General features: G+C 63.7%; 108 protein-coding genes and 1 tRNA gene (1 of these 109 running past the window's edge). 47 read left to right on the forward strand and 62 right to left on the reverse strand.

All coding sequences use genetic code 11. The annotated features are described in order from the left end of the window. Together F8197_RS28685 and F8197_RS25610 are read left to right on the forward strand one after the other, a co-directional pair. Positions 1–331, forward strand: a 331-nt coding sequence (locus tag F8197_RS28685; RefSeq protein ID WP_193333573.1) for a hypothetical protein, incomplete at its 5' end; no start/stop codon positions are given. A gap of 29 nt (positions 332–360) precedes the next feature. Then, positions 361–558: a hypothetical protein gene (locus tag F8197_RS25610; RefSeq protein WP_152884673.1), complete on the forward strand. Its 198-nt coding sequence runs from the start codon at positions 361–363 to the stop codon at positions 556–558. Positions 559–653: 95 nt separating this feature from the next. Here F8197_RS25610 and pmbA read toward each other — a convergent pair whose 3' ends face one another. After that, a complete protein-coding gene (gene pmbA, locus F8197_RS25615; protein ID WP_152884675.1) occupies positions 654–2,006 on the reverse strand; it encodes a metalloprotease PmbA in 1,353 nt (450 codons plus the stop codon). Positions 2,007–2,100: 94 nt separating this feature from the next. On the opposite strand from pmbA, the gene yjgA reads away from it, so the two are divergent. The 3 genes from yjgA to F8197_RS25630 all read left to right on the forward strand — a co-directional run bounded on the left by yjgA (position 2,101) and on the right by F8197_RS25630 (position 4,091). Further along, positions 2,101–2,700 carry a ribosome biogenesis factor YjgA gene (yjgA, locus tag F8197_RS25620; RefSeq protein WP_019923207.1) on the forward strand — a complete coding sequence of 200 codons (600 nt, stop codon included), beginning with the start codon at positions 2,101–2,103 and terminating at the stop codon, positions 2,698–2,700. Beyond that, positions 2,690–3,310, forward strand: coding sequence for a molybdopterin adenylyltransferase (mog, locus tag F8197_RS25625; protein ID WP_152884677.1), 621 nt, complete (start codon positions 2,690–2,692; stop codon positions 3,308–3,310). The genes yjgA and mog overlap by 11 nt, the downstream gene beginning before the upstream one ends. A 115-nt stretch (positions 3,311–3,425) precedes the next feature. Beyond that, on the forward strand, positions 3,426–4,091 hold the full coding sequence (locus F8197_RS25630) for an alpha/beta hydrolase (protein WP_152884678.1): 666 nt from the start codon (positions 3,426–3,428) through the stop codon (positions 4,089–4,091). A 64-nt stretch (positions 4,092–4,155) separates the two neighbouring features. Here the strand turns inward: F8197_RS25630 and F8197_RS25635 are convergent, their stop codons facing one another. Genes F8197_RS25635 through F8197_RS25650 form a run of 4 tightly spaced genes read right to left on the reverse strand, consistent with a single transcriptional unit; the run spans position 4,156 to position 6,631 of the window. Then, positions 4,156–5,166, reverse strand: a complete 1,011-nt coding sequence (locus F8197_RS25635; RefSeq protein ID WP_152884680.1) for a serine hydrolase — start codon at positions 5,164–5,166, stop codon at positions 4,156–4,158. Between the two features lie 37 nt (positions 5,167–5,203). After that, positions 5,204–5,728: a hypothetical protein gene (locus tag F8197_RS25640; RefSeq protein ID WP_152884682.1), complete on the reverse strand. Its 525-nt coding sequence runs from the start codon at positions 5,726–5,728 to the stop codon at positions 5,204–5,206. Further along, on the reverse strand, positions 5,728–6,039 hold the full coding sequence (locus F8197_RS25645) for a hypothetical protein (protein WP_152884684.1): 312 nt from the start codon (positions 6,037–6,039) through the stop codon (positions 5,728–5,730). The genes F8197_RS25640 and F8197_RS25645 overlap by 1 nt, the downstream gene beginning before the upstream one ends. A gap of 37 nt (positions 6,040–6,076) precedes the next feature. After that, positions 6,077–6,631 carry a carboxymuconolactone decarboxylase family protein gene (locus F8197_RS25650; protein WP_152884686.1) on the reverse strand — a complete coding sequence of 185 codons (555 nt, stop codon included), beginning with the start codon at positions 6,629–6,631 and terminating at the stop codon, positions 6,077–6,079. A gap of 117 nt (positions 6,632–6,748) precedes the next feature. Between F8197_RS25650 and F8197_RS25655 the strand changes: the two genes are divergently transcribed. Together F8197_RS25655 and F8197_RS25660 are read left to right on the forward strand one after the other, a co-directional pair. Next, on the forward strand, positions 6,749–8,107 hold the full coding sequence (locus F8197_RS25655; RefSeq protein WP_152884687.1) for an aspartate aminotransferase family protein: 1,359 nt from the start codon (positions 6,749–6,751) through the stop codon (positions 8,105–8,107). 103 nt (positions 8,108–8,210) lie between these two features. Then, positions 8,211–9,452: a hypothetical protein gene (locus tag F8197_RS25660; RefSeq protein WP_152884689.1), complete on the forward strand. Its 1,242-nt coding sequence runs from the start codon at positions 8,211–8,213 to the stop codon at positions 9,450–9,452. Between the two features lies 1 nt (position 9,453). Here F8197_RS25660 and F8197_RS25665 read toward each other — a convergent pair whose 3' ends face one another. Genes F8197_RS25665 through F8197_RS25680 form a run of 4 tightly spaced genes read right to left on the reverse strand, consistent with a single transcriptional unit; the run spans position 9,454 to position 14,122 of the window. Further along, positions 9,454–10,311, reverse strand: coding sequence for a fumarylacetoacetate hydrolase family protein (locus F8197_RS25665; RefSeq protein ID WP_056137884.1), 858 nt, complete (start codon positions 10,309–10,311; stop codon positions 9,454–9,456). A gap of 44 nt (positions 10,312–10,355) precedes the next feature. Then, positions 10,356–11,237 (reverse strand): 2OG-Fe(II) oxygenase, encoded by an 882-nt coding sequence (locus F8197_RS25670; RefSeq protein WP_152884691.1) that lies wholly within the window; start codon positions 11,235–11,237, stop codon positions 10,356–10,358. Positions 11,238–11,241: 4 nt separating this feature from the next. Next, entirely contained in the window at positions 11,242–12,597 is a 1,356-nt protein-coding gene (locus F8197_RS25675; RefSeq protein WP_227012422.1) for an MFS transporter, read from the reverse strand. 4 nt (positions 12,598–12,601) lie between these two features. Next, complete coding sequence (locus F8197_RS25680; RefSeq protein ID WP_227012423.1) at positions 12,602–14,122, reverse strand: KamA family radical SAM protein; 1,521 nt, start codon at positions 14,120–14,122, stop codon at positions 12,602–12,604. 272 nt (positions 14,123–14,394) lie between these two features. Between F8197_RS25680 and F8197_RS25685 the strand changes: the two genes are divergently transcribed. Then, positions 14,395–14,820 carry a cache domain-containing protein gene (locus F8197_RS25685; RefSeq protein WP_152885105.1) on the forward strand — a complete coding sequence of 142 codons (426 nt, stop codon included), beginning with the start codon at positions 14,395–14,397 and terminating at the stop codon, positions 14,818–14,820. A 23-nt stretch (positions 14,821–14,843) separates the two neighbouring features. Continuing rightward, on the forward strand, positions 14,844–16,541 hold the full coding sequence (locus tag F8197_RS25690) for a methyl-accepting chemotaxis protein (RefSeq protein ID WP_152884693.1): 1,698 nt from the start codon (positions 14,844–14,846) through the stop codon (positions 16,539–16,541). Here F8197_RS25690 and F8197_RS25695 read toward each other — a convergent pair. After that, complete coding sequence (locus F8197_RS25695; RefSeq protein WP_152884695.1) at positions 16,443–17,012, reverse strand: DNA-3-methyladenine glycosylase; 570 nt, start codon at positions 17,010–17,012, stop codon at positions 16,443–16,445. The two genes, F8197_RS25690 and F8197_RS25695, sit on opposite strands and share 99 nt — an antisense overlap. A gap of 200 nt (positions 17,013–17,212) precedes the next feature. Here F8197_RS25695 and F8197_RS25700 point away from each other — a divergent pair, with 200 nt between their 5' ends. The 3 genes from F8197_RS25700 to F8197_RS25710 all read left to right on the forward strand — a co-directional run bounded on the left by F8197_RS25700 (position 17,213) and on the right by F8197_RS25710 (position 20,660). Then, positions 17,213–18,079, forward strand: coding sequence for an HDOD domain-containing protein (locus F8197_RS25700; RefSeq protein ID WP_152884696.1), 867 nt, complete (start codon positions 17,213–17,215; stop codon positions 18,077–18,079). A 15-nt stretch (positions 18,080–18,094) separates the two neighbouring features. Then, a complete protein-coding gene (locus tag F8197_RS25705; RefSeq protein ID WP_152884698.1) occupies positions 18,095–19,315 on the forward strand; it encodes a DUF2863 family protein in 1,221 nt (406 codons plus the stop codon). Positions 19,316–19,457: 142 nt separating this feature from the next. Further along, on the forward strand, positions 19,458–20,660 hold the full coding sequence (locus tag F8197_RS25710; RefSeq protein ID WP_227012424.1) for a tetratricopeptide repeat protein: 1,203 nt from the start codon (positions 19,458–19,460) through the stop codon (positions 20,658–20,660). Between the two features lie 225 nt (positions 20,661–20,885). On the opposite strand, the gene F8197_RS25715 is transcribed toward F8197_RS25710, so the two are convergent. Beyond that, the gene (locus F8197_RS25715) at positions 20,886–22,097 is read right to left on the reverse strand and encodes a hypothetical protein (protein WP_152884701.1); all 1,212 of its coding nucleotides are present in this window, start codon (positions 22,095–22,097) and stop codon (positions 20,886–20,888) included. Positions 22,098–22,193: 96 nt separating this feature from the next. Here F8197_RS25715 and F8197_RS25720 point away from each other — a divergent pair, with 96 nt between their 5' ends. Next, positions 22,194–22,880 (forward strand): GNAT family N-acetyltransferase, encoded by a 687-nt coding sequence (locus F8197_RS25720; protein WP_152884703.1) that lies wholly within the window; start codon positions 22,194–22,196, stop codon positions 22,878–22,880. Positions 22,881–22,953: 73 nt separating this feature from the next. After that, positions 22,954–23,759, forward strand: a protein-coding gene (locus F8197_RS25725; RefSeq protein WP_373996981.1) for an IS5 family transposase whose coding sequence is annotated in 2 segments (ribosomal slippage) — positions 22,954–23,284 and positions 23,284–23,759 — 807 coding nt in all. Because the reading frame shifts where the segments join, the coding sequence is not laid out codon by codon here. 178 nt (positions 23,760–23,937) lie between these two features. Here F8197_RS25725 and F8197_RS25730 read toward each other — a convergent pair. The 5 genes from F8197_RS25730 to F8197_RS25750 all read right to left on the reverse strand — a co-directional run bounded on the left by F8197_RS25730 (position 23,938) and on the right by F8197_RS25750 (position 27,110). Next, entirely contained in the window at positions 23,938–24,273 is a 336-nt protein-coding gene (locus F8197_RS25730) for a DNA-binding transcriptional regulator (RefSeq protein ID WP_152884705.1), read from the reverse strand. After that, entirely contained in the window at positions 24,263–24,631 is a 369-nt protein-coding gene (locus F8197_RS25735) for a type II toxin-antitoxin system RelE/ParE family toxin (protein WP_373996999.1), read from the reverse strand. The genes F8197_RS25730 and F8197_RS25735 overlap by 11 nt, the downstream gene beginning before the upstream one ends. A gap of 261 nt (positions 24,632–24,892) precedes the next feature. Next, positions 24,893–26,419 (reverse strand): IS66 family transposase, encoded by a 1,527-nt coding sequence (locus tag F8197_RS25740; RefSeq protein ID WP_152884708.1) that lies wholly within the window; start codon positions 26,417–26,419, stop codon positions 24,893–24,895. Between the two features lie 53 nt (positions 26,420–26,472). Beyond that, positions 26,473–26,814, reverse strand: coding sequence for an IS66 family insertion sequence element accessory protein TnpB (gene tnpB / locus F8197_RS25745; protein WP_152884710.1), 342 nt, complete (start codon positions 26,812–26,814; stop codon positions 26,473–26,475). Further along, positions 26,811–27,110: a hypothetical protein gene (locus F8197_RS25750; RefSeq protein ID WP_152884712.1), complete on the reverse strand. Its 300-nt coding sequence runs from the start codon at positions 27,108–27,110 to the stop codon at positions 26,811–26,813. Before F8197_RS25750 ends, tnpB begins: the two co-directional genes overlap by 4 nt. Before the next feature lie 104 nt (positions 27,111–27,214). On the opposite strand from F8197_RS25750, the gene F8197_RS29515 reads away from it, so the two are divergent. Then, the gene (locus tag F8197_RS29515; protein WP_373997000.1) at positions 27,215–27,682 is read left to right on the forward strand and encodes a Shedu anti-phage system protein SduA domain-containing protein; all 468 of its coding nucleotides are present in this window, start codon (positions 27,215–27,217) and stop codon (positions 27,680–27,682) included. Positions 27,683–27,773: 91 nt separating this feature from the next. Here the strand turns inward: F8197_RS29515 and F8197_RS25760 are convergent, their stop codons facing one another. From F8197_RS25760 to F8197_RS28690, 3 genes are all read right to left on the reverse strand, one after another. Continuing rightward, the gene (locus tag F8197_RS25760) at positions 27,774–28,004 is read right to left on the reverse strand and encodes an addiction module protein (RefSeq protein WP_152884714.1); all 231 of its coding nucleotides are present in this window, start codon (positions 28,002–28,004) and stop codon (positions 27,774–27,776) included. 91 nt (positions 28,005–28,095) lie between these two features. Then, positions 28,096–28,602 (reverse strand): DNA-deoxyinosine glycosylase, encoded by a 507-nt coding sequence (locus F8197_RS25765; RefSeq protein ID WP_152884716.1) that lies wholly within the window; start codon positions 28,600–28,602, stop codon positions 28,096–28,098. Positions 28,603–28,641: 39 nt separating this feature from the next. Continuing rightward, the gene (locus tag F8197_RS28690; protein ID WP_164474757.1) at positions 28,642–28,779 is read right to left on the reverse strand and encodes a hypothetical protein; all 138 of its coding nucleotides are present in this window, start codon (positions 28,777–28,779) and stop codon (positions 28,642–28,644) included. A 164-nt stretch (positions 28,780–28,943) separates the two neighbouring features. On the opposite strand from F8197_RS28690, the gene F8197_RS25770 reads away from it, so the two are divergent. Continuing rightward, positions 28,944–29,852 (forward strand): DMT family transporter, encoded by a 909-nt coding sequence (locus F8197_RS25770; protein WP_056137904.1) that lies wholly within the window; start codon positions 28,944–28,946, stop codon positions 29,850–29,852. Beyond that, positions 29,849–30,340 (forward strand): GNAT family N-acetyltransferase, encoded by a 492-nt coding sequence (locus F8197_RS25775; RefSeq protein ID WP_152884718.1) that lies wholly within the window; start codon positions 29,849–29,851, stop codon positions 30,338–30,340. The genes F8197_RS25770 and F8197_RS25775 overlap by 4 nt, the downstream gene beginning before the upstream one ends. A 184-nt stretch (positions 30,341–30,524) precedes the next feature. Here F8197_RS25775 and F8197_RS25780 read toward each other — a convergent pair whose 3' ends face one another. From F8197_RS25780 to F8197_RS25815, 8 genes are all read right to left on the reverse strand, one after another. After that, a complete protein-coding gene (locus tag F8197_RS25780; RefSeq protein ID WP_152885108.1) occupies positions 30,525–32,105 on the reverse strand; it encodes a glycine betaine ABC transporter substrate-binding protein in 1,581 nt (526 codons plus the stop codon). A 96-nt stretch (positions 32,106–32,201) separates the two neighbouring features. After that, positions 32,202–33,422 (reverse strand): imidazolonepropionase, encoded by a 1,221-nt coding sequence (gene hutI, locus F8197_RS25785; RefSeq protein WP_152884719.1) that lies wholly within the window; start codon positions 33,420–33,422, stop codon positions 32,202–32,204. Between the two features lie 9 nt (positions 33,423–33,431). Continuing rightward, complete coding sequence (locus F8197_RS25790) at positions 33,432–34,019, reverse strand: HutD family protein (protein WP_152884721.1); 588 nt, start codon at positions 34,017–34,019, stop codon at positions 33,432–33,434. After that, complete coding sequence (locus F8197_RS25795) at positions 34,016–35,380, reverse strand: formimidoylglutamate deiminase (protein ID WP_152884723.1); 1,365 nt, start codon at positions 35,378–35,380, stop codon at positions 34,016–34,018. Before F8197_RS25795 ends, F8197_RS25790 begins: the two co-directional genes overlap by 4 nt. Then, entirely contained in the window at positions 35,377–36,165 is a 789-nt protein-coding gene (gene hutG, locus F8197_RS25800) for an N-formylglutamate deformylase (RefSeq protein ID WP_152884725.1), read from the reverse strand. The genes F8197_RS25795 and hutG overlap by 4 nt, the downstream gene beginning before the upstream one ends. Positions 36,166–36,190: 25 nt before the next feature. After that, entirely contained in the window at positions 36,191–37,735 is a 1,545-nt protein-coding gene (gene hutH, locus F8197_RS25805; protein ID WP_152884726.1) for a histidine ammonia-lyase, read from the reverse strand. Further along, positions 37,732–39,429, reverse strand: a complete 1,698-nt coding sequence (gene hutU / locus F8197_RS25810) for a urocanate hydratase (protein ID WP_152884728.1) — start codon at positions 39,427–39,429, stop codon at positions 37,732–37,734. The genes hutH and hutU overlap by 4 nt, the downstream gene beginning before the upstream one ends. Positions 39,430–39,516: 87 nt before the next feature. Beyond that, complete coding sequence (locus F8197_RS25815) at positions 39,517–41,196, reverse strand: amidohydrolase (protein ID WP_152884730.1); 1,680 nt, start codon at positions 41,194–41,196, stop codon at positions 39,517–39,519. Positions 41,197–41,292: 96 nt separating this feature from the next. Here F8197_RS25815 and msbA point away from each other — a divergent pair, with 96 nt between their 5' ends. Beyond that, complete coding sequence (msbA, locus tag F8197_RS25820) at positions 41,293–43,140, forward strand: lipid A export permease/ATP-binding protein MsbA (RefSeq protein WP_373996982.1); 1,848 nt, start codon at positions 41,293–41,295, stop codon at positions 43,138–43,140. A 25-nt stretch (positions 43,141–43,165) separates the two neighbouring features. On the opposite strand, the gene ada is transcribed toward msbA, so the two are convergent. Next, positions 43,166–44,263 (reverse strand): bifunctional DNA-binding transcriptional regulator/O6-methylguanine-DNA methyltransferase Ada, encoded by a 1,098-nt coding sequence (gene ada / locus F8197_RS25825; protein WP_152884732.1) that lies wholly within the window; start codon positions 44,261–44,263, stop codon positions 43,166–43,168. A 130-nt stretch (positions 44,264–44,393) separates the two neighbouring features. Between ada and hutC the strand changes: the two genes are divergently transcribed. The 6 genes from hutC (at position 44,394) to F8197_RS25855 (ending at position 53,878) form a co-directional block, all read left to right on the forward strand. After that, positions 44,394–45,125, forward strand: coding sequence for a histidine utilization repressor (hutC, locus tag F8197_RS25830; RefSeq protein ID WP_152884734.1), 732 nt, complete (start codon positions 44,394–44,396; stop codon positions 45,123–45,125). Positions 45,126–45,344: 219 nt separating this feature from the next. Then, positions 45,345–49,640, forward strand: coding sequence for a PAS domain S-box protein (locus F8197_RS25835; protein ID WP_152884736.1), 4,296 nt, complete (start codon positions 45,345–45,347; stop codon positions 49,638–49,640). Between the two features lie 199 nt (positions 49,641–49,839). Further along, positions 49,840–50,166: a thioredoxin TrxA gene (gene trxA / locus F8197_RS25840; protein ID WP_019923242.1), complete on the forward strand. Its 327-nt coding sequence runs from the start codon at positions 49,840–49,842 to the stop codon at positions 50,164–50,166. Positions 50,167–50,337: 171 nt separating this feature from the next. Further along, positions 50,338–51,600: a transcription termination factor Rho gene (gene rho, locus F8197_RS25845; RefSeq protein ID WP_026637540.1), complete on the forward strand. Its 1,263-nt coding sequence runs from the start codon at positions 50,338–50,340 to the stop codon at positions 51,598–51,600. A 168-nt stretch (positions 51,601–51,768) separates the two neighbouring features. Then, positions 51,769–52,038 (forward strand): type B 50S ribosomal protein L31, encoded by a 270-nt coding sequence (locus tag F8197_RS25850; protein ID WP_056137927.1) that lies wholly within the window; start codon positions 51,769–51,771, stop codon positions 52,036–52,038. 115 nt (positions 52,039–52,153) lie between these two features. After that, a complete protein-coding gene (locus F8197_RS25855) occupies positions 52,154–53,878 on the forward strand; it encodes a glycosyltransferase family 39 protein (protein WP_152884738.1) in 1,725 nt (574 codons plus the stop codon). 44 nt (positions 53,879–53,922) lie between these two features. On the opposite strand, the gene F8197_RS25860 is transcribed toward F8197_RS25855, so the two are convergent. Continuing rightward, complete coding sequence (locus F8197_RS25860; protein WP_152884740.1) at positions 53,923–54,315, reverse strand: gel scht; 393 nt, start codon at positions 54,313–54,315, stop codon at positions 53,923–53,925. Between the two features lie 27 nt (positions 54,316–54,342). Then, positions 54,343–54,723 (reverse strand): hypothetical protein, encoded by a 381-nt coding sequence (locus tag F8197_RS25865; RefSeq protein ID WP_152884742.1) that lies wholly within the window; start codon positions 54,721–54,723, stop codon positions 54,343–54,345. An 89-nt stretch (positions 54,724–54,812) separates the two neighbouring features. On the opposite strand from F8197_RS25865, the gene F8197_RS25870 reads away from it, so the two are divergent. From F8197_RS25870 to F8197_RS25890, 5 genes are all read left to right on the forward strand, one after another. Then, positions 54,813–56,732 carry an AAA family ATPase gene (locus F8197_RS25870; protein ID WP_152884744.1) on the forward strand — a complete coding sequence of 640 codons (1,920 nt, stop codon included), beginning with the start codon at positions 54,813–54,815 and terminating at the stop codon, positions 56,730–56,732. A gap of 78 nt (positions 56,733–56,810) precedes the next feature. Then, positions 56,811–56,895, forward strand: a tRNA-Leu gene (locus F8197_RS25875). A 259-nt stretch (positions 56,896–57,154) separates the two neighbouring features. Next, a complete protein-coding gene (locus F8197_RS25880) occupies positions 57,155–57,739 on the forward strand; it encodes a hypothetical protein (protein WP_152884746.1) in 585 nt (194 codons plus the stop codon). A gap of 103 nt (positions 57,740–57,842) precedes the next feature. Continuing rightward, a complete protein-coding gene (locus F8197_RS25885; RefSeq protein WP_152884748.1) occupies positions 57,843–58,349 on the forward strand; it encodes a hypothetical protein in 507 nt (168 codons plus the stop codon). Between the two features lie 175 nt (positions 58,350–58,524). Further along, positions 58,525–59,262 carry a choice-of-anchor J domain-containing protein gene (locus F8197_RS25890; RefSeq protein WP_152884749.1) on the forward strand — a complete coding sequence of 246 codons (738 nt, stop codon included), beginning with the start codon at positions 58,525–58,527 and terminating at the stop codon, positions 59,260–59,262. 13 nt (positions 59,263–59,275) lie between these two features. On the opposite strand, the gene F8197_RS25895 is transcribed toward F8197_RS25890, so the two are convergent. After that, positions 59,276–60,580: a BNR repeat-containing protein gene (locus F8197_RS25895; RefSeq protein ID WP_227012426.1), complete on the reverse strand. Its 1,305-nt coding sequence runs from the start codon at positions 60,578–60,580 to the stop codon at positions 59,276–59,278. 111 nt (positions 60,581–60,691) lie between these two features. Here F8197_RS25895 and F8197_RS25900 point away from each other — a divergent pair, with 111 nt between their 5' ends. The 3 genes from F8197_RS25900 (at position 60,692) to F8197_RS25910 (ending at position 65,761) form a co-directional block, all read left to right on the forward strand. Continuing rightward, entirely contained in the window at positions 60,692–61,138 is a 447-nt protein-coding gene (locus F8197_RS25900) for a hypothetical protein (RefSeq protein ID WP_152884753.1), read from the forward strand. Between the two features lie 134 nt (positions 61,139–61,272). Further along, positions 61,273–64,758 carry an MHYT domain-containing protein gene (locus F8197_RS25905; protein ID WP_193333574.1) on the forward strand — a complete coding sequence of 1,162 codons (3,486 nt, stop codon included), beginning with the start codon at positions 61,273–61,275 and terminating at the stop codon, positions 64,756–64,758. 4 nt (positions 64,759–64,762) lie between these two features. Then, positions 64,763–65,761 (forward strand): two-component system response regulator, encoded by a 999-nt coding sequence (locus F8197_RS25910; protein WP_152884754.1) that lies wholly within the window; start codon positions 64,763–64,765, stop codon positions 65,759–65,761. Here F8197_RS25910 and F8197_RS25915 read toward each other — a convergent pair. From F8197_RS25915 to F8197_RS25950, 8 genes are all read right to left on the reverse strand, one after another. After that, entirely contained in the window at positions 65,758–66,978 is a 1,221-nt protein-coding gene (locus tag F8197_RS25915) for a pyridoxal phosphate-dependent aminotransferase family protein (protein WP_019923831.1), read from the reverse strand. The genes F8197_RS25910 and F8197_RS25915 overlap by 4 nt on opposite strands. Before the next feature lie 75 nt (positions 66,979–67,053). After that, positions 67,054–68,463, reverse strand: coding sequence for a HAMP domain-containing sensor histidine kinase (locus F8197_RS25920; protein WP_152884755.1), 1,410 nt, complete (start codon positions 68,461–68,463; stop codon positions 67,054–67,056). Then, positions 68,456–69,172: a winged helix-turn-helix domain-containing protein gene (locus F8197_RS25925; protein WP_373996983.1), complete on the reverse strand. Its 717-nt coding sequence runs from the start codon at positions 69,170–69,172 to the stop codon at positions 68,456–68,458. Before F8197_RS25925 ends, F8197_RS25920 begins: the two co-directional genes overlap by 8 nt. A 200-nt stretch (positions 69,173–69,372) precedes the next feature. Then, on the reverse strand, positions 69,373–70,494 hold the full coding sequence (locus F8197_RS25930; RefSeq protein WP_152884757.1) for a glycosyltransferase family 4 protein: 1,122 nt from the start codon (positions 70,492–70,494) through the stop codon (positions 69,373–69,375). An 11-nt stretch (positions 70,495–70,505) separates the two neighbouring features. After that, on the reverse strand, positions 70,506–71,678 hold the full coding sequence (locus F8197_RS25935; RefSeq protein WP_373996984.1) for a glycosyltransferase family 4 protein: 1,173 nt from the start codon (positions 71,676–71,678) through the stop codon (positions 70,506–70,508). Then, entirely contained in the window at positions 71,675–72,607 is a 933-nt protein-coding gene (locus tag F8197_RS25940; protein ID WP_373996985.1) for an NAD-dependent epimerase/dehydratase family protein, read from the reverse strand. Before F8197_RS25940 ends, F8197_RS25935 begins: the two co-directional genes overlap by 4 nt. Positions 72,608–72,617: 10 nt before the next feature. Continuing rightward, positions 72,618–73,661 (reverse strand): GDP-mannose 4,6-dehydratase, encoded by a 1,044-nt coding sequence (gene gmd, locus F8197_RS25945; protein ID WP_152884759.1) that lies wholly within the window; start codon positions 73,659–73,661, stop codon positions 72,618–72,620. A gap of 174 nt (positions 73,662–73,835) precedes the next feature. Continuing rightward, the gene (locus F8197_RS25950) at positions 73,836–76,151 is read right to left on the reverse strand and encodes an NADP-dependent malic enzyme (RefSeq protein WP_056137957.1); all 2,316 of its coding nucleotides are present in this window, start codon (positions 76,149–76,151) and stop codon (positions 73,836–73,838) included. A 291-nt stretch (positions 76,152–76,442) separates the two neighbouring features. Between F8197_RS25950 and thiL the strand changes: the two genes are divergently transcribed. After that, positions 76,443–77,417: a thiamine-phosphate kinase gene (gene thiL, locus F8197_RS25955; RefSeq protein ID WP_152884760.1), complete on the forward strand. Its 975-nt coding sequence runs from the start codon at positions 76,443–76,445 to the stop codon at positions 77,415–77,417. Here the strand turns inward: thiL and F8197_RS25960 are convergent. Then, a complete protein-coding gene (locus tag F8197_RS25960; RefSeq protein ID WP_152884762.1) occupies positions 77,402–80,038 on the reverse strand; it encodes an EAL domain-containing protein in 2,637 nt (878 codons plus the stop codon). The two genes, thiL and F8197_RS25960, sit on opposite strands and share 16 nt — an antisense overlap. A 200-nt stretch (positions 80,039–80,238) precedes the next feature. Here F8197_RS25960 and F8197_RS25965 point away from each other — a divergent pair, with 200 nt between their 5' ends. From F8197_RS25965 to F8197_RS25985, 5 genes are all read left to right on the forward strand, one after another. Beyond that, positions 80,239–80,724, forward strand: a complete 486-nt coding sequence (locus tag F8197_RS25965; RefSeq protein ID WP_056137961.1) for a CinA family protein — start codon at positions 80,239–80,241, stop codon at positions 80,722–80,724. 94 nt (positions 80,725–80,818) lie between these two features. Continuing rightward, positions 80,819–81,559 carry a hypothetical protein gene (locus F8197_RS25970; RefSeq protein ID WP_056137963.1) on the forward strand — a complete coding sequence of 247 codons (741 nt, stop codon included), beginning with the start codon at positions 80,819–80,821 and terminating at the stop codon, positions 81,557–81,559. Between the two features lie 6 nt (positions 81,560–81,565). Beyond that, a complete protein-coding gene (locus F8197_RS25975; protein ID WP_082488510.1) occupies positions 81,566–82,096 on the forward strand; it encodes a hypothetical protein in 531 nt (176 codons plus the stop codon). 87 nt (positions 82,097–82,183) lie between these two features. Further along, complete coding sequence (locus tag F8197_RS25980) at positions 82,184–82,510, forward strand: helix-turn-helix transcriptional regulator (protein WP_019923818.1); 327 nt, start codon at positions 82,184–82,186, stop codon at positions 82,508–82,510. Then, the gene (locus F8197_RS25985; protein ID WP_227012427.1) at positions 82,507–83,643 is read left to right on the forward strand and encodes a cation diffusion facilitator family transporter; all 1,137 of its coding nucleotides are present in this window, start codon (positions 82,507–82,509) and stop codon (positions 83,641–83,643) included. The genes F8197_RS25980 and F8197_RS25985 overlap by 4 nt, the downstream gene beginning before the upstream one ends. Before the next feature lie 112 nt (positions 83,644–83,755). Here F8197_RS25985 and F8197_RS25990 read toward each other — a convergent pair whose 3' ends face one another. Together F8197_RS25990 and tcdA are read right to left on the reverse strand one after the other, a co-directional pair. Then, entirely contained in the window at positions 83,756–84,283 is a 528-nt protein-coding gene (locus F8197_RS25990) for an FKBP-type peptidyl-prolyl cis-trans isomerase (protein ID WP_152884763.1), read from the reverse strand. 88 nt (positions 84,284–84,371) lie between these two features. Continuing rightward, on the reverse strand, positions 84,372–85,244 hold the full coding sequence (gene tcdA, locus F8197_RS25995; protein WP_152884765.1) for a tRNA cyclic N6-threonylcarbamoyladenosine(37) synthase TcdA: 873 nt from the start codon (positions 85,242–85,244) through the stop codon (positions 84,372–84,374). A gap of 74 nt (positions 85,245–85,318) precedes the next feature. On the opposite strand from tcdA, the gene pdxH reads away from it, so the two are divergent. Then, a complete protein-coding gene (pdxH, locus tag F8197_RS26000; protein WP_152884767.1) occupies positions 85,319–86,554 on the forward strand; it encodes a pyridoxamine 5'-phosphate oxidase in 1,236 nt (411 codons plus the stop codon). A 45-nt stretch (positions 86,555–86,599) separates the two neighbouring features. Here the strand turns inward: pdxH and msrA are convergent, their stop codons facing one another. After that, a complete protein-coding gene (gene msrA / locus F8197_RS26005) occupies positions 86,600–87,121 on the reverse strand; it encodes a peptide-methionine (S)-S-oxide reductase MsrA (RefSeq protein ID WP_152884769.1) in 522 nt (173 codons plus the stop codon). Between the two features lie 90 nt (positions 87,122–87,211). Next, on the reverse strand, positions 87,212–87,535 hold the full coding sequence (locus F8197_RS26010; RefSeq protein ID WP_227012428.1) for a hypothetical protein: 324 nt from the start codon (positions 87,533–87,535) through the stop codon (positions 87,212–87,214). Between F8197_RS26010 and F8197_RS26015 the strand changes: the two genes are divergently transcribed. Together F8197_RS26015 and F8197_RS26020 are read left to right on the forward strand one after the other, a co-directional pair. Then, positions 87,534–88,037, forward strand: a complete 504-nt coding sequence (locus F8197_RS26015; protein WP_019923811.1) for a flavin reductase family protein — start codon at positions 87,534–87,536, stop codon at positions 88,035–88,037. The two genes, F8197_RS26010 and F8197_RS26015, sit on opposite strands and share 2 nt — an antisense overlap. 87 nt (positions 88,038–88,124) lie before the next feature. After that, the gene (locus F8197_RS26020; protein WP_152884771.1) at positions 88,125–89,309 is read left to right on the forward strand and encodes an acyl-CoA dehydrogenase; all 1,185 of its coding nucleotides are present in this window, start codon (positions 88,125–88,127) and stop codon (positions 89,307–89,309) included. Between the two features lie 41 nt (positions 89,310–89,350). Here the strand turns inward: F8197_RS26020 and F8197_RS26025 are convergent, their stop codons facing one another. From F8197_RS26025 to F8197_RS26080, 12 genes are all read right to left on the reverse strand, one after another. Beyond that, entirely contained in the window at positions 89,351–90,553 is a 1,203-nt protein-coding gene (locus F8197_RS26025; protein ID WP_152884773.1) for an AAA family ATPase, read from the reverse strand. A gap of 255 nt (positions 90,554–90,808) precedes the next feature. Next, positions 90,809–91,498 carry an OmpW family protein gene (locus F8197_RS26030; protein WP_152884774.1) on the reverse strand — a complete coding sequence of 230 codons (690 nt, stop codon included), beginning with the start codon at positions 91,496–91,498 and terminating at the stop codon, positions 90,809–90,811. Positions 91,499–91,578: 80 nt separating this feature from the next. After that, positions 91,579–92,928: an SGNH/GDSL hydrolase family protein gene (locus F8197_RS26035; RefSeq protein WP_152884776.1), complete on the reverse strand. Its 1,350-nt coding sequence runs from the start codon at positions 92,926–92,928 to the stop codon at positions 91,579–91,581. Between the two features lie 205 nt (positions 92,929–93,133). Next, positions 93,134–94,204, reverse strand: a complete 1,071-nt coding sequence (locus F8197_RS26040) for an L-threonylcarbamoyladenylate synthase (RefSeq protein ID WP_373996986.1) — start codon at positions 94,202–94,204, stop codon at positions 93,134–93,136. Next, positions 94,201–95,397 (reverse strand): 5-(carboxyamino)imidazole ribonucleotide synthase, encoded by a 1,197-nt coding sequence (locus F8197_RS26045; RefSeq protein ID WP_152884779.1) that lies wholly within the window; start codon positions 95,395–95,397, stop codon positions 94,201–94,203. The genes F8197_RS26040 and F8197_RS26045 overlap by 4 nt, the downstream gene beginning before the upstream one ends. A gap of 6 nt (positions 95,398–95,403) precedes the next feature. Beyond that, positions 95,404–95,901, reverse strand: coding sequence for a 5-(carboxyamino)imidazole ribonucleotide mutase (gene purE / locus F8197_RS26050; RefSeq protein WP_152884781.1), 498 nt, complete (start codon positions 95,899–95,901; stop codon positions 95,404–95,406). 1 nt (position 95,902) lies between these two features. Further along, positions 95,903–96,799 (reverse strand): phosphoribosylaminoimidazolesuccinocarboxamide synthase, encoded by an 897-nt coding sequence (locus F8197_RS26055; protein ID WP_152884783.1) that lies wholly within the window; start codon positions 96,797–96,799, stop codon positions 95,903–95,905. Positions 96,800–96,897: 98 nt separating this feature from the next. Continuing rightward, positions 96,898–97,962, reverse strand: a complete 1,065-nt coding sequence (fba, locus tag F8197_RS26060; protein ID WP_019923803.1) for a class II fructose-bisphosphate aldolase — start codon at positions 97,960–97,962, stop codon at positions 96,898–96,900. A 79-nt stretch (positions 97,963–98,041) separates the two neighbouring features. Continuing rightward, positions 98,042–99,496: a pyruvate kinase gene (gene pyk, locus F8197_RS26065; RefSeq protein WP_152884785.1), complete on the reverse strand. Its 1,455-nt coding sequence runs from the start codon at positions 99,494–99,496 to the stop codon at positions 98,042–98,044. Positions 99,497–99,719: 223 nt separating this feature from the next. Further along, complete coding sequence (locus tag F8197_RS26070; RefSeq protein WP_152884787.1) at positions 99,720–100,937, reverse strand: phosphoglycerate kinase; 1,218 nt, start codon at positions 100,935–100,937, stop codon at positions 99,720–99,722. Positions 100,938–101,018: 81 nt separating this feature from the next. Continuing rightward, the gene (locus F8197_RS26075) at positions 101,019–101,348 is read right to left on the reverse strand and encodes an AzlD domain-containing protein (protein WP_152884789.1); all 330 of its coding nucleotides are present in this window, start codon (positions 101,346–101,348) and stop codon (positions 101,019–101,021) included. Further along, positions 101,341–102,075, reverse strand: a complete 735-nt coding sequence (locus tag F8197_RS26080; protein WP_056137997.1) for an AzlC family ABC transporter permease — start codon at positions 102,073–102,075, stop codon at positions 101,341–101,343. Before F8197_RS26080 ends, F8197_RS26075 begins: the two co-directional genes overlap by 8 nt. Positions 102,076–102,209: 134 nt before the next feature. Here F8197_RS26080 and F8197_RS26085 point away from each other — a divergent pair, with 134 nt between their 5' ends. Genes F8197_RS26085 through F8197_RS26100 form a run of 4 tightly spaced genes read left to right on the forward strand, consistent with a single transcriptional unit; the run spans position 102,210 to position 104,412 of the window. Further along, complete coding sequence (locus F8197_RS26085; protein WP_019923798.1) at positions 102,210–102,413, forward strand: zinc-finger domain-containing protein; 204 nt, start codon at positions 102,210–102,212, stop codon at positions 102,411–102,413. A gap of 17 nt (positions 102,414–102,430) precedes the next feature. Further along, entirely contained in the window at positions 102,431–102,859 is a 429-nt protein-coding gene (locus F8197_RS26090) for a nuclear transport factor 2 family protein (RefSeq protein ID WP_019923797.1), read from the forward strand. A gap of 1 nt (position 102,860) precedes the next feature. Then, positions 102,861–103,826 (forward strand): YheT family hydrolase, encoded by a 966-nt coding sequence (locus F8197_RS26095; protein ID WP_373996987.1) that lies wholly within the window; start codon positions 102,861–102,863, stop codon positions 103,824–103,826. Next, on the forward strand, positions 103,819–104,412 hold the full coding sequence (locus F8197_RS26100; RefSeq protein WP_152884791.1) for a DUF2946 family protein: 594 nt from the start codon (positions 103,819–103,821) through the stop codon (positions 104,410–104,412). Before F8197_RS26095 ends, F8197_RS26100 begins: the two co-directional genes overlap by 8 nt. Positions 104,413–104,613: 201 nt before the next feature. Here F8197_RS26100 and F8197_RS26105 read toward each other — a convergent pair whose 3' ends face one another. Beyond that, positions 104,614–106,353, reverse strand: coding sequence for a M48 family metalloprotease (locus F8197_RS26105; protein WP_152884793.1), 1,740 nt, complete (start codon positions 106,351–106,353; stop codon positions 104,614–104,616). Between the two features lie 148 nt (positions 106,354–106,501). Here F8197_RS26105 and moaC point away from each other — a divergent pair, with 148 nt between their 5' ends. After that, the gene (gene moaC, locus F8197_RS26110; RefSeq protein WP_152884795.1) at positions 106,502–107,002 is read left to right on the forward strand and encodes a cyclic pyranopterin monophosphate synthase MoaC; all 501 of its coding nucleotides are present in this window, start codon (positions 106,502–106,504) and stop codon (positions 107,000–107,002) included. Between the two features lie 83 nt (positions 107,003–107,085). On the opposite strand, the gene F8197_RS26115 is transcribed toward moaC, so the two are convergent. Then, entirely contained in the window at positions 107,086–107,916 is an 831-nt protein-coding gene (locus F8197_RS26115) for a XamI family restriction endonuclease (protein ID WP_162241417.1), read from the reverse strand. 110 nt (positions 107,917–108,026) lie between these two features. Continuing rightward, complete coding sequence (locus tag F8197_RS26120; protein WP_152884797.1) at positions 108,027–109,661, reverse strand: class I SAM-dependent methyltransferase; 1,635 nt, start codon at positions 109,659–109,661, stop codon at positions 108,027–108,029. Positions 109,662–109,983: 322 nt separating this feature from the next. Here F8197_RS26120 and F8197_RS26125 point away from each other — a divergent pair, with 322 nt between their 5' ends. Then, complete coding sequence (locus F8197_RS26125) at positions 109,984–113,301, forward strand: glycoside hydrolase family 2 TIM barrel-domain containing protein (RefSeq protein ID WP_152884799.1); 3,318 nt, start codon at positions 109,984–109,986, stop codon at positions 113,299–113,301. Positions 113,302–113,343: 42 nt separating this feature from the next. Here F8197_RS26125 and F8197_RS26130 read toward each other — a convergent pair whose 3' ends face one another. The 3 genes from F8197_RS26130 to sucC form a co-directional block, all read right to left on the reverse strand. After that, positions 113,344–113,841, reverse strand: coding sequence for a pilin (locus F8197_RS26130; protein WP_304438330.1), 498 nt, complete (start codon positions 113,839–113,841; stop codon positions 113,344–113,346). Between the two features lie 221 nt (positions 113,842–114,062). Further along, entirely contained in the window at positions 114,063–114,944 is an 882-nt protein-coding gene (gene sucD / locus F8197_RS26135) for a succinate--CoA ligase subunit alpha (RefSeq protein ID WP_019923788.1), read from the reverse strand. Positions 114,945–114,957: 13 nt separating this feature from the next. After that, on the reverse strand, positions 114,958–115,343 hold the 3' end of the coding sequence (gene sucC, locus F8197_RS26140) for an ADP-forming succinate--CoA ligase subunit beta (protein ID WP_152884801.1). The gene runs 784 nt beyond the window's last position; 386 of the gene's 1,170 nt are visible here — the last part of the coding sequence; its start codon lies beyond the right edge, outside the window; it ends in the stop codon at positions 114,958–114,960.

Genomic DNA, 115,343 nt, shown 5'->3' on the forward strand with positions numbered 1-115,343 from the left:
GCTGGTGCTGGTGCTGGTGCTGGTGCTGGTGCTGGTGCTGGTGCTGGTCCTGGTGCTGGTGCTGGTGCTGGTGCTGGTGCTGGTGCTGGTGCTGGTGCTGGTGCTGGTGCTGGTGCTGGTGCTGGTGTCGCTGCCAGTACTGGCGCAGATACAGATGCTGGCGCAGGTGCAAGATCTGGGGCTGGGGCAGGAACCGCTGCCGATGCCGGCGGCATTGCCGTACCTGCCCCGTGCGCAGCACCGGGCGCAGCACCGGCGGCGCCCGACAGCCTGCAACTGCTGCTTCGTCAGCGCGGCAGCGGCGACCAGCGCCGCGTTCCAGCGCTGCTGACACTGGTCGCATTCAGCGATCCCAGCGATGTGCTGTCATACACGCTGCCACCGGAACGCTACGCCAGCGAGAGCGTCAAGGTGTTCAACATCCTGGTATCGAACGCGCCGACCTGGCTGGGATTACTGGAGCGGCCGGATCGTGCCCACCTCGATTACCTGAAAAATCCGGACGTGGGCCGGCTGGTGGCCTGCGGCGTACCAGCCAGCGCCTTGTGCAAGCGATAAATGATCGCCTCCCTGGCTGCCCCGCCAGCAGTACGCATGCAGTACGCTAGCAGTACGCTAGCAGTACCACATGGGCCGGCCCTGGCCGTGCAGGTTCAGGCGCCGCCCACCACCATCTTCTCGATCAGGATCGAGCCAGTCTGCTTGGTGCCGCGCATCATGGTGTCAGCGCCAACCGCGACGATTTGCGCCAGCATGTCTTTCATGTTGCCGGCGATCGTGATCTCCTCGACCGGGTACTGGATCACGCCGTTTTCTACCCAGAAGCCCGACGCGCCGCGCGAATAATCGCCGGTGACATAGTTGGTGCCTTGCCCCATCAATTCGGTGACCAAGAGGCCGGTACCGAGCTTGCGCAGCATGGCGGCAAAGTCGTCGCCGGGCGCCGTCAGCGACGACGACAGCGTGAGGTTGTGCGAGCCGCCCGCGTTGCCGGTGGTTTGCATGCCCAGCTTGCGCGCCGAATACGTGGACAGGAAATAGCCCTGCACCACGCCATTTTTGACCACGTCGCGCGCACGGGTTTTCACGCCTTCGTCGTCGAACGGGGCCGAGCCCACGGCGCCGATCACGTGCGGGTCTTCATGGATTTGCACGTGAGACGGCAGCACCTGCTGGCCGAGGGAATCGACAAAAAACGTCGATTTTCGATACAGCGCTCCGCCCGACGTGGCCTGCACATAGGCGCCCAGCAGACCAATGGCCAGCGGCGCCTCGAACAGCACCGGGCAGGTGCGCGTGGTGAGGCTGCGGGCGTTGAGTTTCGCCAGCGCGCGCTCGGCGGCGTACCGGCCGATCGCCTCGGGCGAGGCCATGCGCGACGCATCGCGCACCGACACGTACCAGTCGTCGCGCTGCATGCCGGCGCCGCGTCCGGCAATCGCCGCCATCGATACCGTGTGGCGCGAATACGGATAACCGCCGATGAAGCCGCGCGAGTTGGCCGAGACGAAATGCGACTGCTGCACGTGCACGCCCGCGCCCTCGCTGTTGGTCACGCGTGCATCGACATCGAATGCGGCCGCTTCGGCGCGCTTGGCCAGTTCCACGGCGCCGGCGGTATCGATCGCCCACGGATAAAACAGTTGCAGGTCGGGCGGCGCCATCTCCAGCAATTCCGCCTCGGGCAGGCCGCCGCAATCGTCATCGGCGGTGAAGCGGGCGATGTTGTAGGCCGCTTCCACCGTGGCTTTCAGGGCGGCGGTGGAAAAATCGGACGTACTGGCATTGCCGCGACGCTGGCCGATGTGGACCGTCACACCCATGCCCTTGTCGCGGTTTTGTTCGATGGTTTCGATCTTGTTCTTGCGTACCGACACCGACAGGCCGCTGCCCTCGCTGAAATCGACCTCGCAATCGGTGCCGCCCTGCGCTTTTGCGTAGCCCAGCACGTCGCGTGCGAGCTGTTGCAACTGGTCTTGGGTGTGGCTGAAATGGGGATCGGACATGGGCGGTTTTCGTCGGTAAGGTACTAAACCGGGTATCATAGCAGTCGTTCACAGTTTACAGGGACGGCTGCGCGCCGGACCGAAAGTTAATAATATGGTAAATCCAAACCGCGGCGCCGTCGGCTTCAGCTCGACCGAATTCGAACAGGAATACGAGCGCCCTTCCAAATCCGAGATGAAACGCCAGGTCGATGCCCTGCAAAAGCTGGGCGAAGCGCTGGTGGCCGAGCCGCGCGACCGCGTCAAGCGCGTGCCGATGCCCGAGGACGTGCGCGACGCCATCCTCGAGTGCCAGACCATCACCAACCACGAAGGCCGCCGCCGCCAGATGCAATTCGTCGGTAAAAAGATGCGCACCCTGGACGAAGCGGAAATCGCCGCCATCCAGCAAACCATCGACGGCTGGAAAGGCGCCTCGAAATCCGATACCGCCGCCATGCACGCGCTGGAACGCCGCCGTGACAAGCTGCTGGCCGACGACAAGGCGCTCACCGTGCTGCTGTCCGAAAACCCGGAACTCGATGTGCAGCACCTGCGCACCCTGATTCGCAACGCCCGCAAGGAGCAAGCCGAAAACAAGCCGCCGAAGGCCTACCGCGAAATCTTCCAGATCCTCAAGCAGGTCGAGGCCAAGAAGAAGAAAGACGCCGCCGCCGAAGCTGACGACGCCGACAGCGAAGAAGATGACGAGTAACGTGGAACCTGTACTGGTGATCGGCCTGGTGTCGGTCTCGGACCGCGCCAGCGGCGGTGTCTACCAGGACCAGGGCATTCCCGCCCTGCAGGACTGGCTGGCCCGCACCATCACCACGCCTTATCGCCTGGAAACGCGCCTGATCGCCGACGAGCGCGCGCAGATCGAAGCCTCGCTGGTCGAACTGGTCGATACCGCGCGCTGCCACCTGGTGCTAACCACCGGCGGCACCGGCCCGGCGCGGCGCGATGTCACGCCCGAAGCGACCATCGCCGTGGGCACCAAGGAAATGCCGGGCTTTGGCGAGCAGATGCGCCAGATCAGCCTGCACTTCGTGCCGACCGCCATCCTCTCGCGCCAGACCGCCGTCGTCCGCGAAACGCCAGACCACGCCGCCCTGGTCATGAACCTGCCGGGCCAGCCCAAGGCGATTGCCGAAACGTTGGGCGGCCTGAAAGACGCCGACGGCAACACCGTCGCCGGCGGCATCTTTGCTGCCGTGCCGTATTGCATCGACTTGATCGGCGGGCCGTACATGGAAACCGATCCCGCCGTGTGCAAGGCGTTCCGGCCGAAATCGGCGCTGCGCCCTGCTGCTCCGTCCGCGTGACGCACACCGCCCCGCGCGGCGGCGCCGTCTGCTGGCGGGCGCGGCGCTGCTGGCGCCGTTGCTGCCCCTGATACCTGTTTTGCCCGCCACTGCCATCGCTAAACCGAGGAAACCTATGAGCCTGCTGCAAACCATCGAAAAAGAAACCGGCGACCATCCCACCGTCGCCATCATCTGGATGCACGGCCTGGGCGCCGATGCCAACGACTTCGTGCCAATGCTCCAGGAACTGGACCTGCGCGGCCTGCCGCCGATCCGCTTCATCTTCCCCAATGCGGACACCATGCCGGTCACCGTCAACGGCGGCTACGTGATGCGCTCGTGGTACGACATCGTCGCCACCGACCTCGGTCGCCAGGAAGACGAAGCGGGCCTGCGCGCCTCGCAAGTCAAAGTGGAAGCGCTGATCGCCCGCGAAAAAGAACGCGGCATCGCCGCCGACAAGATCATCCTGGCCGGCTTTTCGCAGGGCAGCGCGATGACCATGCAAACCGGCCTGCGCCAGAAGGAAAAACTGGCCGGCCTGATGTGCCTGTCGGGCTACCTGCCGATCGCCGCCAAGGCCACGACCGAATTCACCAAGGAGAGCCTGGCGACGCCGGTCTTCATGGCCCACGGCCGCATGGACCCGGTCGTGCCGCTCACCCGCGCCACCGCCTCGCGCGACCTGCTGCAACAGTGGGGCTACAACGTGGAGTGGCATGACTACCCGATGCAGCACTCGCTGTGCCAGGAAGAGGTCAATGACATCAGTGCGTGGTTGAAACGTGTGCTGGCCTAGCGCGCCCGATAACACCTCCATCGCTGCGCCTTGCTCTGAAGGCGTGAGCAGGCACGCTATCTGATCAGCCCATCGCGGCAGCGGCAATCTGCTGCCAGTCCGGCTCCACCCGGTCGGTGTTGGACAACATGATGACCGACTGCTGCCGCTGCGGCAGTCGCAGCAGCATGGTATTGAAGCCCCACAGGCTGCCGCCGTGGAACACCACGTCCTCGCCATCGCCGCGTACCCACTCCAGCCCGAAACGGTAGTCCGGCACCGAACCGTCCAGCAGCGGCGAGGGTTCGAGCATCGCGCGCAGCACGCTGTCAGGCGTGGCCCACTGGCGATGCCATTCACGCTCCCATAACACCAGCTCCGCCACACTGGCATACATGCCGCCATCGCCAACCGTGTTGGCGTTGCCCAGGTGCTGCTTGTAGCCGAATGGGCGTGCCGTGTCTTCTTCGTAGCTGAACACCCGGTGCGGCAACACGTTCTGGCGGTCGTCGTCGAAGCCCGAGTGCTGCATGCCCAGCGGCAGCAGCAGTTGCTCTTTCACGTAGCCCGCCACCGGTTGCCCGGCCAGCCGCTCGACCAGGGCAGCGAGCAATATGTAATTGCTGTTGCTGTAGCGATGCGCGCTACCGGTGGGCATCGCCACCTCATCCATGCGGGCGATCAGCGCCAGGATCTCGCGGTTGCTGAAGTAATCGGCCTCGTGGCGGCCCGGCTGGCATTGGAGGAACTGGAAATAGTCGGGAATGCCGCTGCTGTGGTTGAGCAAGCTGCGCAGCGCAAACGGCTGCTCGAACCCGGCCAGCTCGGGCAGATGTTCGCACACATCATCATCGAGACCGATCCTCCCCGCCAGCACCAGCTGCATGACGGCAGCAGCCATGAACTGCTTCGACTCCGACGCCAGGTAATACATCGCCCGCGCCGACAGCGGCACGCCCGATTCCAGCGATGCCAGGCCGTGGTGCAGCTCGAACGCGACTTCGCCGTGGTCGAGCACGAGGGCGCTGAAGCCGGGGCCGTCGGCGGGGAGTGTGGCCTGCAGGTTCTGGAGGTATTGCGCAAGGGCTTTGTGCATGGCGCGGAGAGGTGACAATCAAACGGCTATTGTAGCGTCACACCGTACCGGCGGCCTCGCGCATGTGGGTAAAGTTGATGGCGTCGCCGCCGCTGGAGACAGCCGCGATATACAAGTCGAGATCGTCGGTCAGCAACAGGTGATCGGACCGCACCAGCGACGCCAATCCGGCGTCGGTAAGGCCCAGCCGCGCAAACAAGCCTGCGTCGATCGATGCGCCAGGCACGTCGCAATGCTTGAAGGACCCAGGCGTTTGAAGGCAAAACCATGGGTAAAGCTGACGTACGAGCAAATCGCGCATACCGCCACTGACTATTTGTCTGGCCAAATTGCTGGTCTCTGCAAGCACGTGTTGGGTAGCGAGGATATGGCCGAACCGCCCGACAAATTGCACAATGAGATCGGCATCCTCGAGGCTGTATTTGGCAAGCCGCTTTTGCCCCAATGCCGCCGGCAATAGTTTCCCGAACAAGTAGAGCAGCAAAACATTCGTGTCCACCAGAATACCACGCTCGCCGTGCTTGGCTATCAGCGAGACCAGTTGCTGCTCCAGCCCAGGCATCAGTGCACCTGTCGAATATCCATTTTGACAAACGAACCGGTCACTGCATCGATAAACAGCGTCTTATAGACGCGATTTTCGACTTGGCTGACGGTGGGCGTGAACAACACACCGATATGGTTGCTCGTGCTTTGCAGCGCTACCGCCTTGTCGCGATGAAAGCCCAAGGTCACAGCCCACAGCTCGCGCCCGTTCTCGTCGGTCTTCTCTATTTCCTCCAGCGCCATCGCCGTCGGCGGATCATCCTCGTACAACTCGAGCAATGCCTCTTTGGCGGCTTTGACTGCTTCCTTCACTCCGATATGCGCCATGGCCAACTCCCTGATCATTTAGCTTCAAGTATAAGACCTAATCCGGCAACAACGGCGCCTCCGTCTGCGGCACCGCCGTCTGCGCGGCGTTCATCACCATCGCCAGAAACGTGTAATAGCCGTTGATGCCCATCAGGTCCACCACGCCGTGTTCGCCGAAGGCGGCCAGTGCGGCGGCGTAGGTGGGGTCGTCCACGCGCTGTTGCTGGTGCAGTTGCAGGCAAAATTCAACCACCAGCGCTTCGTCGGGCAGCAGTCCCTGCGGCCGGCGCCGCTCGGCGATGGCCGCGATGGTCTCGTCGGCGATGCCGTATTCGCGCGCGATCGGCGCGTGGATGGCCCACTCCACTTGCTGGCTCCATTGGCGCGCCGTGACCAGGATGGCCAGCTCCGTCAGGCGGGTGCCGATGGCGCTGCGGTAGCGCAGGTATTCGCCCATGCACTGGGCGGCTGACATCAGTTCGGGACTGCGGATCAACGGCACGAACGGTCCGTAAAGCGCACCGCGCGGGCCGTCGATCACCGCCTGCGCCGCGACTTGCTGGCTGGCGCTCATCTGCGCGAACGGTATCGGTCCCAGGCGATCGGTCATGTCCTTGCTCCTAGTAAAGTTTTTGGCCATGGTGCGGCATGGATCAACAGAAGACAAGCTGAACGCGGCTATTGTCTGTTGGCAATCATAACAATCCACTTGCCAGAAAGGATGTCCATGAACCGCCCCCACCCAGCCAGTCACCCGACTCACCTGATACACCGTAACCTGCGCCACACGCCACCCGTCGTCGGCTCCGCATCCGGCATGATCGTGCACGACCGCGAAGGCAACCGCTATCTCGACGCCAGCGGCGGCGCCGCCGTGTCGTCGCTGGGGCATGCGCACCCGGAGGTGCTGGCGGCCATGCACGTCCAGATCGACCGCAACGCCTACGCCCACACGGCCTTCTTCACCTGCGAGGCGGCCGAGGAACTGGCCACGCGGCTGGCCAGTGACGCGCCGGGCGACCTCGATCACGTGTACCTGGTGTCGGGCGGGTCGGAAGCGATGGAAACCGCGCTGAAACTGGCGCGCCAGTATTTCGTGGAAGGCGGCGAGGAGCAGCGCAGCGTGTTCATCGCCCGCCGCCAGAGCTACCATGGCAACACGCTGGGCGCGTTGGCGATCGGCGGCAACGCATGGCGCCGCAAGCCCTTTGCTCCACTGCTGATCGACGTGCCGCACGTGGCGCCGTGCTTCGAGTACCACGACCGCGCGCCGGACCAGACCACCGAGGAATACACGGCGGCGCTGCTGCGCGAGCTGGAAGACACCATCATCGCCACGGGCCCGGAGCGCGTCATCGGCTTTTGCGCCGAAACCGTGGTGGGCGCCACCGCCGGCGCCGTGCCGCCCACGCCCGGCTACTTTCGCGGCGTGCGCAGCCTGTGCGACAAGTACGGCATCCTGTGGATCGCCGACGAGGTGATGTGCGGCATGGGCCGCACCGGCACCCTGTACGCGTTCGAGCAGGAAGGCGTGCTGCCCGACCTGGTGGTGCTGGGTAAGGGGCTGGGCGCCGGCTACCAGCCGATCGGCGCGGTGCTGGCGCGCATGCCCATCATCGACCGGCTGCGCGACGGCAGCGGCGTGTTCATGCATGGCCATACCTACATGGGCCACCCGGTGGCCGCCGCCGCCGCGCTGGCAGTGCAGCAGGTGATCCGGCGCGACAACCTGCTGGGCGCGGTGACCGGCCGTGGCGCCGTGCTGCGCACACTGCTGCGCGAGGCGCTGGGCCGCCACCCCCACGTGGGCGATATCCGTGGCCGGGGCTTACTGATCGGGGTGGAACTGGTGCGCGACCGCGACACCAAACAGCCATTCGATCCCGCGCTAAAACTGCACGCGGCGATCAAACAGCACGCCATGGCGTGCGGGCTGATGGTGTACCCGATGGGCGGCACCATCGACGGCGTGCGCGGCGACCACGTGCTGCTGGCGCCGCCGTTCATCGCCAGCGATGCCGACCTGGCCGAGATCACCGACAGGCTGGCACAAGCCGTAACGCATGCCATTGCCAGTATGCAATAAACAACATGGTTGGGGAGGATTATTTCCATTGGTAAATATAGTTACCAAAAAGATTTATTATTTGCCTATAATTAATATTTCCCCAACTGCCCCTGCTCTACTCATGAAAAAAAGTATCGCCGCCCTGCTGCTCACCGCAGCGTTTGCCACCGTACCGTTGCAAGCGCAAAACCTCGACAATCTGACGCCCGAGCAGCAAAAGCAGTTGCTCACGCTGCTGCTGAAACAGCAGATGGGCGGCGCTGCGCAGCCGGCACAGGCACAGGCACAAGCACCCGCGCAACCAGCGCTGCAAGCAGCCCCCGCACGTACCGAGGCCGACCTGGCGGCAGCTTTCAGCAAATTCCCGGTGCTGGCCGAGGGCGTGCAATTCGAACGTTTCCGTGACGGTTTCTCCGTCAACGGCAAGCGCTACATCGATCCTGAGGGCAAGATCAGCAGCTACGCCTTCGATCCCCAATCCGGCGATTTCACCTACCTGGCGGAAGCCCATACCGGCGAGTTCATCCTCAAGTCGGGCCGCGCGCTCAGTACCGAGGAGCCGGTGACCATCGCCACCGCCTATCAACAGGGTCCGCTGTGGCAGGTGAGCACCGCCACCGGCAAGCGCTTTACCGGCTACCGCCTGATCCCGTCGTCGCGCGGCTTCGTGGTGGCGCGCGACAACACCGGTTTCCGCTACGTGCCGGGCAGCGGCACCACCAATATCGTGGCGCCGGAGGCATACTCGATTGCCGCGCTGCAGAATGGCGACATCGCCAATACCGGCTACATTTTGCTCGAACGTACGCCGGAATCGAACGGCACCCAGCCGGGCAACTCGCTGGGCGCGCTGTTCAGTTCGGTAAAAAGCCTTGGCAATACGCTCGGCCTGGGCAAGAAGGAAGATTACGCGCTGCTCCAGATCGAGAGCAACCGCCTGGTGCCCGTCAGCGTGTCGCTGGAGGACAAGCAGGTGCAGGTGATGAGCATGTGCAAGCAAAAGAATATATTGATCGCGAAGTGCCAGCAGATGGACACCTTCGAAAGCGCATACGAACCGAACGGTTCGCGCCATCTCAGCCACTACTTCTGGCGCATCAACTGGTTCAATGTGCCGGGCCGTCCGATCCTGGTGTCGCAGGAAGGTGGCCTGTCGAAAATTTCGGCAACTGACCTCAACAGCGGCAAGAAGGTGATCCTGTTCGAACGCACGCTGGGTATCGCCAACTTTAGTACCGTCCAGCACGCCAACGGCAAGATCAGCGTCACCGCGCAAATGGGCTTTTCCAGCGAAACCCGCGACGACGTGCTGGCCCTGCTCGACAGCCTGCCGGACGTGGCAGCCAAGACTGCCGCCAACTAGATCAAGCTTTACGCGGCTTCCAGTCGATCACTTCCTGCTGCTGCTCGCCGAGACCGGGAATGCCCAGGCGGACCTGGTCGCCTTTTTTGAGGAAGCGCGGCTTCGGCAGGCCCATGCCCACGCCCGGCGGCGTGCCGGTGGCGATCACGTCGCCCGGTTCCAGGGTCATGAATGTCGACAGGTAGCTGACGATCTGCGCCACCGTGAAAATCATGGTGGACGTGTTACCGGTCTGCATACGCTTGCCGTTCACTTCCAGGTACAGGTCGAGGTCCTGCACGTCGCCGATGTTTTCCGGCGTGACCAGCCACGGGCCGACCGGGCCGAAGCTGTCGCAACCTTTGCCCTTGTCCCACTGCGGACCGCGCTCGAGCTGGTACGAACGCTCGGAGACGTCGTTGACGACCGTGTAGCCGGCCACGTACTTGAGCGCATCTTCTTCGGTCACGTACTGCGCGCGCGAGCCGATAATGATGCCCAGTTCCACTTCCCAGTCGGTTTTCTTCGAGCCCTTGGGCAGCATGATCGGATCGTCCGGGCCAGTGAGCGCGGTGATGGCCTTCATGAACACGATCGGTTCCTTGGGCAGCGGCATGCCGGCTTCGGCCGCGTGGTCCGAGTAATTGAGGCCGATGCAGACAAACTTGCCCACGTGCTTGACCGGCACGCCGAAGCGCGGGTTGCCGCGCACCAGCGGCAGCGTGGCCGGGTCGATTTTTTCCAGCTTGCGCAGGGCCTTGGGAGCCAGTTGCGCGGCGTCGATATCGTCGATCACCGCGGACAGCGAACGCAGCTTGCCCTCGTCGTCGATCAGGCCAGGTTGTTCTTTGCCGGGACGGCCGTAGCGCACAAGTCTCATGGTTTGCTTTCAAATGGTACAGGACCTGGCATTCTACCTCTGGCTCAGCCGTAGCGCTCCTGGCGCAACCATTTGTTGGCGATGATCTTGGTGCCTTTGACCACCGGTGCGCCGCCGTGCAGGGTCTGGCGGTCGGGCTGGTGGTTGCTGTCGGTATTTAGAAACCACAGCGCGCTGCCCTTCTTCGGATACACCTCGAGGCCCAGCCCGGGGAAGATGGTGCCGCCGCCCTGTTCCACGTCGGTCAGGTACAGGATGAAGGTGGCCAGGCGCTGGCCGCCGCGCGCCAGGTGGCTGCGGTGGCCGCTGGTGTCGGGGTCGAGCCAGTCGTAGTGGGGCCGGTATTCCTGCGTGCTCGCGTATTTTTGCAGCTGGAACGGCTCGCCGCATTCGGCCGGCCAGTGCGCCAGCGCCGCCAGGCGCCGCTCGATGCGCTCGGCGATTTCGGCCTCGCCACGCTCGATGAACGCCATGTCGCTGGTGCGGCCCTCGTGCACCACGCTCGAACCGTCGTCGGCGCCGGTGACGGTGGAGCGCGTATAACGGGTGCCGCAATGCGCCACGATGGCGTCGCATTCTTCGCTGGCGAGTACATTGCCGAGCAAGATCACCTGCGGATTTTTAAGCACGAACAGCACCTCCACTTCGCGCTGATCGACCACGATCCGGTTGCGCGTGGTGTCGATGAACGGCATCACCTGGGCCGGCGTGAAAATGCTGGCGCCGGCGTCGCTGCCCGTTCCACGCTGGCGCACGGCCTCGTCGAGCGCGGCGCGCGCCACGTCCATGGTGTACTGGCCCGAGCGCGCCATGCTGTTGGCCATGTCGAGCGCACTGCAGCCACGCGCCAGGTTATCGGTGATCCAGTCCTGCCATGACGACGGCAGGGAAGCGAGCACGGAAGTTGGAGCGGAGGCGTCGGTCATGGTCTTATCTGGTGCTGGTGGCCGGGTGATGGTCCATTCTACCGGAACGCGCCGGACGCCTCCAGCGCCGCCAACCGTACCACGCCAGCCCCGGCACCTGCAGCGCGACCAGCAAGGCAAACCCCGCCTGGTAGGCCTGCGCCGGATACTGGCCGTGGCCATTGGGCCGCCAGCAATCGAGCACCAGCCCGAAGCCGGCCTGCACCGCGAACGCGCCCAGGAAAATCAGGAGGTTCAGGCAGGTGGCCGCGCGCCCGGTCAACCGGCCCGGCAAGCCTTGCGCCACCATCGTGTACTCGATGCCGGTGACCGTGCCCACCAGCGTAAACAGCACCGCCAGCAAGGCGTAGCCGGGCCGCCAGCCGCACACCAGACCCGCCTGCACCAGGATGAACAGCGCCACGCCGGCCGCCGCCACCCGCACCGGCCGCACGCCCCGGCGCCCGGCCCACTCGGTGATCATGCCCACCGCGATGGCGCCGGCGATCACCGCGCCCATGCCCACGTACAGCAGCCAGCTGACCTGGTCCTCGGAGTAATGGGCCACATCGCCGAGCCAGCGGCCGAGCCACAGGCCCTGGATGCCGAAGAACACCATGTGCGGCACCAGCACCAGTTGCGCCGCCTCGCGAAACGACGGATGGCGGCAGATCTCGGCCATGGCCGCGCGCAGCGGCTGGCGCTGCACGGTGGCCGCTTGCGGCGGCGCCAGCAGCCGGATCAGCGCCGCCGTGAACATCAGCGCCGACGCCAGGCCGATGAACAGGCTGCGCCAGTTGCTATGTTCGAGCACGATGCGCACCGGCAGCGTGGCCGATGCCGCCCCCAGGCCGCCGACGGCGATCAGGTAACCCTGCACCGACGGCAGCCGCGCCGGCGTCACCCAGGTGGACAGCGCTTTCACCGCCGCCATGAAGCAGCCACCCACGCCCAGCCCGATCACCGCGCGCGCTACCAGAAGCTGGGCGAAATCGCGCCCGCCCGCGAACGCCAGCGCACCCAGCGCGGCGATCACCAGCATCGGCAACTGCACCCGCGCCGGTCCCCAGCGGTCGAGCGCCACACCCACCGGCAACTGCGCCAGCGCAAAGGCGAAGAAGAACGCGCTGGTGAGCAGGCCCAGCTGACCGGGCGTGAGCGCCAGCGCGGCCGTCAGGTCCGGCGCCAGCGTGGCATTGATCATGCGCATCAGGGTGGACAGGTAGTGGCCCAGCGCGAACGGCAGGAACACCACCAGGAACACCATGCGCCGCGACAGGGCCGGCGCGGCGGCGGCCGGCGCCGGTGAGCCGTGGTCGCCGTGGCCGGCATGGCTGGTGCGGTCGGCCCGGCTGGCGTGGCCGGCGTGGTCGCGGCGCATGCGGCTACGCGGCGCTGGGTGCGCTGGCCGTGCTGCCGGTGGCGCTGGCGGCACCAGCGGTGCCGGTGCTGACGGCGGCGCCGATGGTGCTGATGGTGCTGTTATTACTTGAAGCGCTCGAGGCGCCTGAAGTGCTCACGCTGCCGGCCGCGCGGCTGCTGGCCGGCACCAGCTGGATCACCTTGCGGTCGCCCGGCGCATGGCCATGCTCGCTGCGGCTGCCACCCTCTTCCTCGAAGAAGAATTTGTCGTGGCCGAAGGCCGGTTTCAAATCATCGAGCCAGGTCGCATGCGGGTCGAATTTGGCGTAGAACGGCCGCCGTACCCAGTCCGGGTTACGGGCTTGCAGGAATTGCAGCGCAAAGACTTTTTCGCCGCCGATGGTGACCACGCCGTCGATCACCACCTTGCCGGGGAAGGCGCTCATCGACGGTCCGCGCACGGTGCGCGCCAGGCCCGACACCATCTGGTACGCGGCCTGAAAGATCTCGTGCGCACGCACCAAAGGCAGCTGGAAGTAGTCGTGCGGCCCGGTGTCGCGCTCGACGAACATGTAATAGGGGATGGCGCCCAGGCGCACGCCAGTCTGCCACAGCTCGGCCCAGCTTTTCGGGTCTTCGTTGATGTGGCGGATCAGGGGGCCCTGCATGCGCAAGGTGGCGCCGGTGTTCACGATGCGTTTCACCGCCTGCTGGGCGATGTCCTGGCGCAGTTCCACCGCGTGGTTGTAGTGGCCCATGATGGCCATGTTTTTGCCGGCGGCTACCACCCGCTCGAACAGGCGCAGCAGGTCGTCGGCATCGCGGTCGGTGACGAAACGCTGCGGCCAATACGCCACCGACTTGGTGCCAATGCGGATGTTCTGGATGTGCGCCAGCTCGGGCGCGAGCAGCGGTTCGATGAACGCTTCGAGCGAGCGGGTGTTCATCACCAGCGGGTCGCCGCCGGTGATCAGGACATCGGTGACCTGCGGCTGGGTTTTCAGGTAGGCCGCCAGTTCGGTCGATTCGCGGGCGTCGAATTTGAGGTCGTCCATGCCGACGAACTGCGGCCAGCGGAAGCAGAAGGTGCAATAGGCGTGGCAGGTCTGGCCGGCGCTGGGGAAGAACAGCACGGTCTCCTTGTACTTGTGCTGCAAGCCGCGCAGCGGCACGCCGTCCAGGTGCGGCACGTTGTGCGTCATCTGCCCGGCCGGATGCGGGTTCATCTGCAAGCGCAGCTTGCGCACCAGCGCGGCCAGCGCATCCGGGTTGGCGTTGCCCAGCACCAGCTCGCGCAGTTGGGCGTAATCCCGGGGCGCCAGCATGTCGCGGTGCGGGAACACCAGCCGGTAGATCGGATCGTCGGGGATGTTGTTCCAGTCGATCAGTTGATCGAGCACGTATTCGTTGGTGCGAAAGGGCAGCACGTGCGACACCACCTGCACGGCTTCCTGCAGGTCGGGCGTGAGCCATTCCCATTGACGGGCGTGGGTGATGGTCTGTCGGGTATAGGGTTTGAACTTGGCGGGGGTGGCGGTGGTCATGGCTGATTCCTGTGGCAGTGATCAATCGGAGACTGGATGCTAGGACTCTCGCGCCGCGCCGAAATTGCCAGATATCAAGTGATTCAGGGAAAAATTTGAGGCTTTGAGGCAAGTTGCGGCTTGACCACAGATGGAATTTCCTTACGGCTATTACTTGCGGCACCGCAATTTGCGCAGGCAGGGGCGCCGGTAGAGTTCAAAGCTCCCTCCCCTTTGCAAGGACATCCGTCATGAAACTGCAACCCGTACTGGCCACCTTTACCGCTGCCGCCATGCTGTCGTTTTATTCCCTGCCGGTGCGCGCCGCCGACCCCACCGAAAAAGACGCCATCGCCATGGCCGAACGCGGCGCCGCCTTCATCAAGGCCCATGGCAAGGACGAAATGATCCGCAAGGTGGCCGCGCGCGACCCGAGCTTCATCCAGGGTTCGCTGTACGTGGACATCCGCGATCTGAAAACCGGCATCGTGCTGGCGCATCCGGTCAACCCGTCCATCGTCGGCAAGGACCTGACCGACGTGCCGGACGCCAGCGGCAAAAAATACCGCCGCGAGATCATCGACCTGGCTGCCAGCAAGGGCAGCGGCTGGGTCGATTACCAGTACAAGAATCCCACCTCCGGCAAGCTCGAACCGAAGACCACCTACATCTTGCGCGTGGGCGACGTCGTGCTCGAAGCCGGCATCTACAAGAAGTGACGCCACACTTACCGGAGAGCGCCATGCTGAACAAACTACGGATCGGCCCCAAACTGCTGCTCGCGCCCGGCCTGGTGCTGGTACTGCTGATCGTCACGGCAGGCGCCGCGTCGATCGGCATGGTGCGCCAGAACGCCTCGCTGGAAAACCTGGTGCAGGTGCGCGCCGCGCGCCTGAAAACCACGGCCGACGTGGCCGGCGAGGCGCGCTACGCCCACGCCCATATCTACCAGTTGCTGGCGTGGGTCAACGGCAGCTTCGCCCAGAGCCGCCTCGACGAACTGGGCCTGCAGATCAAGACCCGCCACGCCGGCATCGAAGACCAGTTGCGGCGTTTGGCCAGCGCCGCAACCCAGGGCGACGAGCGGCGCTACGTCGAGCAGTCGTTGAAGGCGCTGGCCGAATACCGCAAGGCAGTGCTGGAAACCATGGACATGGCGCAGATGGACCAGAGCATCGCCACCAACGCCATGGCCCGCGCCGAGAAGCAGTTCCTGGTACTTAACGACCAGCTGGCGCAGTTGTCGATGCTGGAAAAAAAACTGAGCGAGCAGGCCCACGCGCGCGCCAGCGCCGACTTCCGCACGCTGGCGACCGCCATGGCGGTCCTGGTGCTGCTGTCGATCGCGCTGTCGCTGGGCGTGACGATGGCGGTGCGGCGCGCCATGCTGCGCGATATCCGCGGCATCGGCGCGGTGGTGATCGCGCTGGCCGAAGGCCGGCTGGGCGCAAGCAGTACCAACAGCGGCCGCGACGAAATCGCCGACACCGCGCGCCTGCTCGACCAGAGCATGGGCAACCTGACTAAAACCATTTCCACCATCCTCGGCGCAGTGCGCTCGATCGACACGGCCGCCCATGAAATCGCCAGCGGCAACCAGGACCTGTCCACCCGCACCGAGATGCAGGCCAGTTCACTCGAACAAACCGCCAGCGCCATGGACAGCCTGACGCAAGCGGTGCAGCAGACCGCCACCAACGCCAGGGAAGCGTGCCAGCTGGCGGCGGGCGCCAGCGACATGGCGCAGCGCGGCGGCGCCGCCGTGCAGCAGGCGGTGCAGACCATGGCCACCATCCGCGCCAGCTCGCGCCAGATCGTCGATATCATCAGCGTGATCGACGGCATCTCGTTCCAGACCAATATCCTGGCGCTGAATGCGGCGGTGGAAGCGGCGCGCGCCGGCGAACAGGGACGCGGCTTCGCGGTGGTGGCGTCGGAAGTGCGCACGCTGGCGCAGCGCTCGGCGGCGGCGGCCAAGGAGATCAACGCGCTGATCTCGGCGTCGGTGGCCACCATCGACAGCGGCAGCGCCTCGGTGCACCAGGCCGGCGAGCGGATGGTCGACATCGTCGCGTCGGTGCAGCAGGTGAACGACATCATCGCCCGCATCAGCGCGGCCAGCGCGGAACAGGCGCAGGGCATCGCGGAAGTGAACCAGGCGGTGGGCCAGATGGACGACGTCACCCAGCAGAACGCGGCGCTGGTGGAGCAGGCGGCAGCTGCGGCGGAAAGCCTGCAGGAACAGGCCGTGCACCTGTCGCACGCAGTGTCGGTGTTCCAGGTGGGCAGTGCTACCGCCAGCGACGTGGCAGTGGCTGAAGAGGTGGAAGCGGCGCCGCCGTCACTGGCGGAACGGCTTGCTCAGAAAGCGCGAGCCCGCCAGGCCAAAGCGCCACGGCAGCTCCACGGCTTTCGAAATGCCGATGCGCGGGCCGGTTAGTACATCCACCGCCTGATCGCCTGCCAGCAGCGTGAACGGCGCGCCGTCGAGCGGCAGGTTGTTGTCGGCGCGCGTAATGCCCAGCGCCTGCGCCAGCCGGCCCGGGCCCGAACACAGCAAGCGCTCGTCTTCGAGCCCGCGCCGGGCGCGCATCTGGTCGAGTCCCGCCAGCGGTTCGATTGCGCGCAGCAGCACCCCGGCGCCGTGGCCGTTCTCGCGGCAGACAAAATTGAGGCACCAGTGCAGGCCGTGCGAGCGGTACACATAGCTGCGCCCGGGCGGCCCGAACATGGAAAAATTGCGCGGCGTCTCACCGATATAGCAATGCGAGGCCGGCTCCTCGCGGTCGTAGGCCTCGGTCTCGACGATGCGCCCACCCACGCCGTTGACCAGCACGGTGACGCCGATCAACTGGCGCGCCACCACCTCCGAAGGCGCCTCGAAATCAATTCCGGCAATGATTTTGCTCATGGCTACATTGTAAGGGAAGCCACAAAAACGCTGACAAAACGTTATTAAACGTGCGCACGCGATACACCTGACGGGCCAAATATGGTCATAAAGCAATAAAAAAACCAGAAAATCACGCAGCGGGCCGGCGCTTGCGGCGATAATGACGGGTACGCATGTGCCGCTTTTGCGCCTCCCACCCATTCCGACGATCCCGCACCATGACCACAGTTGCAGCCCCAGCTTTGCCAGTAGAAAACGCGGTGGAAGACGCGCTGATGCGCTCCATCCGGATTCCGCCACGGCCGAGCCTGCTGGTGGACTTGCAGCGCGAGCTGGCCAAGGCCGACCCGTCGCCGCGCAATATGGCCCGCATCATCGGCAACGACGTCGGCATGTCCGGCGCCCTGCTCAAGCTGGCCAACTCGCCGTTTTTCGGCGCCGCCCGCAAGGCCAAGTCGGTCGAGCAGGCCATCAACTTTCTCGGCGTCGATATGTGCGCGTCCACCCTGACTGGCTTGCTGGCGCGGCGCGCCATCGACGGCCAGGGCGCCGACCTGAGCGCGTTCTGGGAAATCTCGATGCGGCGCGCGCAAGCGCTGATGTTCACTTCACGCAAGCTGCGCATCGCGCCGGCCGACATCGCCCATACCTTCGGCCTGTTCTGCGACATCGGCGTGCCGCTGCTGATGGACCGCTTTGCCGACTACGCCGCCACCTACGACGACGCCTGCGACGAACCGGTCCGCCGCTTCACCGAGATCGAAGATGAGCGCTACAGCACCAACCACGCGGCCATCGGCTGCCTGCTGGCGCGCAACTGGGGCCTGTCGCCCGACGTTTCGTGGGCCATCCTGCTGCACCACGACTACCGCGTGCTCGACGATCCCGCCACCGACGACGCCGTGCGTTCGCTGGTGGCGCTCACGCTGCTGGCCGAAAAAGGCATCACGCGCTTCTTCGGCCGCACCCTGTCCCACGAATGGGAAAAAGGCGGCGAACTGGCGTGCCAGCACCTTGGCCTGACCGAAGACGAAGCGGCCGACCTGCTCGACGAGCTCAACGAAGCCTTCCACAACGAACGATAAAGATCCCCCATCCGCATGCCCAAGAATAAGCGTCCCGTCCCCCGCAAATCCGCCACCTCGCCTGAAGTCAAGGACGAGCAGAACACCACCGAACTGTGCGCGCTGGCGCTGGACCTGTCGGACGGCGAAGCCAATCCCGACATCGTCGCTGCCGCCACCCGCGCCGACCTGGCGCAAAAAGCCATCGAGTTCCAGCGCCTGCTGCGCCGCCTGCTCACGCAAGGCAAGGACGAGGTACTGTACGGCGCGGTGGAACTGGCGCGCGACGAATCGGTGGACGGCTATCGCTACCTGAAAAACGCCATCGAGGAAGGCGCGGCCAACCTGGTGCTGCGCCGCGAAGGTGCGGCCGACATCGAGATCGACGCGTTTGCCATTCCCGTGTTCGTGCACAGCCAGGGCGGCCTCGATCCCGCTTTTGATTTCCAGGACAGCGCCGCCTACGACGCAGTGCTCGACAGCCTGACCGCCGCCGGCCTGGAAAGCCCGAAGGCGAAAGTCGTACTGGTGAGCCACGCTTACGACCTCGAAGAAATCGAACGCATCAGCTACGGCCAGTTGCACGCCATGCTGCGCGAAGCGGCCAACTCGCTGACCGAGAAAAAACTCACGGCGGCTCCCGCCCTGGAGCGCAGCATGTCGCACGGCTGGACGCCCACCGCGTTTGGCCCGGACGACAGCGCGGTGGAAGTACGCTTCCTGGTCGGCTTCGCGTTGAAACGCGCCGACGATCCGTTCTACCAGGTGCCGAAAAGCGAAAAAGCGGCCGACGCCTATTTCGCCAGGCGCGCCGACGCCTACCAGCAATGGACCGCCGATTTCGCTCCGATGGTGGCGCGCTGCCTGGGCCGTGGCCGTGGCGCTGACGGCGCCCTCACGCTCAATTTCCTGTACCAGGATTTGTTCTTCGGCGCGCGCGAGCAGGCGCTGGCCGAATACGCCACCCTGCAAATCCTCGCCACCATGAATGGCGCCATGGCCGGCCACGCGCCAGAGCAATTGTCCGCCATCATCGCCCCTACCGACATCGACGACGAGATGCTGCTGCGCGTGCAGCTTGCTGCCGGCGCCACGGTGCTGGCCACGGCCGACAAGCCGCTCGACCTGACCGCCGACCTGGAAGTGGAAGTGGACGACCTGCGCGATGCGCTGGCCAGCATCGGCCTGGCCGATATCTCGGTGGCGCTGCGGTTCGATGCCGACGGCAGCCCGGTGGATGTGCGGCCGCTGGGCTGAGCGCGCTTTTTTTGTCTTTGACTTCGGACCAATAGCGGCGGATACTTTTCCTTCAAGCGGAACATAGAGTCCGCTGCCTTGCGGTGCCGGCATGGTGCGCCGCAGCGGCGTACGCCACCAGCGTGCGCCGAAGGAGACGATCATGAAGGCATCGACACCACTGCGGCTGGGACTGTTCGCGTCCCTGCTGCTGACTTGCAGTCTGTTATCGGGTTGCGCCAGCCTCGGCGCCACGCGCCCGCCACCGCCCGGCCTGTTCCAGGACCAGGCGTTCCACCAGTCCGACAAGCCGATCGACACGGCCAATATCTTCGCCCTCGACGACGCCATGCGGCGCTACCTGCACGACGAAATCGACAACGCCAAAAAGACCACGGACAAGCGCCAGGCACTATTCAACGCGCTGTACCGGCGCGACCAGCTCAAGCTCGAGTACGATTCCGTCATCACCCGCACCGCAGCAGAAACCTTCGCAGCGCGCTCGGGCAACTGCCTGTCGCTGGCCATCATGACCGCCGCGCTGGCGCGCGAACTGAACTTTACTGTGCAATTCCAGCAGATCGACGTGGGCGAAGTGTGGAGCCGCAGCGGCAATCTGTATTTTTCCAGCAACCATGTGAACCTGGTGCTCGACCGCAAACGCATCGACGCCATCAGCAGCAACATCGGCTACACGATGCAATCGAGCCAGCCGCTGGTGGTCGATTTCATTCCGACTCCGGACACCGCGCGCAGCCGCGCCCTGCCGCTGGCGGAGCGCACGGTGGTGGCCATGTACCTCAACAACCGGGCTGCCGAGCTGCTGTCAGCCGGACACGTCGATGACGCCTACTGGGCCGCGCGTCAGGCCATCGACGCCGCCCCGGATTTTCTCAATGCCTACAACACCCTCGGCGTGATCTACCAGCACCACGGCGACCTGGCGGCTGCCGAGCTGGCCCTGCGCCACGCGCTGGGCGAGGCGCCCGACAACACCATCTATTTGTCCAACCTGGCGCAAACGCTGGAGAACGCGCACCGTCCGCAGGAAGCGGCACTGCTGCGCGCGCGGCTGCGCCTGCTAGAACCGTATCCGCCGTTCTACTTCTACAACCAGGGCCAGGAAGCGATGGCGCGCGGCGACTACAGCCGCGCTCGCACCCTGTTCCAGCGCGAACTGGACCGTGTGCCCGACTACCACGAGCTGCACTATTTACTGGCGGTCGCCAGTTACCAGTTGCACGACGTACGCGCCGCCGAACGCCACCTGCAAGCAGCGATCGACAACAGCACTTCGCGCGATACCCACGACCTGTATGCAGCCAAGCGCAACCGGCTGCGGGCGGCGGCTGCCAACCCGAACTGAGGCCAGCGCCGGTTGCGGGCAGCGGCGGCTAACCCGAACTGAGGCCAGCGCCGGCTGCGGACGGCGGCGGCCAAGCCAAATTGAAGCCAGCGCCAATTGCGGGCGAGGCTGCCAATCCGTACCGAGAAGCCAGCGGCGGTTTGGGCCGGGGCTACCGACCGGAACCGGGGCCCCAGTGTGGGTGGGGACCACGCAGTGCGCGGGCCGGGTGACACCCCCGGGCGTTTACTCCTGCGTTTCCAGGCGCATATCTCCCGGCGGCAGCATCAATGACGGCACCGGTTGCCCGGCCTGCACCAGTACGGCATCGACCGCCAGCGCGTCGGCGCCATGCGCCTTGTCGTACGCCAGGACCAGGCGCCGGCCGGTGGCCGGCAGCAGCGTGGCAGGCACCGGCGATGCGGTGCGGCCGGCCAGGCCGATCAACCAGGCGGGACGGCCGTGCTGGTGGCCGTAGTCGGGGAAGATTACCTGCATATCGACGAAACGGGACTGGTTGAGCAGCACCGGCGTGCTGCCGTCGGCCCGCTGCAAAATAAACGGTTCGGTGGCCGCAAACTTCGCCAGCAGTGGCCGGTAGGCGGCGCTTTCGCGGGTGCGGTCGGCATGGGCAAACAACGCCGCCTGGTCCACGTGCAGCGTGGCGTTCGGGCCCAGTTTTTCCGCCAGGTGCGTCCCCATCATCGGACGCCCGTTGACGGACGTCTTGTTCAAGTGGCTGTATCCCACGTGGATCAATACCTTGGCCTCGGGGTCGCGGGCAAAGATGCGCTCGTAGATATTGCTGGCCTGGCCGGCCTCGCGCAGCTTGGCGCGCTCTGCCTGGTCGGTCACGCTGGCGTCCTGTACGTGTTCATACGGAACCAGGGTCCAGCCGCTGGCGATGGCGTCGTTGACGAACGTGGCAAATGCCGGCTCCTGCACATAGTAGCCATGGGCGGCAGTGACATACCTGGGCTGGGCGCTGACGGCCGGGTAAAAGGTTTCGCACGCGAGATAGGTGTAGCCGATCTTGCGCAGTTCGGCCGCAAGCCTTTGGGTAAAGGCGCGGTTCATCGGCTGGTGATGCGCCTCGTTGATCAGCACCGCGCGCTTGTCGCGCGCGGCGGCGACGATCGCGCGGATGGCGTCTTCGGCGTGCACGTCAGTCAATGCTACCACCTCCGCCGCGCTACCGGCAACCGGTACGCCCGCCGCCTTCCTGCCTTCGTCCAGCGCGGCCATGGCGCCGTCGGCGTCGCCAGCGAAACTGAGCACGTTGCCGTACGTTTGCAGGGTGCCAAACAAGCGCCCCTTGTTTTCCGGCTGCAAGCGGGCGTTTGTTACGGCCTGTTCGCTCTGCCGCAATTGTTCCATCAAGGACTGCGTCGGCAGCACCGGCCGCGCGCTCGCCGCGCCCGTCAGCAACAGTCCCACGACACACGACGCCATTTTCATCGGATGCTCCATCGGCTAAAGTTGCCATGAGTGTAGCGACATGGCCTGCTCGAGGTGATCAGCCGCCTGACTATTTTGTGTACGTTAAAATAAGATATGGAACGCAACCAACTACTCGACGATATCTTCTGGCACACCCTGACCGGTGCGCATGCCTGCCATGCCAGCGGCGACGGCGGCGCGCGCCGCTACACCGCCGGCTTCTCGCCCATTCTGGCCTTTGCCGACAGCACTGCGCCCGACTTTGCCGCGCTGCTGCCGCACTGCGCGCCGGGCGAACATTTTTATTGCGAAAACTGGACCGGTGCCGCCCCGCCCGGGTGGCGTATAGAGGCCGAAACCACCATGTATCGCATGGCCTGGGCCGGTGGCATGCCGGCATCGGATCCGGCGCCCGATGCCATACGCTTGCAACCGCACCATGCGCCGCAAGCGCTGGAGTTGGCCAACCTGTGCAAGCCCGGCCCGTTCGGCATCCGCACCATCGAGCTCGGCGACTACTTCGGCTATTTCGACGGCGACCGCCTGATGGCCATGGCCGGCGAACGCCTGCGCGCCCCCGGCCTGTGCGAAATCAGCGGCGTGTGCACGCACCCCGACGACCAGGGCCGCGGCCTGGCCCGCCAACTGATCGGCAAACTGGTCCACCGCCACCAGGCACGCGCCGACACGTCGTTCCTGCACGTCATGCGCAACAACGAAGCGGCGCACCAGTTGTATTTGAGGATGGGGTTTGTGGATTACCTGGAGACGGTGGTGCGGGTGGTGGCGCGGGAAGGTTGATGTCACGGCTGAGTTTACTTAGAGCCGCTAACACAACTGGACGGCAAGTGAAATTTACGCTACGGTCATCGGCGTGGCAAGACGAAAAGTTAGCAATGAATTGTGGGCAGCGCTGGAGCCGTTGATTCCTGAGTTTGTACCCTCACGAAAAGGTGGTCGTCGGCGTTCGGTTGATGACCAGGCAGCCCTAAACGGCATCCTGTATGTGCTTCATACCGGCATCCCATGGGAAGACTTACCGCAAGAAATGGGCTTTGGCAGCGGCGTGACCTGTTGGCGACGACTGCGCGATTGGCAAGCTGCGGGAGTCTGGGACAAGTTGCACTTGGCGATGCTCATTAGGTTGCGCGAACACGATCAGATTGACTGGAGTCGAGCCAGTATCGATGGGGCCAACGTCGCCAGCCCCCGGGGGGCTCGGAAACTGGCCCCAACCCAACGGACCGAGGAAAATTAGGCAGCAAACGGCACATCGTCGTCGACGCAAGGGGCGTTCCGCTGGCCATCACGGTCACCGGGGCAAACCGACATGATTCGATAGCGTTCGAAAGCACACTCGATGCTATCCCGGCCGTGCCTGGTTTGGACCGGCGACCGAGGAAACGCCCTAGCAAACTGCATGCTGACAAGGGCTACGACTATGCTCGATGCCGACGTTATTTGCGCAAGCGCGGCATCACCGCGCGTATTGCCCGCAAAGGCATCGAAAGCAAAGACCGCCTGGGCCGGCACCGCTGGGGCGTCGAGCGAACACATTCCTGGTTCGCTGGCTTCGGAAAACTACGAACCCGTTTCGAGCGCAGGCTCGACATTCACAAGGCGCTGCTCTCAATAGCCGCTGCGGTCATCACTTCACGCTTCGTAGATGACTTGTGTTAGCAGCTCTAAGTAAACTACTGATTTTATAAAGAATATTGGTAGGCCTCCCGTGAGTCGAACACGGCACCAACGGATTATGAGACACATGCTCGCTCGCCATAATAGCCAGCGACGAAATATCACTAAAAATCTAAAAAATTTGAACTAAGTACATGCACCTACACGAGACACAATGCACTCAAGCAATAGCCTTAAGGCCACCACGCTCTACAATATTCAATAATCTAGCAGCAGGTCCTTGGACCGTCCGATTGTCTTGTTCCCACTTCTGCACAGCAGACAAACTCGTGTTCATATAAACAGCAAACACTGCCTGGCTGACCTTTATCTTAGTCCGGATGCGTCTAACATCATCCCCTGTGTACTCCGGAACAGGCATCAGACATTCTGCGTCGAATTCGCGCATGGTCTCCTTATCGATTACTCCAACCTTATGCAATCCAGAAGCCGCACTATGGATTGCTTCAAAGGCGGCACTACGAGGCTTCATTTTAGTACTCACTTTAGCAGTCATGACAAATCTCCATCAGTTCTTTCACTTTAACTGACTCATCCAATTTTTCCTCAGGCATTTCACCATAGCTTTTAGCCAATTTCTTAAAAGCTTTTAGTTCCTTTTTGTCAATATTTTCAAGATCTTTTTTTGCGAAGAGGAAAGCATAAATCCAACGTTTTTTTAACTTCGCCAGAACAATTGAGCGATGCAAGTTGTTATTCAAACGTTTCTTCCATACTCCACCGCCCAAGTCGTCCCCTTGACCTTTATTGAGCTCATCAATAGCCTGACAAAGCTCAACATCACTAATCCCCGCTGACGCTGCTGCAGAAGCAAACCATTTGGTCTTGAAAACTCGCTCCTTAGGACCTAACACTTTCACAGCCTGATTGGGGCCTGCGGCTTTACCCGACGCTTTCGCACCCCGCTTGGGATTTACAGATTTTTTGGGCGTCTTTGTAGGCGCAGTAGCATGCTTAAGAGTAGCGGCCATATCTCAAATTTATCGTTACCAAGCCATGATCATATCACATAGTGCGACACTTCGCCTATCGCCAACATGGGCTCACTATATCACATAGTGCGACACTTCACACACTGACTGTAAGCGGCCAGCCGCCCCACCTGTACAGCGTATTTAGGTTTGGATAAAGTCCGGGAATGGCAACAGCGAATCGATCTGGCTGTTGGGGCACGTCGGGAGACGTTCCATTACATCGGCCAGCCAGCGCGCCGGATCAAGTCCGTTGAGCTTGGCGGTAGCGAACAGGCTCTGGATAGCGGCGGCACGTCGGCCGGCCCGCTCCGAGCCGGTAAAGAGCCAGTTTTTCTTGCCGATAGCAATCGGACGGATAGCATTTTCGATCGGATTGTTATCGATCGGCAGCGTGCCCGAGCCGGCATAGCGCTCCAGCGCCGGCCAGCGCTTGAGCGCATGATCGACGGCCTTGGCCGTGCCGCTGCCAGCGGCGACGGCGCGTTGGGTCGTCAGCAACCACGCGCGCAACTCGGCCAGCGCCGGCATGGCCTGGCGCTGGCGCAGCGCAAGACGCTGCGGCGGATCGAGTCCGGCGCCTTGCTGCTCGATCGCGTACAGCGCCGCGATGCGGCGCAACGCCTCTTCGGCGACGGGGCTGCCGCTGGCGGCGTGCACGTCGAAGAACTTGCGCCGGATATGGGCCAGGCAGGCCAGTTCGGTGGGGCCGTCGGCAAACAGGGCCTTGTAGCCGGCGTAGTCGTCCACCATCAGGTGGCCGCGCCAGCCATGCAGGAACGCGCGCGCGTGGGCGCCAGCGCGGCTGGTCTGGTAGTCGAAAACAACGATTGGTGGGCCATCGTCATGGACGCCTGATCGATAAGCCCACAGGTAGGCGTGGCGTGTCTTGCCGCTGCCAGGGTCAAGCTGGCGCACCGGCGTTTCGTCGGCATGCAGGCAGTCGTGTTGCCGCAGCAGTTCGGCCAGCCTGTCGGCCAGCGGCTGCAGCGCCACGCCGATGCGCCCGATCCACTCGGCCAGCGTCGAGCGCGCCAGCGGCACGCCCTGCCGGGCGGCGATCTGCTCGATCCGGAACAAAGGCAGATGGTCGAGATATTTGCTGGCAGCGACCCACGCCAGCAGCCCCACGGCGGCCATGCCGCCATCGATGACCGCTGGCGGGATCGGCGCGGCCGTCACCGTCTCGCAAGGACGGCAGGCGTACTGCGGACGGATGTGGCGATGCACGAAGAACCGGAACCGCGCCGGCTCCACGTCCAGTTGCTCGCTGACGTCCTCGCCGATCTTGACCAGGTCGGCGCCGCAGTGGCCGCACTGGCACGACTCGGGCTCGTGGCGGTGGTCGATGCGCGGCAATTGAGGCGGCAGCGGCTGGCGGCCGGCGCGCCGAAGTTGCCGCTTGGCCGGCGCCTGGCTTTCGAGCTCCTCCTCGATGGCGGCCAGGTCGGTATCGACCGTTTCCTCGAACAGCAGGCGTTGCTCACCGACGAGCGCTTCGCTGGCCTTGCCGAAGCGTACTCGCCGATAGTAGGCCAGCTCGTGCGTGAGCGCGGTGATCTTGAAATCCTTCTCGGCCAGCTTGGCCTGTTGCTGCGCGAACAGCGTCTGCACCTGCGCCAGCAGGGCCGGATCGATATTGGTGCGGGCGAGTTCGTTGAGCAGGTCCATGACGGTAGTTTACCGAGCATGGACGAGGTTTACAAGGAAAACAGTTTACGGCGTCACAAGCGCCACTGAGCCTGCGACGTTGCCGACAGCCGCCGCCAGTCCACGCCGGCGACCAGCCAATGCCACTGCTCCGCACTCATTTGCCAGCACGTATCGTCCGCTTGTGGCCAGACAAACTGTCCGCGGTGCAGGCGTCGCAAGCACATCCACACGCCGGTGCCGTCCCAGCACACCAGCTTGAGGCGCGTGCGGCGCCGGTTGCTGAACACGTACGTCGTACCGTCGCATGGCGCACGCCCGAGCACCTGCTGCACGTGCAATGACAGTCCGTCGGCACCGGTGCGCATATCGACCGGTTCGATCGCCAGCCAGATTGCATCGGGCAACAGCTTCATTGCAGCGCCTGCAGCACCGCCTCCAGCCAGGCCGGATCGACACCGGCCTCGATCCGCATCAGCCAGCCGGAGGGGCTGCGCAGCTCCAGCGGCGTGGCGGCGGTCATGGGCTGCTGCACACGTACCGGCAACAACCGCGCGCCTTGCGCCTCGCGACCGATGCGTGCAGACCAATATCGCAGACGATCTACGGACAGGTTATTTTCCGTGGCATATACGTGCGCTGGCAGACCGCTGCTACGCCAGTGCGCCACCCGTTCACGCCAGATCGCTGCAGGTGTTCGTGGATTTGCCATGAGGTTCCTTGAAATGAAAACCTCGATTTTGCCGACGATGGCGTTGGCGTTACAGGTGGATTGGTTGGACGCTTACGTTATATGCTCAACCAGCCGATGAATATATTGGTTTCTCAGAACTCCCACTAGACAACGGTCGTGTCGATTTCGCCTTGTTCTCTGGGCGTTCGCGCCTTGACATAACTCTAATCGAAATCAAGGGTGCCGACTTTAACTTAACGTCGCAGTCGAGCTACGGCAACATCAACGCCAAGTTCAACGAGGCGCGACAGCAAATTGGGGCAAGGCTAGGATACATTTATCGTCATTACGAAGAATTTCGACAACACATGCATAGGATACGTCAGCGAGCCCAGAACGGAGACGCCACGCATAACGCTTTTCTCGGACCGATTTCGAAACTTGAAGTTGATCCTAACAAAGATGTCAACATTCAATATGTTGTCATCGGAGGCAGAACGGTGGACGACGAGCTTGAGAGCCGGCTGCGGCACGAATTCGAAATTTCCTTTAATCCGCGAATTAGGCTCGAATCATGGGACTCCTGGAGCCGAAAACTTCGACGCTATTGAACAAAATGGTGAATACTTTGGAACGCTTCCTGTTTCAAAGGAGGTAATCCTCCCGGCAAATGATCGCGTTTAAAAGTAGAATTTTCCAAACTCAGATTTTTGAAAGTTCTGCCCGAACCTGCGCCAATGCCTCATCCATGGGAATAGCCTTGACGGTTCCATTTTCAATTTCAGCAATCCGACGCTCGACCTCGACCGCCAGGGCTTCGTCAGCCTCCGCATCGTACACAAGACTGGCGATCAGCACTTGCACGATCACTTCACGCTCATCCGACGTAAGCTTCATTGCCTCTGTAGTGATCAATTCAACTGGTGTTTGCATGGCATCCTCCTTGAAGCCTTATCCTACTCCTTGGAAGCGCTGCTCAGTTCGGTCCGAAAACAATCGCTGCAACTAAATCCTGATTTCGGCATCAAGTCTCAGGCAAACCAAGCAACTCCCTCAACGCCCCCCACCGCGCCAGCTTCTCCGCATATGCCAAGGTATACGCCGGGCTGCTCGACGGCAGCGCCGCGATGCGGTAGCGCGTGGCATGTTCGCCCAGCACTTTCATGCCCAGCTTGTGGGCGGTGCCGCCGTTGAAGGCGATGGCGGTGATGTGGGGGTGGTTGGCCAGCAGGACCGGCAGGTCGTTGTCGTCGCGGTGGCGGATGGCGCTATCTAAGCTGCCGGTGCGGTGGGCTTGCGCTACCACGTCCCATACACCGACGCCGTGGCGCAGCAGGGTTTGCAGGCGCTCTTCATAGGGCAGCGGCACCAGGTCGGTGCCGATCACGGCCGACATCAGCATCCAGAAGCGGTTTTGCGGGTGGGCGTAGTATTGCGCCTGGGCCAGCGATTTTTCGCCAGGCAGACTGCCCAGCACCAGCAGCCGCGTGTTGGCGTTTACGACCGCGGCGAAGCACTGTTTTCGTTCCATTGCGCCATCCTTGATTGAAGATGGCGGCAATTGTAGCGGTCAACGGAACAACGAGTGGCCGAACAGGGTTTGGACCGCGCTCTGGATCGGTTCTTCGGACAGCATCAGCACCAGGGAGGTGCTCACGGCAACGTAGAGAATCACGGAAACTACTTTAATTTGCAGCGCGGTGTTCATGACCGCCTCCGGTTCAAGTGGGTAGATACAAATTCATCATAGTTCATTTTTGATAATTTTCTCTTGTCTTTACATAATTTAATGAGAGAAGCCAACACGGCTGTTGCACCGTTTTAAAAAATGGCGGCTAGGCAAGTTACCGGCCGGACAGCTATACTTGTTCGATGTCAACGCCCCTGCTCTTCGTCACCGCCTGCCTGATCTGGGGCTCCACTTTCTTCGCCATCACGCTGCAATTGGGCGACGTTGCACCCGCCGTCTCGGTGGCCTACCGCTTTGGCCTGGCTGGTGCGGTGCTGTTCGCCTGGTGCGCGATACGCGGTGACAAGCTGTGGCTGCCGTGGCGCGCCCAGCGCTGGCTGCTGGCGCAGGGACTGGCCACGTTTGCGCTCAGCTATATCTGCACTTACACGTCCGAGCAATACCTGGTCTCCGGCCTGGTAGCGGTGCTGTTTGCCTTGATGGTGTTCTGGAACCCGCTGTTCAACCGCTACGCCTTCGGCACGCCGGTCAGCCGCCGCACCTTTGCCGCAGGCGGCGTGGCCATCCTCGGCGTGATCCTGTTGTTTTCGCACTCGATTGCGGGCGCCTGGCGCGACCTGTCGGCAGGCGGCAACGGCCACTTCCTGCTGGGCCTGGTCCTGGCGCTGCTGGCCACGATTGCCAGCACGGTCGGCAACCTGCTGGTGATCAAGGTGCGCGAACAGTCGCCGAATGTGCTGCTCGGCATGGCGTGGGCCATGACCTGGGGCAGCCTGCTGGTGGCGGCGTGGGTGCTGGTGAGCGGCCAGCGGTTCACCGTGTCCGGCGCGCCGCAGTACTGGGCGGGCTTGCTGTACCTGTCGCTGTTCGGCTCGGTAATCGCGTTTGCCGCCTACTTCACGCTGATCCACCGCATCGGCTCGGACAAGGCCGTGTACATCGGCGTGGTCACGCCGGTGATCTCGGTGCTGCTGTCGATCCAGCTTGAACATTACCGTCCCGGCGCAATCGAATGGGCAGGCATGGTATTGTGTCTGTCCAGCGTCGCCTGGGCGTTGCAACCACCTTCTGTTACCGTCAAAACTACATGAGTACATCAGAACTGATCATCCGCCCGGCCGAACCGGCCGACATCCCTGCCATCTTCGGCATGATTTTCGAATTGGCCGTGTTTGAAAAGCTCGAACACATGGTCGTCGCCGACGAAGCCATGCTGCACGAAGCGCTGTTTTGCGACAAGCCCACCTGCGAGGCCATCGTCGGCGAAACCGACGGCGAAGTTGTCACCTTTGCGCTGTTCTTCCATAATTTCTCTACCTTCCTGTGCAAGAAAGGCCTGTACCTGGAAGACCTGTACGTCAAGCAGACCATGCGCGGCCGCGGTTACGGCAAGCAGATGCTGGTCGCGCTGGCGCAAATCGCCACCGAGCGCGACTGCGGCCGCTTCGAGTGGTCGGTGCTGGACTGGAACGCCAGCGCGATCTCGTTCTACGAAGGCATGGGCGCGACCATCATGCCCGACTGGCGCATCTGCCGCGTCACCGGCGACGCGCTGACCCAACTCTCCGCTCAGCGCTAAAAAAATTCCCGCGACACGGGAAGTCATCGCGGGACTGAACCCGGTGTCAGGGGGAAGGGAGATGTTTCGACGGCTTCACTATAGCCGTGCCCTGCCCGCATCAGGTTTGTCATTACAAACCCTTACGCGCCATAAAACCTGCTTACACGGCTTTACATAAACCGGCAGCCTTGCACCGCCGGCTTTACAGCCGTGGCGCGGGCGCGCGGCTGGCGACACGTTCGAGCAGTTCGAACACGGCTTGCGTGAGCAGCGCCAGCACCGCCGCCGGAATCGCGCCGGCCAGCAGCATCTGGTTGTCGTTGAGCGCCAGGCCGATGGTGATGCGTTCACCGAAACCACCGGCGCCGATAAACGCGGCAATGGTGGCCGTGCCCACGCTCATCACCGCTGCCGTCTTCACGCCGGCCAAAATCACCGGCAGCGCCAGCGGCAGCTCGATCAGCCACAGCCGCTGGCCTGGACGCAAACCGAGCGCCAGCGCCGCCATGCGCAAGCCGGGCGACACTTGCAGCAAACCGGTGCACGTGTTGCGCACGATGGGCAGCAGCGCGTACACCACCAGCGCGATCAGCGCCGGCACCGTGCCGATCATGCCCAGTAACGGAATCAGCAAGGCCAGCAGCGCCAGCGACGGCACCGTTTGCAGCACGCCGGTCACGCCCAGCACCACTTGCCGCAAACGCGGATACACCGCCGCCAGCACCCCGAGCGGCACGCCGGCGAGGCAAGCCAGGCCCACGGCCACCAGCACCAGCGTCAGGTGCTGGCGCGTGAGGCGGCCCAGGTTGTCGTCGAATATCTTGCCGGCCAGGCCGGTGCGCCAGGACGACGGCAGCCGGGCATCTGCGGCGGTCGATGCGCCAGTGGTCGGTGCCGACGTCGTCGGTGCTGCTGTGGTCAAAGCGGCAGTAGAGGGTGCTGCTGTACTGCTTGCCGCCTTGGCAGTGGCGCCAGTCAGGCCGCCAGCCGCCAGCCACGCGCGCGCCACCTCGGTAAAATTCTTGCCGTCGATTTCGGCGGAGGCATTCATGGCGATCATGGCGTCGGCGCTGATCCGTCCTTCCAGCTTTTCGATGGCGTTCCATGCAGCTGGAAAGCGTTTGGCGGCGTCCAGCCGGTACAGCAGCACGGCATCGTAACGGGGGAAGTAACCGAGGTTATCGTCGAGTACGCGCAGGCCGTACTGACGGATCTTGGCGTCGGTGGAATAGATGTCGATGACGTCGGTCTGGCCCTGGCGCAAGGCCTCGTACGCCAGGCCGTGGTCGAGTCCCTGCGGGCGCTGCGGCAGGCCGTAGCGCTGGGCCAGGCCCGGCCAGCCGTCGGCGCGACCGATGAATTCGTGCGACAGGCCGAAGCGCAGCGCTGGCTGTCGGGCCAGGTCAGCGACGTTCTTCACGCTGGCGGCGTCGCCGCGCATCGCCAGCGAATAGGTATTATTAAACCCTAGCGGCACGGCCACGCCGAGGCCCATGGTCGCGAGCTCTTTGCGGATCTGCTCGAGCGACGTCGCCTGCGGGTGCTTGAGAATTTCCAGGTCGATGGTGCCCAGGTACTCGGCATAGACGTCGATGCGGCCAGCCTGCAGGGCAGCGAGCACGATGGCGGTGTTGCCCAGGCCTTGCAGGTGCGTGACTTTCGCGTGCGGCGCGGCCACCTGGGTGAGCACCTCGCCCAGGATGTACGACTCGGTAAAGCGCTTGGAGCCGACATGCAGGGTATCGTCAGCAGCATGCGTTGTGCCGGCCAGGGCACACAGCATGAAAATCAGGGTCAGCCAGGCTGGCGGTCTTGCACGCACAAAGTCTCCAGATTCATGGTCAATCCGGTCAGCTTACCATCGGTCGGACTTGCCGGCTCAAAGCCCCCGTGGCGAACGCCACACGCCGGCATTGACCACGCCCTGGCACGGATTGAAGCCGATCGAGTACGCGAGCTCGCCCGGGCGGTCGATGCGCCACAGCGCGAAATCGGCGCGCTTGCCCACGGCCAGTGTGCCCACTTGGTCGTGCAGGCCCAGCGCGCGGGCCGCGTGCACGGTGCAGCCGGCCAGCGCTTCCTGCGGCGTCAGGCGCCACAAGGTACATGCCATGTTCATCGCCAGCAGCACGGAGGTCATGGGCGAGGTGCCGGGATTGCAGTCGGTCGAGACGGCCATCGGCACACCGAGCGCGCGCAAGGCGCTGACTGGCGGCGCATTGGTGTCGCGTAAAAAATAATAGGCGCCGGGAAGCAGCACAGCCACGGTGCCGGCGGCGGCCATGGCGGCGATGCCTTCGGAGCTCAGATGTTCGAGATGGTCAGCGGACAGGCCGTCGTAGCGCGCCACCAGTTCGGCGCCACGCTGGTCCGATAACTGTTCGGCGTGCAGCTTGACCGGCAGCCCGCGTGCGTGCGCTGCCTGGAATACGCGCTCGGTCTGTTCGTGCGAAAAGCCGATGCGCTCGCAGAAGGCATCGACCGCATCGACCAGTCCCTCGCCGGCCAGCGGCGCGATCATCGCGCACACGGCGTCGATATAGTCGTCGGCGCGGCCTGCGTATTCGGGCGGCAGCGCGTGCGCGCCTAAAAACGTGGTGGCCACCTGCACCGGCAGCTCGCGGCCGATGCGGCGGGCGACGCGCAGCATTTTCGCCTCGTTCTCCAGGTCGAGGCCATAGCCGGACTTGATTTCAATGGTGGTCACGCCTTCGGCCAGCAGGTTGTGCACGCGCGGCAGGCTTTGCGCCAGCAGTTCGTCTTCGCTGGCGGCGCGCGTGGCGCGTACGGTGGACATGATGCCGCCGCCGGCGCGGGCGATATCTTCATAGGTGGCGCCATTGAGGCGCGCTTCGAATTCGCCGCTGCGGCTGCCGGCGTGGACGATGTGGGTGTGGCAGTCGATCAGGCCGGGCGTGAGCCAGCAGCCGCCGCCATCGTGCACGACGGCGGCCTGGCCGTCGGGCAGCGCTGCCCGTGGCCCCAGCCACACGATGCGGCCATCCCTGACCGCAATTGCGGCGTCGAGGATTTCGCCATAACCGTCATCGTTGGCCATGGTGGCCAGGTGCACATTGGTAAACAACACGTCCCACGCCATGGGCAGCCCTTAGTTGGCGATCAGATCGACTACGAACACCGTGGCCTGAGCCGATTCCAGCGTCCAGGCCTGTTCGCCGTCGAGCACCAGCAGGTCGTAGCGCACCAGCGCCAGCCGCTCGCGCGCACTGCCCACCGACAGGCTCTCGCCGTCGGCCAGGAACACCAGCGTGGTACCGCTGCGGCGCGGCAGCGGCACACTGCCGCACACCACGAACGGTTCGATCCGGTGACGGTAGCGGCCACGCCGGGTCAGGACGTTGAAGTCGAGCGTGGGCTGGCCACTTATTGGCCCGCTAATGGTGGCGTGGACCGGGTCTTCTCCGGCAAATTCCACCAGCGGTTCGCTGGGACTGAGCACGACGCGTTCGTCGCCGAAGTCGAGCAGCACGCCGTCGCCGGCGACCAGCACCAGCGTGCGGTCCACGCCGGGAAACTGCGAGAACGGACCATCCTCGGCGATACTGGCCAGGCTCACGCGCCAGTCGAAATCGTCGAGACCCGCGCCGGGCGGCGACATCGCCAGTTCGGTGGTGACGCCGCCGCCGTTCTTCCACGGCGTGGGCCGCAGGCTTGCGTACTGGATTAACCGGTTCATCGGAACTCCCTCAGTTCTGCCATCGTGTGCTTGAAGCGCGCAGCAATCGCCTGCTGCGCCACGTGTTGCGCGTTGCGTACCACCCACCGGCCGCCGACCATGACATCGCGCACCAGGTTGTCGTTGCCACTAAAAATCAGGCTGCCCAGCACTTCGTGCAGCGCCAGGCCGCACAGGTTGGGATGACCATCATCGAGCACCAGCAGGTCGGCGCGACGGCCCGGCGCCAGCGCGCCCACCGGCCGCCCCGCCGCCTGCGCCCCGCCCTGCAAGGCGCCCTGCCACAGAAACTCGCCCACCTGGCGCTGTTCTTTCGACACCGCGATATTGCGGCGCTGATGGTGCAGCCGTTGGCCGTATTCGAGCCAGCGCAATTCCTCCACCGGGCTTTGCGACACATGGCTGTCGCTGCCGATGCCGAACCGTCCGCCCGCCGCGAGAAAATCCTCCAGCGGAAACAGGCCATCGCCCAGATTGGCCTCGGTGGTGGGACACAAGCCCGCCACCGCGCCGCTGGCAGCGATGCTGCGCACTTCAGTGCTACTCAGGTGCGTTGCATGGACGAGACACCAGCGGCCATCGACCGCCACCTGGTCGAACAATAATTGCACCGGACGCCGGCCGGTATGCGCCAGCGCTTGCTGCACCTCCGCCTGCTGCTCGGCAATATGCACATGCACCGGTCGCTCGGGCGGCAAGCCCGCCAGCACCGCGTTGATCTGCGCGATGGATGCCGCGCGCAGCGAATGCGGCGCCACGCCCACCTCGGTCTGGCCGTCGCGCAGCGGCGCCAAGGCCTCTATTACGCGCAGCACGTCATCGGCATCGGTGCGAAAGCGCTGCTGCTCCGGCTTCAGGGGACTGTCGTTAAATCCCGAATAACTATACAACACCGGCAGCATGGTGACGCCGATTCCCGCCAACCGTGCGGCAGCAATCACGCGCTCGGCGGTTTCGGCCGGCCGGTCGTACCACGCGCCATCGGGCTGGCGTTGCACATAGTGGAATTCGCACACCGAGGTGTAGCCGTGGCGCAGGCATTCGGCAAACAGCTGGGCGGCAATCGCCTCGATATGGTCGGGTGTGATGTTGCGTGCGAAGCGGTACATCAGGTCGCGCCAGGTCCAGAAGCTGTCATGGCTATCACCGGCGAACTCGGTGCGGCCACCGAGCGCGCGCTGGAAGCTGTGCGAATGCAGGTTGATCATGCCGGGCAGCGCGTATTCCACGCATTCGATGCCTGCTGCCGGTGCGCTGCCGGGCGTGACGGCAACTAGGTCGCCGGCCTGGTTCCATTCCAGCAGCACGTCAGCGCACCAGCCATCGGGCAGCAAAGCGTGGCGGGCGAACAGCTGGTTCATGGCTGCACCCAGTTGGCCGCCGCCTGCGTCATCGCGCGCAAGAGGCCCTGCACCTGCGCCGCAAGGTCGGAACGGTAGCCATACGGCGCCTCCTCGTCCATGTACACCGACTGGCACATTTCAAGCTGGATTGCATGGACGCCGGCGTCAGGCCGGCCGTAGAAGCGCGTGATATGGCCGCCCTTGAAGCGGCCGTTGACCGCCACGCTGTAGCGATCCTGTGCCAGTGCGCGCGACACCACGGCATGCGCCAGTCCCGGCGCGCAGGTGGCGCCGTCGGCGGTGCCGAAGTTCAGGTCGGGCAGCTTGCCCTCGAAAAAGCGCGGCACCCTGGACGCGATCGAATGCGCGTCCCACAGCGCCACCCGGCCGTGGATGGCCAGCAGGCGGTCGAGTTCTGCGCGCAGCCGCGCGTGATATGGCTGCCAGTAGTGCTGCAGGCGCCGCTCCACTTCGGCCTGGTCCGGCACGCGGCCATCGACGTACAGCGGCTCGCGATGAAACGTATCGACCGGGCACAGGCCGGTGGTATCCTGGCCCGGGTACAGGTTGGTGTTCTCGGGCGGGCGATTCAGGTCGATCGCGTAGCGCGACCAGCGCGCCGCAATGGTCGATGCGCCCATCTCCTGCAAAAAGCCGTACAGGCGCGCCAGGTGCCAGTCGGTGTCCTGGCGGTCGGTGGCCGCTGCCGTCATGGTGGCCGCGATCTCGTCGGGGATGTCGGTGCCCACATGGGGCATGGACACCAGCAACGGGATGGTGCCGGCCTGGAACTGGTAGTCCATATCGCCTCCGGGTTATAGCTGACAGTTAAGGGTGCAAGGAAGTGAACAACTCGCGGCACGAGGCGCTCAGCTCACCGCGCATGACCATGCCCTTGGCGGCCTCGATATCGGGCGCGAAGAAGCGGTCGGCGTCGAAGAACGGCACCGACTGGCGCAGTTGCGCGTGCACGTGTTCCAGGTGCGGCGCGGTGGTGAGCGGGCGGTGGAAGTCGATGCCCTGGGCCGCCGCCATCAGCTCGATGCCGATGATGACTGCCGTGTTCTGCGCCATGTCGTCCAGGCGTCGGGCCGCATACGTGGCCATGCTGACGTGGTCTTCCTGGTTGGCGGACGTCGGGATGGTGTCCACGCTGCCCGGGTGCGCCAGCGATTTATTCTCCGACGCCAGCGCGGCGGCCGTGACGTGGGCGATCATGAAGCCGGAGTTCACGCCCGGCTCGGGCACCAGGAACGGCGGCAGGCCCGATAGCGTCGCATCGATCAGCAGGGCGATGCGACGCTCGGCGATGCTGCCGATTTCGGCAATCGCCAGCGCCAGCGTGTCGGCCGCAAAGGCCACCGGCTCGGCGTGGAAATTGCCGCCCGAGACCACCACCGACAGTTCGCCGTCCTTGAACAGCAGCGGGTTGTCGGTGACGGCGTTCGCTTCGATCAGCAGCGTGCGCGCGGCGTTGTTGATGATGTCCCAGCAGGCACCCATCACTTGCGGCTGGCAGCGCAGGCAGTACGGGTCCTGCACCCGCTCGTCGCCCACCAGGTGCGAGGCGCGGATCGCGCTATCGGCCACCAGTTGGCGGTAGATGGCGGCGGCGGCGATCTGGCCGGGCTGGCCTCGCACTTCATGCACGCGCGCATCGAACGGCGCATCGCTGCCCTTGGCGGCATCGAGCGACAGTGCGCCCGAGACAAAACCCGCCTCCAGCAAACGCTCGGCCATGAACAGGCCGTGCAGCGCCAGCGCGGTCGAGACCTGGGTGCCGTTGATCAGCGCCAGGCCCTCTTTCGCAGCCAGCACCACCGGCGCAATGCCGGCGGCCTGCAAGGCCTCGGTGGCGTCCATCAGCACACCGTTCATGCGCACCTGGCCCACGCCCAGCATGGCCAAGGTCATGTGCGACAACGGCGCCAGATCGCCCGAGGCGCCCACGGAACCCTTGGCGGGAATCGCGGGCATGATGCCGGCGTTGTACAGCGCGACCAGGGTGTCGATGATGAGCGGGCGCACGCCCGAGTAGCCGCGCGCCAGGCTGCCGATTTTCATCAGCATGATCAGGCGGCACACGGCGTCGGACACCAGCTCGCCGGTACCGACCGAGTGCGACAGGATCAGGTTGCGCTGCAGTTGTTCGAGCTTGTCGTCGGGGATGCGGGTTTTGGCCAGCAGGCCGAAGCCGGTGTTGATGCCGTAAGCGGCATCGCCCTTGGCGACGATGGCGCGCACGGCAGCCGCCGACGCTTCGATCACGGGATAGGCTTCCCTATCGAGGGCCAGCGGCACGGCCTGGTTCCAGACAGCGCGCAATTCGGAGAGCGTCAGCGCGCCCGGTTTCAAGGTGAGGGTCATGGTCATTTGATCATTGGAAGGTTGAGGCCATTGCGCTGGGCGCAGGCGATGGCGGTGTCGTAGCCGGCGTCGGCGTGGCGCATCACGCCCGAGCCGCTGTCGTTGACCAGCACCCGCGCCAGCCGTTTGGCGGCGGCATCGGTGCCATCGGCCACGATCACCACGCCCGAGTGCTGCGAGTAGCCCATGCCCACGCCGCCGCCGTGGTGCAGCGACACCCAGGTGGCGCCGCCGGCAGTATTGAGCAGGGCGTTGAGCAGCGGCCAGTCGGAGACGGCATCGGTGCCATCTTTCATGCTTTCCGTCTCGCGATTTGGGCTGGCGACCGAGCCGGTATCGAGGTGGTCGCGGCCGATCACGATCGGCGCTTTCAGCTCGCCGTTTTTCACCATCTCGTTAAAGGCCACGCCGGCCAGGTGGCGCTCGCCGAGACCGAGCCAGCAGATGCGCGCCGGCAGGCCCTGGAAGGCGATGCGCTCGCGCGCCATGTCGAGCCAGCGGTGCACCTGCGCGTGGTGCGGAAACAGTTCCTTGATCTTGGCGTCGGTTTTATAGATGTCTTCCGGGTCGCCGGACAGCGCCACCCAGCGGAACGGTCCGCGCCCCTCGCAGAACTGCGGCCGGATGTACGCGGGCACGAAGCCGGGAAAGTCGAAGGCGTTGGCCACGCCGTGGTCGAACGCCACCTGGCGGATGTTGTTGCCGTAATCGACCACCTTGCAGCCGAGCGCCTGGAAGTCCAGCATCGCCTGCACGTGTACCGCGCACGAGCCGGCAGCGGCAGCTTGCAATTCCGCGTGGCGGGCCGGATCGGCTTGCGCGGCCTTCCACTGTTCCACGGTCCAGCCCTGCGGCAGGTAGCCGTTGATCAGGTCATGGGCGGAGGTCTGGTCGGTTACCAAATCGGGCGCCAGGCCACCCGCGCGGGCGCGGCGCACCAGTTCGGGCAGCACGTCGGCGGCATTGCCGAGCAAGCCGATGGAAATGGCGTCGCCATTGGCCTGGTGGGCGGCGATCATGGCCAGCGCCTCGTCGATGCTGGCTGCCTGTTTATCCAGGTAGCGGGTGCGCAGGCGGAAATCGATGCTGCTTTGCTGGCACTCGATGGTGAGAGAGACCGCGCCGGCCATGGTGGCGGCCAGAGGCTGGGCGCCGCCCATGCCGCCGAGGCCGGCGGTCAGTACCCAGCGCCCCTTCAAATCGCCGCCGAAGTGCTGGCGCCCTGCTTCGGCAAAGGTTTCGTACGTGCCCTGCACGATGCCCTGGGTGCCGATATAGATCCACGAGCCCGCCGTCATCTGGCCGTACATGAACAGGCCCTGGCGGTCGAGTTCATTGAAGTGCTCCCAGTTGGCCCACTTGGGCACCAGGTTGGAGTTCGCAATCAGCACTCGGGGCGCGTCTTCGTGGGTCTGGAACACGCCCACCGGCTTGCCGGACTGGATCAACAGGGTCTGGTTGTCTTCCAGTTCGCGCAGCGAGGCCAGGATCTGGTCGTAGCAGGCCCAGTCGCGGGCGGCGCGGCCGATGCCGCCGTAGACCACCAGGTGCTGCGGATTTTCCGCCACTTCCTTGTCGAGGTTGTTCTGCAACATGCGGTACGCGGCCTCGGCGCCCCAGTTCTTGCAGGTGCGCTCGGGGCCGCGCGGGGCGCGGATATCGCGGGTGGCGTCGAAACGCGGATCGTTGTCGTGGCTCATGGTCGCTCCTGCTCATGGGGATAATGTGCCCCTAGCATAGGTTGTCTATACAACCAAGTCAACCGCCTTGACGGTATTTTTTAGCCGCTATTTTTTATAGACTCGTTTGCCGCCCATCCAGGTTTGCAGCACTACCGTCTTGCCCAGCTGCTCGGGTGGCGCCGTGAAGATATCGCGGTCGATCAGAATGAAATCGGCCCACTTGCCCGGCTCCAGCGAACCGATCACATTTTCCTGGCGCGCCGCATAGGCCGCATCGAGCGTGAAGCACCGCAGCGCCTCGGTCAGGGTCATGGCCTGGTTCTTGTACCAGCCGCCCGTCGGCGCGCCGGCCGCGTTCTGCCGTGTGACGGCCGCGTGCAGGCCTTCGAACGGATCGGGCGGCTCCACCGGGAAGTCCGACCCGCAGGCGATGCGCGAACCCTGGTCGAGGAAGGTGCGCCAGGCGTAGGCGCCCTTGATGCGTTCAGGTCCCACCCGCTGCTCGGCCATGTTCTGGTCCGACGTGGCGTGCGTGGGCTGCATCGACGGGATGATGTCCAGCGCCTTGAAGCGCGGGATATCCTCGGGCGCGACCACCTGCGCATGCTCGATGCGGTGGCGCAGGCCGCCGGCCTGGTACTTGGGGATCAGCTGGGCGTAGGCGTCGAGGATCTGGTGGTTGCCGGCGTCGCCGATGGCGTGCACGTTGACCTGGTAACCGGCCTTCATCGCTTTTTCCATCTTGGCCTGCATGGCGGCGTTCTGCTGGAACAGCAGTCCTTTCGTCGATGGCATGTCCGAGTACGGGGCGATCAAGGCGGCGCCCCGGCTGCCCAGCGCGCCGTCCGAGAACAGCTTGACGGCGGCCAGCGCATAGGTGTCGTTGGCGTAGGTTTTCAGCGGTCCTTCCTTCGATAACTCGTCGAAGGCGGCGCCGGTGTCGCCGATCATGGCATACACGCGGGCGGTGAGCTTGCCGTGGTCGGCGTAGTCGCGGTAGATGCCATCCTCGGCCACCGAGATGCCGGCGTCGTGCACGCTGGTCAGGCCCGACTTGGCCAGCAGCGCCAGCGCGTTGTCGAGCATGGCGCGGGCCTGGCTTGGGGTGGGCAGCGGCACCACCTTGTCGGCCAGCGCCATGGCGCTGTCCACCAGCACCCCGGTGGGGTTGCCTTTGGCGTCGCGCTCGATCTTGCCGCCGGCGGGGTCCGGCGTGTCCTTGGTGATGCCGGCCATGGCCAGCGCCGTGCTGTTGAGCCAGGTGGCATGCACGTCCACCCGGCGCAGCAGCACCGGACGGTCGCCCACCACCGCGTCGAGGTCGGCGGCAGTGGGGAAACGGCCCAGCTTCCAGGCTTCCTGGTTCCAGCCATAGCCGATGATCCAGGCGTTTTTCGGGTGGGCGCGGGCAAAGTCCGCCACCGCGCGCAGGGCCGCCGGCAGCGAGGTAGGGGAAAACAGGTCCACGCCCGAGGCGATCTCGCCCAGCCCGAACACGTGGCCGTGGGCGTCGATCAGCCCCGGCAGCAGGGTCTTGCCCTGGGCATCGATGTGCTTTGCACCCGGCAGTGCGGCCGCCGTTTGCGCCTCGCTGCCGGCCACCACCACCTTGCCCTGGGCGTCGAACGCCAGCGACGTGAAGCGCTGCAAGGCGCCGGCCGCCGTCAGCGTGTAGCCGTTGGCGTGGTCGATGATGGTTTGGGCGTGGGCGGCCGGGGCCAGGGCGGTAAAGGCAAGCGCCAGGGCGGCGGCCAGCGGCAGGCGCCGCTTGAGGGTGGTGCGCATCGTTTTCTCCATTCGGTACCAGGCTGCCAGTGTAGCGAAGTTTGCAGATCGACAGGACGGGTACAATGGCGGTTTCGCCGAAATCACCACAACCCAGTGAACAGCCGCCAACTCTATCACCGCCTGCTCAACGAATTCCGCCCTTACCTGTGGATCGGGTTCTTCACCCTGTTCGCGGTGGGCCTGGCCGCCGCCACCGATGTGCTCCTGATCCGCCAGCTGCAAACCGTGATCGATGCGCTGGCGCCCTCGCACGTGGTCGGCGCCGTGCGCCCGCCTGCCACCGGCATGCTGGCCGTGGCGCAGCAATGGCTGACCGACATCCTGCCCAAGAATACTGCCGACGCGGCGATGTGGAGCATCCCCGCCGTGATTTTCGGCCTGGCGGTAATGCGCATGGTGTCGAGTTTCATCGGCGAATACGGCGCTGCCTGGCTCAGCAGCCGGGTGCAGGCCAACCTGCGCGAGGCCATGTTCGCCCGCATCATGCGCCTGCCCAACGGCTTTTTCGACCAGTCGTCCACCGGCACCACGCTCTCGCGCGTGGCGTTCGACGCCGCCCAGGTGGCGCAAGCCGGCCTTACGGTGGTCAACGTGGCGGTGCGCGATTCGGTGCTCACCATCGGCTACCTGATCACCATGTTCGTCTCGGACTGGCAACTGGCGCTGTTCTGCCTGATCCTGATGCCGCTGGTCGCCGCCGTGGTCACCTTTGCCGGGCGCCGCATGCGCCACCTGAGCAAAAGCGCGCAGGCGGCCATGGGCGAACTGACCAATGTGCTCGACGAGAGCATCAGCGGCCAGCGCGTGGTGAGAATTTTCGGCGGTCAGGAATACGAACAGACCCGCTTCGACCGCGTGGTCAAACTCAATCGTCAACTAGCGGTCAAGCACGCGGCCACATCCGCCCTGAACTCCGGCGTAATCATGCTGCTGATCGGGATCACGCTGTCGTCGGTGATCTATTTTTCGCTGCTGCGCCACCAGGCCGGGGCGCTCACCGCCGGCGACTTCGTCTCGTTCATCGTGGCGCTGATGGCGATGCAGTCGCCAATCAAAAACCTTACCAAGATCAACGAGCCGCTGCAACGGGGCCTGGCCGCCGCCGATTCGGTGTACAGCCTGATCGACACCGAAACGGAAGCCGACACCGGCCAACACACCACCACCCGCGCCCAGGGCCAGCTGTCGCTCAAGGAGGTGAGCTTCCAGTACCTCGATGCCGACGGCCAGCCACTGGTGGCCGACGCCAGGCTGGCGCTCGATAATGTCTCGCTCGACATCCGCGCGGGCGAAACGGTGGCGCTGGTCGGCAGCTCGGGCAGCGGCAAGACCACGCTGGCAAGCCTGCTGCCGCGCTTTTACGATGTGAGCGGCGGATCCATCACGCTCGACGGCGTCGATCTGCGCGAGTATGCGCTCGCTTCGCTGCGCCGGCAGATCGCGCTGGTGAGTCAGGACGTGGTGCTGTTCAACGATACGCTGGCCGCCAATATCGCCTATGGCGATCCGGCGCCGTCGCAGGAACGCATCGAAGCGGCCGCGCGTGCGGCGCACGCGCACGAGTTCATCGAGCGCCAGCCGCAGGGTTATCTATCGCCGGTCGGAGAAAACGGCTTGCGCCTGTCGGGCGGTCAGCGCCAGCGCCTGGCGATTGCCCGCGCCATCTACAAGGATGCGCCGATCCTGATCCTGGACGAAGCCACCAGCGCGCTCGACACCGAATCGGAACGGCTGGTACAGCAGGCGCTGGAGCGCCTGATGCAGGGCCGCACCACGGTGGTCATCGCCCACCGCCTGTCCACCATCGAGAACGCCGACCGCATCGTGGTGCTCGACGGCGGCAAGATCCGCGAAGTGGGCAGCCACGACCAGCTGCTGGCCAACGACGACATGTATGCGCGCCTGTACCACACGCAAAAAATCACCCAGGTCGCGTCGTAAAGCGTGATGCCCGGCGCAGGGCGCGCTACTCCTGCCGTTCGCGGTCGAGCAATGCGGCCTTGCGATCGACGCCCCAGCGGTAGCCGGAAATCGCGCCGTCGTTGCGCACCACCCGATGGCAAGGGATTGCCACGGCCAGTGCATTGGCCGCGCATGCACCGGCCACGGCGCGCGCTCCCTTGGGCAAGCCCACCAGTTCGGCCAGCTCGGCGTAGCTGACGGTGCGCCCGGCGGGAATCGCGCGCAGCGCCTGCCACACGCGCTGCTGGAATGCCGTGCCGCGCACGTCGAGCGGCAGGTCCAGGCCCAGTGCCGGGCGCTCCACCATGCCGACCACGCGCGAGACCACCCGTTCATAGTCGGCCTCGGCGCCGATCAGCTCCGCTTTCGGGAAGCGGTCCTGCAGGTCGCGCACCAGGAAATCGGGATCGTCGTCGATCAGGATCGCGCAAATGCCGTGGTCCGTGCTGGCCACCAGGATCGCGCCCAGCGAGCAGGCGGCAATCGCAAAGCGGATCTGCGCGCCCTGCCCGCCCGCGCGGAACGCCGACGGCGTCATGCCCAGCACCGCCGGCGCCTGCGCATAAAACCGGCCACTGGAATTGAAACCGGCCGCGTAGAGCGTGTCGGTAACAGAATCCTGCTGCGCCAGTCCCTGCTGCACCCGCCGTGCACGGCCGGCATTGGCGTAGGCCTTGGGCGTGATGCCGGTGGCCGCCTTGAAGATGCGATGAAAATGAAAACGGCTGACGCCGACCGCCGCCGCCAGCGCGTCGAGGTCGGGCGCGTCATCGCCGGCCTGGGCGGCGGCGTCGATCAGGGCGCAGGCACGCGCTGCGATGGCGGCCTGGCGCGCGGCCAGCGGTGGCTGGTCGGGCTTGCAGCGCAGACAGGGACGAAAGCCGGCCTGCTCCGCCTCCGCGCGGCTGGCGTGGAACGCGACGTTGCGGCGCAGCGCCGGGCGGGCCGCGCACGAGGGCCGGCAATACACGCCGGTGCTGCGCACCGAGTACCAGAACACGTCGTCGGCGCCGGCATCGCGCGCCTGCACGGCGGCCCAGCGCGCGGTATCGTCGGCATACGCCAGGCTGGACAAAGCTGAGTTACCCATCTCGTACTCCATGAATGAATGGCAATGCGGCCATGGTAGCCACCGGCGCGGCCCCACACACTCCGGCGCTTGCTTTCGAATTGTATGTCGATGCTAGAATGCCGGTCAGCCGCCTGCCCGGGGGCGCCTACGGAGACGCGGTTTGGACCAGCAAGCAAACAATCAACCATCTGACCATACCCCGATTTTCCAGCGGATCAAGGATTATTTACTGGGGCAGATCGGCGCCGGCGTGTGGAAGGAAGGCGACGTGATTCCGTCCGAGCAGGCGCTGGTCAAACAGTTCGGTGTCTCGCGCATGACCGTCAACCGCGCCGTGCGCGAGCTGACCGCCGAACAGGTCCTCACGCGGCGCCAGGGTTCCGGCACCTACGTGGCCCAGCAAAAATACCAGTCCACGCTGCTGCAGATCAAGTCGATCGCCGAGGAAGTGCGCGCGCGCGGCCACGTCCACCGCAGCAGCCTGCAACACCTGGAACAGCTGAAGGCCAGCGATTTGATGGCCAAGCAGTTCGAGCTGCCGTCCGGCCACCCGCTGTTCCACTCGGTGATCATCCATTTCGAGAATGGCGTGCCGATCCAGGTGGAAGACCGCTGGGTCAATCCCGACTGCGCGCCCGACTACATGGAACAGGATTTCGGCGCCATCACCCCCAACGAATACCTGATGCAGGCCGCGCCGCTGCAAGGCGCCAGCTACAGCATCGAGGCGCTGCCGGCGCCGCGCGAAATCGCCGACATGCTGGCCATCGAGGTGCGCCAGGCCTGCCTGGTGCTGCGCCGCCAGACCATGTCGGGCGGACGCATCGCCACCATCGCCACCATGTGGCACCCGGGACACCGCTACCAGTTCGCCGGCAGCTTTACCCAGTAGCCCACCTCTATCACTAGCAAACAGCAAGTAACAGGTGCCAAAAAGCGCCTGGGGAATCTCACCCTTTGTCACGAAAAACCGCAAAAATCCGGTCTTTTGCAACGGCCTTTTCACGTCCGCGCAACACATCTTGATCTGGATCATACGGTGGTAATTGCGGCCATTAAAGCTGATATAGTTGCCCGCAGACAGAATAATTCGCCCCCAGAAAGGCCTACCTTGCTCCGCACGCGCACCTGCATCGCTTCGCCATCGTGGCGCCAGATGGCGCGCCGGTGGGCCACATGCATGCTCATGGCGGCTGGCGCGCTCACCGCCACCGGCGCGGACGCCGCGGAAAAAGTGACAATCCAGCTCAAGTGGCAGCACCAGTTCCAGTTCGCCGGCTACTATGCGGCCCAGGACCAGGGCTACTACCGCGACGCCGGCCTCGAGGTGACGCTGCTCGAAGCGACCCCGGGCAACGACCCGGTGCAGGCCGTGGCCGAGGGCCGCGCCCAGTACGGCGTGGGCAACACCACGCTGCTGCTGGCGCGCGCGCTGGGCCAGCCCGTGGTGGTGCTGGCGTCGGTGTTCCAGCATTCCGGCGCGGCGCTGCTGGTGCGCGTGGGCCCCGACGGCAAGCCCCGCCCGTGGCCCGGCAGCCGCATCATGATGGCGCCCAACAACGAGGAACTGACCGCCTACCTGAAAAAGACCGGGGTCCGTTACGACAGCATGTACCAGCTGGCCCACACCTACAACTTCGACGACCTGATTGCCGGCCGGGTGGATGCGATGTCGTTCTACACCACCCAGGCGCCGTTCGCGCTCGAACGCAGCGGGGTGCCGTTCGAGGTGCGCTCGCCGCGCAGCGCCGGCCTCGATTTCTACGGCGACGTGCTGTACACCACCGAAAGCGAGCTGCGCGAACATCCGGCGCGCGCCGAGGCGCTGCGCCAGGCCACCCTGCGCGGCTGGCATTACGCCATGGCCCATCCGGCCGAAATGGCCGACCTGATACGCGCGCGCTACCCGGCGCGCCGCAGCCGCGAACAACTGATGTACGAGGCCGGACAAATGGTGCCGCTGCTGCAACAGGACCTGGTGGAACTGGGCTACAGCAACCCGGAACGCTGGCAAGCCATTGCCCGGGCCTATCGGGAACAGGGCATGCTCCCGGCCGACTTCCGACTCGACGGCTTCCTGTACCAGCCGCGCGTGGTGCACCCGCTGCTGCGCTACGGCTTGCCGATCCTCGGGGCCCTCCTCCTGCTTGCTGCGGCCATCGCCGTCTGGCGCCTGCGCCGCCAGGCACGGGCGCTGCGGCGCGCGCGCCTGGAGCTGGCGCGCTCCGAGAGCATGGCCAGCCTGGCGCTGGAAGGTTCGGGTGAAGGCGTGTGGGAGTGGCAGATGGACACCGGCCAACTGGTCTTGTCGGCGCGCTCGCGCGAGCTGCTGGGACAGGACGAACATTACCCGTCCGCCATCGAACAATGGCGCGCCGACATCCATCCCGACGATATGGCGCGCGTGGACCGCAACGTGGCCGAATACCTGGCGGCCAGAAGCGAGCACAACGCCCGATTCATCGTCGAGCACCGCATGCGCTGCCGCGACGGCAGCTGGAAGTGGCTGCTGGCGCGCGGGATTGTCGTTGAACGCGCCGCCGACGGCCGCCCGCTGCGCGCCATGGGCACGTTTGCCGACATCACCGAGCGCGCCAACGACGAGGAGGTGCGCCTGTGCGCGGTGATCGACGCCACGCCCGGCGCCATGCTGATCGCCGACAAGGGCGGGCGGGTGCGCTACGCCAATCCGGCCTGCGCACGCAGCTTCGGCATCGAGGGCAGCCTGGCCGGGCACAGCATGGACCAGCTGGCGCCCGACAGCATGCGCAGCACCGGGCGCGCACGCGAGCTGTTTGCCCGCCCCGGCCTGCCGGGCCGGGTAATGAACGCCCACCGCGCCGACGGCAGCACCTTCCCCGCCATGGTGCACCTGGCGCCGCTGGACCTGGGCGGCCAGCACCTGGTGGTCGTCACCCTGCGCGACATGACCCAGCGCCAGCGCGCCGAAGAAGCCATGCACGCCAGCTCCGAACGGTATCGCCTGATCGTGCAGACCGCCGCCGAAGGCATCTGGATGACCGACGCCGACGACCGCACCACCTTCGTCAACCCCACCATGGCGGCCATGCTGGGCGTGGACGTGGACCAGGTGATGGGCCACGGCATGACCGAGTTCATGGACGACGCCGGCCGCCTGCTGCTCAAGCAGCACCTGCAGCGCCACCTGGCGGGCGAAGCGGTCCAGGGCGACATCCGCCTGCGCCGCGCCGACGGCAGCGAGTTGTGGTGCCTGCTCTCGACCACCGTCATCAGCTCCGACGCCGGCCATTATGCGGGCACGCTGGCCATGCTCACCGATATCACGGCGCGCCGCGCCGCCGAGGATGCGCTGCGTCTGACGGGCCAGCGGCTCGCATCGATTTTCAACGCGGTCACCAACGGCCTGGTGATGGTCGATGGCGGCGGCGCCATCCTCGAGAGTAATGCCGCCGCCGCGCGCATGCTGGCGTACGCGATGGAACTGGAGCGGCGCGGCGAATGCGACGGTTTGTGGTGCGGCGTGCGCGAGGACGGCAGCACTTTCGATCGCGTCAGCCACCCGGTGCGCCTGGCCATCGTCACCGGCCTGCCGGTACGCGACGTGGTGATGGGCATCACCCAGCCCGACGGCGCCATGCGCTGGCTGTCGATCAACGCCGAACCGATTCTTGATCCCACCGGCGCCGTGCCGCTGGTGGTGGTCAGCCTGACCGACATCAGCGACCGCAAGCGCGGAGCCGACGAGCTGCGCGAATGGAACGAACACCTCGAAGAACGGGTGCTGATGCGCACCCGCGAGCTGGAACAGGCGCGCCACCAGGCGGAGGAAGCGAGCCAGTACAAGGGCCAGTTCCTGGCCCACATGAGCCATGAGATCCGCACCCCGATGAACGGCGTGATCGGCATGGCCTACCTGGCGCTCAAGACCGACCTCGATCCGCGCCAGCGCGACTACCTGGAAAAGATCCGCTTCGCCGGCGAACACCTGCTGGGCATCATCGACGACATCCTCGACATTTCGAAGATCGAGGCTGGCAAGCTCGATATCGAGCAGGTCGATTTCGCGCTCGACCACGTGATCCAGACGCTGACCACGGTGGTGGCGCCCAAGGCCGTCAGCCGCGAACTGGAACTGGTGTTCGAACTCGACCCGGCGTTGCCGCGCGTGCTCCGCGGCGATCCGCTGCGCCTGGGGCAAGTGCTGATCAACTACACCAACAACGCCATCAAGTTCAGCGAAAAGGGCCGCATCGAGGTGCGCGTGCGCCAGGTGGTGGCCGACGCCAGCAGTTGCCTGCTGCGCTTTGAAGTAAGCGACTGCGGCATCGGCCTCTCCGAGCTGGAAATCGACCGCCTGTTCCAGTCGTTCCAGCAGGCCGACACCTCCACCACGCGCGAGCATGGCGGCACCGGCCTCGGACTGGCCATCTGCAAGCAGCTGGCGCAGCTGATGGGCGGCGAGGTGGGCGTGCGCAGCGAGCCGGGCGTGGGCAGCACGTTCTGGTTCACCGCACGGCTGGGCATTTCCGACGCCAGCGTGCCGCAGGTGATCGAACGGGTGCAGGATGCCGCCGCCGAACTGCTGGCTTCCACCCAGACCGCCGCCGTCATCACCACGCTCAAGGACGCCCGCATCCTGCTGGTGGAGGACAACACCTTCAACCAGCAGATCGCGCTGGAGATGCTGGAAGATGTGGGCTCGTCGGTGTGCCTGGCGGCCAACGGCCAGGAAGCGCTCGACCTGCTGCGCCAGACCGCCTTCGATTGCGTGCTGATGGACGTGCAGATGCCGCTGATGGACGGGCTGGAGGCGACCCGCCGCATCCGCGCCGATCCGCGCCTGAACGGCCTGCGGGTGCTGGCCATGACCGCCACCGCCACCAGCGAGGACCGCGCCCGCTGCATCGCCGCCGGCATGGACGACTTCATCTCCAAGCCGATCCAGCCAGCGCTGATGTACCGCACCATCGCCAGCTGGCTGCCGGTGCAGCGCCTGGGCCTCACGCCCGAGCGCGAGCGGCCCGCCGTACGCCCCGCCTTCAAGCCCACCCTGGCCGGCGACCCGGCCGTGATCGACCTGTCGATCCTGGCCAAGCTGCTCGGTTACCACCCGGAAAAGGTGCGCAAGTTCGCCTTCAAGTTCCTGCACAATGCCCAGGAGGGACTGTCGGCGATGGAAGTGGCATTAAAACGCGGCGACCTGGCGCAGGTGCGCGAACTGGGCCACCGCCTCAAGTCGCCGGCGCGCACGGTGGGGGCGCTGGGCATGGGTGAAATGTTCGCCAGCCTGGAACTGCTGCCGACGAGCGCCAGCGACGCCGTCAACCTGGCCACCGCCCGCGCCATCCTGGCCAGGCTATGGCCGCTGCTGGAACAGATTACCGAGCAGATTATGAATAACACCACGTTTGCCGACGAAAATTGACGTCAAAACTCAATCTCCGCACATTTATAAAAAATGGGTTATGATTTGATCCATTCCCGCCTGCCGACCTTTGTTGCCTTCCCTATTCCAGACATTGAATTCGCGCACATAGTCGCCATGTATTCTCTGTAACTGGCTTAACGGCAACACTGGCATCATCCCCAGGCGTTATTGATCCCACACCTCGATTGAGGAAAATATGAGCGAAAATATCAAACACATCACCGATACTTCTTTTGATGCCGACGTGCTGAAATCCGACCGCCCAGTGCTGGTCGACTTCTGGGCCGAATGGTGCGGTCCTTGCAAGAGCATCGCCCCGATCCTGGAAGAAGTCGCCAAGGAATACGACGGCAAGATCACCATCGCCAAGATGGACGTCGATTCGAACCAGGCAGTGCCCGCCAAGTTCGGTATCCGCGGTATTCCTACCCTGATCCTGTTCAAGAACGGCGTGCCAGCGGCACAAAAAGTCGGCGCCATGGCCAAAGGTCAGTTGACTAGTTTCATCGACAGCAATATCTAAGTAAGATAGTATTGCGGACAGACGGCTGATTCTGCGCCCGCAGAAGCAGCCGCCTCAGATCCGGAAAACAGCGTACGGCCCGACCGCAACGCGTTTTATATAAATAAACAGACAACACCACGCAGTTCCCTCCCCTACCTTTACTTTCCCGTCACGGGACACTCAACACATATGCATCTATCTGAATTAAAGGCCTTACACGTCTCGGCGTTGCTGGAGATGGCCATCGGTCTTGATATCGACAACGCGGCCCGCCTGCGCAAGCAGGAGCTGATGTTCGCGATCCTGAAAAAGCGCGCCAAATCCGGCGAGCAGATTTTCGGCGACGGCGCCCTCGAAGTGCTGCCGGACGGCTTCGGCTTCCTGCGCTCGCCCGACGCCAGCTACATGGCCTCAACCGACGACATCTATATCTCGCCATCGCAAATCCGCCGCTTCAACCTGCACACCGGCGATTCGATCGAAGGCGAAGTGCGCACCCCGAAAGACGGCGAACGCTATTTCGCGCTGGTCAAGGTAGACAAGGTCAACGGCGAATCGCCGGAAGCCTCGAAACACCGCATACTGTTTGAGAACCTGACGCCGCTGCACCCGAACGAGCCGCTGCGCCTCGAGCGCGACATCAACGGCACCGAGAACATCACCGGCCGTATCGTCGACCTGATCGCACCGATCGGCAAGGGCCAGCGCGGCCTGCTGGTCGCTTCGCCGAAGTCCGGTAAATCCGTGATGCTGCAGCACATCGCCCACGCGATCACCTCGAACCACCCCGACGTCACCCTGATCGTGCTGCTGATCGACGAGCGCCCGGAAGAAGTGACCGAGATGCAACGCTCGGTACGCGGCGAAGTGGTCGCATCGACCTTCGACGAACCGGCCACCCGCCACGTGCAGGTTGCCGAGATGGTGCTGGAAAAAGCCAAGCGCCTGGTCGAAATGAAAAAAGACGTGGTGATCCTGCTCGACTCGATCACCCGCCTGGCCCGCGCCTACAACACCGTGATCCCGGCGTCGGGCAAGGTGCTGACCGGCGGTGTGGACGCCAACGCGCTGCAACGCCCGAAACGCTTCTTCGGCGCTGCCCGTAACATCGAAGAAGGCGGTTCGCTGACCATCATCGCCACCGCGCTGATCGAAACCGGCTCGCGCATGGACGACGTGATCTACGAAGAATTCAAGGGTACCGGCAACATGGAGGTGCACCTGGAGCGCCGCCTGGCCGAGAAACGCGTGTACCCGGCGATCAACCTGAACAAATCGGGCACCCGCCGCGAAGAACTCTTGATCAAGCCGGACCAGCTGCAAAAAATCTGGATCCTGCGCAAGCTGCTGTACTCGATGGACGAGATCGAAGCGATGGAGTTCATCCTCGACAAGATGCGCGCCACGAAGACCAATACCGAGTTCTTCGACATGATGCGCCGCGGCGGTTAATTACCTCCGCCCCGACAGGCAACCCGAGTGGTTGCCTGTGTCCGTATACCGCTGTATAATCGGCGGTTGCACTATTTTTAATCACTGGCAAGTGATCAGCAATCGGGTCGAGAAGCAGTACAGACCGACGAAGTGCTGTTTGGCTACCAAACTCACCGAGGCTTCAAAATGAAAGCAAATACCCATCCAGATTACCGCGAAGTTGTTTTCCACGACCTGTCGTGCGACTTCAAATTCGTTACCCGTTCGACCATCGCCACCCGCGAAACGATCAATCACGAAGGTAAAGACTACCCTCTGATCAAGATCGAGGTGTCGGCTGAATCGCACCCGTTCTACACCGGCAAACACAAAATCGTCGACACCGCTGGCCGCGTCGAGAAGTTCCGTCAGAAATTCGGTACCGTCGGTTCGAAAACCGCTGTCGCGGCAGGTTAATTCCCCCCGAGCCAGTCAAAAAAGCAGCCTCTGGCTGCTTTTTTTATTTGTGGCTCCCTGCCGGGCGCCCGGTTTTCCTTCATACTCCCGTCTACCTCAATTTGCACTCTGATCGATGAAGCCAGTTCGTCTTCCCGCCGCCGCCACGCTGGCCCTGCCGCGCCTGGCCCTGTTTGCCCTCGGCCTGCTCTATATTCTGCCCGGACTGATTGGCCGCGAGCCGTGGAAGAACGACGACGCCGCCAGCTTCGGCATCATGTGGACCATGGCGCACGGCACCTGGCAAGACTGGCTGGTACCGAATATCGCCGGCCTGGCAATTCCCGACGACGGCCCGCTGGCGTTCTGGATCGGTGCGCTCGGCATCAAGCTGTTCGGCTGGCTGCTGGGCGATGTGCTGGCCGCCAGGGTCGGCACGGTGGCCATCTTCCTGTTCGGCGTGCTGTCGCTGTGGTACGCCACCTTCAACCTCGGCCGGCGCCAGGATGCGCAGCCGCTGCGCCTCGCCTTCGGCGGCCAGCCCGAACCCGACGATTTTGGCCGCACCCTGGCCGACGCCGCCGTCCTGATCTACCTCGGCTGCCTGGGCTTGCTGGTCCACAGCCACGAAACCACGGCCGACGCGCTGCGCGTCTCGCTCACCGCCTTCATGTTGTACCGCACCGTGCGCTACGTGGAAGCGCCGTCGCTACGCAACGCGGCGCTCAGCGGCCTGGCCATCGGCCTGCTCACGCTCACTCATGGCTGGGTAACGCCGGTGTGCTTCATGCTGGCCGTGTTCGCCTGTACGCGCTTGCTGGCCCAGCCCGTGGGCCGCGCGCTGCGCGACCTGGGCCTGGCGTTCCTGGTGGCTGCCGCCGTGACCGCGATCTGGATCGTGCCAGCGCACTTGCTGCAACCGTACCACCAGCACCCGGTGCAGAACTGGAGCGCGCTGCACCTGGCGCAGTTCGGCTTGCCCACCGTGTTGGCCTATAAATTCTTCTTCCGCGTGGGCGTGTGGTTCTTCTGGCCGGCCTGGCCGTTCGCCGGCTGGGCCATCTGGGCCTGGCGCCGCCAGCGCCTGGCGCTGCACATCGTGGTGCCGCTGGCGTTCGTCACCATGGGCGCCATCATGGCGCTGTGCGCCACCGCGCCCGAACAGGGGCAATTATTGATCCTGCTGCCGCCGCTGGCGGTGATGGCCGCCTTTGGCCTGCTCACCATGAAGCGCGGCGCCATCAACGCCATCGACTGGTTCTCGGTAATGGCGCTGACCTTGTGCGCGGCCGTGATCTGGATCTTCTGGTTCGCCAAGCTGACCGGCTGGCCGGCGCAGGCGGCCAAGAACGCCCTGAAACTGGTGCCGGGCTTTACGCCGGAAGTGGGCGCGGTCGCGGTCCCGGTGGCGGCGATTGCCACTGCCGGCTGGTTCGCGCTGGTGCACTGGCGCGTGGCGCGCCGGCCGACCGTACTGTGGCGCGCCGTGGTGCTGTCGTCAGGCGGCCTGATCCTGATCTGGATTTTGCTGATGACGCTATTCCTGCCCGACCTCAACTACAGCAAGAGCTACGCCGGCGTGGCGCGTCAGATCGCCCAGAAGCTGCCGCCAAACGCGGACTGCATCGAAACCAATGTGGGACCGGCGCAGCGCGCCTCGTTCGCCTACTATGCGCAACTGCCGTTCACCGGCGTCGAAGGCGGGCGTTGCAGCCTGTTGCTGCTACAGGAAAGCACGCGCGCGCGCGACAACCGCGACGTCGCGCCGCACCATCGCGGCAAGCAGTGGATTTTATTGTGGGAAGGCCGGCGTCCGGCCGATCGGGATGAGCGTTTCCGCCTGTATCGGCGCGCTGACTGACTGGTTGGCCAGGATCGGCGGGACCGCCGATCCTGCGCGCCGCATCAACGGCGTGCCACGACGATGGTATTGGCCGGCAAGACCTGCGCCATCGGCAGCTTTTCAAAATTGGTGATGCCCACTTCGTCGCCATAGTCGCGGAACACGATGCGGGCGCCTTCTTCGCTGATGAATTCTTTATTCGATACAGGTATGACCCGGACGCGACGGCCTTTGTCCACCTGGGTGTACAAGCGATCGCCGCTTTGGGTAAAACGCACGATCTGGCCATTGGTCAGCCGGTAAGCGTTGGTGTAATCGGCCAGCTCGCTGGGCGAAACATACACGCTGCTGCTCACTTTTACTTGCGGAATATTTTCCTGGATTTGCCGGGCATGGGCGGCAGGCAGGGCGGAAAAAGCGAGGGCGGCGGCGAGGGCGATCAGGGTGGTTTTCATGGTGAGCTCCGTAAGTGGTTGAGGCAATCAAGGGGTTTCGGCATCACCGCTGTGCTTCTTGTTTGCAGCGGCTGATGTAAGCACCTTAACAAGCCCGGACCATAAAATCCGGCGTTTGCGACCAGCCGCCAATCCGCCGGTATCAACTGCAAAATCGCGCGATGAATGGACGCTGTCTGAAAATTCCAGGCAATGTCGACAAGTTGATAACGCCAGCGGCGCACAACGCGCCGAAATACTTGCAAGCCCTGCCACGAAAGGCGCCGTTGCTGTTGCGGGCGCCATTTTTTTTCGCCGCAGTGCGATACAAACGCCGGTAAGCCAGCTATAGTGCTGAACAGGACGAGTTGCCTCAGGGCATGTTATTTTCATAATATCCGTCCAGAAACGCAATTCCGGCTGCGCCACACCGCGCGCCGGCCCTTGGCGGCCTCGGCTGCTGCGCCCTACCCCCGCGCCCAGCCCGACACCAGCTGCCCACACTGGATAGCGCCCACATGTTTACACTGCATAAACTTCAAACTGCCTTACGCAACAACTACGTCCGTATCGCCCTGCTGATTGTCGCGATCGGCATCGCGGTCATCGTCGGCTGGCGCAAGGAAGTGCCACAAGACACCAGCCCGCTGCTGCGCACCCAGGACATTTCCGTCATCACGGCGCTGGCCGGCCAGCGCAACAAGCTCGAGTACCTGCTGATCGCCGCGCCGCTGTCGGAAGCGCCGCGCTACATCATCAAGCTCAAGGACGACCCGCTGCTGCGCGTGGTGAAAGTGCCCAGCACCTCGCACCTGAGCCTGGAGCGCGAAGTTCTGCTGCGCAATAACATTCCCTACGCCATCGCCCGCGAAGACTACCTGGCCTCGCACAAGGCCGTGCTGGTGGACGAGGAAGACAGCGCCATGGCGCGCGCCGGCGGCTTCCTCAAGCGCCACGCGATCGACATTCTGCTCGTGTGCGTGGTGCTGTTCCTGCTGCGCCACGGCCTGCCCGGCACCGGCGTCAACGCCACCGTGCTCACTCCCGACCAGCTGACCGGCAGCATGGACGACCTGATCGGCATGGAAGACATCAAGCAGGAAGTGCTGCACCTGGAAGACATGATCCGCAACCGTGCCGTCTACCGCGAGCACGACATCGACAAGCCGTTCAACGTGATGCTGACCGGCCCGGCCGGTACCGGCAAGACCAAGCTGGCCGGCTACCTGGCCAAGCGGCTCGACATTCCGCTGATCCAGGCCTCGGGCTCGGCGCTGGAGTCGGGCTATATCGGCGGCGGCTCCAAGGCGCTGCACGCGCTGCACCGCAAGGCATGCGCGCGTGGCAGCTGCATCATCTTCCTCGACGAAGCGCAAGGCCTGTTCATGCCGCGCGGCCGCGGCGAAAAAAAATGGGAAGACGACACTGCCAACACCCTGCTGGGCCTGCTCGACGGCGTGCGCAGCGACAAGGGCGCCGGCGTGATCTGGGTGGTGGCGTCCAACTTCGACGACGCCTCGACCAAGATGGACGAAGCGATGCTGCGCCGCTTCTCGGTCAAGGTCAATTTCCGCCTGCCCAACAAGAACGAACGCAGTGAACTGTTGCGCTCGTTCCTGGCGCGCAAGGCCGACGGTTGCGTCGATTGGGACCATCTCAAGCTCGACCATGTGGCCGAGATCACTGCCAACCTCAGCCCGGCGTTGTTGCAAACAGTGGTCGAGCGCGCCAGCATGATCGCCATCCAGGAAAACAAGGTCATCGATACCGACCTGATGTTCCGCGCCTTCGAACGCGCCACCATCGGCCTCACCGACCGCGCCACCACGGCCGAAAAGACCCGTCAGCGCGAGCGCGTAGCGCTGCACGAGCTCGGCCACTTCTTCATGCAGATCGACCCGTGGCTGCGCGAAGGCATGACCCTGGCCGAAGTGAAGGAACGCTCGCCGTTCCTCAAGATCAGCACCGAATCGGTCTCCAAGCTGGGTGCGCTCGGCTACGTGCTGTCGGCCTCGGACGACGTGGCGCTGCGCACCCTGGAAGAGCTCGAGCGCGACGTGATCCAGCTGTACGGCGGCGTGGCGGCGGAAGAACTGTTCTACGGCGCGCGCGGCATCTCGGTGGGCAGCCAGAACGACATCCAGAAGGCCACGTCGATGCTCGACATGATGGTGAACCAGCTCTCGATGTATTCGCGCTCCAAGCTCGACTACACCCAGTTCAAGCACAAGGACACCGACCTCGACCAGGTACAAGCCAAGTCGGACGAACTGTACACCTACACGCTGCAGGCAATCGCCGACTACCGCGAGCAGATCCTCGAGCTGAAGGACGTGCTGATGGACCAGTACGTATTGTCGAAGGACGCCATCTTCGACCTGCTGGAAGAGCAACAGCAACGCCTGGTCCGCCAACCCGTCCTGGTTGCGCTTGCCTGATCAGTAAAATTTCCAGTCACGAGTCTTGCGGCTGGGGGGCAAATCAGTGATAATGTACCTCGCATTGCATGCAGGCCTGCCTTGGTGGTGGAACTGGTAGACGCAGCGGACTCAAAATCCGCCGCCGAAAGGCGTGCCGGTTCGATTCCGGCCCGAGGCACCAGGTATTTGAAGTAAATAGTTGTACATACATAGAAACCCGCTTGCCGTCAGGTAGTGCGGGTTTTTTGTTATGTAGCCTGTCGCCCATCCCGAGTTTAGCAGTTACCTTGGTGTATTAAAGAAAGCCTTAATTCAGAAGGTGATCTTGAACCTCCAAAACATTGCCAATCTGTAATGAGGCATTTGTTGACGCCCCTGAACCAACTGCCTAGCATGGATTGCAATTGCGGCGACCCGCCCGCATACCACCGGACCTTTCCATGCGAATTTCCCACATCCCGCGCCAGCTGGCACAAATTGCTGCCGCCTGTCTGCTGACTTTTGCCGCCTCGGCAGCGAGCAGCGCCGCTGTTCCCGCTGTTGCCACCACGGCGACCACGCCCCCGGAGGACACGGTTCCCCCGAACACGCCGCCGACATCGCAAGCGGATGTGGACAAGATCGTTGCCTACGCCAACAAGCATGGCGTGCAAACGCCCACCGGCTGGATGGCAATGCTTTTGCCCAGTATCAGGGGGCATATTCAGACAGCGGACACCGACGATGTGGTCCAGCTGATGTACAACGACGAGCAGAAGCTGGCCGGCGCGGTGATGGTCACTTTTACGCCTGGCGGCGGCTACGCCGGCATCCTGAAAACCTTCAGCTATGAGGACAGCGATGCCAACCCGCCGCGCCTGTCGATGATTGAAGCAGGCGACTACTTGCCGGCCTGCCATCCTGGTAACCCGTGCGAGACAGTGCATATCGCCCAGCAGGCAGTCGGCCTGTGCTTCGGTGAAGCGTCGTGCCGGATCCTCTATTTCGAAGGCAAGCAACTGCGCGACATCGTCATGACCGACTAGCAGCAAGGCAGCGGGCCCGACCATGCATAGTGCATGGTGCGACTGCGAACAGACCGCCCCACCACCCCGGACTATGCTGCGATTTTTACCTCCGGGAGCTGTCATGGGATTCGATCTGGGAAGTTTATTGCAACAACATGCCGGCCACGTCACTGCCGCCGATCCCGACGGCGTGGCGCAAGCCTTCAAGCATATCGTCGGCGAACAATCGCAATCGTCGGTCGCCCAGGGCATTGCCCGGGCCTTCCTGTCGGACGACACGCCGCCGTTTGCGCAAATGGTCAGCCAGCTGTTCTTCCGCAGCGACAGCGGCCTGCGCACCGAACTGCTGAACTTGCTGCTGGACAATGTCAGCCCGACCATGTTGTCCGCGCTGGCCGGCAGCGTCGGCACGCTGTTTACCGAGAATGGCCACCCACATCTTTCCACAGAGCAAATCGCCGACATCACGCCGCCGCAGGTTGCCGAAATCGCCGTTGTGGCGCAGCAACACAACCCTGGCATTGTGGAACGCATAGCAACGCTGTTTGCACAGCATCCGAACATCTTTAACGGACTCGACAGCGACACCCTTAAAGTCGCGCTCGGCTCTATGGCGCAGCAGCGTTAAGTGCTGCCAGCCAGGCTGTTAAACCGAGCTCCAGCGTAAGCTGCGCCAAGTGTAAACTGTCTGAAATATAATAAAAACGATACAAAAGTTGCTGTAAGTTTCATTGGATTTCAAGCAGTATACAAACTTTGACCATCGGCATTAGTCGAATCACAACTTACATTGGAGGTCTGAGATGGCTGTTTCGTTTAAATCCGCATTGATGCCGTTGGCAATGGCCGTAGCCCTGTCGTTCAGCGCAGTTGGCACCGCTTCGGCCGATGCGCTCACCGAAAACTTCGATAACGGCATTCCGTTGGGCTGGACGACTGTCAACAACAGCGCTCCGACCGGCTTCACCAGCTGGACCACGGGCAGCACCACCATATTCGGCGCCTACGATGGTGCGGCCGATTCCTATGTTTCGTCCAACTACAATGCAGTGCTGGGCTTGGGCACCATCAGCGACTGGCTGATCCTGCCAACGTCCACGTACCGCAACGGCGATACGCTGTCGTTCTTCACCCGCACCGACGCAAACTCGGCATTCCCGGACAATCTGGAAGTGCGTTTCAGCACGGTTGGCGGCGTCGATGTCGGCACCACCGCAACCAGCGTCGGCACCTTCGACACCTTGCTGTTGTCCATTAATCCAGTGCAAGCCCAAAGCGGCTATCCGGAATTCTGGACGCAGTACAGCGTGTCCCTGAGCGGCCTGACCGGCGACACCAGCGGCGCGTTCGCCTTGCGCTACGTACTGACCGACGCTGGCATTAATGGCAACAACGGCAACTACATCGGCATCGACAGCCTCGACATCACTTCCACGCCGCTGGCAGCAGTGCCGGAAATGGAAACCTACCTGATGATGGCTGCCGGCCTGGGCCTGATCGGCTGGATGCGCAAGCGCAAGTCGCGCGCTGTCCGGGCGTAACAGCAAGCGTAAGCTACTGCGGGTGCCAGTCGAGCACCCGCACCGGCTGGGCCGCCACGGCGGCCTGGCCTTCCCCATCGACTTGCTGCACGTCCTGCACAAACAGGCTCAGCACGCCGCTCCGGCGCCACAGCTCCGTATCGAAACTCGGTTCCCATGACCCCACCGACGCTGCCGTCAGGTCGCTGACCTGCCATTTGCCGTCCGCGATATCCGTGGTGCGCGCCACCGACACCTTGCTGCCACGCTCCTCGTCGCGAAACACCAGTACCGCACCAGGCCGCTTCTCGTCCAGGCTGACCATGATTTGCGGCCGCGCGATCGGTATCCGCTTGGTGCCCTGCCCGCTCAGGGAAAACGCCGTCCGGCGAAAGCCTAGATTGCGCATCTGCCAGCCTTTGGCGTCGCGGTACACCACGCGGTACTGCGGCACCGTCGAACCGGGATCGCGCCAGTAGCTGGCGATGTAGGGCCGGCCGCCGGCATCGGCCGCCATCGAGGTCTGGTTGATCAACTCGCTGTTTTGCGGGATGCGCAGCGCATATTCGGCGCTGGCGGCGCTGATCGGCAACGCATACGGTTTGCCGCTGGAGGTTTCCCACGTGACGCCGCCGTCGCGCGAGCGCGCATAGCCCAGGTCGTGGTTGCTGGCAACGTCCGGCGATTCGCGCCATACCCACGACACGTGCAAGGTGCCCTGGTGGTCGAGAAACGCCTGCCAGTAGGCGTTGCGCTTGCCCTCGCCCGTGATCAGGTTTGTGTGCAGCCGGGTCCAGGTGGCGCTGGCCGGGTCGTAGCGGTTGATCACCAGGTCGCCCCGGCCCGAGCCGCCCAGGCGGTAGAAGAACAGCAGCCGGCCGTCCGGCAGGCGGTAAAACTCGGGGTACGAGACGGTGTCTTCGTCCTGCCCCACCATCGACTGCTTGGGCCCCAGTTCGAGCGACCCCGGCTGCACGCCGCGCGCGTAGCGCAGCGCGTTATTGTGGTGGTCCCACGCCACGTGCAGGATGCCGGCGCCGTCGAGCATCAGGCTGATGGCGTTGTGGGCGTCGGCGGCGTTGCCCTGGTATCGGGTACGGTGCACGGTCCAGTGCGCGTCGCCGAGCTTGCGCTTGCCCAGCACAAGGTAGCGTTCGGCGTCGTAATAGCCGACGTACTGGTAGTCGCGGTCGGACACCAGCGAATTCTTGCGAAACACCACGGCGTTGACGGAATTATTGGCCCAGCCCGGGCCGACCAGCGTCTCCACGGGCGCCGCTGTGGCAACGGTGACAACACTGGCCGCCAATATGCCCGCCACCAGATATTTATCAATCAAATCAATACCATACATGCAACATGTCTCCTCTGATACTCTTATTTCTGCACGGGAAATATGCCATAATATCCAACCTGCGTATCCGACCACGCCGCCCACTTTCCCAACCCCATGAGCACCGACAGTTTCGACCCCGCCCTGCATGCCGATCCCCTGCAATTCTGGGAACAGCGCGTCAAGGCAACCCGCTGGATGATTACCAAGACCGTTTTGCTGGGCGTGTTCGCCGGGGTGCTGGGCATACTCGGGCAAGGGTGGCTGGAGCGCGCCGCACCGCTGTTTCCCATTATCAGCCAGAACTATGGCGTGTGGCAGCTGTGCTACCTGCTGGCGCTAATACTCATCTTCGTGATCTGGGCGCTGGCCATGCGCCAGAAAATGGCGCTGCTGGAAAACAGCAAGCACGGCATGCATACCCAGCAGCGTATTGCTCAGCACAACGCGCGCCGCAAGCAGGCGGCAGCCGAAGCGCGCCAGCGCCGGGACGAACAGGAGAAGGCGCGTGCGCTGGAACTGGCCGCAAAACAGGGCGCCAAAAGCAAAAAATTCGACTACTGACCAGCTACTCATCGGGTAGCAATCGAGTAGTCTCAGCACCAGATTCAGAGCCGCCGCGCAACACTCGGAAGGTCTTGCAGCGGCCCTTTTGTGATATGGTTTCTGCTCCAGATCGGCGCACAACCTACTATCATATGACTACCGCCACTCTGCTTCAATTGTTCTCTCCGCCGAGCGATCCTTCGCTGCTTCAATACGGCATTTATACCCCCACGCTGGTTGTGCTCTCGATCCTGGTTGCCATTTTCTCATCATGGATGGGATTGCAAGTTGTCGACCAGGCCAAATCGGCCACCACGCGCGGCCTGCGCGCCACCATGCTGGCCACCGGCAGCCTGGCGCTGGGCTGCGGCGTGTGGGCCATGCACTTCATCGGCATGCTTGCCTTCGACCTGTGCACGATCGTCGAGTACGATCCCGGCGTGACCATTCTGTCGGTGCTGCCCAGCCTGGGCGCCTCGTGGGTTGCGCTCAACATCATCGGCCGGCGCGAGCTGACCACCGGCGCCCTGCTCACCGGCGGCGTGCTGACCGGGGCCGGCATCGGCGCCATGCACTACACCGGCATGGCCGCCATGCGCACCAACCTCTATCTGCAATACGATCCGGCCATGTTCGCGCTGTCGATCGTGGTGGCCGTGGCCCTGGCCACGCTGGCGATCTGGATCCGCTTCGGCGTGCGCAGCTTGCGCCAGCATGTGCGCCCCAGTTTCCTCGGCGTGCTTGCGGCATTCGTGATGGGCTGCGCCATCGCCGGCATGCACTACACCGGCATGGCCGCGGCGCGCTTTACCGGCGTGCCGATCGCGGGCGATGGCGGGAGCCAGAACACCGGTTTCCTGGCGCTGTCGATCGCGGTCATCACGGTGGCCATCACGGTATTTGTCCTGGCCGCCAATGGCGTGCTGCGGTACCGCGACCTGTACCGCCAACTGAGCGAGAGCGAGCGCTGGATGCGCGCCCTGCTCACCACTACCATCGACGGCGTGGTGACGGTGGACCGCGACGGCGTGGTCCATGAATTCAACGCCTCGGCCGAGCGCATCTTCGGCTGGCGCCGCGACGAAATCGTCGGCCGCAATATCCGCCTGTTGATGACCGATGGCGACCGGTCGGAACAGGACGGCCTGCTCAAGTTCCTGCACCAGGCCGACGATGCCGGCGCGAATGCGGGTGCCAACACGGTCAACGAAGTGATCGCGCTGCGCAAGGACGGCGGCGTGATACCGATCCGGCGCGCCATCGGCCACGCGCGGGTGGAACACCGCGACCTGTTCGTGCTGTTCATTACCGACATCAGCGAACGGCGCGCCATCATGCAGGCGCTGCGCGCCAACGAGCAGCAGTTCCGCTCCCTGATCCGCAACATCCCCGGCATCTCGTTCCGCAGCAGCATGGGCTACGACGCGCCGCCGGTGTTCGTCAGCGACGGCATGGAGCGCCTGGCCGGTTTTCCCGCCGGCGATTTCGTCGGCCCGCAGCGCACCCGCACCCTCGGCACGCTGGTGTTGCCCGAGGACCGCGAGTATGTCGAGGCGGAGATCAGCCGCAGCGTCGAACGGCTGGCCGCCTACCAGGTCGAGTACCGCATCTGCCACGCCGACGGCAGCATCCGCTCGATGTGGGAACACGGCGCCGTCACCCGCGACGAGAGCAACCCGGCCATCATCTGGATCGACGGCGTAATCCTCGACATCACCGAGCGGCGCCAGATGGAAGAGGAACTGCGCCAGGCCAAGGAGACCGCTGAACAGGCAGCCGCCGCGCGCGCCAGCTTCCTGGCCAATATGAGCCACGAAATCCGCACGCCGATGAACGCCATCCTCGGCTTCACGGACGTGCTGCTCGATACCGAACTCGATCCGGCCCAGCGCCGCCACCTGGGCACCGTGCGCAAGGAAGGCAGGTCGCTATTAAGACTGCTGAACGAAGTGCTCGACACCGCCAAGCTCGATAAAGGTGCCGTGGAACTGGAACCGGACGATTACAGCCTGCTCGGACTGATCGACGAACTGGCCTCCACTTTTGGGGGCAATGCCCGCGCCAAGGGCCTGACCATCGACATCGAATACGACCCGTCGCTGCCCACTTGGCTGCACGGCGACGAGCTGCGCATGCGGCAAATCCTCGGCAACCTGCTAGACAATGCGATCAAGTTCACCAGCGCCGGCAAGATCACGCTGCGCGCCGGCGCGCGCCACGGCCAGTTGCAGATCGCGGTGCAGGACACCGGCATCGGCATCGCGCCCGAGCGCCAGGCCGCCATCTTCGATCCGTTCACCCAGGCCGACGCGTCGATGACGCGGCGCTTCGGCGGCACCGGCCTTGGCACCACCATCAGCCGCCAGCTGGTCGCCCTCATGGGCGGCACCATTGGCGTGACCAGCGTGCCCGGCGAAGGCGCCACCTTCACCGTGCTGCTGCCGCTGGAACCCGCACACGCTCACGATGGCCCCGGCCAGAGCGCGGAGCGCAGCGACTATCCACTGCCGCCGCTGCGCTTCCTGGCGGTGGACGACGTGCCGCAGAACCTGGAACTGCTGTCGCTGATGCTGGCCCGGCGCGGCCACACCCTGCAGACGGCCAGCGACGGCGCCATCGCCGTACAGCTCACCGGTGATCACACGTACGACATCGTGCTGATGGACGTGCAGATGCCGCTGATGGACGGCCTGGCGGCCACCCGCGCCATCCGCACCCGCGAGCGCGAACGCGCGCGGCTGTCGGGCCAGCCCCTGGCCCGGGTGCCGATCGTGGCCATGACCGCCAGCGTGCTGGCCGCGCACCGGCAGGCCACCACCGACGCCGGCATGGACGGTTTCGCGTCCAAGCCGGTGGACTGGTTCGCGCTGTCGCACGAGATCGCGCAGGTGCTGCGCCTGCCGCCGATGGAACACGGCACGCAAGCCGACGCGCCGGCGCGCCAGCGCGTGCTCAACCACAAGGCCGGCCTGCAGCGCTGGGCCGGCAAGGAAACCGTGTACCAGCACGCGCTGGGCCGCTTTGCCGCCGACTACAACGACGGCGCCGCCACCCTGGCCACGCTGCTGGCTGCGCCCACCGCCGCGCGCCTGGCGGACGCGCAAGCCTGGTGCCACCGCGTGCGCGGCGTGGCCGCCAACCTGGGACTGGAGCAACTGGCCGCCACGCTGGCCCACATCGAAAAACTGTGCGGCGCGCCGCCGCGCGATGCCGACGTGCCGCTCGACGCCGAACTGGCGCAGCAGCAGCGGCAACTGGCCAGCCAGCTCGAAGCGGCGCTGGGCGCCATCCACGCCATGCAGGCGATCACCACCCGCCGCGACGCCGCCAACGCCCGCACCCGCGACGACGACCACAGCGCCGCCGGCCAGGGCGCAGACACGCCTGCCACTGCCGCCGCCACACCGGCAGCTTTCGATGCGGCCGCCGCGCGCGCCCGTGCCGCGGCATTGCTGCCGCCGCTGCGGCGCGGCGCGCTGGACGACGCCGCACTGGCGGCGCTGGTCGCCAGCCTGGCCGGCGCCCCCGCCACCCCGCTCAAACACCTGGCGGCGCTGCATGGCGCGCTTGACGATTTCGACTTCCCGCTGGCGGCATCCACGCTGGAAGCAATACTGGACAGCCTGTCCAAGGAGTAGATAGATGCCCCTGATGGAAAAGAAGCTGCCGCTGATCCTGGCGGTGGACGACGAAGCGAGCAACCTGCAACTGCTGCGCCACATCCTGCAAGACCAGTACCGGCTGCTGTTCGCCAAGGACGGCCAGCGCGCGCTGGAACTGGCGGTGCAGGAGTCGCCGCAACTGATTTTGCTCGACGTGATGATGCCGGGGATGACCGGCTACGAGACCTGCCGCCTGCTCAAGCGCGATCCGGCCACGCACGATATCCCGGTGATTTTCGTCACCGCCCTCGGCGACGCCACCGACGAGGTGGTGGGTTTCGAGGCCGGCGCCGTGGATTACATCACCAAGCCGGTCAGCCCGCCCATCGTGCGCGCCCGCGTGCGCACGCACCTGACGCTGGTGCGCGCGGACGAACTCAAACGCACACGCCTGGAAATCGTCCAGCGCCTGGGCCTGGCCGCCGAATACAAGGACAACGAGACCGGCCTGCACGTGATCCGCATGAGCCACTACGCGCGCATCCTGGGCCTGGCGCTGGGCATGAGCGAAGAAGAGGCGGACGACCTGCTGCACGCGGCGCCGATGCACGACGTGGGCAAGATCGGCATCCCCGACAGCATCCTGCAAAAACCGGGACCGCTCGACGCCGAAGAGTGGAAGGTGATGCAGTCGCACTCCTCGATCGGCGGCGACATCATCGGCCGCCACGAAAGCGGCATGCTGGCCATGGCGCACCTGCTGGCGGTCACGCACCACGAAAAATGGGACGGCAGCGGTTACCCGAACGGTTTGAAGGGGGAGGAAATTGCGCTGGTGGGAAGGATCGTGGCGATTGCCGACGTGTTCGACGCGCTGACGTCGGCGCGGCCCTACAAGCAGGCGTGGCCGGTCGAGCAGGCGGTGGAATATCTGCAGCAGCAGCGCGGCAAGCACTTCGAGCCACGGCTGGTCGATCTCTTTATTGAACAGATGCCCGCGCTCCTCGCAGTGAAGGAGCGCTGGGCAGAGCATTCTTAGGCGACGAGCCGCACCTGGCGCCCGGCCAGGCGCGCCATCACGGCAACGACGTGGTCGATCTGGCGGAAGGTGTGGCCGGCGTTCATCATGAAGCGCAACCTTGCCTGGCCCACCGGCGCGGCCGGGAACTGGATCGCATCGACGTGGATGCCTTCGCGCCGCAACTCGATGGCGTAGCGCTGGCAGGTTTCGGCGTCGCCGATCAGCACCGGCAGGATCGGCGTGGCGGTCGAGATGATGGTGTAGCCCAGCGGCGCCATCTGCTCGATGAAGTAGCGCTGGTTGTCCCACAGGCGCTGGCGCCGCTCCGGTTCCTCTTCCAGCAGATCGAGTGCAGCCAGCAGCGCCGCCGCCTGGTCCGGCGGTGGCGGGCAGGTGAAGCCGTAGGCGGAACTGGTCAGGCGGATCACGTCGGCCACGTCGCGCTCCACCGCCACGAAGCCGCCGATCGAACCGAGCGCCTTGCTCAGGGTCCCCATCTGCATGATGTTCTGGCTGTAGCAGCCGAAGTGCTCGGAGGTGCCGCCGCCGTTGGCGCCGAGGATGCCGGTGGCGTGGGCATCGTCGATGTACAGCAGCGCGCCGAAGCGTTCGGCCAGCGCTACCAGGTCGGGCAGCGGCGCAATCGTGCCTTCCATGCTGAACACGCCGTCGCTGACGATGATCGGCGTAGTGCCTTCCTGCGCGCCCGCCTGCAGCAGCGATTCGAGATGGTTCATGTCGCAGTGGCGGTAGTTATAACGCAGCGCGCCCGACATCTGGATGCCTTCGCGGATGCTGATGTGGTTGTACTCGTCCGAGTAATACGCGTACTTGTGGCGCTTCTTGGCGCGGAAGCCATGCAGGCGCGCCAGCGTGGCCGCCTTGACGATCGACGACAGCACGCCGATATTGGTCATGTAACCGGTGACGAACAGCACCGCGTCGCTCTTGTGCTTGAGCGCGCCCAGGCGTGCTTCAAGCTCGCGGTACACCTCCAGGTCGCCGCCCAGCAGGCGCGACTCGCAGTTGCCCACGCCGTAGCGATCGAGGCCCCGCTTGGCCGCCGCCACCAGTCGCGGGTGGTTGGCCAGCGCCAGGTAGTTGTTGGTGCTGAAGGACACCACTTCCTGGCCGCCGCTGATAAACGTGGGATCGGGCAGCGTGGTGTGGACGGCGGAGTCGTGGTGCACCGGATGGTGCTGCAGCCAGTGGGCGATATCGGTCAGATCATGCATGGTCAGGAGGTTTCAGTGAGCGTGAAGCCATCATAGAACCGGGCGACTCTCCGCAAGCTTGCGGTCACATTACAGTCAGGATAGCTGGGAGCCCGCCAGCGGCAACACCAGCCGCGCCACCAGTCCCGGTGCATTGTCCTCCAGCGCCAGCCGGCCGCCGTGCGCGGTGGCGGTGGCAGCGACGATCGACAGTCCCAGGCCGTTGCCCGGCAGGTGGCGACTCTTGTCGAGCCGGTAAAAGCGCTGCGTCACCTTGTCCAGTTCTTCCGCCGGGATGCCGGGGCCGTTGTCGCTGACCGCGATCGCCGCCATGCCGTGGTGCAGGCCGGCACGGATGCGCACCACCGATCCCGGCCCGGCGTACTTGATGGCGTTTTCCAGCAGGCTGGCAATCGCGCTGGCAAGCAGGTTGCGGTCGCCGTCCACATACAGCGACTCCGGCGCATCCACGCTCAGGCTGATGTTGTCGTCTTCCGCGCTGGCTTCGTACATCTCGCCGATGTCGGCCACCACGCGGCCCAGGTCCAGCCGCTCGAACATGCTGGTGCGCATGCCCGACTCCACCTCGGCAATTTGCAGCAGGCGCTCGAACAGGCGTATCAAATCGTCGATATCGTCGATGGCGTCGTGCGAGGCGCCCGCCAGCCGTTCCACGCTGGCCTCGTGGCGCAGCGCGTCGTCGAGGCGGCCGCGAATGCGCGAGAGCGGCGTGCGCAGGTCGTGGGCGATGGCGTTGGACACGTGGCGAATGCCTTCCATCAGCAGCTCGATGCGGTCGAGCATGCGGTTGATGTCGCGGTTCAGGCGCGCGAATTCATCGTCGCCGCTGATCGCGATGCGGTGGCTCAAGTCGCCGGCCTCGATGCGGGCGGCGGTGCCGCGTATTTCGCCCAGCTTGTTCTCGATGGTGCGGCGGAACAGCAAGGCGCCGGCCACCGTCAGGAGCAGCGACACGCCGGCGCCGGCCAGCAAAGCATCCCAGATCAACTCGCGCACGGCTTCCTGCTCGCTCAGGTCGCGGCCGACGATCAGCATGCCGCCGCCGTCGAGCGGGCGCAGGTACAGGCGTGCCGGTTTCAGGTGGCCTTCGCGCACGACGTCGGCGCTGAGCATTTGCGGGCGGGTGCTCGCCTCGGTTTCGCCCTCGGCCTGCGGCCACGAGCCGAGATTGCCGGCCAGGGTATTGCCCTCGCTGTCGAGCAGCTGGAAGATCTCGCGGTCGCTATCGATACCATCGGCCAGCAGGCGCCGCACTTCTTCGATCAGGTGCGCATGGCCATCGGCGTTAGCGCGGTGCAGCAGGCGCTGGGCCTGGGCGACGATTTTTCCATCGAGGTTCTGATCAAGCACGCCGATGGTGCCGGTATAGAACACCACCGACACCACCGCGATCGAGATGGTGCCCAGCAGGCCGTAGCCCAGCACCAGCTTGGCGGCGATCGACGCGCCCCAGAGCCGCGATGGCTGGCGCAGCCAGTCAGCCAAGCACGCGCTCCCCGCCGTCGCTGTCGCCGGGCGCGGTGGCGCCCATGCGGTAGCCCACGCCGCGCAGGGTGTGGATCAGCATCACCGGGAAGTCCTTGTCCACCTTGGCGCGCAGGCGGCTGATCTGGACGTCGATCACATTGGTCTGCGGGTCGAAGTGGTAGTCCCACACCGATTCGAGCAGCATGGTGCGGGTGACCACCTGGTTCTCGTTGCGCATCAGGTATTCGAGCAGCCGGTACTCGCGCGGTTGCAGCGTGATCACCTTGGCGCCGCGCGTGACGCGCATGGTGCGCAGATCGAGCTTGAGGTCCGCCACTTGCAGCTGGGTGCTGTCGGCGCCGGGCGCACTGCGCCGCAGCAGCGCTTCTACCCGCGCCAGCAGTTCGGAAAACGCGAACGGTTTCGGCAGATAATCGTCGGCGCCGCCGCGCAGGCCCGTCACGCGGGCGTCGATGGTGGACAGGGCGCTGACGATGATGACCGGCGTGTGCTTGCCCAGCGCCCGCAGCTTGTCGACGATGGACAGGCCATCGATACGGCCCGGCAGCATGCGGTCGAGGATGATGATGTCCCATTCCTCCGCGATGGCGTAATCTAGTCCGTCCGGGCCGGTGGCGCAGGCGGTGACCAGGTAGCCCGCTTCGCGCAGGCCCTTGCAGATGTAGTTCGAGGTTTCGGCTTCATCTTCGATGACCAGGCAGCGCACGCGTTTCTCCATCAGGGGGTGATGGCGTATTTTAACCGCATTAATCGCAAACGCTGGGGGTGAACCCCCGCCGGGACGCCGTCGTTGCGTCGCACAGCAGGTGGCGCCATCTTGGTGGCGTCAATGGTGAGGACCGTCGTCAGGGCGCAGAGTTCGGGTGCAATGATAGGGTCTTGCCCTATAAAAAGATTTGCGCCAGATCAAATGGCGGCCAGCTCTTCGTAAAGCACGTGGTAGTTCAGTGCCATGCGTTCGGCCGTGAACAGGTCGCGGTAGCGCGCCTCGGCGCGCCGGCCCATGTCGGCGGCACGGGCCGGGTCGTCCCACAGCGCGCGCATGGCCGCGCCCAGGGCTGGCGCATCGTCGGGCGGCACCACCAGCCCGGTCACATTGTCGATATTGATGTAGGTGGTGCCGGTACCGATCTCGCTCGAGATCATCGGTTTGCCGAACATGGCGCCTTCCAGCAGCGAGATGCCGAACGCCTCCGAGCGCAGGTGCGACGGGAACACCATCGCGTAGCACGCCTGCAGCAGCGCAATCTTGTCATCTTCGTCCACCGCACCGACGAAATGCACGTGCTGAAGTCCCAGGCGCGCGACGTGCTGCCTGAGTTCCTGCTCGATCGGGCCGGCGCCGACGATCACCACCGGATAGCGAGAATTTTCAGGATGGGCCAGCGCGTCGAGCAGGATGTGCAAGCCCTTGTAGTAGCGCAGCACGCCCACGAACAGGAAGAAGCGCTGGCCGAAGCGCGCGCGCCACTTGTCGGTCACTGCCGGTGGCGGCTGGCGGTAGCCGGCCTTGTCGAGGCCGAAGGTGATCACGCGGGTCTTGTCGGCAAACTGTTGCAGCACCGGCGACGAGGCCAGGTAGTTGGGCGAGGTCGCGACGATGGCATCGACGCTGCGCAGGAAGCGGCGCTTGAGCGGCGCGTACAGGCGCAGCAGGTTTTTCTGGCGCACGATGTCGGAGTGGTACGTGACCACGCTGGGCTTGTCCACCCGCGCCATGAAGTGCGCCAGGTCCATGAACGGCCAGGGAAAGTGGTAATGCACGACGTCGGCCTGGCGCGCCAGCTGCGCCAGCTGGCCGATGGCGCCGACCGAAAAGCCGGTGGACGCGATCTCGAAGTTTTGCCGCGCGCGGTGCACCACGTGGCCTTCGAAATCCATGCGCGCCGGGCCCGGGTGGCGGCCGAGCGTGAGCACGGTGTTGTCCACGCCAAGGCGGCCGGTACCCACGCACATCTGGCGGATGGCCTGCTCCACCCCGCCCCACGAGTCGGGATAATAGGTTTTGTAGAAGTGCAGGACGCGCATGGCCGGCCTCCTCACGCTGCCAGCACTTGCCGATAGACGGCGGCGGTGCGGCGCGCCGCCTCGTCCCACGTCATCTCCAGCGCGCGGATACGGCCGCCAGCAATCAGCCGCGCCCGCGCGCCCTCGTCGCGCGCCAGCGTGGTCATGGCGGCGGCAATGTCGCCCACCGACAGCGGATCGAATTCCAGCGCTGCCCCCTGCGCCACCTCGGGCAGCGACGTGGCGTGGGCGCAGGCCACCGGCACGCCGCTGGCAAACGCTTCGAGCAGCGGCAGGCCGAAGCCCTCGTGCAGCGACGGAAACACGAATGCACCGGCGCCCGCGTACAGGTGGCGCAGCTGGTGGTTGTCGGTCAGGCTGTCGAGCCAAACGACATTTTCGCCGCGTTCGCGCGCCGCCTTCAATCGCTGTATCAGTTCGGCGCTGCGCCAGCCCGGCGCACCGACGATCACCAGCTGGCGCGCTGCGCGCAGCACCGGCGGCAGCGACAGGTAGGCGTCCAGCAGGCGCTCGACGTTCTTGCGCGGCTGCAGGGTGCCCACAAACAGGTAGTAGCCGGCCTGCAGCCCATACTGCGCCAGGGTGGCGTCGCGCGCCTGCGGCGCCGGTACATCGAACCATTCGGCCCGCACGCCGTGATAGAGCACGCTGATCTTGCGCTCGTCGATGCCGAAGAATTCCACCAGCTCGCGCACCGAATAGTGCGACGACGCGATCACGTGCTGCGCCTTGCGCGCGGCGCGGATCTGCAGCCAGTTTTTCAAGCGCCGCCACTTGGGATTGCACCACTGCGGGTGCGAGATCGGCAGCGCGTCGTGCAGGGTCGCCACCACCGGGCAGTCCATGCGCACGATGCGGTAGTCGGTGGCGTGGAACAGGTCCAGCGGTGCGGCGCCGGCACTGGTAAGAGTGCGGCTCACATCGAGATAGGCGCCGGACGGCAGCAGCATGTCGCCCAGCGTGGCGACCGGGAACGACAGCGGCAGCGCGCGGCCCGCGCTCAGCCTCTGCAAGCCGCCAGGCGGCGCAAAGCTGAACGGCACCACGTCCACGCCGGCGCCCGGCAAATGGTCGAGCAAGGCGCGGGTGAAGACGCCGATGCCGTCGAACCGGCCGCCGGTCAGCGCCGGTTCGATCGTGGTGGTGGACAGGCCTACCCGCAATGGCGTTACAGCGCCGTTCACGCCTGATACATCCAGCGCAGGGTGTCGGCCAGCGGCACCGGATCGACTACACCGGCAGCGCCGATCACGCTGGCCAGGCGGCGGTTATCGCCCACCAGGCGCACCACTTCGTTGGCGCGCACAAACGCCGGATTGACGTGGACGTCGATGCGGTAGCCGGCAATGTCGGCCATCAGGTCCAGCACCTCGCCCAGCGAATGCGCATTGCCCGAGCAGATGTTGAAAGCGCGGCCGGCGGTGGCGGCGGCCGGCGCCGCCAGCAGGCGGCGATAGCTGCTCGCCACCATGCGCACGTCGGAAAAATCGCGCCACACGTGCAGGTTGCCCAGCTCGATGCGTGCCTCGCGACGGCGGAAGTGGGAGACGATTTTGGGCAGCAGGAAGTTCTCGTCCTGGCCCACGCCGGTATAGTTGAACGGCCGCGCGATGATCAACGGCAGGCGGTCGCCCCACAGGCGCGCCATGTATTCCATGGCCAGCTTGCTGACCGCGTAGTCGTTGGCCGGTGCGGCCGGCACGTCTTCACCGATCACGCCGACGTCGGTATTGCCGTAAATGTTGGCGCTCGACGCCAGCAGCACGGCCGCCGGCCGCCTTGCCAGGCCGGCCAGCGCTTCGAGCAGGTTGCGGGTGCCGGCCACGTTGACGCGGTAGATTTGCTCGGCGTCGCCGTGACCGACAAAGGCGATGGCCGCCAGGTGCACCACCACGTCGGGCTGTACTTGCTGCACCACGGCCGCCAGCCCGGCGCGGTCGTTCAGATCGACACTGAACTCGTCCATGCCGGCCGCACTACCGGGGGCGACGATGCCGTGCACCTGGTAGCCCGCCGCGCGCAGTTCCTGCGCCACGTAGCGGCCCGTAAAGCCGGCACTGCCGGTGATCAGCGCGCGTTTGCCGGCGCCTTCCAGGGTGGCGTGGGGAGTCACCGCCCGCTCCCTAGAACGACAGGCCGGCGCGGTTGCGGCGCAGGTCGGCCTCGACCATCATCTGGCACAGCTGCTCCAGCGTGGTTTGCGGCTTCCAGCCCAATTCGCTCAAGGCCTTGCCGGCATCGCCAATCAAAAGTTCCACTTCGGCCGGGCGGTAGAATTTCGGGTTGACGCGCACCAGCACGCGGCCGGTTTTCCGGCACGTGCCGGTTTCGTGCTCGGCGGCGCCGCTCCAGGCCAGGTCGATCTCGACCGCTTTAAATGCCATGGTGACGAAGTCGCGCACGGTCTCGGTGCGGTTGGTGGCCAGCACGTAGGTGTCGGGCGTGTCGGCCTGCAGGATGCGCCACATGCCTTCCACGTACTCTTTCGCATAACCCCAGTCGCGCTTGGCGTCCATATTGCCCAGCTCGAGCACGTCCTGCAGGCCGAGGTGGATCTTGGCCACCGTGTCGGTGATCTTGCGGGTGACGAATTCGCGCCCGCGCAGCGGCGACTCGTGGTTGAACAGGATGCCCGAGGCGCCGAAAATGCCGTACGACTCGCGGTAGTTCACCGTCATCCAGTGCGCATACAGCTTGGCCACGCCATACGGGCTGCGCGGATAAAACGGCGTATCCTCTTTTTGCGGCACGGCCTGCACCTTGCCGAACATCTCCGACGTGGACGCCTGGTAGAAGCGGATCTTCGGGTTGACAATGCGGATCGCCTCGAGCAGGTTGACCGCGCCCAGGCCGGTGATTTCGCCGGTGGTAATCGGCTGGTCGAACGACACGCCCACGAAGCTTTGCGCAGCCAGGTTGTAGATTTCGTCCGGCTGCACACGCTGGATCAGGCGCGTGACGGAAGACAGGTCGGTCAGGTCGAATTCCACCAGTTCCAGGTGCGGATGCGACGCGATGCCCAGCTCCTCGATACGCCAGAAGTTGACCGAGCTGGTACGGCGATAAGTACCAGTGACCAGGTAGCCCTTGTCGAGCAGCAGCTGCGCCAGGTAGGCGCCGTCCTGGCCGGTGATGCCGGTAATAAGGGCTTTCTTCGAGTTCGTCATGGTGTGAGCGTGGCAACAATAAGATCGATGATTGTAACCGAGTGACCACCCCTGCCCCGCGCGGTAGCTCATACGCTTACACTCGTTACATCCGGTTACAGTCAGGTTGATACCGACGAAAAAAAGCCGCTTCCGGAGAAGCGGCTTTTCTCGCTGGCAAGTGCCAGGCGGGGATTACGACTTGCCGGCCACCGCATCGACCACGCACAGCGCGGTCATGTTGACGATGCGGCGCACGGTGGCCGATGGCGTCAGGATGTGCACGGCCTGCGAGCAGCCCAGCAGGATCGGACCGACCGCGATACCGTTGCCGGCCGCCGTTTTCACCAGGTTGTAGGCAATGTTGGCAGCGTCGATGTTCGGTGCGACCAGCAGGTTGGCGTCGCCGGTCAGGGTCGAATCGGGCATGATGGCGTGGCGCAGTTTCGAGTCGAGCGCGGTGTCGCCGTGCATTTCGCCGTCGATTTCCAGGGTCGGATCGAGCTGTTTCACCAGCGCCAAAGTGGCGCGCATTTTTTGCGCCGATTCGCTGTTGGACGAACCGAAGTTCGAGTGCGACAGCAGTGCTGCACGCGGCGACAAACCGAAGCGGCGCATCTCTTCGGCAGCCATCACCGTGATCGCGGCCAGCTCTTTGGCGTTCGGGTTTTCGTTGACGTGCGTATCGACCATCACCAACTGGCGCTCCGGCATGATCAGCACATTCATGCCGGCGTACACGCAAGCGCCGTCACGCTTGCCCAGCACCTGGTCGATGTATTTCAGGTGCAGCTCGGTGGTGCCGAAGGTGCCGCAGATCATGCCGTCGGCGTCGCCCTTCTTGATCATCATGGCACCGATCAGGGTGTGGCGGCGGCGCATTTCCAGCTTGGCGTATTCCTGGGTCACACCGGCGCGCGAAGTCAGCGCGTAGTACGACTGCCAGTAGTCGCGGTAGCGGTCGTCCTGGTCCGGGTTGATGACATCGAAGTCCACGCCGTGTTTCAGGCGCAGGCCGAACTTGGCGATGCGCGCTTCCAGCACGGCCGGACGACCGACCAGGATCGGGCTGGCCAGTTTTTCATCGACGATCACCTGCACCGCGCGCAGCACGCGCTCTTCTTCGCCTTCGGCGTAGACGATGCGTTTGAGTTCCTTGGCGGTCTTCTTGGCCACCTGGAACAGCGGCTTCATGAAGGTGCCGCTGCGGTACACGAACTGCTGCAGGCTGTCGGCGTACGCTTGCAGATCCTGGATCGGACGCGTTGCCACGCCCGAGTCTTCGGCCGCCTTGGCCACGGCCGGCGCGATCTTGATCAGCAGGCGCGGATCGAACGGCATCGGGATCAGGTATTCCGGACCGAACGACAAATTGGTGAAACCGTAGGTGGTGGCGACGATGTCCGACTGCTCGGCGTGGGCCAGCTCGGCGATCGCGTGCACCACGGCGATTTCCATTTCGCGCGTGATGGTGGTGGCGCCGCAATCGAGCGCGCCACGGAAGATGTACGGGAAGCACAGCACGTTGTTGACCTGGTTCGGGTAGTCCGAACGGCCGGTGCAGATGATGGCGTCGTCGCGCACGGCCTTGACGTCGTCGGGCAGGATTTCCGGGTTCGGATTGGCCAGCGCCAGGATCAGCGGGTTCGACGCCATCGACTTGACCATGTCCTGTTTCAGTACGCCGCCGGCGGACAGGCCCAGGAAAATGTCGGCGCCAGGGATGACTTCGGCCAGGGTGCGGGCGTCGGTCTCGCGGGCGAAGCGTTCTTTGTCCGGGTCCATCAGCTCGGTGCGGCCTTTATAGACCACGCCAGCCAGGTCGGTCACGAAGATGTTCTCGAGCGGGAAGCCCAGGTCGACGATCAGGTCCAGGCAGGCCAGGGCGGCAGCGCCGGCGCCGGAGACGACCAGTTTGCAGTTCTTGATATCTTTGCCGACCAGCTGGATGCCGTTCAGGATGGCGGCGCCCACGATGATGGCGGTGCCGTGCTGGTCGTCGTGGAAGACCGGGATCTTCATGCGTTCGCGCAGCTGGCGCTCGATGTAGAAGCACTCTGGCGCCTTGATGTCTTCCAGGTTGACGCCGCCGAATGTCGGTTCCAGCGCGGCGATGATATCCACCAGCTTGTCCGGGTCGAGCTCGTTGATTTCGATGTCGAAGACGTCGATGCCGGCGAATTTCTTGAACAGTACGCCCTTGCCTTCCATGACAGGCTTGGCGGCCAGAGGACCGATGTTACCGAGGCCCAGCACGGCGGTGCCGTTGGTGATCACGGCCACCAGGTTGCCACGCGCCGTATATTTATAGGCAGCGGCCGGGTCGATGACGATTTCTTCGCAAGGCGCAGCCACGCCCGGGGAGTAGGCCAGCGCCAGGTCGCGCTGGTTGGTCAGTTGCTTGGTCGGCGTAACACTGATTTTGCCGGGAGTCGGGAACTCGTGGTATTCGAGTGCCGCGAGGCGGAGTTGTTGACGAATTTCTTCTTTCTTCTCTGCTGACGAATCCATGCTTTACTGCCTTCCTGTTTGTGCGGTCGGAAAGCTTACGATTTTATCAGACCCAACTTTGAGCAGAAGTAGGTATTTTCACGCAGAGTGATAATGGATATCAGCATTTCTTATGATGAAAACGACAAAATCGCCGAATTTTTGGCGCTTTTAGGCACTTTAGCCGCATAGATGCTTCCATATAATCCTTTTTTGGCAATTATGGGATTTACCTATCCAAATGCCGAGTTCCATTGAAAATAGCAATCAAGGCGTTGTGATCGGCGCAGCGGACGCCGTTTACAATGGCGGATGCTCTCCGAATTCGACCTCATACAAGAATATTTCCAGCGCCCTCATCACGCCACGCGCGCGACCCTGGGCATCGGCGACGACTGCGCGCTGCTCACCCCTGCGCCCGGCATGCAGACGGCCATCTCGTCCGACATGCTGGTCGAGGGCCGCCATTTCTTTGCCGGAGAAAATGCACTGCGCCTCGGCCATAAAAGCCTGGCCGTCAACCTGTCCGACCTGGCCGCCATGGGCGCACGCCCGGTCGGTTTCACGTTGGCGCTGGCCTTGCCCAGTGCCGAGCGCGACTGGCTGGCCGGTTTCTCGCAAGGCCTGTTCGCGCTGGCCGACGCCCATAACATCGAACTGATCGGCGGCGACACCACCCGCGGCCCGCTCACCATCTGCATCACCGTGTTCGGCGAACTGGCGCCAGGCCGCGCGCTGCGCCGCAGCGCCGCCCTGCCCGGCGACGATCTCTGGATCTCCGGCACCCTGGGCGACGCCCGCCTGGCGCTGGCTGCCTATCGCGGCGAACTGGCCACGCCGCTCACCGATGCCGAGCATGCTTTGGCAGCGGTGCGCATGCATACCCCCATCCCGCGCGTGGCGCTGGGCGTGGCGCTGGCGGAGTCCGGCATGGCCCACGCGGCCATCGATATCTCGGACGGCCTGGTGGGCGACCTCGGACATATATTGAAACGCTCGGGTGTGGGCGCCACGCTCGACGTCGATGCGCTGCCGCCGGGCCAGGTGCTGGCCACGCAGAATGCCGCCTTGCGGCGCGCGTACTGCGCTGCCGGCGGCGACGATTACGAACTGTGCTTCACGGCGCCGGCCAGCGCCCGCGCAGCGATCCTGGCCATCGCCGGCAGCACCGCCACGCCGGTCACGCGCGTGGGCAGCATCGATGCGCAAGCCGGCCTGCGGCTGGTCGATGCGCAAGGCGCGGCGCTCGACCTGGGGTTAGCGGGCTTCGATCACTTCAAGTCCTGAACCACCGCAGCGGCGACGTCTTTCACATCCACCGCCGTCTCGTCTTCCTCGGGCAGGCCCACCTTGCGGCCGCTGCCCTGCATCAGCCAGTAATGGTGGAACGCCAGGCGGATGTTGTCGCGCAGCTGCACGTCGTCCCACGGCTTGGTGTAGAAGCGGTAGATGGCGCCCCGGTTGATCGACTCGAGCACGGCGTCCACGCCCAGGTAGCCGGACAGGATGATGCGTATCGTCTGTGGATACAGGTCCTTGACCTGGCTGAGGAACTCGGTGCCGCTCATGCCGGGCAGGCGCTGGTCGCACAGGATCACCTGCACGTCGTGCAGCGCCAGCTGCTCGAACGCTTCTTCCGCGGTGCCGGCCATCAGCACGTTGTAGCGGTCCGGCTCGAACAACTGGCCCAGCGCCCACAGCACGTCCGGGTTGTCGTCCACGATCAGCAGGGTTTGCGCCGGTTGCAGCGGCGTGTCCGGGTCCACCGGCAGGCAGCGGCCCGATTCCACCAGCACGCCCATGTCGCGCGGCGCCACCGGGCGGCTGAAGAAATAACCCTGGATTTCGTCGCAGCGGCCACGGCGCAGGTATTCGAGCTGGCCCCGCGTTTCCACGCCCTCGGCGATCACCCGCAGCTTCAGGCTGTGCGCCATGCTGATGATGGCGGTGGCAATCGCCGCGTCATTCGGATTGGTGGTGATGTCGCGCACGAAGGCGATATCGATCTTGAGCTTATCGATCGGGAAGCGCTGCAAATACGCCAGCGACGAGTAGCCGGTGCCGAAGTCGTCGATCGCCACCTTGATCCCCAAGGCTTTCAAGCGCGTGAGGACGTCGATGGTGCGCTCGGTGTTGGACATCAGCGCGGTTTCCGTCAGTTCCAGTTCCAGCAGTTCGGGCGGCACGTCGTGGCGCGCCAGCGCACCGCGCACCACCTGCTCCAGGTCGCCCTCGGAGAACTGCCGGCTGGCGACATTGACCGCCACCCGCACCGCCCCCACCGAGCCGCGCAGCCAGGCGCCGATCTGGCGGCAGGCTGCGTCGATGATCCAGTCGCCGACCTGCACGATCAGCCCCGTGTCTTCCATCACCGCGACGAAATCGGCCGGGTGCACCAGGCCATAGCCGGGCCGCTGCCAGCGCAGCAGCGCTTCGGCGCCGGCAATCGCCCCGGTGTGCAGGTTCACCTTGGGCTGGTAGTACAGCAGCAGTTCGTCGTTTTCGATGGCGCGGCGCAGGGCCAGTTCCAGGTCCAGGCGCGCCAGCACCTGCACGTTCATGCCGGGTGTGAAAAAGCGGTAGCCGTCGCGGCCAGCCTGCTTGGCGCGGTCCATGGCGGTGTCGGCGTACTTGATCAGGGTTTCGGGGTCGCCCGCGTCGTCGGGATACATGGCGATGCCGATGCTGGCGCTGAGCACGGCCTGGTGACCATCGAGATCGAACGGCGTGCGCAGGGTTTCGCGCACTTCGTTGGCCATGTGGACGGCTTCCTGCTGGTCGCGCGGCATGGTCATGATCAGCGCGAACTCGTCGCCGCCAATGCGGCCCACGGTGTCGCGCAGGCGCGCCGTCTGCATCAGGCGATTTGAAAACTGGCGCAGCAGCTCGTCGCCGGCGCTCGATCCGAGCATGTCGTTGATGCCCTTGAAGCGGTCGAGCGCGATCATCAGCACCACCACCCGGCATTTTTTCTTTTCCGCCGACGCCAGCGTATCGGCCAGGGTCTGGAAGAACAGCGTGCGGTTGGGCAGGCCGGTGAGGCTGTCGTAATGCGCCATGTGCTGCAGCAGCTCTTCCGACTGGCGCCGTTCGCTCACGTCGCGCGCCACGCCCAGCAGCACGGCGGCTTCGCCCGGACGCTTGAGCAGCTGCCAGTAGATTTCCACCGGCACCGAGACCAGGTCGTGGCGCATCAATTCGCCCTCGGCCAGTTCGGGCGCACGCGGCTGGCCGACGGCGGCGGCGTAGTCCTCGAGCCGCAGCGCTTGCGCGCGCAGCGACGCCAGCGTACCGAGACCGAGCCGGCTGGCGGTCTGGCCGAGGATATCTTCACGCGTGTAGGCCAGCATGCGGCAGGCGCCGTCGTTCACGTCAAGCAGTTCGGCGGTGGCCGCGTCGAGCAGGAAGATGGCGTCGGCGGTGGCGTCCATGGCGCTGCGGAAGCGTTGCAGTTCGGCGGTCCGTTCGCGCACCGTGTGTTCCAGCCGGGCGTTGTAGTCGCGCGCCTCGCGGTGCAGCAGCCGCACTTCAAGCATGTTGCGAATGCGCGTGAGCACCTCCACCGGGTCGATCGGCTTGCTGAGAAAATCGCGCGCGCCAGCTTCGAGCGCCTGCACCTTGTGGTCGGGCTGCGCCGTGACTACCAGCACCGGCAGCCACGCGCCTTTTTCGAGCGGGCGCAATTGCTCCATCACTTCAAAGCCGTTCAGGCCCGGCATCTGCATGTCGAGGATGATCAGGTCGTAGTGGTGCTCGGCATGCAGCGCCGCCACCTGGTGCGGATCGGTGGTGGAGCTGACAGCTTGATAGCCGGTCGATGTCAGCAGGTATTCAAGTAGTTCCACGTTGACCGGCTGGTCGTCGACGATCAGTATGCGGGCATGGAAGATGTCGGTCTCGCTGATCATAAGGCGCCTCCTGGTTGGCCTGTAAGACCGGCTGCGTTGGTCGGCATAGTCCGTCTGAGTGTACGCATGTTCGACATGGGGGTCTAATGAATTCAAAGAATATTGGCGCGCGGAGAAATTCGTAGTGCACCGCTGGCAACGATTGCGAACTGCATGGTACAGTGGGGCCACCCTTGACCGCCACACCAAAGGAGAGTTCCATGAGCAGCGACACCATCCTCGCACTGGCCGCGCAAGTCGGCAAAGCATTGCAAGAAAAGGGTTTGATACTCACCACCGCCGAGTCGTGTACCGGCGGCGGCGTGGCCCAGGCCATCACTGAAATCGCCGGGTCCAGCGACTGGTTCGACTGCGGCTTCGTCACCTATTCCAACGCGTCCAAGACCGAGATGCTCGACGTCTCCGCCGCGCTGATGGCGCAGATGGGCAGCGTTTCGGAGGAAGTGGCGGCCGCCATGGCCACCGGCGCGCTGGGCGCGAGCAACGCCCACATCGCGCTGTCCACCACCGGCATCGCCGGCCCCACCGGCGCCGTGCCGGGCAAGCCGGTGGGTACCGTGTGCTTCGGCTGGGCCAACGGCGACAGCGTGCATACCGAACGCCTGGTGTTCGCCGGCGACCGCAAGGCCGTGCGCGAGCAGAGCGTGATCCACGTGTTGCAGGGTTTGCTCCGCTTTATCAACTAAAACCGTGTGAAGGCAAGGAAATATTGCCTTCCAGCCATAAAACAATTACTCTCGTCGGGGCGGCGATTTTCCCGACGATTCAGGAGTGATTCAGATGCAAAACACGGTACATTTTATTCTCCAGGGCAAAGGTGGCATCGGCAAGACGCTGGTGTCCACCATTCTTGCGCAGTGGATCGCCAGCAAGGATGTGGCCGAGGGCGCGCAGCCGCTGCGCTGCTACGACACCGACCAGGAGAATGCCACCTTCAGCCGCTACAAGGCGATGGCCGTCAAGCATGTGCCGGTGATGACCGACAGCCGCAACATCGACCCCAAGCGCTTCGACGCCCTGATGATCGACATCCTCGAGCAGGAGGGCAACTGCGTGATCGACAACGGCGCCAACACTTTCTCGCCGCTGATGGGCTACCTGCTCGAAAACGACTGCTTTGCGCTGCTCGAGGAATCTGGCCGCAAGGTGTATATCCACACCATCGTCGGCGGCGGCGATACCTTGCACGACACGGCAATGGGCTTCGTCTCCACCGCCAAGGCCACCAAGGTGCCGCTGGTGCTGTGGGAAAACGAGCATTTCGGCCTGCTGCAATCGGCGGCCGGCAAGCAGTTCACCGAATCGCAAACCTACGCCGACAATTCGTCGCGCGTGCGTGGCCGCGTGGTGCTCTCGGCGCGCAATGCCGACACCTTTGGCGCCGACATCAAGAAAATGAACACGGCGCGCCTGACGGCGGCCGAAGTGCGCGAGAGCGACAAGTTCAACCTGATGGAAAAGCAGCGCATCAAGGTCGTGTTCCGCGACCTGTTCGAGCAACTCGACAAGGTGGAGTGGTAAGCGCCCATGGCCATGGATCAGCACAAGCTGCGCACCCTGGTATTTGAAAAAACCGGCGTCAAGATCGATATCGACGACCCGGTATTCGCCCTGGTGGCACTGAACGAAGCGGTGCTGGAAGACGCGGTGGAGCGCCACATCGCCGCCATCGACAGCGCCACCCGCGAACTGGTCCGCCGCGCCCGCGACGCCGGCGGCCTGGCGCCGGAACGCAGCGTCGAGCACGACGCTTCCAACGAGCTGGACCTGGCAACCAGTGCCTCCTCCGCCTCCCGCGCCGCCGCCGATCCTGCGCCCGTCCCCACGCACGCAGCGGGCACTGGAATCACCCGCCACGAATGGCGCCTGCTGGCCGCCGCCGCCGGCGTAGCCGTACTGTCGGCGCTGCTGGTGCTGGGCGGCCAGGCCGCCTTCACCAAGCCCGGCTTGACCGCAGCCCAAACCCAGTCCCTGCAAGAAGCCGAACGCCTGAAAACCGCCATCAACCAGCTCGAGCCCAAGCTGCGGGCCGAGGTGCAGGCGCAGCTTCCGAAATAAGCGAATCGAGGATACACCCTACCTGCTCCGTGGTTACTCCTCGATTTTTTCGTGCTAACATATGAACACCTATTCATATGACGAATCATGAGCTGCCAACACGACTATTCCGGTTGCGATCCCGCCATCGCCCAACTTGCTGACCTGTTCCACTTGCTGGGTGACCCGACCCGGCTGCGCATCGTGCTTGCCTGCGTGGCGGCGCCGATCGCGGTCAGCGATATCGCTACCTCACTTGACTTGAGCAGCTCGCTCGTCAGTCACCATTTGCGCCTGCTGCGCGCCGCGCGTATCGTCAAGTCCGAGCGCCAGGGCAAGCAGGTGTTCTATTCCGCCGCCGACGCCCATATCAGCGACGTCCTCAACGATATGCTCGAGCATATCGCCGAACCTTCCAACGGGAGCGACGCATGAGCAAGCACCACGACCACGCCGGCCACGGTAATCACGATAGCCACAATAGCCACGACCACCAGCACAAGCATGAGCATGGTCACGATCACAGTCATGATCAAGCAGACCAGGGCAAACCAGCCACAAGCCACGGTGGTGGGCACAATCACGATCACGGCCACGGGAAGCCAGCCGCAGGCCACAGCCATGGACACGATCACAGCCACAACCACGGCGGTGGCCACCACCACCATCACCATCACGGCGATCCCAACACCATGGGCCGCGCGTTTGCGATCGCCATCGTGCTCAACCTCGGCTTTGTCGTGGTGGAGTTTTTCTACGGTTACCTGGCCAACTCCACCGCGCTGATGGCAGATGCCGGCCATAACCTGTCGGACGTGATGGGCCTGATGCTGGCGTGGGGCGCGGTGATTCTGGCCAGGCGCCAGCCCAGCGCGCGCTATACCTACGGCCTGCGCGGCACGTCGATGCTGGCGGCGCTGTTCAACGGCATGCTGCTGATGGCCGCTTGCGGCGTGATCGCTTTCGAGGCGGTGCAAAAACTGGTGACGCCCGATCCGGTGGCCGGCCTGACGGTCTCCATCGTGGCCGGCATCGGTATCCTGATCAACGGTTTCTCGGCGTGGTTGTTCATGTCGGGCAGCAAGGACGACATCAATATCCGTGGCGCCTACCTGCACCTGGCGGCCGACGCGGCGATTTCACTGGGGGTATTGCTGGCAGGGCTGGCGGTGCGCTACAGCGGCTGGAACTGGATCGACCCGGTGATCAGCATGGTGATCGTGGCCATCATCGTCTGGAGCACCTGGGGCTTGCTCACGCAGTCGCTGCGCATGGTGCTGGCGGCGGTGCCCGATAACGTGGACCGCGCCGGCATCGAGCAATTCCTGCGCGACCAGGCCGGCGTGAGTGCCGTGCACGACCTGCACATCTGGGCCATGAGCACGACCGAGAATGCCCTGACCGCGCAACTGGTGACGCCGGCTGGCTATCCGGGCGATGTGACGGTGGATACCATCAGCCAGACGCTCAAGGACAAGTACGCGATTCATCACAGCACCTTGCAGGTGCGGCTCGGCGCAATGCCGCAAGAATGCTGCCTGCAAGTGCCGAGCGCAAGGAGCGCCTGACAAGCCCTCCATGGCGGCGTTGCAGCGTCTGGCAATATTCGCGTACTGGCGCACTGTCTTCGTCGCTGCGCCTTGCTCTGGACGGTTGTCAGGCGCTCGGAATTATTCCGGCTTACTTGACGTCAATAAGTTCAACGTCGAAGATCAGTGCCGAGTTCGGTGGGATGCCGCCGCCCGGTGCGGCGCGCGAGCCATAGGCCAGTTCCGATGGAATGATCAGGGTGCGCTTGCCGCCCACTTTCATGCCGACGATGCCCTGGTCCCAGCCCTTGATCACGCGGCCGGTGCCAAGCACGAAGTCCAGCGGCTCGCCGCGCGGAATCGACGAGTCGAACTGGCGGCCACGCATATTCTTTGCCAGCGGACGATACAACCAGCCCGTGTAGTGCATGTAGACGGTCGCACCGCTGGTCGCTTCGCGGCCGGTACCCACCTTGGTGTCGTTGACGATCAGCGATTCGGCGGCCGGGCCCGGCGTGGCGGAACCGACCACCACTGGCGCGGCAGGCGTGGCCGCAGCAGCCGGGGTTGCAGGTGCAGCAGGTGCAGCCGCAGCCGCCGGTTCAGCAGGAGTTTGCGCCTGGGCCGAGAAGGCCGCCAGCGCCAGCAGCGTTGCTGCAAAAACGGAACTACGCTTCATAGATTGATTCTCTCTCTCTGGGTGACTGGGGACGGCACGCGCACGTACCGGCGCCCGCCATGATAGCAAACCTATCCCGCGTGTCGGCTTAATTCCCGATGGTACCGTCTGCCGCTACCACCGCTGCCGGCGCAGCAACTGGCTCAACGGCCGCTGGCGCGGCAGGCGCCGCCAACTGGCGCAACACGTGGCCGGCCGCCACCATGCCGAAGGTGGCGGTGACCACCATGGCCGAGCCGAAACCGGCGCAATTGAGGCCGGTGATGCCGCCGCCGGCATCCACTGCGCACGCGTCGGCCGGTTCCGGGTACTTGAGCGGCTCCATCGAAAACACCGCATCGACATGGAACCTGGTTTTCTCGCCACGCGGAAAACCGTACTCGCTGCGCAGCAGGCGCCGCACCTTCTTGAGCAGCGGCTCCTGCTCGGTGCGGGCCAGGTCGCGCACGGCGATCTGGGTGGGATCGGTCTGGCCGCCGGCGCTGCCGATGATCACCAGCGGAATCGCGTGGCGGCGGCAATGGGCGATCATGGCGGCCTTGGCCTTCACGCTGTCGATGGCGTCCACCACGTAGTCGAACTTGTCGGTGCCCAGCATGGTGTCGAGATTGTCGGGCGTGACGAAATCCTCGACCTGGTGCACCACGCAAAACGGGTTGATCTGGGCGATGCGCTCGGCCAGCGCGTGGATCTTGGCCTGGCCGACCGTGCCGCTCAGCGCCTGGATCTGGCGGTTGATATTCGATTCGGCCACGTTGTCGAGGTCGATCAGGGTCAACTGGCCGATAGCGCTGCGCGCCAGCGCCTCGACGATCCACGAGCCGACGCCGCCCACGCCGACCACGCACACGTGGGCGCCGCGAAAGCGCTCGAGCGCCGGGGCGCCATACAGGCGCGCAATGCCGCCGAATCGTCGCTCGAAGTCGACTTCGTCCAGATTAAAGGTTGAATTGGTATCCATCCCGCCATTTTAGCGGACACTGCAAGAAAAATTATTCTAGAATGATTTTCTCACCCAGCCAGAGTCTTGATTCCATGAGCAACACACTGTTCGACACCGCCCCCGATTTCAATCAGCCGATCGCCGTGCTCAAGCATTGCCACGACCGCATCCGCAAGCAACTGGCCACGCTCGCCAAGCTGCCGCCCCACCTGGCCGCACACGGCGCCGACCTCGAAGCGCAAAAGGCGGTCCAGGCCGTCCTCAAGTATTTCAACAACGCCGCCCACCTGCACCACGACGACGAAGAACAGAACTTGATGCCGATGCTGCAAGCCACCGCGCGCGACGCCGACCTCGCCCTGCTCGAGCAACTGGTGCCCGGCATCCTGGCCGACCACGCCGCCATGGACCAGGACTGGGCGTTGCTGCAAGCGGAACTCGAAGCGATCGCGGCCGGCACCAGCACCGCCCTATCGGTAGAGAACGTAAGCCGCTTCTGCGACGCGTACACCGCCCACATGGCCAAGGAAGAAGCCAATATCGCACCGATGGCCAAGCGCCTGTTCAGCCCCGAGCAGATGGCGCAACTGGGCAGCGCGATGCAGGTGCGGCGCGGCATCACCCCTGCCCTGCCCGCCAGTCAGGTGCCCGAGCAGCAACAAGTACCGGTCCACAACACGGTGGCCGACGGCGTGGTGCTGGCCGACCTGCGCCTCGATTACGGCCGCGCCAGCCTGACAGAAAACGATGTGCTGGACGACCCGATCGCGCAATTCGGCAAATGGTTCGACGAAGCCATGCATGCGAAAGTGAACGAGCCGAACGCGATGAGCGTGGCCACCGTGGACACCGAGGGACGGCCCAGCTCGCGCATCGTGCTGATCAAGCAATTCGATGCGCGCGGCTTTACCTGGTACACCAACTACGACAGCCAGAAAGGCCGGCAACTGGGCGCCAATCCGCACGCGGCGCTGCTGTTCTTCTGGAGCGAACTGGAGCGCCAGGTGCGCATCGAAGGCACGGTGGTGAAAACCTCGGCCGAGGAAAGCGACAAGTATTTCTACAGCCGCCCGCTGAAAAGCCAGATCAGCGCGATTGCCTCGCAGCAAAGCGCACCGATTGCCAACCGCGAACAGATGGAAGTCAACTACGACGCCGTGGCAGCGGCCAGCGGCGAACACGCGGTGCGCCCCGAGCACTGGGGCGGCTACCGCCTCGACCCGGTGCGCATCGAATTCTGGCAAGGCCGCCGCTCGCGCTTCCACGACCGTATCGTTTATGTGAAACAGGCGGACGGCAGCTGGGCCAAGGAACGCCTGCAGCCGTAGCGCCTGTTCGTGCAGGAGCGCCCCGCCAATTTGGCCGGCTTTTGCTTACTTCACCCGGTGCGCGTAAATCGCGCGCAACTTGGCCACCTTGGGCGCCACCACGAAAGCGCAATAGCTTTGCAGCGGGTGGTGGCTGAAGTAATCCTGGTGATAAGCCTCGGCCGGGTAAAACACCGGCGCGGGCGCCAGCTCGGTGACGATCGGGGCATCCCACACATTGGCCATCTCAGCCACCACCTTGCGCGCCACCGCTTCCTGCTGCGGCGACAGGTAGTATACGACCGACCGGTACTGTGTGCCGACGTCATTGCCCTGGCGGTTGAGGGTGGTGGGATCGTGGATCGTGAAAAAGATTTCGAGCAGGTCGTGGAAATCGATCACGGCCGGATCGAAATCGATTTTAACCACTTCGGCATGGCCGGTCGCGCCGGCGCACACCTGCTCGTAAGTGGGATCGGGCGCCGCGCCGCCGGCATAGCCGGACACGACTTTCTCGACACCTTTGACGTCCAGAAAAACCGCCTCGGTGCACCAGAAGCACCCGCCGCCCAGTATGGCTGTTTCCATGAAAGCCTCCTGCCGTATTTGAATTCAGCAATAATGCCCAAGAACGCAGAAACACGCCGCGCGATGCAACGGGGACGCCTGTGACCGGACTTAGCGATTGATGTAGAGGCTTTTCATCTTCATGCCACCGCGCATTTTCTTCACGCCCGGCGCCATGTCCGCCGGGCAGGCGCCTTGGAAAGTACCGTTGAGGACGTTGTGCTGCACCTCGGTCTTGCCATTCAATTCAAAAGACGTGTCGGCCGTGAGCGTGTAGGACTTGGCCAGATCGCCCTTGAACGAGCCGGCCAGCTTGGCGTCGGGGCAGCTGGACTTGAAGCTGTAGCCGTCACCGTTCAGCTCTCTTGCCGTAGGGCTATTGCGCAGTTGCCATGCAATCTTTGGCATAATGGCTAAAAGACTCAGGCTGACCATGCACACCATTTCCCCCCGCGCCGCAGAACGACCATTCGACACCGCCCATTTCCGCCAGGCCTTGGGCCAGTTCGCCACCGGCGTCACCGTGATCACCACGCGCCTGGCTGACGGCACGTTTCGCGGCCTGACCGCCAGTTCCTTCAACTCGGTCTCGCTCGATCCGCCGCTGGTGCTGTGGAGTTTGTCCAACAACGCCAACAGCATGCCCATCTTTACCGGCAACTCGCACTACGTGATCAACGTGCTCAGCGCCAGCCAGGCCCACCTGGCCAAGCTGTTTGCCACGCGCGGCGCGGACCCGTGGGCCACGGCCGAATACGAGCTGTCGCGCACCGGCCACCCGATTTTAAAAGGCGCGTCGGCCTGGTTCGAGTGCCACAACCGCAGCCGCTATCCCGAGGGCGACCACGTGATCTTCGTCGGCGAAGTGGAGCTGTGCGAGTTCTCCCCGAGCCCGCCATTGATCTTCCACGGCGGCCAGTTCGGCAGCCTGGGGTAAAAACGGAAATTGGTGTCGCCATTAGAAAAGCCGTGCCATGGGCGGCGGCTTAGAATGCAGCAGCATTCACCATAATGAGAGACCACCATGAGCCAAGCCCGCGCCCAGTTCCACTGGGATGATCCCCTGCTGCTGGACCAGCAGTTGACCGACGAAGAGCGCATGGTGCGCGACGCCGCTGCCGCCTATTGCGGCGACAAGCTGGCCCCGCGCATCCTCGACGCCTTCCGCCACGAGAAGATGGACACGTCCATCTTCCGCGAGATGGGCGAACTGGGCCTGCTCGGCCCCACCATTCCCGAACAATACGGCGGTCCCGAACTCAATTACGTGGCCTACGGCCTGATCGCGCGCGAAGTCGAACGCATCGACTCCGGCTACCGCTCGATGATGAGTGTGCAATCGTCGCTGGTAATGGTGCCGATCTATGAATTCGGTACCGAGGCGCAGCGCCAGAAATACCTGCCCAAGCTGGCCACCGGCGAATGGATCGGCTGTTTCGGCCTCACCGAACCCAACCACGGCTCCGACCCCGGTTCGATGATCACCCGCGCCAAGAAAGTGCCGGGCGGCTATGCGCTGTCGGGCGCCAAGATGTGGATCACCAACTCGCCGGTAGCCGACGTGTTCGTGGTGTGGGCCAAGGACGACGAAGGCGCGATCCGCGGCTTCATCCTCGACAAGGGCATGGCGGGCTTGAGTGCGCCGGCCATCCACGGCAAGTTCGGCCTGCGCGCCTCGGTCACCGGCGAGATCGTTATGGACAACGTGTTCTGCCCGGAAGAGAACGCCTTCCCGGACGTGCGCGGCCTGAAAGGCCCGTTCACCTGCCTCAATTCGGCCCGCTACGGCATCGCCTGGGGCGCGCTGGGCGCAGCCGAAGCCTGCTGGCACACGGCGCGCCAGTACGTGCTGGACCGCCAGCAATTCGGTCGTCCACTGGCCGCCAACCAGCTGGTGCAAAAGAAGCTGGCCGACATGCAGACCGAAATCACGCTGGGCCTGCAAGGCTGCTTGCAACTGGGCCGCATGAAAGACGCCGGCACGGCGGCGGTGGAAATCACCTCGATGATGAAGCGCAACTCGTGCGGCAAGTCGCTCGACATCGCCCGCGTGGCGCGCGACATGCTCGGTGGTAACGGCATCTCGGACGAGTTCGGCATCATCCGCCACATGGTCAACCTCGAGGTGGTCAACACCTACGAAGGTACGCATGATATCCATGCGCTGATCCTGGGTCGGGCGCAGACGGGTATCCAAGCGTTCCAATAACGGTACCATGATGTCTGAAAAATGCATGTATTTTTCGGACATCATAGCGATTCTTCCAACCAGTCAAATATTTTCGATTGCTGCCAAATTGCGCAGCAGATATTCTTAAACATGGGTGCCGTGAACGCGATATCGCCATGTGACGGACTGTAAATCATCCCCTTGCTGATGATTTGCGCGCGGCGCGGCCCCAGGCTCTGCATGGTCTCGCCGAGTGCGTCTGCGACATCCGAGGAGCGATACGGGCCATTACCCAGCTTTGCCATCGCGATCACATACTCGCGCTCTTTCAAGGTGAGTCGATCAAAACGAACTTTGAAAAACCCGTCATCAAGGCGCTTCAGGGTGTTCGCCTCCGCTCGTCTCGCGTCCTGCAATGTAATGGTATCGCCGGTCGCTATATTCCACGACTGGTGCCCCCACTCTCGAAGAAAATACGGGTAGCCCTGCGTCTTTTCCACGATCTCGTTCAAAGCGGCTTCGTCAATGACCGCCTGCTCGTCATTCACCGGCTGACGGATGGCATCTTTCGCATCCTCTGGTGATAAAGCACCTACGTCTGGAAAATGGAATAAGCGCTCCGAATAGGACTTGGAGTGTCCTGAAAGTGCCGCTACCTGTGGCAGTCCTGCACCGAAAAATACCACCGGAAGATTTTCCTGGCTGATCTTATGCAGGGAAACAATCAGTGCGGCCAAATCTTTTTGCCCCAGATACTGTACTTCATCGATCAGCAGGGTCCACGCCTTTGCCGCAGCTTGCGCCGCCTCGCCGATGCGTACGAACAGTTCGGGCAAATCACTCTCAAGATCACCACTGTCTGCAACACCAATTTCAGGCTCCACCGCGATTGATGCGTCGCCATATTCAAACTTGAAAACGGAAGCGAACGACCTGAGCGCACGCATCGCGTCATGGGCCTTAGCCTTGGCATTCTCCGCACTGGATAACTTACGCAACACCTGATGTACACGCGGCAGCAGTAATTCGCCCAATGACTTGCCCTCGGGCGCTTCAATCGAGGTCGTCAAATGGCCATGATGTCTGGCGACATTTTCAACTTCATTGAGCAGAACGGTTTTACCCACACCACGCAGCCCCAAGAACATTTGCGAGCGACTCGATCTGCCAATCAATGCACGTTGAACAGCAATTCTGGCGTCGTTGATGATCGCCTGTCGACCGGCCAGTTCCGGAGGCTTGTTACCTGCACCTGGCGCAAAGGGGTTTCGTACAGGATTCATAGGCGGCTCGCTATAGAAAAGTATAACGATGTATAGCTATGTATACGCCTGTCAGCTATATGGCGACAGATTTTGGTAGAACGAGAGTTGGCAGCGTATGCCGATGGTAGCGCGAACGCGAAATGGTTTGAACCGGATGGAAGGAAATATCAGGAAATTTGCCCAAATTTGCGGGGCGTACCGCACTCGACAGGCGGTCTTGAACCATCCGAAGGCCCAGCATCGGGGAGCCGCTGCACCTTCGGATGTTTATTTTTAGAAGCTCAACCCCTTGAAGTTGTAGCCAATGCTGATACTGGCCGCGACCGGGTCCAGGCGCACGTTCTGGGTTTGGCCGGTCGAGAAGTGGACCTTGGTTTTGAGCTTGGTCTTGATCACGGTGGCGTCGAGGAACCAGTTGTCGTCGATGCGCCAGGTGGCGCCGATCTGGGCGCTCACACCGGCTTTGTCGTCGAGTTTATAAGTCGCGCCAGGGCCGCCGGTGTTCAAAATCGATGTCAGCTGTCCCGAACCCCGTTCCTTGATGAACATCGCGTAAGTCAGGCCCAGGCCAACGTAGGGACGGAAGGTGGCGTTGGCCGGCATGAAGCGGTACTGGATGAAGGCGGTCGGTGGCAGCACCATCGAGTCGCCGAGCTTGCCGGTGCCTTCGATCGAACCGGCGCCGATCAAGTCGTGCTTGTACGGCACGCCCAGGTCCAGCTCGGCCGACCAGTTATCGGTGAGCATGTAGGCAATCGCAAAGCGCGGCTTGGTGTCGGGCTCGACATCGGCCTTGGTGCCCGGCAGTGCCGGCGCCGACACGTCGCCCGAATCGACCTTCGGGGTGATCTTGTTCAGGCCCAGGGTGCCCAGCCAGGTGCCGGCCGTTTGTTGCGCCGAGGCGGCCGTGGCCACCGACATGGCGGCTGCCAGCACCAGCAGTTTGAGCGAGGTTTTATTCATTTCGTCTCCAGATTCTTGTTCGTGTTGTTCGTTGCCGGCAGACGGCCGCTTGTGCGCGGCCACCGCCGGCTACCGCCGCCTTACATCCAGCCCTTGGTCACCAGGCTGCGCGACACGTAACGCGCCAGCAGCAGGTTGTTGAACGGTGTCGGATGCACCTCGTCGGCGAACGAGTAGTGGCTGACATCGCCGGCCACCAGGTTGCTGCCGTTGCAGACGATCGCGGAGCCGATCGGGTTCTTCGCCGCGCTCAGGTCGCATGCCGGTTCGGCGACATTGGTCAGGCCATACGGTCCCGGGTTGGTGGCCTGGTCGTGGCTCACTGCGTACACGTCGACGATCACCACTTTCTGCTCGGTGGACAGGCCGGCGGTCAGCGCACCGTTGAAGGCGCCGACCATGGAGTCGATCAGGGCACGGATCTCGGCAGTACGGGAGCGACCGCTAGGCGTTGTAGCCACGTCCGGCAAGTTGTTGACGGTGACGTAGTTGGCGCCGTTGGCGATGATCTGGCTTTTTACCAGGGTGGCCAATTGGGTGCCGGCATCGCGCATTTGCGTCACCAGCGTCGGCGCGGTGGTGGTCACGAAGGCGGCGCCGGCGGCGGCGCCGTCGGCAGCGGCCTTGGTCACCATCGGGCCATATACTGCCGGGGAAACCACAGCACCGTTGCCGGGCTGCACTGCTGCAGCGCCGACCGCGCTGGTGGTAATACTGGCCTGAGTGCTGCCGGGAACCGCTGCCTGGGTGGTAGCGGCAAACAGGATGGCTGCACGCGCTGTAGTAGGGTTGGTGGCGCCTGCAGCCAGTTGCGTGGCCAGGCTGACGATATAGCCCTGGCCGCCAGCAGCGGTCGCGTCAGCGCTCAGCTTGGACAGCAGGAACAGTACATCGTTACCGCCAGCCATCACCAGCACCAGTTCGTCACCCTTGAACTTGCCACCGACAGCGGCCAGGTGGTTGGCGACCTGGGTCACGACTGGTACCGTCATGAAGCCGGTGGCAGCGCCGGTGGCGATATTGCCGGGGCCGACAGGATTGGTCACGCGCGCGCCGCCCTGGGCGTAGCCGTAGCAGCCTGCGTTGGCTTTGCGGGGAACGTTGAAACCTGGGGCGGTGCCGTCGAGGCCGGTCAATGCGGCGCACGGCGCCGGCAAACCCAGTTGGGCGGCCACCAGCTCGGTCCAGTTACGGCCGGTCAGCGTGGCATTGATCGCCGTGTTGTCGCCATTGATGGTGAACTTGCCGCCCTTGAGGGCGGCAATGGTGCCAACGTTATACGAGCCCACATCCGACAGGCTGTCACCGAACGACACTTGCGAGTTAAATTTGACACGAAGGGTTTGATCGCCCGCTTCCGGGCTGGAGCCACCGCAACCGGCAAGGATGGCGAGAGCCATTGCGGCGATGGCAAGTTTGGTGTGACGCATATTGTCTCCTGAGGATATTGTGGCCCAATAAGAACGGGCGTGCTATTCATGCACAACTAGTCTGCCAGCGTTGGGCTGGAATGTATAGCAGCGCGCACTCAATTTCTCAGGGGTTGTGTTCAAAAAAGAACAGTTGCTCGGATAGGAATTCCAGCGTTGCTTTTAATCAAAAAAGTTGGTCGCTGGAATACATAAAAACAGCAGATTATTGACTCAGGAAGCGTGCCAGGATGCCGGTCGAACCGAAGACAGAACGGCGCAGGCGGTCGTTCACGCCGAGCCAGGCATCGTCTTGTGGCGGGGTTTCCACCAGTATCACATCGGCTTGCACCAGGTCCATCTCGCGCAGCGCGGCATAGATGCCGTAGGCGTAGCCGACCGGCTCGGCCGGCAGCAAGCGCATGTTGTTGCCGAGTTCGCCGCAAGCATGACCGATCACGGCCACGCGGGCGCCCTTGGCCTGCAGTTGCGCAACTGTGTCAGCCAGGGCAGCGTGCGCCACCATGGTGACCGGCGTGCGCGGCGCGTAGTGCGATTCCAGGGTGCCGGATGCGCGCGGTGCGGCCTGGTCGGGTGCGGCTGGCAACTGGCCGATCACGTTAGCGATCTGTTGCGCCGTGATATGGCCGGGGCGCAGCAGCACCGGGCCATGCGTGGCCAGGCGCGACAAATCGACGATGGTCGATTCGATGCCGACCTGGCTGGCGCCGCCTTCGAGAACAGTGACATGCAAGCCGGCCGAACACGCCGGCTCGCCGGTGATCGAGCCCTCTTCCACATCATCGAGGTGGAATTCATCGCGCACGTGTTGCGCGGTGGTGGGACTGACGTTGCCGAACTTGTTGGCCGACGGCGCGGCGACGCCACCCTTGCCGCCCTTGAAGGCGGTCAGCAGCGCAATCGCTACCGGGTGCGACGGGCAGCGGATGCCCACCGTGTCCTGGCCGCCGGAAACGGCGTCCGGGATGTGGCTGGCGCGCTTGAGTATCAGTGTCAATGGACCGGGCCAGAAGGCAGCGACCAGCTGGCGCGCGGCATCGGGAATCTCGGTGACCCAGTAATCGAGGTCGGCGCCGGGCGCCACGTGCACGATCACCGGGTGATCGTTGGGACGGCCCTTGGCGTCATAGATGCGAGCGACCGCTGCCGGGTTTTCGGCATCGGCGCCCAGGCCATAGACGGTCTCGGTGGGAAACGCCACCAGGCCGCCTGCTTCCAGCACGCGCGCGCCGGCCGCGATGGCGGCTGCGTCGGCAACGGTATTGACCACACTCACGGCGCGATACCGAGGATGTCGCAGGCCGCCAGCAACTGCTGTTGCGCCTGTTCCAGGGTGGCGGCCACGAAGGTCAAATGGCCCATCTTGCGCGCGCGGCGCGGGTCGTCCTTGCCATACAGGTGCAGGCAGGCGCCGGGCAGCGCCAGCACCTGGTCCCAGGCCGGCTCACGCACATCATCGCTGTCACCTTCAAACCAGACATCGCCGAGGATGTTGAGCATGACGGCCGGCGAATGCTGGCGCACGTCGCCGAGCGGCAAACGGGCCATGGCGCGTACCTGCTGCGCGAACTGGCTGGTGATGCAGGCGTCCATCGTGTAGTGGCCGCTGTTGTGCGGACGCGGCGCCATTTCGTTGACCACCAGCGAACCATCGGTGAGCACGAAAAACTCGATGCACAGCACGCCGACGTAACCGAGCTCAGCCACGATCGCTTGCGCCGCCTGCTGCGCCTTGACGGCACTCTCGGCCGAGACGTGCGGGCCCGGCACCGTGGTGGTAAACAGGATGCCGTCGCGGTGGACGTTTTCAGCGATCGGATACACGACCGATTCACCGTCGTGACCGCGCGCGGTCAGCACCGAGACCTCATACGCCAGCGGCAGCATTTTTTCCAGCAGGCAGGTCACCTGCCCCATCTCGGCAAACGCGGCGCGGACGTCGTCACGCGATGTCACGCGCACTTGCCCCTTGCCGTCGTAACCCATGCGCACGGTTTTCAGGATGCCGGGCAACAGGTCGTCGGCAATCGCGGCAATGTCTTGCTCGCTGGCGATCACCTTGTGCGGCGCCGGCAGCACGCCCGATTTTTCCGCGCAATCGACAAAGAAACGTTTCTCGGCAATGCGGTCCTGCGCCACCGAGACGCCGTGGGCGTTGGGTGCAACAAACACCGACTGCGCCAGGCGCGACAGGCTGTCGGCCGGCACGTTCTCGAATTCGGTGGTGACGGCCAGGCATTGCGCGGCCAGCGCGTCGAGGCCGGCGGCATCGCTGTAGCCGGCGTTGACCAGGCGCTGGGCCACCTGCCCTGCCGGGCAGGTGTCGGACGGTTCCAGCACGGCCACCTGGTAGCCCATGCTCTGGGCGGCGTGGGCGAACATGCGGCCGAGCTGGCCGCCGCCCATCACCCCCAGCCAGGCTGGCGGGTTGGCGGCGGGCAGCAGGGGGATTACTTTTGAATTACTCATTATGTCCTACAGCGGCAGAGTCATGGCCTTGGCGGCATCGGTTTGCGTGACGCGGAACGCTTCGAGCTGGTCAGCCAGCGCGTCGTCGGTGGCGGCAATCATGGCCACCGCCGTCAGTGCTGCGTTGGCAGCGCCCGCTTCGCCGATGGCAAAGGTCGATACCGGCACGCCCTTCGGCATTTGCACGATCGACAGCAGCGAATCCTCGCCGCGCAAATATTTCGACGGCACCGGCACGCCCAGCACCGGCACAATGGTCATGGCAGCAACCATGCCCGGCAGGTGGGCCGCACCGCCGGCGCCGGCGATGATGGCGCGCAGGCCGCGGGCGCGCGCGCTCTTGGCGTACGCATACATCTCGTCGGGCATGCGGTGGGCGGAAATGACTTGCGCCTCGAACGGCACGCCGAACTGTTTAAGAACGGCAACCGCGTTTTGCATCACGTCCCAGTCCGAGGACGAGCCCATGATGACGCCAACCAATGGCTTAGCTTGATCGGTCATCTTATGCCTTCAGCTTGTCGCCGGTCAGGCGCTCGATGGCTTCGAAATACTTGGCCTGGGTTTTCTCGATGACGTCGGCCGGCAGTGCCGGTGCCGGCGCGGTCTTGCCCCAGTCGGTCAGGGTTTCCAGGTAATCGCGCACGAACTGCTTGTCGAAGGACGGTGGCGAGATGCCCACCGCGTAGGAGTCTGCCGGCCAGAACCGCGAACTGTCTGCCGTCAGCACTTCGTCCATCAGGTGCATTACGCCGTCATCGTCGAGACCGAATTCGAACTTGGTGTCAGCGATGATGATGCCGCGCGTGGCGGCATACTCGGCAGCTGCCGTATAGAGCTTGATGCTGACATCGCGCATCTTGGCGGCGAGTTCGGCGCCGATGCGGCTTTCCATGTCGGCAAAGCTGATGTTTTCGTCGTGCTCGCCCAGGTCGGCCTTGGCGGCCGGGGTGAACAACGGCTCCGGCAGTTTCTCGGCCTGTTGCAGGCCTTCCGGCAACGTGATGCCGCAGATCGCGCCAGTCGCCTGGTAATCCTTCCAGCCCGAACCGATGATGTAACCACGCACCACGGCTTCGACCATGATCGGTTTCAGACGTTTGGCGACAACTGCGCGCCCCTTCACCTGCACCACTTCGTCGGCGGACACCACGGACTCAGGCAGCACGCCGGTCAGGTGGTTCGGCACGATGTGGCCCAGCTTCTCGAACCAGAAATCGCTCATCTGGTTCAGTACCATGCCCTTGCCGGGAATCGGTTCATTCATGACCACGTCGAAAGCCGACAGGCGGTCGGTGGTGACGATCAGGATCTTGTCGTCGCCGACAGCGTAGTTGTCGCGGACTTTGCCGTGACCGAGCAGTGGCAGGGAGGAGATGGAGGACTGGTAGAGGGCGTTCATAGCTAGCACTTAGTGTTATTAAAAGCGAAACCGGCGGAAAGCAACGCTCTCCGCCGGTCGAGAACTCACGGGTCAGTGGCCCCGTTGCAGACAGGATTTTACTTCACAATTTGCGACAGCTCGCCGGCCTTGTAACGCTCGGCCATTTTTTCCAGCGTCACTTGCTTGATTTTCGATGCCTGGCCGGCGCAGCCGAACGCTTCGAAACGGGCGCGCACAACTTGCTCGGCAGCCAGGCGGGCCGGCTTCAGGTAGTCGCGTGGGTCGAATTTCGACGGGTTCTGGAACATGAACTGGCGGATCGCGGCGGTCATGGCCAGGCGGATGTCGGTGTCGATGTTGATCTTGCGCACGCCGTGACGGATGCCTTCCTGGATCTCTTCGACTGGCACGCCGTAGGTCTCTTTCATGTCGCCGCCGAATTCGCGGATCACGGCCAGCAGCTCTTGCGGCACCGACGACGAACCGTGCATCACCAGGTGGGTGTTGGGGATGCGGGCGTGGATTTCCTTGATGCGGTCGATCGCCAGGATGTCGCCGGTAGGCTTGCGGGTGAACTTGTAGGCGCCGTGCGAGGTGCCGATGGCAATGGCCAGCGCGTCGCACTGGGTTTGCTTGACGAAGTCGGCAGCCTGGTCGACATCGGTCAGCAGCTGTTCGCGGGTCATGGTGCCGTCGGCGCCGTGGCCGTCTTCCTTGTCGCCCTTCATGGTTTCCAGCGAACCCAGAACACCGAGTTCGGCTTCGACGGTCACGCCGATCGAGTGCGAGAATTTCACCACTTCGCGCGAGACAGCGACGTTGTATTCATACGACGCCACCGACTTGCCGTCGGCTTCGAGCGAACCGTCCATCATCACCGACGAGAAGCCGGAGCGGATGGCGGCCATGCAGACCGCCGGCGACTGGCCGTGATCCTGGTGCATCACGACCGGAATGTGCGGGTAGGCTTCGATGGCGGCGTCGATCAGGTGACGCAGGAACGCTTCGCCGGCATATTTGCGGGCGCCGGCGGACGCTTGCATGATCACCGGGCTGTCGAGCGCATCGGCAGCAGCCATGATGGCTTGCACTTGTTCCAGATTGTTGACGTTAAAAGCAGGAATGCCGTAACCATTTTCAGCAGCATGGTCCAGCAGTTGACGCATCGATACGAGGGACATGGTATGTACTCCAAACAATTAAAAAAAAAACCTTGCCGGAGCAGCACCACGCCCGCTCGCGCGGGCATGGTCTCCGGGCTTACTTATTAACGACCTGACCGACCTTGACGATCCGAAGCGCATTGGTGCCACCGGCGTAACCCATGCGGGAACCCCAGGTGACCACGATGATGTCGTCTTTCTTGACGATGCCGCGCGCCACCAGCAACTCTTCGGCCTGGCGCATCACGGTGGCGCTGTCGCCGGCTTGCGCCAGGTTGAACGCCTTGACGTTGCGGTACAGCGAAGCCTTGCGCTCGGTCACCACGCTCGGCGTCAGCGCGTAGATCGGCGTGTCGATGTTATGACGGCTCATCCACAGCGCGGTGGAACCGGATTCGGTCAGCGCCACGATTGCTTTGACTTCCAGGTGATGCGAGGTAAACAGCGCCGCGTACGCGATCGACTGGTCGATGCGGGTAAACGTGGCGTTGAGGAAGTCGGCGTCGAGCTTGTTGTACTCGGACAGCTCGGCTTCCACGCAAATGGCCGCCATCATTTCCACGGTTTCGATCGGGTAGCGGCCCGAGGCCGTTTCCGCCGAGGTCATCACCGCATCGGTGCCGTCCAGCACCGCGTTGGCCACGTCCGATACTTCGGCGCGGGTCGGCACGGCGTTGAAAATCATCGATTCCATCATTTGCGTGGCGGTAATGGCCAGCTTGTTCGATTCGCGCGCCATGCGGATCATGCGCTTTTGCAGCGCCGGCACTGCGGCATTGCCCACTTCCACTGCCAGGTCGCCGCGGGCGACCATGATGCCATCGGACGCGTCGAGAATTTCTTGCAGCACGGGAATGGCTTCCGCGCGCTCGATCTTGGCGATCATCATCGGCTTGTGGCCGTACGGCTCGCCGGCGATGTTGGCCAGCTGGCGCGCCATTTCCATGTCGGTCGCGCTTTTCGGGAACGAGATCGCCAGGTAGTCGCACTGGAAGCTCATCGCGGTCTTGATGTCTTCCATGTCCTTGGCGGTCAGCGCCGGCGCGGTCAGGCCGCCACCCTGGCGGTTGATGCCCTTGTTGTTGGACAGCTCGCCACCGATCTTGACGGTGGTGTAGATCTCGCTGCCGATCACTTTATCGACCACCAGCACGATCAGGCCGTCGTTGAGCAGCAGCTTGTCGTCGGGACGCACGTCCTGCGGCAGCGCCTTGTAATCGAGGCCCACGCGTTCCTGGTTGCCCAGTTCGCCGTTCTCGCCCCACTTGGCGTCCAGGATGAACTTGTCGCCGTTGACCAGTTCGATCTTGCTGTTCTCAAATTTGCCGACACGAATCTTCGGTCCCTGCATGTCCGCCATGATCGCCACTTCGCGGCCGCACTCGGCAGCGGCTTCGCGCACCAGGCGCGCGCGGTCGATGTGATCCTGCGCCTTGCCGTGCGAGAAGTTCAGGCGCACGACATCGACGCCGGCACGGATCATTTTGACCAGGACGTTGAAATCAGTAGAAGCTGGGCCGATCGTGGCGACAATTTTGGTGCTACGGGACATAGTATTCCTTGAGCGTAAGGTCATGCGGACAGCTTCCGCGCCAGGCGGAAACCAGGGAAAGTGCTGCCGTACCGGATGTCAAAGTCACCATCAATGTAGCCAAACTACAAAAGTTTGTAGCAATCTTACAAAAACAGTTGACTTGGACGGGCATTACAGCAATTTTACTGGCAATTCACTACACCGCACGACCGTGCTATTTACTAATCTTGGACCAAAAACATTATTGCGCTGCAGCGCGCTGGGTCAGGATTTCAACCGCAGGCAGGGTCTTCCCTTCCAGGAATTCCAGGAACGCGCCACCACCGGTGGAGATGTAGCCGATCTTGTCGGTGATGTCGTACTTGGCAATCGCGGCCAGGGTGTCGCCACCGCCAGCGATCGAAAACGCTTTCGAGGCAGCGATGGCCAGCGCCAGCGTCTTTGTGCCTTCGCCAAACTGGTCGAACTCGAACACGCCCACCGGGCCGTTCCAGACGATGGTGCCGGCAGCGGCGATTTGCTCGGCCAGCAGGGCCGAGGTTTTCGGGCCGATGTCGAGGATCATGTCGTCGTCGGCAACGTCGGCCACGTCCTTGACGGTGGCCGCTGCCGTTGGCGAGAATTCCTTGGCGCACACCACGTCCACTGGAATCGGCACGGTAGCGCCGCGCTTGGCCATGATCTCGATGATGGCCTTGGCTTCTTCCACCAGCTCGTTTTCCACCAGCGACTTGCCGATGTTCAGGCCAGTAGCCTTCATGAAGGTGTTGGCGATACCGCCGCCCACGATCAGGTTGTCCACCTTGTCGGCCAGCGCTTTCAGGATCGACAGCTTGGACGATACTTTCGAACCGGCGACAATGGCCAGCAGCGGACGGGCCGGGGCGCCCAGCGCCTTGCCCAGTGCGTCGAGTTCGGCGGCCAGCAGCGGACCGGCGGCAGCCACCGGCGCGAACTTGGCGATGCCATGGGTGGACGCTTCGGCGCGGTGCGCAGTGCCGAACGCGTCGTTCACATAGATATCGCACAGGCTGGCCATTTTCTGGGCCAGTTCATCGGCGTTTTTCTTTTCGCCCTTGTTCACACGGACATTTTCCAGCAGGACCACCTGGCCGGCTTGCAGGCCTTCCAGGCCGGCGCCGTCTATCCAGTTCTGCTTCAGTTCGACCGGCTGGCCCAGCAATTCGGACAGGCGTGCGGCAACCGGCGCCAGGCTGTCTTCAGGCTTGAACTCGCCTTCGGTCGGACGGCCGAGGTGGGACGTGACCATGACTTTGGCGCCAGCGGCAGTGGCGGCACGAATGGCCGGTACGGAAGCGCGGATACGCGTATCTTCGGTGATATTGCCCGCATCATCCTGCGGCACGTTCAAGTCGGCGCGGATGAACACACGCTTGCCCTGCAGGGCATTTTGGTCGATAAGATCTTGCAGACGGATGAAGTTCAAGACAGCGGACATGGCGACCCATTGGTTGAGTGATAAGAAGGCGCTATTCTACCGCAAGGCCAGCGTGATTTAATTGTTATTGAAATACACGAATCAGCCCAGCAAAACACGTAATGCCGTGAAGCAAGCCATACCGAATATAATGGTTTCCAGCATATTGCGGCGCAGCAAATAATAGGCTGTTGCCGCGATTCCTGACAATAATTTGATATTGCTCAAGTCCAACACGACCGCTCCGGCGGGCGACAACATCAGGTCGGGACCGATAATTGCCGCCAGCGCGCAGGCGGGCGCGTAGCGCAAGATATCCTGCACCCGCTTCGGGATGTTGATATGGTGGCCGATCAGCCACAAGGAACTGCGCGCGGTGGCGGTAGCCAGCACCAGCGCGCCGATCACGATCCAGATCTCCAGGTCAGACATGGCGGCCCCGCAGATTCGTCAGGCAACTTTCCACCAGCATGGCGGCCAGCATGCCCACCACCACCGCCACCAGCAAACCGAGTTTATATGGCAAGCCGAACGCGGCCACCGCCACCGCGCCGGCCACCAGCACGCCGCACAGCGCCGGCACGCCCGCCACCAGCGGGATCATCACGCACACGATGGCCAGGGTGCCGGCAAAACCGAGGCCCCACTCGGGTGGGACGGTACTGCCGACGAAGATGCCGATGATGGAACCGACCTGCCATGCCGACCAGTTCGGATAGATCAGGCCTTTTAAATAGGACAGCTTGCCCGCCTGGGGCGCGGCGTCCGGGTATTTTTGCAGGAACAAGGCGACGGCCAGATCGCCCGAGACATATCCAAGCATCAGGCGCTGGCGCCATGGCAGGTGGGCAAAGTGCGGCGCCAGCAAGGCGGCAAAGATCACGAACCGCAGGTTGACCACCACGGCGGTCAGAAAAATCACCGAGATCGGCGCGCCGGTGGCAATCAGCGGCAGCGCCGCCAGTTGCGCCGAGCCGGCAAACACCAGCAAGGTCATCGCCAGCGCCTGCGGCACCGACAAGCCAGATTTGACCATGGCCACGCCCACCACCAGGCCCCAGGCAGCGATGCCGAACAAGGTGGGCATGCCGGTGCGCACGGCTTCGCGCCAGGCTTGCGGGTGGTGCCGGTCCAGGGTGTTCAAGGTAGGGTTGGTCATGAGGGAAGTGTGGCATTCCTGCCACATGGCACGGCGCACCGGGAATGAAGAGGCGCTATTTTACCGATGATTTTTGCTCAATGCGCGAATCCGTTAAAATCGTGGTTTTCCCTAGCCTTCGGAGCCCGCATAACATGACCGCCAACACCACCAACGCAGCCGCCGCAGTTGAACTCGACGGCAAGGACTTGCCGGCGCACTGCCCCAACCCGGCTATGCCGCTGTGGTCGTCGCACCCGCGCGTGTTCCTCGAATTCGACCACCACGGTACTGCCAAGTGCCCGTACTGCGGCACTGCCTACCGCCTCAAGCCCGGCACCGTCGTCGGCCACCACTAATCCCCGGACGCAGCCGCATGCCAACCAAACGTGTCAAACAGCTCAACGGCAGCGCTGCCGAAACCGAGACCGCGTTTTACGACGCCCTCAACCGGGCCGACGTCGATGCGCTGATGGCCCTGTGGGCCGATGACGACGAGATCGTCTGTATCCACCCGGGCGGCCAGCGCCTGATCGGCCACGCCGCCATCCGCACCTCGTGGGAAGCGATCCTGGCCCAGGGCGGCCTGCACATTTTGCCGTCGCAGCTGCACGAAACCCATACCTTGATGAGCTCGGTGCACACGGTGGTCGAAGGCACCACTGCCGCCAGCGGCGAGCCGGCCCACCTGCTGGCCACCAACGTCTACAGCAAAACCCCGCGCGGCTGGCGCATCGTCCTGCACCACGTGTCGATCGCGCCCGGCGCGGCGCCGGTCGATCCGCAGGCGCAAATCCTGCACTGATGTGAAATACCCTGCGCCGTTCTGGCTGCCCAGCGGCCACCTGCAAACCATCTACCCCGCCAAGTGCATCGCCAAGCCGGCGGTGCGCTACCGGCGCGAACGCTGGGATGCGCCGGACGGCGACTTCGTCGATGTCGATTTCGTTGACGGCCAGCCGGGCCAGCCCTTGGTGGTGCTGTTTCACGGGCTGGAAGGCTCGTCCGACAGCCATTATGCCCGCTCACTGATGGCTGCCGTGGCCGCGCGCGGCTGGTCGGGCGCCGTGCCGCATTTTCGCGGCTGCTCGGGCGAAGCCAATCGCGCGCCGCGTTTTTATCACTCGGGCGACGCCGCCGAGGTGGACTGGATCGTGCGCCGGCTGCACGCCCGCCACGCCGGCAAGTTTTACGCGGTTGGGGTCTCGCTGGGCGGCAACGCCCTGCTGCGCTGGCTCGGCGAATCGCAGCACCAGGCCGATTTCGTCGATGCCGCTTGTGCGGTGTCGGCGCCGCTGGACCTGGCGCAGGGCGGCGCTTCGCTCTCGCGCGGTTTCAACATGGTGTACACGCGCATGTTCCTGCAAACGCTCAAGCCCAAGTGCATCGCCAAGCTCGAGCACTTCCCCGGCCTGTTCGACCTCGACGCGCTGCACGCCGCACGCGACCTGTATGCGTTCGACAACGTCGTCACCGCCCCGCTGCACGGCTACCGCGACACCAACGACTACTGGGACCGCGCCAGCGCCAAGCACGTCCTGAGCGACATTACGGTACCCACCCTGGTGCTCAACGCCAAAAACGATCCGTTCCTGCCCGGGCGCCACCTGCCACAACGTGCGGCGTCGAACGTGGTGCTCGAGTATCCTGACCACGGCGGCCACGTGGGCTTTGCCGTGGGCGGCCTGCCCGGCAAGCTGGACTGGCTGCCCCGGCGCCTGCTGCACTTCCTCGATGGCGCCCACGACACTGGAAACTTACAATATGGATGATATCGTCAAGCAGGCCCTGGCCAAGTGGCCCGACGTTCCCAACTGCTACGGCTGGCTGGCGCTCGACGCGCGCGGCCACTGGCGCATGCGCGACGAACGGGCCCAGCACCTGGACCTGCCCGGCGACAAGCTCACCAATGCCGCCCTGGTCGGCTTCATCAACCGCAACTATGCCGCCGACGAGCGCGGCTGCTGGTATTTCCAGAACGGCCCGCAGCGCGTGTACGTGCAACTGGCAGCAACGCCGTTCATCGTGCGCACCGATCCCCAAGCCGGCTGGCTGCTGCACACGGGTGTGGTCATGCCTGCCATCGAGACGGTGGCGCTGACCGATGCCGGCGCCCTGATACTGGTGGGGAATAAAGTGGTGGCGCAGCTGGACGACCGCGATTTTGCCCAGGTACTGCCGCGTCTGCATTTAAACGGCGCGCCGGCGGGCGACGACGCCTTGCTGGCGTGGCTGGACGATCCGGCCGCCCCCTTGACCCTGGCCGATGGCGAGCGCCACATGGCGATCGAACGCGTCCCTGCCGACCAGTTGGCCCGGCGCTTCGGCTTTGTCAGCGTACCGGGCGCTCAAGGTTAGCTGAGGATACGGCAAGCAGATGGCAGATACGCGGGCTCGGTCCGGTTGGGCCGGTGGGTTGAGCCTGTGTGGTGCCTTCCGCGCAGACCCCGCTGTCAGCTGCTCGCGCCTGGTGGGGCGGGTAGCCTGCAACGATGCGCTGGCCAGGCGTACTGGCAACGCCGCCAGTGCGGCCGGGGCGCGCTGCCAGCAGCCCGGCGGCTATCGCGTCAGGCTATCGAAATCGGATTTTTGCCGCAGCCGCTCGAACGGATCGGTACTCTGGCGCAAGCGGCCGGACGGGTCGGTCCACTCCCTGTCGGCGCTAATGCCCAAGCCGCTGGCGCTACTGGTGCTACCAGTGCCATTGCTGCCGCTGGCACTGCTGCCGCTGCGCAGCTCGGCCTTGAAGGCTGGCTGTAACGCCAGGTCTTTCTTGGCCTTGTCTCCCATCGCCTCGCGCTGGCGCGCCTGCCAGTCGCGCTCGCGCGCATCGATCAGCGCCTGGTCGTAGAACGACGCATCGGACGCCTTGCGCGCAAAGCCGAGCTGTTCCAGTGCCGACAGGGTGCCGCCTTGCAACATGTATGACTCGGCCAGCGCAATGTGCTGCAAGGCGATCTTGCCCTGCTTGGAATACACCTGCGCCAGGTAATCGAATACTTCCGGCTCTTCGCGATACAGCTGGGCCTGGTCGCGCAGGTAGGCGTCCGCCTCGTCGTACTTGCCGGCGGCGATCATGGCCTCGGCATACAAATGCGACACGGTGCGCGACAGCGGGAATTTCAGCTGCGCCGCTTTCGCTTCTTCCAGGCCCTTGGCGATGGATTCGTGGTCGTCTGATTTGCCCAGCTTGATCTCGATCGAGGTGGTGACGAAAATCGCGTCCGATGCCGGCTTGGGCGCAGCGCTGAACGTGCCGGGCGGCGGCGCCTTGTTGAACGTGCCGCGCGCCTTGTCCAGCCATGCCTGGGCATTGGCCGGCTCGCCATTCTTGAGCGACCAGAACGCCATGCCGTACTGGCCGGCCGTCAGTTGCAGGCGGTTTTCCTGCTTCATCTGTTCTTCGAAGAACTGCTTGGCCTCGGCCATCGCCTGCGAGCCTTGCGCCTGCAACACGCGCGCGCGCGAACGCACCAGGTAAAAATCCAGGCTGTCGGCCCGCTGTTTATAGGGCTGGTCGCGGATGCGCGCCTGGATGTCGGCGATGCGCTCGGTGGTGAGCGGGTGGGTTTGCAGGTAGGCCGGCACCAGGTCGCTGTAATTGCGGGTGGCCGACTGCATGCGCTGGAAGAAGGCCACCATGCCGGTGGTGTCGTAACCGGCCTCGCCCATGATCTGGAAGCCAATGCGGTCGGCCTCGCGCTCGGCTTCGCGGCCGAAATTGAGCTGGCGCTGGATGGCCAGCCCCTGCCCGCCCATGAACACGCCGATGGCGGCATCGCCACCGGCGCGCGAAGCGAGCGCCGCCAGGATCATCGCCGCCAGCGGTATCAGTGCATCCTGCTTTTGCTGGCCGATCGACCGGGCGATGTGGCGCTGCGCCACGTGGCCGATCTCGTGGCCCAGCACGGACGCCAGCTCCGACTCGGTCTGCGCCGCCAGCAGCAAACCGGAGTGCACGGCAATGAAACCGCCGGGCAGCGCGAACGCGTTCAGCTGGGGATCGCGCACCGCAAAAAAGTAGTAATCGTAATTGGCCTCGCCGCGCGCGCCGGGACGCGCCGCCACCAGCGCATTGCCGAAGTTGTTCAGGTATTCGAGGATGGGGCCGTCGTCGAGGAAATCGCGGTCGCGGCGGATATCGCGCATGATTTCCTCGCCGATCTTGCGTTCCGTAATGGGCGACAAGTCCTGGCGTTCGGCGTCGCCCAGCGCCGGCAAATTGGGGATTTTCGCGGGTGCAAGCGCATTTTGCGCCATGGCCATCGGCATCGCGATCAACAAAGCCGCAGCCACCATGCGCAGACGCAGGGGACGGCGGGACTCACTGGTAGGGGGGCGGTGTTTTGAATTCACGGTGCTATGATACCCGCAACCGGGACGACAGCGCACGGCGCCCGTCCCTCGCTCAATTTATTGACCCTTTGCCACCATTCGCACCACGCCCATGACCGACACCCTCCCCCCCGCCGACCACCTGACCCACTTCGACGCCACCGGCCAGGCCCACATGGTCGACGTCGGCGCCAAGGCGCAAACCCACCGCATTGCCATCGCGTCCGGCACGATCCGCATGAAGCCGGAAACGCTGGCCATCATCATGGGTGGCACGGCAAAAAAAGGCGACGTGCTGGGCATCGCCCGCATCGCCGCCATCATGGCCGCCAAGCGCACCAGCGACCTGATCCCCCTGTGCCATCCGCTGGCCCTGACGCGCGTGGCCGTCGATTTCGAGACCGATGAAGCCAACGCCAGCGTGCACTGCAAGGCGCAAGTAGAAACCTTCGGCAAGACCGGCGTGGAAATGGAAGCGCTGACCGCCGTGCAGGTCGGCCTGCTCACCGTGTACGACATGTGCAAGGCCGTGGACCGCGGCATGGTGATGGGCGAGATCCGGGTGATGGAAAAGCATGGCGGCAAGTCGGGCGACTGGAGTGTGACAAGTTGATACGCATTCCATGACGCATCCCATGCAGACGCCCAAGTCCCGCACAGACATGGTTCTTCGGGCTGCGGGGGCAGGAACAGTATCTACGGCTTGGTCGAAGAGATAAACTCTTCGAGATCTTCCAAACGATGTTCCCAGATGATCATGATGGGCGTGGCTTGCGCGTCGCGGATATACTCCGGTTTGAACACGCCGCGCAAGGCGGCCGCAGTCAAGACTTGCGCGCCAAATTGCGCATTCCAGTTTTCAGCGTCCTTGATGACTTCCTTGTTGAGACGTTTGCGACTGTTGATCTCGGAATTCGAACTTTTGCATTCCAGCGCCAAGCGCCGTCGATCGTAGAGTCCGATGATGCAATCGCCATTGTCGTTGCCCAGCGTGGCGCCGACCATATACTCGCCGGCATTGGGCAAGTCTTCGACGTGCATGATCGAATGGCGGGGCGTTGGAACGCGGACAAATCCCAGCGCGTCCAGCAACCGTACAACAGCGCCCTCCAACTCGGCCCGTTCGTCGCCGCGCCGCTTGGTTTGCACACGCTGGCAGGTAGCGACAACAGCGGAGGCTATCTTGGCCACGTGCAGTTGTTCATCGGTCGGCGTGGCGCCCGTGGCCAGCCATGGGAAGCGTTTCGGGTCGATGGTTTGACGAATCAACTCAACGAGCTCATCAGCAAATTCCTGGTCCTGCAATATCGCTGCGCCGGTGACGCTTCGGCACATGACCGTGCGCAAGTCATCAGCGGAAATCGGTGGCGCCGTCAGGTAGCGTAGCGCTGTGTTGAATGCCGGATTGCGAACGATCTTTGCAAGCTCCTGGCGATTTGTTGGCTTCGCCAACAGGACAGGCAGTTTCTCGATAACATACTCGGCAGCTGTCTGCGCTGCGGCGAATTCAGCCAGATAATCGGCCAATGGTTCCTTCATCCGTCGCAGTCGGAACAGCCTGGTGGACTCGGTGCAGTCTTTCTTTATTTCCTCGTTTGTCCATACTTTGCCGAAATTTATATTTCCTCGAGATGCCATTAAAACACGCCCTCAGCAAGTAGTTCGGCGTTCGGAATACGCAAACGCGCCACCTCGGAAGGTTCAAATTTAGTGAGTCCTCCAGCATAGACCCGGCCGGAATTTTGGCTGACGTTGGTATTGAGCCATGCCACCAATTGCTCGACTGAATTTTCAGGCAAGGGAACCTTCGGATAAAGGCCATGTGCGACATTGATGATGCTGGCACCAGCGGTGTTGACGGCGAACACTGGTGGGCGTCGTCCCATATATGTCACGACAATTTGAGGAGCCGGCTTGCTCATATCGACGCGCCACCACGGCTTTCGATGTTCCGCGATCCACCCTTTGTTCGCATGCTCGGACTTTGCCCATTCGAGGAATTCCTGTACGGCCAAAAACTGGTCATGCTCGAGCTGTTCCAAATTAGCTGGCAGCGCGACCACTCGACGAAGGCCCTCTACATTATCAATTCTTCCGCCTGCGTGGATGATGTCAGCCGCATCGGTAATCGTCGGGACCAGAAATTCTTCCGGCAGTCCAAATCGATTGTCCTTTGCCACCCAAACAGAATTTTTCCCCGTCACCTGACCTCGACTGACCTTGAATAACTCGCCGAGGTCTATGAACGCTTCGTTCCTCACAATTTCTTGATTTCTCACCAAGACAGACCATTTTCGCTCCGCTTTTGCGGTAATTTTGTTGGCGCGGTGTCCACCTTGAAGTTCGAGAAGTTGCTCGACTCGATCGATATTTTTGAATTCGATATCCGTATCTGCCGAACCTGGCTCAAAGCATGTAATGCACGCGGAAACCATTGCATCGCCGAACACTGGAACTTCTGGCGAAACAACAAAGACTGCCCGGCCACCGAGTCCATTCGTCATCATGTCACGCAACGATTGACCATAGTTGACATCGAGCCATTCCGCAGCAGTGATAAAACACCCCAAGTCTCCAGGGCGGGATAGCGCAAGAGTTTTGAGAAAAAAATGCAGGTGTAATCCTGCCAATTTGCTTGAGGCGTATCCCAGGTTTTTTAAACCAGTGCTGTACCAGTCCTTCCAGGCCGGAGAAATATCATGATGACGCACATACGGCGGGTTTCCGATGAACAGCGTGCGTCCCTCTACAGGCTCCAGTTGCAAGGTACGATAATCCCCAATATGAATCTCGAGGCGATCGGCTACTCCCAGTGCGGTTGCGTTTGCGCGGAGCAGCAACGCCACCAGGGGGTCCGTCTCCGCAGCAACACCGAAGGCGTGAGAATTCTGACGCAGACCGTGTAAAACATAGCGCCCCGTCCCAGCTCCGGGATCGACAATTCGTACAAACTCCCCCATCGCCTCTGCCCAGGAAAACATGCCTAGTACGGCTTCGACTGGAGTGAACGTCTGCCCAACACTACGACGTTGTTCTGGTGAGCGGATGAGGCAATAAGCCGCGCCGAGAGGATCCGTCGAATCGACGATGGCGGCGCGGACAAATTCGACTAACTCATCACTCACGACCGTTGCGTACTCATCGGAAACTTCCTGCTCATGCCAGGACAAGACAGCGCCATTCACGAGTTTTTTCGCTACCGAAACAAGCGTCGGCATATGGAGAAGGGCGTCAAGGACAGCAACGCCAGCTGCGGGTGATTGGGTAGTCATGGGGTAGTTCAGCAGGATAAATGTCAGGGTGGATCGAGCCAGCAATAAATTTTTGGCTAAATATAGACCCGCGCGAATGATAACCTACGGCTGCAATTCATTGCGAAGACTCGATCGTTGCAGTATACAGGACACTGTTTTTATATACAGTCAAATCATCCAGCAGTGTGGAGTGCGAACACCGAACTTACTCAGCGCCCGTGACAATGGAGCGGCCTCCGCGCATTCAAGCGCGCAATCACGGTGCTGAGAATTGGCCCCACGGCAGTCCGCGCCATGCCTGGAGGTGATATTTTTCCTTTCTCTACAAGGAAACTATCGCATGCAACAAATGACAAGCACGAAGTGGCTGACGCTGTGGCTAACATGTTGGCTGTTCATCCTGGGCCTGTTCGGCCAGGCCAACGCCGCTGATGTTGTTCCGACCAAAGATCCGGCCTGGTCGCAGTCGCTCAATGGCAACTGGTCGTTCAAATACCTGCCCGGCCTGGACGCTGGCGCCGATGCGCAGTTCACCGCGCCCGGCTTCGACGTCTCGCGCTGGCAGACCATCGCGGTGCCGGCCAACTGGGAACTGCACGGCCATGCCGAGCCGTCGTATGGCGACAATCTCAAGGATGGCCTGGGCCTGTATCGCCGCACGTTTACGATGCCGAAAAACTGGGCCGGTCGCCGCACTTTTCTGCGCTTCGACGGCGTGGCCTTCGGCTATCAGGTGTGGGTCAATGGCAAGCTGGCTGGTGCGTCGTCGGCCAGCGCGTTCAACCGCCATACCTTCGATGTTACCGATCTGCTGCAAGACCGGAATACGGTGGCTGTACGCGTCACCACCAAGCCGCTCGGCTATGAATTCGACCTCAACGACGACTGGTCGCTGTCGGGGATTTATCGCGATGTGACCTTGATTTCGCTGCCGGCCGTACACGTGCAGGACCTGGCCGTCAGCACCGTCTTGCAGGGCAGCGACGCTCGGTTCACGCTTGATGTGCAGCTGAGCGCGCCCGGCGCGACCGTACATGCGGAGCTGTTCGATGCCAAGGGCAAGCGCGTTGCGGGGCAAGTGCTGAAGAATGTCGCTACGCGTGTTACCGCTGACCGGCCTTCGAGCTTGCCTGCGAATTTGCCCACGACTGTGTCCGCAGAGCCGCGCGACGACCGTCTCATCAGTTTGGGAACAACACTGCGCATCACCCAGCCACAACTTTGGACCGCAGAAACGCCAACGCTTTATCGCCTGGTGCTCAGCGTGAAGCAGCAAGGCAAAACCATTCAGACCGTCGAGCAACGCGCCGGCCTGCGTGAAGTCAAGGTCGCCGGCAAGCAGTTGCTGGTCAACGGCAAGCCGGTCAAGCTGCGCGGCGTCAATCATCACGACCTCGATCCCGTCACCGGCCGCGCCGTGACCGAGGCGCAGATGCGCCAAGACCTGGCGCTGATGAAGCAGGCGAACGTCAACTACGTGCGCACGTCGCACTACCCGCCCCACCCGCGCCTGCTCGAACTCTGCGACGAACTCGGCTTTTATGTGATGGACGAGGTAGCCATCGGACACGGCGAAAAAAACCTCGACAATCCCGCCTACCGCGACAACATCCTGGCCCGCGCCCGCGCGACCGTCATGCGCGACAAGAATCATGCGTCGGTAATTATCTGGAGCATCGGCAACGAGAATCCGAACAACGACTTCGAGCTCGACGCCGGCCGGCTGGTCAAACAGCTCGATCCCACCCGGCCGATCACGCTGCCCAAGATCGGCAGCTATTTCGCCAAAAACTACGAGCAGATCCCGCCGTTCGTGGACCTGTACTCGCCGCACTACCCGAGCAACGCCACCCTGACCGGCTACGCATCCAAGCTCACGCGCCCGACCATCCTGACCGAGTACGCGCACGGGCTGGGCCTGGCCAGCGACCGCATCCAGGACCAGTGGGCGATCCTGCAGGCGAACCCAGTATTCGCGGGCGGCTCGATCTGGCACTTCCACGACCAGGGCTTGCTGCGCCGGAGCAGCACGCCGGCCGATCCCGGCCAATCGACCCAGTACGCCTGGCGCGACACCCACCAGTTCTACGATACCCACGGTCTCGACGGCGCCGACGGCCTGGTCTATGCCGACCGCACGCCGCAGGTGGATTTCTGGCAGATGCGCAAGGTCTATGCGCCGGTCCAGTTCGTCGAACGCACGGCGCAGGTGGCAAGTGGCCAACAGCACGTCGCTGTCACGCTGGAAAACCGCCACGACTTCCGCAGCTTGCAAGGCATCACCCTGCACTGGGCTTTGCAACAGAACGGTGTGACGCGCCAGCAAGGCAAGCAAGCGCTGTCGGCGCCGGCGCGCTCCAGTCAGGCCACCACCATCGCGGTGGACATTCCGGCGCCGGCAGCAATACTCACCGATGTGCTGGTTTTGCAATTGCGCGCGGTGGACGAGCATGGCCTGCAAATCAACGAACGCAGCTTGCGCCTGGTGCGCGCGGAACCGTCGCAGTTCGACTGGACCGCCGCCACTGCTGCGACAGCAGCCCCGGTGCTGGCAGACGAGGCCGGCACGGTTTCCATCACCACGACGCAATGGGTATTGAGCGTGCAACGCGCGACCGGCGCGCTGACGATCCGCGACCGCGCGGGCCGAACGCTGGTCGATGGCATCCACCCCCATGGCGGCCGCAAGTTCACCATGGCCGAGGCGCTGGGTGCGGCCAAGTCCGGCACCTGGCCGGCGTCGATACTGGAGAAGGCCGAACTGCCGGTAATCCGGGCGGACCGGATTGGCGACCGCGTACGGCTGTCGGTGCAGGCGACGTATCGCCTGCCTGAGGCGACTGCCGCAGTGATGGCCGATGCGTCCCGCCTCCTGCCGGTGGCTACCAAGGCGAAGACGGCAGGTGTGGCCCAACACCAGCCTACCGCTGCTGCAGCGGCAACGGCGAATGCGCCAGACCAGCCGGCGGCTGCGGCGGACGCAGCGCCACGTCTGCCGGTGACGGCAGCAACGCAAGCAATGCCAAAAAATGCCGCGCTGCCCGACGACCTGCTACCCACCGGCGATGCCAGTGCCGCAATCAGCAAGGAGCAAGGTTTAAGCGGCGCTTATACGCTCGAGATCGATGGCAAGGGCGCGCTTGCCGTCAGCTATGCATATCGCCCGCTGGCGCCGGGCGCCATCGTCTCGGAGGCGGGCTTGTCGCTGGTGGCGCCGGCTGGGATCGGCGAGTTCCGCTGGATCGGCCAGGGACCGTATGCCGGCTATCCGGGCAAGGATCAATTGAACGAATTCGGCGTGTACCACCTCAATCGTGCCGATCTGCGCTTCCAGGGTAACCGGCGCCAGACCGAATTGGCGGTCCTGTCGGACGCTGCCGGCGCCGGCTTTGCGCTGGCGCTGCCGGCCGCCGATGTGGCGGTCGAGCGTCACGGCGCGCGCACGCTGCTCAGTCACAACGCGGTCATCGGGGGCTTGGGGAATAAGGGAACCCAGCCGGAAACCATCGTCGCGCTGGACAAGGTGGGAGAAATCTCCGGCCGGTTCATGCTGTTGCCGCTAGGTGGCGCCTGGCCCGGTGCCTTGCAAGGCTGGGTGGGTGCGCCAGGTGCGGCGGGGGAAGTGTTACAACCGTTTTTCCACAGTTATGATCAATAGCCTATGAGAGGAATCGGCGCATGGCCGATTCCTCTTGCCGTGTTAGCTACCTGCTGGGGTGGTGACGGCTGTTTTATTGTTTTTCTTCAACGCTTCGACTGCAGCTGCGTTGGCCAAGGTGGTATCGACGGTCCAGCTCACGCTGGTAGCGCCAGCATCGATGACCGGCGTAAAAGTGACAGTCTTGTCCTTGGAGTCAGTAGCGACGCCCTCGGCCAGCACCAGGGTGATGGTGCCTCCAGTAACGGAGCCGGAGGCCACTTCCTTGGTGGCCGTCACAGTCGGAACACCATTGGAGCCGGACGTACAATTGGTGACTGCGCCGCCAGCTTCCTGGGCGCACAGCGCCACGGCGGTTTTGGTCGCGTCCGCTGCCGCCAGGATGTTGGCGACTTTGGCCTTGACCGTGTAATTGCTGTAAGCAGGAATGGCGACTGCAGCCAGGATGCCGATAATGGCCACCACGATCATCAGTTCGATCAGGGTGAAGCCGGCCTGGGCCTGGGATTTCATGGACTTCATGTGTTTGAGGGATTTCATGGTTGCGTCTCCGGGGTTGAGATGGGTCAGTGTCACACCTGAGATATCGCAATCGCCGTGCCAGCTCTGCGCCGGGGCAAACCATGCTGCGGCAGTGTCAAAACTGCCGTTTTTTGTCAGTCGCGCTGGCGCGATTTGTCAGCGCTGACAATTTTCGTCAATCAAAAATGACAAAAGGGAGCACACGGCTCCCTTTTGTTATGTTGCAGTAAAGCCTGTGATTACAGCATGGCTTTCAGCAGACGCGCCATTTCCGACGGGTTTTTGGTGACGGTGATGCCGCAAGCTTCCATGATTTCCAGCTTGGCTTGTGCGGTGTCAGCGCCGCCGGAGATCAGCGCGCCGGCGTGGCCCATGCGCTTGCCCGGAGGAGCGGTCACACCGGCGATGAAGCCGACCACTGGTTTTTTCATGTTGTCTTTGATCCAATAAGCGGCGTTGGCTTCGTCCGGACCACCGATTTCGCCGATCATGATGACCGCGTCGGTATCAGGATCGTCGTTGAACATCTTCATGACGTCGATGTGCTTCAGACCGTTGATCGGGTCGCCGCCGATACCAACTGCCGACGATTGGCCCAGGCCCAGTGCGGTCAGCTGACCCACTGCTTCATAGGTCAGGGTACCCGAACGCGACACCACGCCGATACGACCCTTTTTATGGATGTGACCTGGCATGATGCCGATCTTGATTTCGTCAGGGGTGATCAGGCCTGGGCAGTTAGGGCCCAGCAGCAGGGTTTTCGAACCGGCTTTGGCCATGCGGTCTTTCAGTGCCATCATGTCGCGCACCGGAATGCCTTCGGTAATGCAAATTGCCAGGTCCAGCTCGGCTTCTACGGCTTCCCAAATTGCGGCGGCTGCGCCTGCTGGTGGGACGTAGATGACCGACACGTTGGCGCCGGTTTCTTTTTTCGCTTCTGCAACGTTAGCGAAAATTGGAATGCCTTCGAAGTCTTCGCCGGCTTTCTTTGGGTTCACGCCTGCCACGAAGGCATTTTTGCCGTTCGCGTAGTCGCGGCAACCGCGGGTGTGGAATTGGCCGGTTTTACCGGTAATACCTTGGGTTACGACTTTGGTATCTTTATTGATCAGAATGGACATAGTGATTCCTTAATTAAGCTTGACCGGCAGCAGCTGCAACAACGCTCTTCGCTGCTTCTTCCATGGTGTCGGCTGCGATGATCGGCAGACCGGAATCGGCCAGCATCTTCTTGCCCAGATCTTCGTTGGTGCCCTTCATGCGCACGACCAGCGGCACGTTCAGCGACACGGCTTTCACTGCGGTGATCACGCCTTCGGCGATCACGTCGCAACGCATGATGCCGCCGAAGATGTTCACCAGGATGGCTTTCAGGCCTGGGTTTTTCAGCATGATCTTGAACGCTTCGGTGACTTTCTCAGCCGTGGCGCCACCGCCAACGTCGAGGAAGTTGGCCGGCTCGCCGCCGAACAGCTTGATGGTGTCCATGGTGGCCATGGCCAGGCCGGCGCCGTTCACCA

The sequence above is a fragment of the Duganella sp. FT27W genome (assembly GCF_009295655.1).
GTDB lineage: Bacteria > Pseudomonadota > Gammaproteobacteria > Burkholderiales > Burkholderiaceae_D > Rugamonas > Rugamonas zoogloeoides.

Coding starts and splice junctions, on each gene's coding strand:
- F8197_RS25695 (WP_152884695.1), bottom strand. CDS start 17,012: ATGAGCAAAATCATTGCCGGAATTGATTTCGAGGCGCCTTCGGAGGTG.
- fba (WP_019923803.1), bottom strand. CDS start 97,962: ATGTCCCTCGTATCGATGCGTCAACTGCTGGACCATGCTGCTGAAAAT.
- F8197_RS25850 (WP_056137927.1), top strand. CDS start 51,769: ATGAAAGCAAATACCCATCCAGATTACCGCGAAGTTGTTTTCCACGAC.
- F8197_RS25685 (WP_152885105.1), top strand. CDS start 14,395: ATGCTGTCGTTTTATTCCCTGCCGGTGCGCGCCGCCGACCCCACCGAA.
- F8197_RS25905 (WP_193333574.1), top strand. CDS start 61,273: ATGACTACCGCCACTCTGCTTCAATTGTTCTCTCCGCCGAGCGATCCT.
- F8197_RS26130 (WP_304438330.1), bottom strand. CDS start 113,841: ATGAAATCCCTCAAACACATGAAGTCCATGAAATCCCAGGCCCAGGCC.
- F8197_RS25980 (WP_019923818.1), top strand. CDS start 82,184: ATGAGCTGCCAACACGACTATTCCGGTTGCGATCCCGCCATCGCCCAA.
- F8197_RS25795 (WP_152884723.1), bottom strand. CDS start 35,380: ATGAACCAGCTGTTCGCCCGCCACGCTTTGCTGCCCGATGGCTGGTGC.
- F8197_RS25690 (WP_152884693.1), top strand. CDS start 14,844: ATGCTGAACAAACTACGGATCGGCCCCAAACTGCTGCTCGCGCCCGGC.
- thiL (WP_152884760.1), top strand. CDS start 76,443: ATGCTCTCCGAATTCGACCTCATACAAGAATATTTCCAGCGCCCTCAT.
- F8197_RS25815 (WP_152884730.1), bottom strand. CDS start 41,196: ATGCGCACCACCCTCAAGCGGCGCCTGCCGCTGGCCGCCGCCCTGGCG.
- F8197_RS26105 (WP_152884793.1), bottom strand. CDS start 106,353: ATGGTGGCTGCGGCTTTGTTGATCGCGATGCCGATGGCCATGGCGCAA.
- F8197_RS25715 (WP_152884701.1), bottom strand. CDS start 22,097: ATGAAAATGGCGTCGTGTGTCGTGGGACTGTTGCTGACGGGCGCGGCG.
- F8197_RS28690 (WP_164474757.1), bottom strand. CDS start 28,779: ATGAACACCGCGCTGCAAATTAAAGTAGTTTCCGTGATTCTCTACGTT.
- F8197_RS25775 (WP_152884718.1), top strand. CDS start 29,849: ATGAGTACATCAGAACTGATCATCCGCCCGGCCGAACCGGCCGACATC.
- F8197_RS26045 (WP_152884779.1), bottom strand. CDS start 95,397: ATGAGTAATTCAAAAGTAATCCCCCTGCTGCCCGCCGCCAACCCGCCA.
- F8197_RS25900 (WP_152884753.1), top strand. CDS start 60,692: ATGAGCACCGACAGTTTCGACCCCGCCCTGCATGCCGATCCCCTGCAA.
- F8197_RS25960 (WP_152884762.1), bottom strand. CDS start 80,038: ATGATCAGCGAGACCGACATCTTCCATGCCCGCATACTGATCGTCGAC.
- F8197_RS25880 (WP_152884746.1), top strand. CDS start 57,155: ATGCGAATTTCCCACATCCCGCGCCAGCTGGCACAAATTGCTGCCGCC.
- F8197_RS25710 (WP_227012424.1), top strand. CDS start 19,458: ATGAAGGCATCGACACCACTGCGGCTGGGACTGTTCGCGTCCCTGCTG.
- hutU (WP_152884728.1), bottom strand. CDS start 39,429: ATGAGCCACGACAACGATCCGCGTTTCGACGCCACCCGCGATATCCGC.
- F8197_RS25650 (WP_152884686.1), bottom strand. CDS start 6,631: ATGACCGATCGCCTGGGACCGATACCGTTCGCGCAGATGAGCGCCAGC.
- pyk (WP_152884785.1), bottom strand. CDS start 99,496: ATGTCCCGTAGCACCAAAATTGTCGCCACGATCGGCCCAGCTTCTACT.
- rho (WP_026637540.1), top strand. CDS start 50,338: ATGCATCTATCTGAATTAAAGGCCTTACACGTCTCGGCGTTGCTGGAG.
- hutI (WP_152884719.1), bottom strand. CDS start 33,422: ATGGCGTGGGACGTGTTGTTTACCAATGTGCACCTGGCCACCATGGCC.
- F8197_RS25870 (WP_152884744.1), top strand. CDS start 54,813: ATGTTTACACTGCATAAACTTCAAACTGCCTTACGCAACAACTACGTC.
- F8197_RS25990 (WP_152884763.1), bottom strand. CDS start 84,283: ATGAAGCGTAGTTCCGTTTTTGCAGCAACGCTGCTGGCGCTGGCGGCC.
- F8197_RS25930 (WP_152884757.1), bottom strand. CDS start 70,494: ATGCGCGTCCTGCACTTCTACAAAACCTATTATCCCGACTCGTGGGGC.
- F8197_RS25720 (WP_152884703.1), top strand. CDS start 22,194: ATGGAACGCAACCAACTACTCGACGATATCTTCTGGCACACCCTGACC.
- F8197_RS25855 (WP_152884738.1), top strand. CDS start 52,154: ATGAAGCCAGTTCGTCTTCCCGCCGCCGCCACGCTGGCCCTGCCGCGC.
- mog (WP_152884677.1), top strand. CDS start 2,690: ATGACGAGTAACGTGGAACCTGTACTGGTGATCGGCCTGGTGTCGGTC.
- F8197_RS25890 (WP_152884749.1), top strand. CDS start 58,525: ATGGCTGTTTCGTTTAAATCCGCATTGATGCCGTTGGCAATGGCCGTA.
- F8197_RS25790 (WP_152884721.1), bottom strand. CDS start 34,019: ATGAACCGGTTAATCCAGTACGCAAGCCTGCGGCCCACGCCGTGGAAG.
- moaC (WP_152884795.1), top strand. CDS start 106,502: ATGACCGACACCCTCCCCCCCGCCGACCACCTGACCCACTTCGACGCC.
- tnpB (WP_152884710.1), bottom strand. CDS start 26,814: ATGAAGCTGTTGCCCGATGCAATCTGGCTGGCGATCGAACCGGTCGAT.
- F8197_RS25915 (WP_019923831.1), bottom strand. CDS start 66,978: ATGCATGATCTGACCGATATCGCCCACTGGCTGCAGCACCATCCGGTG.
- F8197_RS25740 (WP_152884708.1), bottom strand. CDS start 26,419: ATGGACCTGCTCAACGAACTCGCCCGCACCAATATCGATCCGGCCCTG.
- F8197_RS26090 (WP_019923797.1), top strand. CDS start 102,431: ATGCCAACCAAACGTGTCAAACAGCTCAACGGCAGCGCTGCCGAAACC.
- F8197_RS26010 (WP_227012428.1), bottom strand. CDS start 87,535: ATGGTCAGCCTGAGTCTTTTAGCCATTATGCCAAAGATTGCATGGCAA.
- F8197_RS25630 (WP_152884678.1), top strand. CDS start 3,426: ATGAGCCTGCTGCAAACCATCGAAAAAGAAACCGGCGACCATCCCACC.
- yjgA (WP_019923207.1), top strand. CDS start 2,101: ATGGTAAATCCAAACCGCGGCGCCGTCGGCTTCAGCTCGACCGAATTC.
- F8197_RS26125 (WP_152884799.1), top strand. CDS start 109,984: ATGCAACAAATGACAAGCACGAAGTGGCTGACGCTGTGGCTAACATGT.
- F8197_RS25640 (WP_152884682.1), bottom strand. CDS start 5,728: ATGCCTGGGCTGGAGCAGCAACTGGTCTCGCTGATAGCCAAGCACGGC.
- gmd (WP_152884759.1), bottom strand. CDS start 73,661: ATGACGAACTCGAAGAAAGCCCTTATTACCGGCATCACCGGCCAGGAC.
- F8197_RS26085 (WP_019923798.1), top strand. CDS start 102,210: ATGACCGCCAACACCACCAACGCAGCCGCCGCAGTTGAACTCGACGGC.
- F8197_RS25730 (WP_152884705.1), bottom strand. CDS start 24,273: ATGACTGCTAAAGTGAGTACTAAAATGAAGCCTCGTAGTGCCGCCTTT.
- trxA (WP_019923242.1), top strand. CDS start 49,840: ATGAGCGAAAATATCAAACACATCACCGATACTTCTTTTGATGCCGAC.
- hutG (WP_152884725.1), bottom strand. CDS start 36,165: ATGGACTACCAGTTCCAGGCCGGCACCATCCCGTTGCTGGTGTCCATG.
- F8197_RS25700 (WP_152884696.1), top strand. CDS start 17,213: ATGACCACAGTTGCAGCCCCAGCTTTGCCAGTAGAAAACGCGGTGGAA.
- F8197_RS26055 (WP_152884783.1), bottom strand. CDS start 96,799: ATGAACGCCCTCTACCAGTCCTCCATCTCCTCCCTGCCACTGCTCGGT.
- F8197_RS26075 (WP_152884789.1), bottom strand. CDS start 101,348: ATGTCTGACCTGGAGATCTGGATCGTGATCGGCGCGCTGGTGCTGGCT.
- F8197_RS25970 (WP_056137963.1), top strand. CDS start 80,819: ATGCAAAACACGGTACATTTTATTCTCCAGGGCAAAGGTGGCATCGGC.
- F8197_RS25975 (WP_082488510.1), top strand. CDS start 81,566: ATGGCCATGGATCAGCACAAGCTGCGCACCCTGGTATTTGAAAAAACC.
- ada (WP_152884732.1), bottom strand. CDS start 44,263: ATGGAGTACGAGATGGGTAACTCAGCTTTGTCCAGCCTGGCGTATGCC.
- F8197_RS26030 (WP_152884774.1), bottom strand. CDS start 91,498: ATGAATAAAACCTCGCTCAAACTGCTGGTGCTGGCAGCCGCCATGTCG.
- F8197_RS25760 (WP_152884714.1), bottom strand. CDS start 28,004: ATGCAAACACCAGTTGAATTGATCACTACAGAGGCAATGAAGCTTACG.
- purE (WP_152884781.1), bottom strand. CDS start 95,901: ATGACCGATCAAGCTAAGCCATTGGTTGGCGTCATCATGGGCTCGTCC.
- F8197_RS26100 (WP_152884791.1), top strand. CDS start 103,819: ATGGATGATATCGTCAAGCAGGCCCTGGCCAAGTGGCCCGACGTTCCC.
- F8197_RS26120 (WP_152884797.1), bottom strand. CDS start 109,661: ATGACTACCCAATCACCCGCAGCTGGCGTTGCTGTCCTTGACGCCCTT.
- hutH (WP_152884726.1), bottom strand. CDS start 37,735: ATGACCATGACCCTCACCTTGAAACCGGGCGCGCTGACGCTCTCCGAA.
- F8197_RS25950 (WP_056137957.1), bottom strand. CDS start 76,151: ATGGATTCGTCAGCAGAGAAGAAAGAAGAAATTCGTCAACAACTCCGC.
- F8197_RS25985 (WP_227012427.1), top strand. CDS start 82,507: ATGAGCAAGCACCACGACCACGCCGGCCACGGTAATCACGATAGCCAC.
- pdxH (WP_152884767.1), top strand. CDS start 85,319: ATGAGCAACACACTGTTCGACACCGCCCCCGATTTCAATCAGCCGATC.
- F8197_RS25765 (WP_152884716.1), bottom strand. CDS start 28,602: ATGGAACGAAAACAGTGCTTCGCCGCGGTCGTAAACGCCAACACGCGG.
- F8197_RS25665 (WP_056137884.1), bottom strand. CDS start 10,311: ATGAGACTTGTGCGCTACGGCCGTCCCGGCAAAGAACAACCTGGCCTG.
- F8197_RS26020 (WP_152884771.1), top strand. CDS start 88,125: ATGAGCCAAGCCCGCGCCCAGTTCCACTGGGATGATCCCCTGCTGCTG.
- F8197_RS25910 (WP_152884754.1), top strand. CDS start 64,763: ATGCCCCTGATGGAAAAGAAGCTGCCGCTGATCCTGGCGGTGGACGAC.
- F8197_RS25965 (WP_056137961.1), top strand. CDS start 80,239: ATGAGCAGCGACACCATCCTCGCACTGGCCGCGCAAGTCGGCAAAGCA.
- F8197_RS25660 (WP_152884689.1), top strand. CDS start 8,211: ATGAAAAAAAGTATCGCCGCCCTGCTGCTCACCGCAGCGTTTGCCACC.
- F8197_RS26070 (WP_152884787.1), bottom strand. CDS start 100,937: ATGTCCGCTGTCTTGAACTTCATCCGTCTGCAAGATCTTATCGACCAA.
- F8197_RS26025 (WP_152884773.1), bottom strand. CDS start 90,553: ATGAATCCTGTACGAAACCCCTTTGCGCCAGGTGCAGGTAACAAGCCT.
- F8197_RS25780 (WP_152885108.1), bottom strand. CDS start 32,105: ATGCTGTGTGCCCTGGCCGGCACAACGCATGCTGCTGACGATACCCTG.
- sucD (WP_019923788.1), bottom strand. CDS start 114,944: ATGTCCATTCTGATCAATAAAGATACCAAAGTCGTAACCCAAGGTATT.
- tcdA (WP_152884765.1), bottom strand. CDS start 85,244: ATGGATACCAATTCAACCTTTAATCTGGACGAAGTCGACTTCGAGCGA.
- F8197_RS25670 (WP_152884691.1), bottom strand. CDS start 11,237: ATGACCGACGCCTCCGCTCCAACTTCCGTGCTCGCTTCCCTGCCGTCG.
- F8197_RS25680 (WP_227012423.1), bottom strand. CDS start 14,122: ATGACCACCGCCACCCCCGCCAAGTTCAAACCCTATACCCGACAGACC.
- F8197_RS25770 (WP_056137904.1), top strand. CDS start 28,944: ATGTCAACGCCCCTGCTCTTCGTCACCGCCTGCCTGATCTGGGGCTCC.
- pmbA (WP_152884675.1), bottom strand. CDS start 2,006: ATGTCCGATCCCCATTTCAGCCACACCCAAGACCAGTTGCAACAGCTC.
- F8197_RS25885 (WP_152884748.1), top strand. CDS start 57,843: ATGGGATTCGATCTGGGAAGTTTATTGCAACAACATGCCGGCCACGTC.
- F8197_RS25675 (WP_227012422.1), bottom strand. CDS start 12,597: ATGCGCCGCGACCACGCCGGCCACGCCAGCCGGGCCGACCGCACCAGC.
- F8197_RS25655 (WP_152884687.1), top strand. CDS start 6,749: ATGAACCGCCCCCACCCAGCCAGTCACCCGACTCACCTGATACACCGT.
- F8197_RS25645 (WP_152884684.1), bottom strand. CDS start 6,039: ATGGCGCATATCGGAGTGAAGGAAGCAGTCAAAGCCGCCAAAGAGGCA.
- F8197_RS25705 (WP_152884698.1), top strand. CDS start 18,095: ATGCCCAAGAATAAGCGTCCCGTCCCCCGCAAATCCGCCACCTCGCCT.
- F8197_RS25635 (WP_152884680.1), bottom strand. CDS start 5,166: ATGCACAAAGCCCTTGCGCAATACCTCCAGAACCTGCAGGCCACACTC.
- F8197_RS26015 (WP_019923811.1), top strand. CDS start 87,534: ATGCACACCATTTCCCCCCGCGCCGCAGAACGACCATTCGACACCGCC.
- msrA (WP_152884769.1), bottom strand. CDS start 87,121: ATGGAAACAGCCATACTGGGCGGCGGGTGCTTCTGGTGCACCGAGGCG.
- F8197_RS25750 (WP_152884712.1), bottom strand. CDS start 27,110: ATGGCAAATCCACGAACACCTGCAGCGATCTGGCGTGAACGGGTGGCG.
- F8197_RS26035 (WP_152884776.1), bottom strand. CDS start 92,928: ATGCGTCACACCAAACTTGCCATCGCCGCAATGGCTCTCGCCATCCTT.
- F8197_RS25860 (WP_152884740.1), bottom strand. CDS start 54,315: ATGAAAACCACCCTGATCGCCCTCGCCGCCGCCCTCGCTTTTTCCGCC.
- F8197_RS26080 (WP_056137997.1), bottom strand. CDS start 102,075: ATGACCAACCCTACCTTGAACACCCTGGACCGGCACCACCCGCAAGCC.